We start from the raw sequence: 115343 nt of genomic DNA, 5'->3' as shown, positions 1-115343 counted from the left end.
CTCAAGCTGTTCCTGTTCGACATCCTCTATCTCAACGGCACCTCCCTGCTGCGCACACCGTGGTCGGAACGTCGCCGGCTACTCGAGGCGCTCGGACCCGCAGTCAAAGGCTCTGCCCACGTGGAGATTCCGCCACTGCTGCCCGGCCCGGGCTCAACCGCCGTCGACTACAGCCGTGAGCACGGGATGGAGGGTGTGATCGCCAAGCGCAGGACGTCGACGTATCAGCAGGGCAGGCGAACTCATCTGTGGCGCAAGCACAAGAACTGGAGCGACATCGAGGTCGTCGTCGGCGGTTACCGCCTCGGCCGAGGAAACCGCGCCGGAACCATCGGATCGTTGTTGGTCGGGTTGCCCGAGGAAACGGGACTGCGGTACGTGGGTCGGGTCGGCACCGGTTTCACCGAGGCATCGCTGGCGAATCTCGCCGAAGAGCTCAAGCCTCTCGAGATCTCACGCAGCCCTTTTCTCGAGAAACTCGACCGCCCTGTCGCATCGACAGCGATCTGGGTGTTGCCGAAGATCGTCGGCGAAGTGAGATTCATGGACTGGACCACGACCGGTCACCTCCGACACCCGAGTTGGCGCGGCATCCGCCGCGACAAGCTGCCCGGCGACCTGTGACGAGCGCACACCACCTGTGAGAGGACAACGAACATGACCGACACCGACGTCGCACCCTTCACCACCCGCGGAGCCGACATCACCGTCACGGCCGCCGACGGCGATGCGGAGGCCTACCTCGTACGCCCCGACGACGACGCCGACCATCCTGGTGTCCTGTTCATCATCGACGCGATCGGACTGCGCCGACAGACACGTCGGATGGCAGACCGCATCGCCTCGTGGGGCTATGTCGTCCTGGTGCCCAATGTGTTCTATCGCTGGGGCACCGCAGCCGAGACCTCGCCCGAGGACGAACTGCTCGACGACGACGCGCGCGCTGAGTTCTTCGCCGAGGCGATGCCACGTGTACACGCGTTGACAGATGATCTCGTCGAACCCGACCTTGCGGCGTACATCGACGCGTTGAGGTCGACGCCGGGCGTCTCGAAGCGACCGATCGGCGTCACCGGTTACTGCATGGGCGGGAGATTGGCACTGCTGGCGGCGGCGAGTAGACCAGACGACGTCGCGGCGCTCGGGATGTTCCATACCGGCGGGCTGGTCACGCAATCCTCCGATAGTCCGCACCTGCGTCTCGGCAGCGTCGACGCGCAGGTGCTCGCCATCCACGCCGACCGCGACCGCTCGCTGCCCCTCGAAGCCGTGGCGCAGTTCGAGCACGCGCTCATCACAGCGGGTGTCACGCACTCCGCCACGGTGTACCCGGGTGCGGCGCACGGCTACACCATGGCCGACACCGCCATGTACCACCACGACGCCGCCGAGCACCACTTCTCCGAGCTCCGCAAGTTGTTCGCGCACACCCTGCACTGACCGGTTCGATGCGGTCATAGTCGTAGCCCGGTGAGTCTCGCGCCACGTCGGATGACCTCGCTTCGCCAATGCGAACGGTGTTGGCTATGTTCAGTGGTGTCCAACCCCCGGGAGAGCCTGTGTTCGTTGTCGCGCACATCAGCGACCTGCATTTCAACGGCACCCGATGCAACCGCAACCGCATCGAATCGACGTTGAACTACATCAACGCGCGTGCAGCAGGCATCAACGCGCTTCTGATCACCGGCGACGTCGCCGACGAGGGCAGCCCGAGCGAGTACCGTGAGGCCTCGCTCGTCATCGACAGTCCGCTGCCGATCCTCATCACCGAGGGCAACCACGACGACCGCACCGCGTTCAACGCGGGCATACTCGGCGTCGAGTCGTCGGCACCGATCAACTCGTCGCGCCTGATCGACGGCGTCTTGTTCGTCGTCGTGGACAGCTCCATTCCCGATCGCAACGACGGGTATCTCGACGACGAGACGCTGGCGTGGATGTCGGCGGAGATCGCCGCGCACCGACCCGAGACACCGGTGTTCGTCGCATTCCACCACCCGCCCGTGACCCTGGAGATGCCCTTCATGGACAGCATCCGCCAGACCGGCGAACAGCGACTTGCCGCGCTCGTCGTCGAGCACCCGAATATCGTTGCCTTCCTGTGCGGGCACGCGCACACCCCCGCCGTCACCCGCTTCGCCGACCGTCCGCTGTGTGTCGCCCCGGGTGTCTCGTCGACACTCAATCTGCCCTTCGAGGGCAAGGACATCGTGAATCGCGGTCAGCCGCCGGGCATCGCGTTCCACATCCTCGATGACGCCGGCCGGCTGATCACACATTTCCGCTCGGTGATGTTCTGAGCGCCCGCTAGCACCCTACGAGCGCGGCGCGACACCGGCTTCGCGTTCGAGCATGCTACTCACGTGGTGTCCCACCCCCGCCAGGTGAATCCCCGTCGACGTGACCTCATAGACCTGCGCGGAGCGAATGTCGAAGTACAGCCCGATGATTCGCAGCCGCGCCTCAGCCGCGGCACGACCCACGAGAGGATGACGACTCAGCAGCTCGACCTGCTTGGCGACATTGACCACCGCCAGTTGGTCGACGTCGTTGAAACCCATACGCGCAGCTGACCTTCCGGCAGGATGTCCGAGTTCCAGAGCGGCTCGGCTCGGTTCGGCCTGCGACAGCCAGGAGCGAATCGGCGATCCGGACGTCGACTGCGAGCGGCTGCCATCGTGATCGAGCAGCGCGCGCATCGCACCGCACGACGAGTGACCGCAGACCACGACTGCGGTGACACCGACCTCGTTGATCGCGAAATCCAGAGCAGCCTCGATGGATTCGGCGGCTCCGTGCGAACCTCCGACGAGGTTGCCGACGTTGCGCACCGTGAACAGGTCGCCCGGACCGCTCGACGTGATGATGTTGGGCATGATGCGTGAATCGGCACAGGTGAGCAAGAACGCGTCCGGTTGCTGATAGTCGACGACGTCCTCGAGATGACCACGCAAGACGTCGGCGTGATCACGGTGATAGTCGGTGACTCCCGCCATGATCGACCGCAGGGGCGCGGGCACGTCGGCCACGGCGTCGTCGCCCACGGGGATGCGCTGACTACGCCACGGCGTCAGACCGACGATGCCCCCGGTGTGCCTGCGCGGCGGTGCGAGGGGCGCGTGCTCGATCCTGGCCCGACCACGCTCCACCACGGTCACCGGTGTGCCGGCGGCCTCGCGCGCACGGACCCAATCGGAGATCATCTCCGACGCCGCGTGGTCGAGGAAGTCGACGTCGAGTTCGAGTGTGACGGGCGCACTCTCGGGAACCTTTGCCAGCGCGCTGTTGAGGCGAGGCATCGACAGGAAGCTCAGCGATCCGCGAACCGACACCAACCATTCGTCGCTCGCCCCGGTCGCCGACGGTCCCGCACTGATCTCGACACGGATCACCCGCCAGAGGACCAACACCACCGCGAGTGCGAGGCCGATCGCGACACCCTCGAGGAGATTGAGGAAGACGACGGCGACCACGGTCACGCCGTACACCCACAGGTCGCCGGTGCGCAGCGCGGTCTTCATGTGCGCCAACTTCACCAGCTGCATACCGATGACCACCAGGAGACCGGCGAGCGCAGCGAGTGGTATCTGCTCGACCAACGCCGTCAGGAAGACGGCGAAGACGAAAACCCAGACGCCGTGCAGTACCGCTGACCAGCGGGTGCGTGCACCTGCTGCGACGTTGGCGGTGCTGCGAACGATCACCCCGGTCACCGGAAGGCCACCGAGGAGCCCCGAGGTCACGTTGGCGCTCCCCTGTCCGATGAGTTCACGGTTGAACCGACTGCGCGGACCGTCGTGCATCTTGTCGACGGCGACCGCGGACAACAGCGACTCGACGCTGGCGATCAACGCCACCGTGAGCACACCGAGAACGAATCCACTCCAATTCCCCTGGGGCAGTTGCGGGAGCGAGATCGCGTCGAAGAAGTTGCCGTCGAGACTCACTCGCTCGACGGGAAGATCGAGCAGCGTGGCCAGGACTGTCGCGAGCCCGATCGCCGCGAGTGGCCCCGGGATCTTCCGCACGCCGGCGGGCAGGTACTTCCACCCGACCATCACCACGATCACCACGATCCCGATCGCGGCGTCAGCCCAACTGATCTCACCGATGCGCGCAGGCAACTCGGTGATGTTGGCCAGTGCCGAACTCTGCGACCGGCCACCGAGCAGAACGTGGATCTGCTGCAGCGCAATGGTGATCCCGATACCCGCGAGCATCGCATGCACCACGACAGGCGCAATCCCCAGCGCCGCTGTCGCGATCCGGCTGACACCGAACAGGACCTGCAGGATTCCCGCACCGACGGTGATCGCGCACGTCACCTTCCACCCGAAGTTCGCGACGAGTTCGGCGACCACAACGGTGAGGCCCGCCGCAGGCCCGGACACCTGCAGCGGACTGCCCCCGACTGCTCCCGCGACCACACCGCCGACCACCGCCGCGATCAGTCCGGCCATCACCGGTGCGCCCGACGCCACCGCGATTCCGAGTGAAAGGGGTAGTGCCACAAGGAAGACCACCAGCGATGCCGGCACGTCGTACTTGAGAACACCTCGCCATCGATCACGAGTTTCCGGGGCTGTTTCCGTCCGTCGAGAATCCGTCGGGGTTGCTGCCATGTCCCGAACGTACAGATCAAGAGTTACGTCCGAGTTGCTCGTCCGAGGAAAATCCCTGTGAAACCCCTATATTGACGATTCAACTGTGACCCAACTCACCGAAAATGTGAAAGTCGTTGCGGCATTCAACTTTTCGAGCCCGCCCCGTGGAGCCGGTGTGGGCAATCGGGAGCGCCTGCTTCAGAACGTCGGTCGCCCCTCAACTCACACCGTTGAGCCGATCGACCGAGGCGAACAGATCGCCGATCCGATAGTTGTCCACGGCAACGTAGTTGGGAATCATGTGTCTTTCCGCTCGACACTGTTCGAGCCGGTTGAACAGGAACTCCTCCCTGTTGACCACACCGGCGTCGCGAATCCTGCTGGTGAAATTGCTCATCCAGTGATTGACGAGGAACAGCGGTGCCGTGGGCGACCCGCGATAGAAGTCGCAACTGAATTCACCCGTGGTGCGGAACTCGTATGGCGTGTCCTGTGTCCATTCCTTGCCGTCGAGGAGCCACGGCCGCTCGGCACCGCCACCGACGTTCTCGTGCAACCACACCAGTGTGTGGCGCGAGTCGATCATCTGGCGAAGCGTCGGCCACGGTCTGCCCATCGTCGGGGTGTAGAGCCTGTCGTATAGCCCGGACTGGCGTAGAAGTGTCTCGACGTCGGCGGGTGCCACCATGTCCTGCACGAAGAACGTGACGACCTCGCGCGGGTGGCGGTCCATCCACTCACGGACCTTGACCATGAGCGGAAGCCACTCCGTCGAGCCCAATTCGCAGAGTTCGTGGCACAGATACGGTTTCACCGGTCCCACCGGCGTCAGGTTGAGCGCGTCACGGACGCGCAGCGCACTCTGTACTGTCTGCACGCCGTACAGATTCTCCGCAGCGGCGAGAGCCTGTGCGCGACTCTCCTGGGTGTTGGCGATGATCGGCGGCTTGTTGGACATCTGGCCGTACCAGCTGTCGACGAGGAACACCCGGATGCCGTCGTCGAGTTGACCCATGACGCCGGTCTGCTGCTCGGCGATGAACCACCGGTCGCCGTCCTGTGCCGACATGGAGTTGTGGGTCGCGGGGTAGGCGATCTCGTTGTACGGCCTGTCGCACAGTTCGAGATGACCGTTGCAGGCGTTCGGGTCCCTGCTCGCCGTCGACGAACTCAGCGTCGGCGTCGGCTGCGGCAGGGCCAGTACGACGACCGTGACCACAACGACGACGATCCCCACGACCGCGACAACAGGCAAGACCAGTCGTCCGAGCATCCGGCGAGCCGTACCTCCCGATGCGCGGTGTGCCGCCCTGAGCATCTCGGCGACACCGATGATGATCGCGCACGTCCCCGCCAGCACCGCGATGATCGTGACCAGAGTCTGCGGCCGTAGGACACCCAGGACACCGGCGAGCACCAGAACCCCACCGCGGGCCGCGATCCCCAGGGGCGTCGACGGGCGCAGCGGCGACCACGTGCGCACACGTTCGCCCATTGAGTCGACATAGGCGACGCCGAGACCCCCCGGCACCAAAAGACTCGACGCCGCGCGTACGGCCACGCCGATCAACGCCGCCACCGCTGCGACGATCCACAATCTGCCGTCGACCTCGTTCCAGACCGCGACCGTGAGCGCACCGCCCAGCGTGTCGGTGGCGGTGAACGCGGCAATGATCGTGCACGCGAGCACGATTGCCGCGAGCACGATGGCGAACCAGATCAATGCGTCGCCGACAGCGTCTGCGACCACACAGACTCTGCCGACACCGCGACCGCATGCAGGCGGAGGTCGGATGAAGGCTGCTGCCAGGATGAGGAGTAGGGCGAGCAGCGGCAGGAGCCACGAGAGCACGCGCACCCAGTGGACGTAACCGATGATGCCCCGGCCCCATTCACCGGCGCCGATCTGCGACAGTGTGACGTCCATGTCGTCGGGGAGCCTCGCTGCCGCGTTCGGCGCAACGGTGCGCAGTGCTGCCACGGTGACCGCGCCCAGGTCGGCGAGGCGCAGCACCACGGCCCGTCCGTCGTCGGTGGTGAGAGACCTGTGCAGCGTCGCCGTCAACGAGCGGACCGCCGGAGCGGCCGCGGGGCTCGACACCGCAGAGATCGAGACGGACTCCACCAGCGGCCTCAGTGCGATCAACTCCGGTGACGCCGAGAGGATCTTCTGAGACACGAGCAGCCCGAGTTGTCGTGCGACCGCCGGATCCTGCCGCACGGAGTCGACGTGCCCGGCGAACCGGTCACTGTTCACGGCCTCTCGATTGACCAGGCCTGCGACGAGGCCTGCGGTGAGGCACAGCACGCCCGCGATCAGCAGGACACGCGAGACGGCGACGCGCGCCCGCGAGTGTTCGGCAGCCACCACATAGATGTAGCAGCGGACGACCGTCGTGTCGCCCGCTGCTACAGAATCGGAAAGTGCTCGATGCTCGCCTACAGCGCCTTGAGCTCCTCGATGACCTCGCTGACCGACTTCTTGGCATCGCCGAACAGCATCGACGTCTGCTCGGCGGTGAACAGCGGGTTGTCGATGCCCGCGTAGCCCGAACTCATCGAGCGCTTGAGCACGATGACCGACCGGGACTGGTCGACGTTGAGGATCGGCATGCCGTGGATCGGCGACGACGGATCGTTGCGCGCAGCCGGATTGGTGACGTCGTTGGCGCCGATGACGATGGTGACGTCGGTGCGCGAGAACTCGCCGTTGATGTCGTCCATCTCCTTCATCGAGTCATATGGCACGTCGGCCTCGGCGAGCAGCACGTTCATATGGCCGGGCATACGTCCCGCGACCGGGTGGATCGCGTACTTGACCTCGACGCCCTTGTCCTCGAGAAGATCTGCCATCTCCTTGACCGTGTGCTGTGCCTGCGCGACGGCCAGACCGTAGCCGGGCACGACGACGACCTGGTTGGCATACGCCATCTGGATCGCGGCATCGGATGCCGACGTCGCCTTCACCGTGCCACCCGCAGCGCCCGCAACACCTGCGGCCCCGGCATCTCCGCCACCGAAGGAGCCGAACACGATCGCCGGGATCGAGCGGTTCATCGCCTTGGCCATCAGCATCGTCAGGATCGAACCCGACGCGCCGACGATCATGCCCGCCACGATCATCGCCTGATTGTTGAGGGCGAGACCCGCAGCGGCTGCGGACAATCCGGTGAGCGCATTGAGCAACGAGATGACCACCGGCATGTCGGCGCCGCCGATGGGGAACACCACGAACAGTCCCATCAGACCCGCGACCACCAGCAGGATGACAATCCAGTACCACGGGGTCGCGTTGGTCGAACTCGCCTTGACCCCGATGACCACCGCGACCGCGACCGCGACGATCGCGAGTACGACGTTGGCGAGTTGGAACAGCTTGGCCGCGGCGACCAGCTTCTTCTCGAGATTCTTGTTGAGTAGCTCCTGCAGCTTGGCGAACGCCACCAGTGATCCCCAGAAGGAGATCGACCCGATGATCGCGGCGAACAGCGATCCGACGATCACCGCGACGTTCGGCTCGTGCGGCACCCGGGTGAAGCCGTCGTACTCGATGTACTCGGCCCACGCGATGAGAGCGACGGTCCCGCCGCCGACGCCGTTGAACAGCGCGACCAACTGCGGCATCGCCGTCATCTTGGTCTTGAGCGCCGGCGGGATACCGAGTACGACACCGATGAGCAGACCGATGGCGATCAGCACCCAGTTGACAGTCGGGACACCCGTATCGCCTGCGTTGTTGTAGACGCTGAGCAGCGTCGCGATGATCGCGATGCCCATACCGGTTGCGGCGATCCAGTTTCCGCGGACCGCGGTCTTGGGACCGGTCAGTCCCATCAAGCCGTAGATGAACAGCGAGAAGGAGACGATGTAGAGAGCCGTGACGCCGTAACCGAGGCCTTCGGAGACCTGTCCGGTCGACTCGCTCGCCAACACCGTCGAGGCGAGGATGGCGCTCACTTGGCAGACTCCTTCTTACCCTTGAACATTCCGAGCATGCGATCGGTGACCAGGAAGCCGCCGACCACGTTGAGCGTGCCGAAGATCAGTGCGACGAACGCGATGATCCGGGTGCCCCAATTGGCGTCGGCCGGAAGAGAACCCAGCACCACCAGAGCACCCAGCACGACGATGCCGTGAATGGCGTTGGTACCGGACATGAGCGGGGTGTGCAGCGTGTTGGGCACCTTCGAGATGACCGCGAAGCCGACGAATCCCGCGAGGACCAGGATGGCGATGTTCGCCATGAGACCGGTGTACATCAGGCCTTCACCTCCGAGTTGGTGGTCGGCGACCCCGTCACGCAGGCTGCTGCGATGACCTCGTCGTCGAAATCGGGTGCGATCGCGCCGTTCTCGTCGAGCATCAACTCGATCAGCGCCTGCAAATTCTTCGAGTACAACTCGCTGGCATGCTCCGGCATCGTCGCGGGCAGGTTCAACGGGGACGTGATGGTGACGTCGTGCTTGACGACGGTCTGACCCGGTTCGGTCAGCTCGCAGTTGCCACCGGTCTCGCCCGCCAGGTCGACGACGACGCTGCCGGGCTTCATGCCCTCGACGGCTGCGGCGGTGACCAGGCGCGGCGCCGGGCGTCCCGGCACCAGCGCCGTGGTGATGACGATGTCGAAACCCTTGATCGCATCCTCGAGTGCCTGCTGCTGCTTGGCGCGCTCCTCGTCGGTCAGCTCACGGGCATATCCGCCCTCGCCCGCTGCGTCGATCCCGAGATCGAGCCATTGCGCGCCGACCGAACGGACCTGCTCGGCGACCTCGGGTCGCACGTCGTATCCGGTGGTGCGGGCGCCGAGACGCTTGGCCGTGGCCAGCGCCTGCAGGCCGGCGACACCCACTCCCAGCACCAATACCGTTGCGGGCTTCACAGTGCCCGCCGCCGTGGTGAGCATCGGGAAGAAGCGAGTCGACTTGTCGGCCGCCACGATGACCGACTTGTACCCGCTCACGTTGGCCTGCGAACTCAACGCGTCCATGACCTGCGCACGCGAGATGCGCGGAATGGCCTCGACCGCGTAGGCCTCGACGCCCGCATCCTTGAGCGCACCGATCTTGGTGTCGGCGTTGCGCGGCGCCAGGAAACCGATCAGCTTCTGCCCCCTGCGCAGTCTCGCGATCTCGGCATCGCTGGGCGGTGACACCCGAAGCACGACGTCGGCGGCGTACGGATCCCCGATCGTCGCGCCCGCCTCGACGTATGCGTCGTCGGGGATCAATGCCTCGACGCCTGCCCCCGATTCGACGGTGACCGGCACTCCCTTACCTACCAGCGTCGCAACGACCTTCGGGACGAGCGCCACACGACGCTCACCCTCGGCCGTTTCGCGCACGACTCCCACGCTCATGATTGTTTGTTTCTTCTCTGTCTTCTACGGGTACTGGAACTTGTACGGGTACGGGCGCACGATGATCCGCGGGTTTACTCCTCCGGCCACTGTCGTTCTGCGCCACGTCGGGGCGCAGATCGTCAATGAGGTGGTCATCCGCACGTCGCGCCCGCTCGAAATTCGGTGCGACGAACATAGCATGACCTCAACAGACGCAGATCACGCCGTTGAATTGCTCACTTTTCCTTGACTTCGCCATGAAACCACACGGGTGGACAGGTGTCTAGGCTGGTGTCCGACTATCGGGCGCTTGTCGGCCCGGTCGATGACGTGGTGGGTGCACCGTCGCCCGCGGGGGCGGAGGACACGGAGGACTCGGCGACGGGAGCGGCGGAAGTGCTCGGGGGCGACGCGGTCTGGGTCATCGAGGTCTGGGGAGTCGAGGTCTGGGGAGTCGAGGTCGGCGTGCCCGTGGTGGACCCAGTCGTGCCGCCCGTCGAGCCGTCGTGTGCTCGCGGCGACGTCGCGTCGCTCTCCGGGGCGGCCTTGCTCACGCCGTTCCCCGCTTCTGCCCCCGCGAGGTAATTCTCGAAGGTCTCGTGGGCACCACTCGTCGTGCCGGCGCGTGGACGGGATTCGTTCGAGACGGACTCGCTGTTCGATTCACCGGCAGCATCCGGCGCCTGCCATGTTCTCCCCTGCGCGGCGAGCGCGTCGGGGTCGGTGACCGGAACCTGCAGTCCCAGAGCGTCTGCGAGCGCGACCTGGATGTCGCGCGGCGTCGGAACCCGAACTCCCGCGATGGTCGACGCCTCGCCGGGTTCGGGCACCGGCACCAGGGCGTCGAGCGCGTCGTCGAATTCCGGTGGGACGGCGATTCCCAAGCTGCGCAGGAAGATTCCCCACGGGTTACCGCCGTCGAGGACGACGTAGGTGGTGTTGCCGACCTCCCTGGTCGACGCCACCTCGTACTGGTTCACCAGGTTGCCCTTCTGCCCGTGGATGGTGGCACCGGGCAGGAAGTAGAACGCGGTGGCGAGAGGATGGGCGAGTGGATTTCCCATGCCGCACACGGAATCTCCACGCACGCAGTAGGAGATCACGTGAATGTCGCCGGTGTCGGACTCGTCGCGCGCGCCGTTGGTGTGCGCGCCGGGGACGAAGCTGGGGATGATCGTCTCGATGCCCGTGTTCGGGAACCGGGAGTCGGCGCCGACGACCACCACGATGTCGGAGTCCGGAATCGCGTCGGGGTCGCCGGACGCGTACTTCTGGTGCAGCAGATACGCCACGTTCATCGCGATCGGGCCGCTCTGCGAGTAGCCGTTGAGAATGATCGTGCCCGATCCGCCGCGGTCGGCCCAGGCCTGCTCGGCGTCGGCAACACCTTCTGCGGTACCGATGTCGACCGAGCTGTTGTAGGTACCCGTTCCACTCAGGTCGTACTCTTTGCCGCCGACGATGATCCCGAACGCCGCAGGGTATTGCACGACAACGACTTTCGGCCCGAACGACGCCCCTCCGCCTGGTGCGTCGTAGAACCCCACATCGACAGTTCGTCCGTATTGGTCACCTCCCATCGGCGAACCCGACCCGCCGATGTCCGATGCACTGATGGGGGTGAAGTCGCTGGTGCCGGGAACGAGGATCACCGTCGCGTTCTCGCCCAGGCTGTCCGGTAGCCAGGTGGGCTTCTCGCGGATGGGGGTCGGCTCGTACCAGGAGGACGGGAACTGCACCGAACTCGATCCGGAGGTCGACGCCGCGTCCGCCGTGGCAGGGGTCAGGAGCAGAGTGGCCGCGGCGCACACCGCGAGCCCGGACGTGACGATCTTGTGCATTCGACCCCCTCCACGCGTGCTGCGTCGAAGGGTAGCGCCGCCCCCGGCGACGCGCGCGGGCGCCACCCCGGCAGCCGAGGTCAGTTGACGGTGTAGGCCCGCGAATCGAGACCGGTTGCACCGTCGGGAACGGGGTCGGCCACAGCTTCCACCTGCGCTGTCCCGTTCTTGTCGATGGCGCGGCACTCGACGGTGTGCTCCCCACGGGTGGCCTGCCAGGTGAACTTCCACTGGCGCCAGGTGTCGATGCTGTACTCGGTCGCCAGTTGGGCGTCCTGCCAGCGCCCGCCGTCGACGCGCACCTGTACCGCGGAGACACCGGTGTGCTGCGCCCATGCGGTACCCGCCACGATCACGGTTCCCGCCGAGACCGAGCCGCTCGCCGGACGATCGATCCGCGACGCGAGTTTGATCGGTCCGAGTGCCGACCATCCTCGCGTCGTCCAGTACGCCTGGGCGTCGGAGAAGCGCGTGAGCTCCCAGTCGGTCACCCACTTGGTCGCCGACACATAGCCGTAGAGTCCCGGGATCACTTGTCGGACGGGAAAGCCGTGTTCGATGGGTAGCGGCTCACCATTCATGGCGACGACCAACAGTGCGTCGCGCTTGTCGGTGATCGCCGACACCGGGGTGCCCGCGGTCCAGCCGTCCGAGCTCGTCGAGAGCAGCATGTCGGCGCCGGGACGCACACCGGCACGGTCGAGGATGGTCTTCATCGGTACGCCGAGCCACCGAGCGTTGCCGATCAGGTCTCCGCCGATCTCGTTGGACACGCAGGTCAGTGTCACGACCCGTTCCGTCATCGGCATCGCGAGGAGCTCGTCCCAGGTGATCGTGAACTCCTCGTCGACGAGCCCGTGCACCCGAAGTGACCAGTCGGTTGTGGTCAGCTGGGGTACCTGGAGCGCGGTATCGATGCGGTAGAACGACGCGGAGTCGGTGATGTACGACGTCGCGCCCGGCACACCGATGTCGACGCCGGCCGGGATCGGCGGTGCCGGTGAGGCGGGCACCGGTAGTCGGATGCCCGCGCGGTCTGCGACGGTACGTGCGGCGTCGGCGAGGAGTTTGCGGCCGATCGCTCCGACCGCGACCGCGGCCACCGCGATCCCCGCCGCCGTGAGTACGAATCGTCGCGACACCCCGGGTCGCCCGTCGCCGGTCGATGCCGCGCCGGCGTCCAGTTGACGTATCAGGATCCGCAGGACCGCGATGCCGACGAGCCCCGCGAGCAGCGAGGGGATGACATAGGTACCGCCGGCCCCTGACCTGTTCAGCGCCGCGACCCCACCCAACACCGCGAACACCCCGATGACCGCGCAGCCGAAGCCTCCGCGACGACGCTCGAGAATCCCGGTTGCTGCCGCGAGGAGCACGATCACCAGGGCCATCCCCGTGAACAATGCCGTCTTGTCCGACGTACCGAACGTGCTGATCGCCCACTCCCGAACGGCCTGCGGTGTGTGGTCGACCACTGTCGAACCGACCGCGAAGAAGGGTGAACTGTTCTCCGATATCGGCACTGCACACAATTCGCCCACCGCGAGACCTGCGCCGACGGCGATCACTCCCGCAAGGGCAGCAGGTCCGTCATGCGGCGCTGGGGCGTGTTCGTCGTCGGCGCGAGGTCTGGTGAGGGTTCGTCCTGAGGACACACTCCTTGATACCTCGGGTCGAGACCACCAACCACTAGAACACGTTCTAGTTTGTCGTCTACTCTTGTCCGCATGACTGACGGCACACAGATTCCCGATCCCCTCGCGCTGCGCTCGGTGACGGAGTTCAGCGACGAGGTCGACGTCGTCGTGATCGGATTGGGCATCGCGGGCGGTTGCGCAGCGGTCGAGGCGGCGACGAACGGGGCGCGCGTTCTGGTGCTCGAGCGCGCCGCAGCGGCCGGCGGCACGACTGCGCTGGCGGGTGGACACTTCTATCTCGGTGGCGGAACCGCGGTCCAGAAGGCGACGGGACACGAGGATTCGGCCGAGGAGATGGAGCGCTACATCACCGCGGTCTCCAGCGACCCCGAGCCCGACAAGATCCACGCCTATTGCGTCGACAGCGTCGAGCACTTCGACTGGCTCGAAGCGCTCGGGTTCCAGTTCGAGCGCAGCTACTACCCGGAGAAGGCCGTCGTCCAACCCGAGACGCAGGGCCTGATGTACACCGGCAACGAGAAGGTGTGGCCGTTCAACACGATCGCCACGCCCGCGCCCCGCGGCCACAAGGTTCCCGTCCCCGGCGACACGGGCGGAGCTGCGATGATCGTCGAACTACTCGTCAAACGTCTCGCCGACCTGGGCGTCGAGGTCCGCTACGAAACCGGAGCACGACGACTCGTCGTCGACGAGGACGGTGCCGTCGCCGGAGTCGCCTGGCGCAGCCCGGGCAACGGAGACGGCGTCATCAGCGCATCGAGCGTGGTCATCGCTGCCGGCGGATTCGTGATGAACTCCGAGATGGTCGCCGAGAACGTTCCGTGGCTCACCGAGAAACCCTACGTTCTCGGCAACACCTACGACGACGGTCTCGGACTCCGGATGGGCGTCTCCGTCGGCGCAGCGCTCAAGCACATGGACCAGGCGTTCTGCACCGCACCCGTGTATCCGCCCGCCATCCTGCTGACCGGGATCGCGGTGAACAACAACGGCGACCGGTTCGTCGCGGAGGACTCCTACCACTCCCGGACGTCGAGTTTCGTTCTCGATCAACCGGATTCGACCGCATACCTCATCGTCGACGAAGCGCACATGAAGCGACCGCGCATGCCACTCGTGCCGTTCGTCGACGGATACGAGACGATTGCGGAGGCCGAGGAGGCACTGGGCATACCGGCGGGCCGATTGCAGGCGAGTCTCGACCGCTACAACGAGAACGCAGCCCGCGGCGAGGATCCCGACTTCCACAAAGCCCCCGAATACCTTGCGCCGCAGGACAAAGGCCCGTGGGCGGCCTTCGACATGAGCCTCGGCAAGGCGATGTACGCGGGATTCACGCTCGGCGGAATGGCGACATCGGTCGACGGTGAGGTGCTCGACGCCTCCGGCTCGGCGATCGCCGGGCTGTACGCGGCGGGCGCATGTGCCGCGAACATCGCCCAGGACAGCAAGGGCTACTCGAGCGGCACACAGCTCGGCGAGGGGTCGTATTTCGGGCGGCGCGCGGGACGCCATGCGGCTCGCCGCGCTGCCGCGGAGTAGAGCCCCTGCGGCACGACCTCGCGATCTACCGCCGCGGTGAGAACCGGCGCAGTCGCAGGCTGTTCAGCACCACGAACACCGACGAGAACGCCATGGCAGCTCCCGCGATCATCGGGTTGAGCAGCGCCGCTGCCGCGAGCGGAATCGCGGCGACGTTGTAGCCGAACGCCCAGAACAGGTTCTGCTTGATCGTCCGTAAGGTCGCGCGCGACAACTCGATCGCGTCGAGCACCTTGTTGACGTCGCCGTCGACGATGGTCACGTCGCTCGCAGCGATTGCGACGTCGGTGCCGGTGCCCATGGCGATGCCGAGGTCGGCCTGCGCGAGTGCCGGTGCGTCGTTGATTCCGTCGCCGACCATGGCCACGGTCGCGCCCGCCTGCTGCAACCGCACCACCTCGGCGACCTTGTCCTGCGGCCGCACGTCCGAGATCACCGTGTCGATACCGACGGCGTCGGCGACGTGCCGCGCGGCACCCGCGTTGTCGCCGGTCAGCAGAATCGGGCGCAATCCAGCCCTCTTCATGCGCGAGACCGCTTCGGCAGCAGCGGGTTTCACAGTGTCTGACACCACGATCACGCCGATCGGTTCGCCGTCGCGGAGCACGACGACGGGAGTCGCACCAGCGGCCTGAGCCTCGTCGACGGCGACGCGCAGACCCGGGTCGAGCTCGACGTCGAGTCGGGCCGGTCCACTGACGACGATCCTGCTCGACCCGACGTTTCCGGATACTCCGACACCGTGATCGGCGTCGAACTCGTCCGCCTCGGGAACGGTGAGATCATGTGCGGCAATGACGATCGCCCGCCCGATCGGATGTTCCGAGCCCGTCTCGACGGCGGCGGCCAGGGTCAGGACGTCGTCACGCGTCACACCGGAGGCGGCGTACACGACGTCGACGCGCATCTCACCGGTGGTGACCGTGCCGGTCTTGTCCAACACGACGGTGTCGACACGTCGCGTCTTCTCCAGCACCTCCGGTCCGGACAAAAGGATTCCGAGCTGTGCGCCGCGTCCGGTGCCGACCATGAGCGCGGTTGGGGTCGCGAGCCCGAGCGCGCACGGGCAGGCGATGATGAGGACCGACACCGCTGCGGTGAACGCGGTGAGCACGGAGCCGTCGACCCACCAGAAGATCAGCGCGGCAACGGCGATCAGCATCACGACGGGGACGAACACCCCCGAGATCCTGTCGGCGAGTCGCTGCACACGGGCCTTACCAGCCTGCGCCGCCTCGACCAGACGCGCCATCTGTGCGAGTGCCGTATCGGCGCCGACATGCGTCGCACGCACCACGAGGCGACCGCTGGTGTTGATCGTCGCACCCACGACATCGTCGTCGACCGTCACCTCGATGGGCACGGATTCGCCTGTGAGCATGGACATGTCGACCGCAGAGGCGCCGTCGACGACCACCCCGTCGGTGGCTATCTTCTCACCCGGTCGGACGACGAACACGTCACCGACGCCGAGCTCGCCGATCGGGACCCTCACTTCGCTGCCGGCCCGTCGGATCACCACGTCCTTCGCGCCGAGATCCATCAGCGCCCGAAGTGCATCTCCGGCACGGATTTTCGCGCGCTTCTCCGCGTATCGTCCGGCCAGGATGAAGGTCGTGACCCCGGCTGCGGCCTCCAGATAGATATACGACGCCCCGGCACCACGAGCGGGAAGCAGATCGAATCCGTGTGTCATTCCCGGCATCCCGGCCATGCCGAAGAACAGCGCATACAGTGACCATCCGAACGCGGCGAGCGTTCCGATCGACACCAGCGTGTCCATGGTCAGCGCGCCGTGACGCAGATTGCGCCACGCGGCGAGATGGAATGGATAACCGCCCCAGATGATCACCGGCGCAGCGAGTGTCAGCGACAACCACTGCCAGTTGGTGAACTGGGCGGCGGGCACCATCGCCAGGATGATGACCGGGATCGACAGCAATGCCGAGATGACGAGACGCTGACGTAGACCTCGGAGCTCGAGTGTTGCCGGAGTCGCGACGGCGTCGGCCGCCGACCCCGGATCAGTGGATTCGACGGGGTCTCTCGGGCGCACCGGAGTGGCCGAGTATCCGGCGTCGCGGACTGCTGCGACGAGCGTGTCGACATCTGCCGTGCCGCCAACGGTCGCCCGCTCGGTCGCAAAGTTCACCGACGCCTGCACGCCGTCGATCTTGTTGAGTTTGCGCTCGATCCGGTTCGCACACGACGCACACGTCATGCCGGTGATGTCGAGGTCGACGACGGCGGTCGACCCCTCACCGTGCGTCGTGAACGTCGTGGACATCTCAGACCAGCTCGTAACCGGCTTCGGACACGGCCTCGGAGACCTCGTCGCGACCGAGTTCGCGATCGCTTCCGATCTCGACGACGCCGGTCTCGAGGGTCACGTCGACAGTGTTCACGCCCGGGATCTCGCCGATCTCCTCGCGTACCGACGCGACGCAGTGGCCGCAGGTCATGCCTGTGACGGTGTAGGTGCTCGTGCTCATGTGCTGTCAACCTTTCTGTTGGGCGGCCTCAGGGCCGAATGCGGCGGTGAGTCGGCGGCGTGTCAGGACTTGACGAGCCGCGCGATCGCGGCCATCGCCTCGTCGACCTTTGCCTGACCAGCGGCGTCACTCTCCTGCGCGGCGTGCACCACGCAGTGGTTCATGTGGTCTTCGAGCAAACCGAGTCCGACGGCCTGCAGCGCCTTGGTCATCGCCGACAACTGAGTGAGGATGTCGATGCAGTACTCCTCGTCGTCGACCATGCGTTGCAGCCCACGCGCTTGACCCTCGATACGGCGCAACCGCTTGAGATAGTCGTCCTTGCGTGTGATGTAGCCGTGCTCGGCATGCTCGATGTCGGTGCGCCCGGCCCCACTCGGCTCGTGCTCGACAGTCGCGTCGGTCCCCATGGTCACTCTCCTCATATACCCCTTACCGGTATACCAGGAGGAGTCCGGAAACGGTACCCCCCTAGGGTATGGGACACGGCATGTTGTGCCGACGACGAACAGTCGTGCGTGATCAGGAACGCGGGCGCTCGAGCGCGTCCGCGAGTTTTGCCAACGCCGCCGCGACGTCGCGCAGGGCTTCGCTCACCTCATCGGTGCGGGGGTTCACAGGAGGTGCGCTCACCGGACCTGACAATGGGTCGGCACGTGGCGGCGACGGCGGTACCGGTGGTTGACCGACGACCTGTGCGCTCTCGGTGTCGACGGCCTGGTGCCTGTTGACGACGGGCATCGGCGTGGCCGGCGGTTCGGCATTGGTCGACCGACGACCACCCCGGTACGCATGCGACGGTGTCGGCTGGGACGCGAGGGAATGCTGCGCAGGCGGGGCCTCCCGAACCGACTGCCCGCGAGGCTCGTCGAGTCGGTGCGATCCCGCGTTGGCTGCCGCGACCGGCAGATCGCCTGTCGAGGGACCACTCCGTTCGGGGCGACGGGCCTGCGGGGGCGGCGGTGTGTTGCCCTGCACGGGCATCCGGCCGGAGGCCGCTGGACGTCTGGCGCCGTTGCTCACCGCGGGGACGTGCCCGTTTGTCCGCGCATAGAAGTGTGGTCCGCCGTGCCCGTTGAAGAAGACACAGCGTGCGCCCTCGGGAGACGGCACCGGGCACGGATTGCGTTCGATCAGCGATTGCGCGCGGTCGTCGAAGTCATTCCATTCGAGCCAGAGACGCCTGTCGCTGCGCGGTCGAGTACTTGCATCCGTGGCGTGATTCCCCGCGTGGCCTGCCGCCAGCCTGCACTGCAACAACCACTCCGACGACCCACTCAAGCCGAGTGCGCGACGTTCCTCCGCGGAGCACACAACCGTTGACCAGCAACCCTGGCCGTCCATACGGTCCTCCCATCGGCCCGATACGAGCACGCTGTCATATGACGACGACGCTACCCGCGATGTCACGGCTCGTCACAGCCCGATCGGCTGCCGCCTCGGCGACCGGTGCGTCGATCATCCCACTCCCCGGGCGTCAGTCTACGGAAGTGAGTACTGGCACTTCTACCCCCGCCGCGCAGATCTCGTTGCGCTCCATCCGGAAGCGTCGGGTCGTGTCCTCGTCGAAGCTGCGATACCCCGAGCCGATGGTCGCCGGGTCGATAGTCGCCGACTCGTCGGTGCGGACGTGGCATCCACGCGACCGACGTCGCGCGGCGGCTGCCGCGACGACGAACCGTGCGGTGAGTGTCAATGCGGCATCCTCGACATCTGCTCGCGTGGCGAGGACACGCGGAGCGGCAGCATCGAGCATGGCGGCGACGTGTGCGAGGCCGGCAGAGTTTCGGCGCAATCCCACGAATCGCGACATCGCGTCCTGGAGGGTCGTTCGGTCCAACGCCTGCGCGACCTGGTCGTTCGCGTCGGCCACGGAGCCGACGGCGAGCGCGTCGTCGACGACGTGAGTCCTCTGCGAGTGCGCGACCCGCGCGGCACGCACGCCCATCACCAGGCCCTCGAGCAGCGAGTTGGATGCGAGCCTGTTGCCGCCGTGCAGTCCGGTACGCGCGACCTCTCCCGCGGCGAGCAAGCCCGGCACGGTGGTCCGCCCGTCGGCATCCGTGACGACGCCACCACACTGATAGTGCGCGCCCGGCACGACCGGAATGCGACCGTCAGCGGGATCGAGACCGGCGGCGTGCAGCCCCGCGGTGACGGTGGGGAACCGGGTGTCGAAGTGGTCGATCGCCGCGACGTCGAGGTAGACACACGGATGGCCGGTACGGTCGATGGCCGCGGTCACCGCGTTGGCGACGACGTCGCGCGGCGCGAGATCGCCGAGCGGATGGACGTCAGCGGTCACCGACCGCCCGTCGACGTCGACGAGACATCCGCCTTCTCCGCGTATCGCCTCCGTGATCAGCGTTCGCCGACCTCGTGCTCCCGGCGTGTACAGCATCGTCGGATGGAACTGGACGAACTCGAGGTCGGCGACTTCCGCACCCGCGCGCAGCGCCAGGGCCAGGCCGTCGGCTGTGGCGCCGGAGGGGTTGGTCGTGGCGGCGTACAGGTGGCCGCTGCCGCCTGTCGCCAGCAGCACCGTCGGGGCGTGGGCGACCCCCAATCCGTCCGCTGACCGATAGGCGACACCGACCGCTCGTCCATCGGCCGTCAACACCCGGGTGACCGTGCAGTCGTCCACGACGCGCAGATGGCCGTGTCGGCTCGCAGCGCCGACTGCCGTGGAAAGCGTCTGTTGTATCTGCGCACCCGTCGCGTCCCCACCCGCGCGGATGATCCGTCGCACGCTGTGACCGCCCTCGCGTGTGCGGATCAATCGCCCGGTCGCGTCCCGGTCGAACCGGGCGCCCCAGCCGAGCAGCCGCGAGACCGCCGACCATCCGTCAGCCACGATCTCCCGGGTGATGTCAGGGTCGCTGAGCCCCGCTCCGGCGGCCAGGGTGTCGCGCACGTGGAGGTCGACGGTGTCGTCGGCGCTGTCGGGCGCCACGACCGCGACGCCGCCCTGGGCGTAGTACGTCGACGTACTCGGTTCCGGACCGCCCACTGAACCGGGTTCACGGACGATCCCTTTGCTGCAGACCAGGACGCGCAGTCCCTGCTCGACAGCGGAGAGCGCCGCGGTCAGTCCAGCGACGCCCGCGCCGACCACCACGAGGTCGGCGTCAACCTGATCGAGCCCCATACGCATGCCCTTTCCTCACCCGAGCACTGTTTTCGACCCTCAGTCGAAAACCTCTCCTCGGAGAGTACGCCGACTTCTCTGACTCTGACCAGTGCGCGGCGTCTGCTGTGTCGGAGCGGATCAGCGCGGTTCGTGGAGATCGGCGCGACGCAGCAGTTGGGCGTTGAGCGCGACGATGATCGTCGACAACGACATCAACAGCGCTCCGACAGCCATCGGCAGCACGAAGCCGATCGGCGCCAGGATCCCCGCCGCCAACGGGACCGAGATCAGGTTGTACCCGGCAGCCCACCAGAGGTTCTGTGTCATCTTGCGGTAGGCCTTGCGCGACAACTCGATGGCCGACACGACGGTCCTCGGATCGTCGCCCGCGAGCACCACTCCCGCCGAGCCGATCGCGACGTCCGTGCCCGCACCGATCGCGATACCGACATCGGCACGCGCAAGGGCGGGCGCGTCGTTGACACCGTCACCGACGAAGGCGACGACGTGGCCCTTCTGCTGCAGGTCGGAGACGATCCGCTCCTTGTCCTCGGGGCGCACCTGCGCATGCACCTCGGTGATGCCGACGGCCTTGGCCACACGCTCGGCGACGTCGGGTGCATCGCCGGTGATCATGACCGATTCGATGCCACGGTCCCGCAGGTCGGCGACCGCTTGCGCGGACTCCGGACGCGGCTCGTCGGCGAGTGCGATCATGCCGACGACCTCGTCGTCGGAGATCACGTACAGGACGGTGTTCCCGCGTAGGTCGTTCGCTGCCGATGCGAGACGCTCGGGAACGGCGACATTCTCCACGAGCCGTGGACCGCCGACCGACACCGAGTGCCCGTCGACCCGGGCTGTGACACCCGTCGCCGCGTGCGTGGTGAAGTCCGTCGGCGACGCGACGTCGAGGTCACGGTCGCGGGCGGCGCGAACGATGGCTCTGGCGAGCGGGTGCTCACTGGGCATCTCGGCCGAGGCCGCAAGTCGGAGGACGTCGTTCTGCGTCGAACCCTCCCGCACGACGACGTCGGTCACCTCGGGGCGTCCCCGCGTGAGCGTGCCGGTCTTGTCGAAGCAGACCACGTCGACCTGACGGAGCTTCTCCAGTGCGAGTCTGTTGGTCACCAACACACCCATCTTGGCCGCACGCTCGGTCGCGATGGACACGACGAGCGGAATCGCCAGACCCAGCGCGTGCGGACATGCGATCACCAGGACGGTGATCGTGCGGACGACCGCGTCCTCGGGTCGTCCGATGGCCGTCCAGATGACGGCGGTGAGCACCGCGGCACCGAGCGCGAACCAGAAGAGCCATCCCGCAGCACGATCGGCGAGCCGCTGGGCACGCGAGGTCGAGTTCTGTGCCTCGGCAACCAGGCGTTGAATACCCGCAAGTGTCGTGTCGTCGCCGACAGCGCTGACGCGCACCCTGATCGCGGAGTCGGCGGTGACGGTTCCCGCGACGACCTTGTCGCCGACGGTGTGACTGACCAGATCCGATTCTCCGGTGATCATCGATTCGTCGAGTTCTGCCGTGCCGTCGACGATCACGCCGTCAGCGGGGACCCGACCACCTGGACGGACGATCACCACGTCACCCCTGGCGAGGTCGGAAGGCGTCACCGATTCGATACGCTCACCACCGTCCTCGTCGACGACGCGCTCGGCCTCGTCGGGCATGAGCGAGGCGAGCGAATCGAGCGCCGACGTCGTCTGCGCGATGGATTTCATCTCGATCCAATGCCCGAGAAGCATGATCACGATGAGAAGTGCCAGCTCCCACCAGAATTCGAGGTCGTGGGGCAGCAGATGCACAGAGGCGCCCCACGACGACACGAACGCGACGGTGATCGCGAGCGCGATGAGTGTCATCATTCCCGGTGCGCGCGAACGCAATTCGCTGACCGCTCCGGTCAGGAACGGACGTCCACCCCACACGTACATCACCGTGCCGAGCACCGGCGAGATCCAGCGCACCCAGTTGTCGGGGACGGTGTAGCCCACGATGGACCCGAACATGGGCGACGCCAGCACCACCGGGATCGCGATCACACACATGATCCAGAAGAGGCGACGGAACATGGCCACGTGATCCATGTGCCCGTGTCCGCCGTGGTCCATGCTTCCGTGGCCCATGCTGCCGTGGTCCATGAATCCGTGGTCCATGGCTGCGTGATCCGCACTCCCGTGATCCATAGCTTTGTGGTCCATGCGTCTCTTTATACCCCCCTAGGGTATAAAGACCAACACACACGTGCGCAGATGCGCACATGTGACTTACGATACTTCCGTGCGTGCACTCACCTATCCGACGTTCCGTCGGCTGTTCGGTGCGCAGGTGGCGTCGCTTCTCGGCACCGGCCTGCTCACGGTCGCGTTGGGTCTGCTCGCCTACGATCTCGCAGGCTCCGACGCCGGACGCGTACTCGGCACGGCGCTCGCGGTGAAGATGGTCGCGTACGTAGTCATGGCCCCGGTGATGCGCACGCTGGTCGCAGGACTACCCGCGGCCCGCGTACTCGTCGGCGCCGATCTCGTGCGATTCGCCATGGCCTGCTGTCTGCCCTGGGTCGGTCACGTGTGGCAGGTCTATCTCCTCGTGTTCGCTCTGCAGACCGCGTCGGCGACGTTCACGCCGACATTTTCGTCGACCATCGCACGCGTGGTCGACGACCGGGACGACTACTCGTCGGCCGTGGCCGCGTCGCGCGTCGCCTACGACCTCGAATCCATCGGCTCGCCGCTGATTGCCGCCGCACTACTGACCGTCGTCTCGTATTCGACGCTGTTCGTCGGCACCGCGGTGGGCTTCGCGGCGTCGGCGCTGCTCGTGGTGTCCTGCGGCTCGCGTCGGCTTCGCGGCGTCGACAACACAGGTACGCGCAGCCGCGACACCTTCGTCCGCCGGACCTCGTCGGGTGCACGAATCATGCTGATACACCGACCGTTGCGCGGAGTCCTGTGGATCAACGTGGCGGTTGCCGCGGCGACTGCGCTCGTCATGGTCGGCACGGTCGTGATCGTGCGTGGCGACCTCGGACGCTCGGCATCCTGGGTCGCCGTGGCGCTCGGCGCATTCGGCGCGGGATCGATCGTCGCGGCGGTCGTGGGACCGGCGGTCTTCCGTCGATTCGGAACGTTCGTACCGATGGTGATCGGCGCGTCGACCTGCGTGTTCGGCGTCGCCGTCGTCGCGGCATGGTTGGCGGCGTCATCGTCGGTCCCGTTACTGCTCATTCCGTTGCTCGCCCTGTGGTCGGCGCTCGGCGCCGCGACGTCGACCATCTCGACCGGCACCGCGCGTCTCCTGCGCGATGACACCACCGACGCCGACCGCGACGATGTGTTCACCGCGCAGTTCTCGCTGTCCCACGCCGCGTTTCTCGTCACCTATCCGCTGGCAGGTCTCGCCGCGTCGACGGATGGCCGGGCCGCATGCACCGCCGGGCTGGCCGTGCTCGCACTCGTCGGACTGCTCGGCGCGACGCTCAGTTGGCGCAGCGCGCCCGTGATCAGGCGAATACGCCCGGCTCTCTCCCTTACGATGAACCGAGCGACCGCCACAGCGAACGAACGGTGACCACAGCGGATGAAACAGGCAGCCGAGCACGAGCGCACCGGCGGCAAGCGATCGTCGGCCGTCACGGCATCCGTCCCGAGCCTCGAGCACCGCGTCAGCCCCGACCCTGCACTTCTCGGCACAGCGACGGCCCTGTTCACGATGCTCTCGGACCCGACCAGGCTGCACATCCTGTGGTTGTTGCGCGAGGAGGAGCTCGACGTCGGAGCGCTCACCGACGCTGTCGGAGCGTCGCGGACCGCGGTCAGTCAGCACCTCGCGAAACTGCGCTTCACCGGTCTCGTCGACACGAGACGCGAGGGACGTCGAATCATCTACCGGCTGCGTGACGGCCACGTCGGCAGGGTCATCGCGGAGGCGCTCAATCACGCCGACCATCAGATGTCCGGCGAGCCGACGCACGGCTGAGCCGGCCCGCCTGCTCACCGGCGGACGCACGCTTTGCCTGATTCGACGGCCGACCTCCTACACTGGGCGCGATGCGACAGCTTGCAACGACGACGAACAGGCCGCAGCGATGACGAACAGGCCGACGATGGACAGCACGGTCGACGACGGCCGCCGCGCGCGTCTGCGCCCGGCATCGTCCATTGCCGAGATCGCGCGTCTCGGCACGACCACGGCCCACGCGACGCTGGGCGTCGGAAGATTCCTCCTGCACACCGCAGTCGACGCTGCGCATCTGCGTGCCCCGAGCGGCAAACGTGCGGCAGCCGAGGTGCGTGCGACGTTCGAGCATCTCGGACCCACGTACGTGAAGCTCGGGCAGCTCATCGCGTCGAGTCCCGGCGTATTCACCGAGACGCTGGCCGCCGAGTTCGAATCGCTGCTCGACCGTGTCCCGCCTGCCGATCCGGCCGCGATCCGACGGGTCTTCGTCGACGAGATCGGTAGTCCGCCAGAAGACGTGTTCGCAGAGTTCGACCCGACGCCGATCGCATCGGCCTCCATCGCGCAGGTTCACACTGCGACGCTGCACGACGGGGAGGAGGTCGTCGTCAAGATCCAACGTCCGGGGATCGCCGAACGACTCGCGCCCGACGTCGCGATCCTCGAACGGCTCGCGGGGCTCGCCGAGATCTCGGAGTACGGACGGATGTTGTCGGCCCGGCACGTCGTCGAGGATTTCGCCGACGGACTCGATGCAGAACTCGATTTCCGCAACGAGGCCGCCGCCATGCGCGAGTGGTACGAGTGTCTACGGCCGGGACCGTTCGGTGATCGCGTGCGAGTGCCGCGGGTCCACGACGACCTCACCACCGCACGCGTCATGACGATGGAGCGCATCTACGCCACACGGATCGACGACGCCGCGGCCGTGCGCGCCGCAGGTCACGACGGCGTAGCGCTGTGCCGCACCCTGCTGTTGTCGCTGCTCGAGTCGGCGTTCCACGGCGGGCTGTTCCACGGCGACCTGCATGCGGGCAACGTGCTCGTCGACGCTCAGGGCCGCCTGGTCCTGCTCGATTTCGGCATCGTCGGTCGCTTCACACCGCGCACCCGGCGCATTCTGCGCCAACTCGTCGTCGACTTGATCGTCCGTAACGACTACGAATCCGCCGGCCGTGCCATCTTCCTGCTCGGGGCGGTACGCAAACCGGGTTCATCCGCACAGGGCGGCGCCGACATCCAGAAGGTGACGACCCCGCTGTCGAGCACCGATCTCGGCGACATGAGCTACACCGATCTCGGACGCCAACTCGCGGCGGTCGCACGTGCCCACGACGCCCGACTCCCCCGCGAACTGGTGCTCGTCGGCAAACAGCTGCTCTACGTCGAGAAGTACATGAAATTGCTGGCACCCCGCTGGAAGGCGATGTCGGACCGGGAGATCTACGGCTACATGGCCGGGATCATGAAGGAAACCGAACGGGATCGGCGTGCCGATCGTGCCGGCATGAGCTGATACCCACGCACCGCCCATTAGGGTGAGAGCGTTGACTGCGGCCCGCTCGACTTTGACCATGCGCCGGGCCCGAACCGACCAGGAGTCGAGAATGAGACGAGTTTGGCTGGCGTTGCTGGCATTCCTCGGTGTTGCCTGCATCACCGCGGCCATCGCCATCCCGGCGTTCCTCGTGCCCCAGTTGCGCGTCGTCCCGTTGGACCTCGACATCACGTCGGATGCGACAACGGTGCCCGCCGACGGCTCTGCGGGTGAACGCTTCCCCGCGGTGATCTTCGACCGCTGCTCTGTCTCTCAGGACAAGGCACGCACGCTCGACGCACACCTGACGCAGCAGCGACGCAGCGTGATCGTCAACCCATCGGACAGGCGGCAGGCGACGGTGCAGTCGGCGCAGACCGTGCAGATCGATCGGTTCCGCGACGCAGACGGCAAGGAGACACAGCCGCCTGCCCCGCGCTCGGACGGCGACCTCAAATGCGACGACGGACTGCTCACCGCAACCATCGACCGCGTCTCGGTCAACCGGAAGACGTCGGTGCCCAACGGGACCGTGAGCTCGCTGCAGCTCGAAGCAGCTCCCGAGGGTGTCAACGTGAAGGACGTGTCGGTGCAGCTGCCCGATCGGAAGGGCTTCCAGTACAAGTTCGGCTTCAACGTCAAGAAGCGCGACTACCTCTACTACGACCTCAACACCCGCCAGGACGAGCCGGCCAAGTACGTCGGCGAGAAGACCTTCAATGGGGTCAAGACCTACGAATTCGTCTCGGAGGTTCCCGAGACCGATCTGTCGTCGCTGCCGAACGCACAGGGCGAAGCGGCACTGGGCACGATGCTGACGATGCCCGCCAAGTGGTGGGGCATCTCGGGCCGTGGGGTCAAGGCCGACGACAAGATCACGATGCATCGCTACGCGTCGGCGACCCGGCACGTCTTCGTCGAACCCGAGACCGGAACGATCGTCAACGGCCGGGAGGATCAGCACCAGTACTTCAAGTCCCCCGACCAGAGCGACGGAACACCTGCCCCCGTGCGGGATTTCAGACTGGATGCTCTCAAGGGCACCTTCCAGTGGTCCGACAGCACGGTCACCGCACAGGCCGATCGTGCCCAGCACTACATGAATCTGCTCAAGATGGGCGGCTTCTGGCTGCCCATCATCCTCGGTGTCGTGGGCGCGCTGCTCCTGGTGGCGTGGGCTCTGATCGTGTGGCGCACGCGCAAGACCGACAAGCCACAGGACGATCCTGACCTCTACGACAGCGATCCGCGGTACCTCGCCGAGCACGAATCCGGAAGTGACCCGGACACCGCGACCACGACGGCGCTCGCCGGTACCGCGGTGGGAGCAGGCGTCGCGGGTCGTAATCGCCATGCCGCGGTCGAGGGCGACGACGCCGAGACGACGACAATCGACGAGGTGCCCACGGCGGCCGCATACGACGCCGAGCACGACAACGACGCCTACATGTGGGACCGCCCCACCCAACGCATTCCGCGTGTCGAGGGCCCTGCCGCCTCCGACACCCCGGACGGCGACGATCAACCGACCCGCCAGGTGCCCGCAGTCGACGACGACACCACATCCGACGGCTCCGCATCTGACGGCTCCGCGCGCTCTGCGCTCGACGAGGCCCGCGCTTTCCGCCGCCGCGGTACGCACGACGACACAGGCGAGTGATCACCCGCCGTTGCTGAGCGGTCGGTCTCGGGCCCCGGCGCTGGACGCCGCGTCCTCCAGACCACCACCCCAGCACGACGAGGGCCGGCGATCTGCGTAGATCGCCGGCCCTCGTCGTGTTCAGCTGTTCAGTTGTGGACCGTCTCCGGCCCGAGCGCTCAGAAGAACGCGGGGCGGAAGGTGGTGTCCCACGACTGGCGGAAGTTCTCCTGCCAGTAGTCCCACCAGTGGTCACCGTCGGGGGTGATGTGGGTGGTGAGCTTGACGCCCGGGACCACGGCGACGCGCGGGATGTAGAGCTGCGTGCTGACCGATGCGGCAACCTCGAGCGGAACCATCTGCGAGAACTTGACCGGGTTGAAGTTTCCGCTGGTCGGGTTCACCGAGCTGTCGAACTTGCTGCCGAGGCCACTGCCGGCGGAAAGGTACACATGGTGGTTGGCGAGGTTGTTCGCGCTCAGGAACGGATCGTTCTGGAACCACTCACCGGCCGGGTAGAAGCCCCACATGTTGTTGGGGTCGCCGCCCATCGTCGCGACCGACGCCTGGATGCCCTGCGTGAAGCCGGGGAACGTGACGGTCGGGTAGCCGCTGTAGGAAGCGACAGCCTTGTAGAAGCCCGGATGGCGCGACGCGAGGTTGAGCGCCGAGGTTCCCGACATCGACAGTCCGGCGATGCCGTTGCGGCGATTGTCGGAGTTGTGCTTGCTCTTCATGTACGCGGGCAGTTCGCGGGTGAGGAAGGTTTCCCACTTGTTCACGCCGAGTTTGGGATCTGTTCGCTCCCAGTCGGTGTAGAAGCTGCCGCCGCCACCGAAGGGGATCACCAGGTTGGTGCCCTTGCCGATCATGAAACGGTCGGCGCCGGTGTTGTTCTGCAGCCAGCCGCTGGTGTTGTTCGGGGCACGCAGACCGTCGAGCAGGTACAGCGTGGGCTTGGGGCCACCGCCGCCTCCGTCGACGATGCGCACCGGGATGTTCTTGTGCATCGACGCGGAGTACACGTATTCGGTCTGGCCGGCTGCATGGGCTTCAGGAGCGACAGCCATGGTCAGGCCGCCGAGCGCCGCCATGGCGCCCACAGCGGCAACGAGGCGCTTGCGCGCACGAGTCAACATATGTGAAGAGTCCTTACGATCTTGACCCGGACGGGCCTCGTTCATACGGGCAGGAAATGGGGTCAGCGGCGACGCCGACTGAGTTGGTCCCCAACGCGACAGAGTGTAACGGCTCGATAACACACCGGCAAAAGCAGGATTCACTCTCGACCACGACTTGAGACAACATCCTGACGATCATCGCCTACCGCGCTCGGCGTGGTCGATATCGGGGCGGCGTCAAGTCGGTCACAGGAGCCGGCCATGCCGTTGTCATTCCCACGCCGAAGCACGAGCGCTACTGTCGAAGTCGATTCGCGCAGGAGGATGCCAGTTGTCGCAGCAACACGCCGACGCCATAGTCGTCGGGTCCGGGCTTGCCGGGCTCGTCGCCACCTACGAGCTCACCAAGGCGGGCCGTCGGGTGATCGTCGTCGATCAGGAGAACCGCAACAATCTCGGCGGCCAGGCGTTCTGGTCGCTCGGCGGACTCTTCCTCGTCGACACCCCAGAGCAGCGTCGACTCGGCATCCACGACTCCGCAGAGCTCGCACTGCAGGACTGGATGGGTTCTGCGGGCTTCGACCGCGACGACGAGGACTACTGGCCGCGGCAGTGGGCACGCGCCTACGTCGACTTCGCCGCGACGGAGAAGCGGCAGTACCTCCACGACCTCGGTCTACGCATCACCCCGGTCGTCGGATGGGCCGAACGCGGCGGCGGCTTCGCCGACGGCCACGGAAACTCCGTGCCGCGTTTCCACCTGACCTGGGGCACCGGCCCCGAAGTGGTCCGGGTCTTCGCCGAGCCTGTGCTCGACGCCGAGCGACGCGGACTCGTCGAGTTCCGGTTCCGGCACCGCGTCGACGAGATCGTCGTCGAGGACGGCACGGCCGTCGGTGTGCGGGGAGCGAAGCTGGCGCCGACGGCGGTCGGGCGTGGCGAAGCGTCGAACCGCGACGTGGTCGGCGAGTTCGAGATCCGCGGGGGTGCGGTCATCGTGACGACCGGCGGAATCGGCCACAACCACGAACTGATCCGCAAGAACTGGCCGACGGAGCGTCTCGGACCCGCGCCGAAGACGATGATCTCGGGAGTGCCGGCCTACGTCGACGGCCGCATGCTCGGCATCGCCGAGGATGCGGGCGCCAGCCTGGTCAACCGCGACCGCATGTGGCACTACACCGAGGGCATCCACAACTGGGATCCGATCTGGCCCGACCACGCCATCCGCATCATCCCGGGCCCGTCGTCGTTGTGGCTCGACGCCAACGGCAACCGCCTGGCACCGCCGAACTTTCCGGGTTTCGACACCAATTCGACGATGCGCGAGATCCTCGCGACCGGCTACGACTACTCGTGGTTCATCCTCACGCAGTCGATCGTCGAGAAGGAGTTCGCACTGTCGGGTTCCGAGCAGAATCCCGACATCACCGACAAAGACCTCAAGTTCGCGGCGAAGAGTCGCTTCGCGAAGGGCGCGCCCGGCCCTGTCGAGGCGTTCCTCCGCAACGGCAGCGACTTCGTCGTAGCCGACAACCTCGCCGATCTCGTCGCGGGCATGAACGAGATCAGCCGCGGCCCGAAGCTCGACCTGCAGCAGACCGAACGGATCGTCTCGGCCCGCGACAACGAGATCGACAACAAGTTCTCCAAGGACGCGCAGTTGATGGCCATCACCAACGCGCGGCAGTTCCTCGGCGACAAGATCGTCCGGGTCGCCAAGCCTCACAAGCTCCTCGATCCCGCCCACGGACCGCTGATCGGCGTACGCCTGAACATCCTGACCCGGAAGACATTGGGCGGCTTGGAAACCAACCTCGATTCGGCTGTGATGCGTCCCGACGGTTCGGTTTTCGACGGCCTCTACGCAGCGGGCGAGGTGGCGGGCTTCGGTGGCGGCGGCGTACACGGGTACAACGCGCTCGAGGGTACGTTCCTCGGCGGCTGCATCTTCTCCGGCAGGGTTGCCGGGCGGGCCGTCGCGCGAGGGTGACCCGAGCGCGTCGTCGAGAACCTGTACCGGCAGGCGCCAGGTGAGGACACACTTTGCCCTAGACGGTTCCTCCACTGCACTAGAGTGAAACCGTGCCGGTGCCGCAGACGATTCTGACACGCAAGACCAAGCATGCGTTGTTCCTCGTCCTGACGATCAACGCAGGTGGAGAAGACGCTGTCCGGGACATGTTCGACGTCCTCGGCTCGCGCATCAACTCGGTGTCCTCGCGCGCGCCGGAACAAGCGCTCGCGGGCATCGTGTCCATCGGCTCGGACGCATGGGACCGCCTGTTCGCGGGTAATCGTCCCAAGTCCCTGCGGCCCTTCGTCGAGTACGCGGGCGACGTCCACACCGCGCCGGCCACTCCCGGCGATCTGCTGCTGCACATCAAGGCCGACGCGATGGACCTCTGCTATGAACTCGGCCGCATGCTCATGAACGAACTCGGCGACGCCGTGACCGTCGTCGACGAGGTCCACGGCTTCCGATACTTCGACCTGCGCGATCTCATCGGCTTCGTCGACGGCACCGAGAATCCCGTGGGCCAGGCCGCTATCGACGCGATCACCGTCGGCGACGAGGACCCCGCGTACGCGGGCGGTAGCTACGTCGCCATCCAGCGTTACGTCACCGATCTGAAGGAATGGGACTCCATCTCGGTCGAAGACCAGGAGGCCGCGATCGGACGGACCAAGCTCGACAACATCGAGATGTCCGACGACGTGAAACCCATCAATTCGCACATCGCACTGAACGTGGTCAACGACGTCAACGGTGAGCAGATCGACGTCGTCCGCGACAACATGCCCTACGGCGAGGCGTCGGGTCTCGGCGACTCCGGGACGTTCTACATCGCATACTCGTCGGCACCCGACGTGACCGAGGAGATGCTGCGCAAGATGTTCATCGGCGACCCGCCGGGCAACTACGACAGGCTTCTCGACTTCACCACCGCCGTGACCGGTGCGCAGTTCTTCACCCCGACCGTCGACTTCTTCGACGACCTTCCCGACGCGCCTGCGACGTCGCATGCGGATTCCGAGGACGACGCGCCGCATGACACCCCGACACCGGCACCGGTCACACTCGACGCCGCGTCGCCGGTGCCGCCCCCCGAGCCGACCGACCCGGGCGACGGATCACTCGGTATCGGCTCGCTCCGCTGACGATCCCCCTGATTCCCACACACCCGGCCCCACACCCCCGACGACACCAGGAGACGCACCATGAACAATCTGCATCGCGAACTCGCCCCCATCTCCGCGTCGGCCTGGGAGGCCATCGAGGAGGAAGCCGCACGCTCGTTCAAGCGCAACATCGCGGGCCGTCGACTCGTCGACGTCAAGGGTCCACTCGGGCTCGAGGCGTCGTCGGTCACGCGCGGCCACCGCACCAAGATCGACTCACCGGCAGACGGCATCCAGGCGTACAAGCGCAGCGTGCAGCCACTCATCGAGCTGAAGGTGCCGTTCACGGTCACGCGTGAGGCCATCGACGACGTCGATCGTGGCGCCGAGGATTCCGATTGGGATCCGGTTGTCGACGCCGCCCGCCAGCTCGCCCTCGCCGAGGACCGCGCGATCTTCGAGGGCTACTCCGCCGCGGGTATCACCGGTATCCGAGCAGAGACGACGGCCACGCCCATTCCGCTTCCCGAAGACGTGCGCGACTACCCCGAGGCGTTCAGCCAGGCACTGTCCACGCTGAAGCTGGCGTCGATCGACGGCCCGTACTCGATAGCGCTCTCCGCCGAGGTCTACAACCTCGTCAACGAGACGTCGAATCACGGTTACCCGGTCCGCCAGCACATCCAGCGACTCATCGACGGCGAGATCGTCTGGGCGCCCGCGATCTCCGGAGCGTTCGTGTTGTCCACGCGCGGCGGCGATTTCGAACTGACCATCGGACAGGACGTCTCAATCGGCTACGACTCACACGACGCCGACGTGGTGAACCTCTACTTCCAGGAGTCCTTCACCTACCTCACCTACACCGGTGAGGCGGCCATCGCCCTGACGACCGTCTGACGGGTTGCGCCCACCGTCTGGCGGGTCGGCCCGAAAACGCCTCGCACGGTGTCGGCACGGCTTGCTAGCGTCGTGTGAGTGAGCGCCACATGCTGATCCGTCTGATCAGGACATACCTCTCGCGGTATCCCTGGCACATGCTCGCCGTCGTGATACTGCAGCTCGTCGCGACGGTCGCCATGTTGTACCTGCCCACGCTCAACGCCGACATCATCGACAACGGCGTGGCCAAGGGCGACACCGCATACATCCTGCGTATCGGCGGGGTGATGCTCGCGATCACGATCGCGCAGGTCATATGCACGATCTGCGCACAGTACTTCGGCGCACGCGCCGCCCTGGCGACCGGCCGCGACATCCGGCACGATCTGCTGCACCGGATCAACACCTACTCCGCGAAAGAGATGGGCACCTTCGGCGCGCCGTCGCTGATCACGCGCACCACCAACGACGTCCAGCAGGTCCAGTTGCTGATCGTCATGAGCACCACGATCCTCATCATGGCCCCGATCATGTGCGTCGGCGGCATCATCATGGGCATCAAGGTGGGCGCACAGTTGTCGTGGGTGCTCGTCGTCGCCGTGCCGGTGCTCGCAGTGGCGATGGGTTTTCTGATCGCGAAGATGATCCCCGGCTTCCGCGCCATGCAGGAGCGCATCGACGCAGTCAATCGGGTTCTGCGCGAACAGATCACCGGCATCCGAGTGGTGCGCGCCTTTGTCCGTGAGCGCTACGAGATCGACCGTTTCTCCGGCGCGAACGACCGACTGGCGGAGGCGACCCTGCGGGTCGGCCGCATGCAGGCGCTGATGTTCCCGACCGTCATGCTGATCACGAACGTCACGATTGTCGCGATCATCTGGTTCGGCGGTCATCTCGTCTCCGACGGCAGCATCGAGATCGGCGCGCTGACGGCCATGATCACCTATGTCATGCAGATCCTGATGTCGGTGATGATGGCGTCGTTCATCGCGATGATGGCGCCCCGCGCGACCGTGTGCGCCGAGCGGATCTGCGAGGTACTCGACACCGAAACGTCCGTCGGCGCACCCGACGACCCGATGCCGTTCGCCTCCGACCCGTCGAGCGTCGAGTTCCGCGACGCTCAGTTCCGCTATCCCGGAGCCGACGATCCGGTGCTGTGCGACATCAGCTTCCGTGTCGAGCCGGGCACGACGACAGCCATCGTCGGGTCGACCGGTTCCGGTAAGACCACGCTGGTCGGGCTGGTACCGCGCCTCATCGACGTGACCGCGGGCGAGGTCCGCGTCGGCGACACCGACGTTCGACGCCTCGACCCCGCAGCACTGCGCGACGCGATCGGACTCGTCCCGCAGCGGCCGTACCTGTTCTCGGGCACCGTCGCGTCTAACATCCGCAACGGCAAACCCGACGCGACCGACGACGAGATCTGGGATGCGCTGCGTATCGCGCAGGCAGCCGACTTCGTCGAACGCATGCCCGACGGTCTCGACACCCCGATATCGCAGGGTGGCACGACGGTCTCCGGTGGTCAGAGACAACGCCTGGCAATCGCTCGCGCGCTGGTCCGCAAGCCGTCGGTCTACCTCTTCGACGATGCGTTCTCGGCTCTCGACGTCGCGACCGACGCGCGCCTGCGCGCAGCGCTGAGACCCGCGACATCCGATGCCGCGGTCATCATCGTTGCGCAGCGCATCACGACGATCGTCGACGCCGAGCAGATCGTCGTCCTCGATCGGGGGCGGATCGTCGGGATCGGCAGGCACGACGAACTCCTCGCGACCTGCGAGACGTACCGCGAGATCGCGGAGTCGCAGCTCGCCATCGGAGAGAACGCATGACCCGCGGCGGCGGGGCGCCGGCTCCGGCATCGCCCGGCCCCGGTCGCGGCCCGATGGCTGCCGGGCCCGTGGTCGCGAAGGCCCGTTCGTTCGGCCCGTCGATCAAGCGGCTCATCGGGTTGCTGTTCTCCTACCGCACCTTCATGAGCGTCGTCGTGGCGTCGATCGTCGGCTCGGTCATTCTCACCGCCCTCGCGCCGCGCGTGCTCGGCGACGCCACCAACATCATCTTCGACGGCGTCGTCGGCAGGATGCTGCCCGCCGGGATGACCAAGGCACAAGCCGTCGAGGGGCTGCGTGAGCGCGGTCAGGGCACCTTCGCCGACATGGTGAACTCGATGGATGTGACGCCGGGCGTCGGCATCGATTTCGGCGACGTCGGGCGGGTACTGCTGATCGTGCTGGCGCTCTACGTCGGCTCGGCGGTGCTCTCGTGGCTCGGTGCGTACCTGCTGAACAAGGTGGTCGTCGGCACCGTCCGACATCTGCGCGGCGAGGTCGAGGCCAAGATCCACCGCCTGCCGCTGAGCTACTACGACACGACGGCCCGTGGCGATCTGCTCAGTCGCGTCACCAACGACCTCGACAATCTGTCGCAGACGTTGCAGCAGACCATCTCTCAGCTGCTGAACTCGATCCTGATGGTGATCGCGATCCTCGTGATGATGCTGTGGATCTCGCCGCTCCTGGCGCTGATCGCGCTCATCACCGTGCCGCTCGCCGCTGGTGCGACCGCTCTGATCGCCCGCCGTTCCAAACCGCACTTCCTCGCGCAGTGGTCGTCGACCGGGAAGCTCAACGCCCAGGTCGAAGAGGCCTTCACCGGACACGAGCTGGTGACGGCATTCAACCGCCAGGCCGACGTCGAGGCCGAGTTCGACGAGCGCAACGAGAAGCTCTACCAGTCGAGTTGGCGCGCACAGTTCATCTCGAGCACGGTGATGCCGACCATCATGTTCCTCGGCAACCTCAACTACGTGGCGGTCGCCGTGGTCGGCGGGCTGCGGGTCGCCTCCGGCGCGCTGAGCCTCGGCGAGGTGCAGGCGTTCATCCAGTACTCGCGACAGTTCACACAGCCGCTCACGCAGATCGGCTCGATGGTCAATCTGCTGCAGAGCGGCGTTGCGTCGGCCGAGCGCATCTTCGACATACTCGATGCCGACGAGCAGACCCCCGACCCCGCACATCCCGAGACGCCCGAGCACGACAACGGACTCATCGAATTCGACGACGTCTCGTTCCGCTACGTCGAGGACAAACCGCTGATCGAGAACCTCTCACTCGTCGCACGTCCTGGCCACATGGTCGCCATCGTCGGACCAACCGGTGCGGGTAAGACCACACTGGTCAACCTGATCATGCGTTTCTACGACGTCGACTCCGGCACCATCACTGTCGACGGTGTCGAGTCGCGCAAGATGACGCGAGACGACCTGCGTGAGCGAACCGGCATGGTGCTGCAGGACTCGTGGCTGTTCGGCGGGACGATCTACGACAACATCGCCTACGGCGACCCCACGGCCTCGCGCGAGGAGGTCCTCGAGGCCGCGCGACTGAGCCACGTCGACCACTTCGTCCGCATCCTGCCCGACGGCTACGAGACGATGCTCGACGACGAGGGCGGTGGCGTGAGTGCCGGTGAGCGACAACTCATCACGATCGCACGCGCATTCCTCGCGCGTCCCACCATCCTGATCCTCGACGAGGCGACCAGCTCCGTCGACACCCGCACCGAGCTGCTCATCCAGAAGGCGATGGCTGCGCTGCGCACCGACCGCACGAGTTTTGTGATCGCCCACCGGCTGTCGACGATCCGCGACGCCGACGTCATCGTCGTGATGGAGGACGGGCACATCGTCGAGCAGGGCAACCACGACGAACTGCTCGCGGCGCAGGGCGCCTACTGTCGGCTCTACCGCAGCCAGTTCGCCGGGGCCGTCGACTCTGAGGCGTGAGCGCTCGGGGCTCGATTGGCAAATACACGTGTTTCTGACACCTGCACGCGAAGTTTCGCTCGCTTCTGTCAGATACCCGTGTATTCACGACGCCGCGCTGCCCGCATCGCCAATCCCCAACCGCTCCACCCACTCTCGCACCATCGGCACCATGCGGTTCTTCCGCAGGTCGGCCCACACCCACCGGATCATCATGGGTCCGAGACGTCGGACGCCGTCTTCGCGGGTCTTCTCGCGCTGCATCGCCTCGAACGCTGTTTCGCCGTCGCGCAGGTCCTTGGTGTACTTCCGCATCCCGTCGAACTCACCGACGAGCTTTCCCTCCCAGTCGTAGTCGACCTTGGCGACGAACTCGCCGTCGGCGTCGACGTACTCACGCTGCAGTCGTGGTATCGGGAGCTCTGCCAGGATCATCTGACCACGCCCCCACGATTCACCCGCGTTGTCCGCGAGCGGGTCCGCGAACGCGAGGGCCTTGCGGGCGACGGCAACACCGCGGCGTCGACGATCGAGCAGCGTCGACATCTTCGCGCGGTCCGCACCGAGTCGCAGCGCCGAATCGAACACCGCAAGCGCCTGGAAGAAGTTGCCGCTGCACGCGATGTCGACGGCGGTGACCTCCAGCGACGTCACCGCGATCCCGTCGACCACCGTGATGTCCGCTGGCTCCAGACGACCGGAGTGCAGATGTCGCTGGGTGTCGATGCGGCCGCCGGTCTTATGGCCTGTCGTCAGATGCACGCGGGCGAGATCGGGAAACAGCAGTGACATCCCGTGCAGCACGCCCGCCGACTGATGACTGAGCGGGGAGTCGGTCTCCGATACCAGCATGGCTGCGAACGACTTCAGCCTGTGCAGGTCCTCGGGCGTGCGACTCGCGTCAGGCGGCGCATAGGCGCCGGGCCACACCCGCACGAGCGCACCCGCGTCGACGGCGCGCGTGAGCTGCCTGTCCGTGGCACCCGCATCGAGGGCGACGCGACGCAGTATCAGTCCGTGTTCGTTGACCGGGAAAGTGTCCATCCTCGTTGGACGTCGACAACGTCGATTCAGATCCATCCGATGTGACCGGGCTCAGGCCCCGCGCAGGGACACGTGTTTCTGACACCTGCACGCGAAGTTTCGCTCGCTTCTGTCAGAAACACGTGTATTCACGACGTCCGGCTCAGCGCTCCAACTCCCCCGCGATGCGTTGTTCGATCTGCGCAGCCGCGGCGTTCGGCACGTCGATCAAACCATCGAGCTCCCGGCGGGCCTTGCGGTAGGCGGCCTGACGCTCTGCGGGTGTGGCCGCGGCGTCGGCGGCGATGCCGATCAACTTGCGCGCACGGTCGAGTGACTCGCGCTCGACGGGCGAGAAGTCGGATTGCTTCCGACGCCGCGCTTCTCGTTCGGCGGCGTCGAAGGCGGCCGCGTAGTCGCCGACAGCGTCGCGGTAGCGTTCGAACTCGAGCGGGTCGAGCTTCTGGTCGGCCGACGTCGGTCGCAGATCGTCCGCACGGATCTTCGCGCGGTGGAAGGCCAGTGTCATCGGTTCCCGCATGTCGGTCATCATGGGGAATTCGATGAGTGTGGCCAGATCGAGTTCGTAGCCGAACCAGCGCTGGTCGATGGCGTCGTGTTTCCCCATCGCCTTGGTCACAGCTGCCTTGTCGGCCTGGGTAAGTCGCAACTGTTCCGTTTGCGCGCTCGCCTTCACACGCGCCAGTTCGATCTTGTCCCGACGCCGCTTCTCGTTGTAGCGCGCGAGGGAACCGAACCAACCGCCTACGACACCGCCAACCGGGAAAATCAGCCACCAGTAGTCGCCCGCGAAATGCAGGAACTGATCCACGTCACAACTCTACCGAGGCGTCACCAACTCACCCTCGCCGATCAGCACACTCTCAGAGATCCGGGATGGGGAGATCGAGGTTCGGTGCGATGATCCCGCCGTCGACCTCGAGGACTTTGCCGGTCATGTATCCACTCGCAGGTGATGCCAGGTAGACGGCCGCGGCGGCGATGTCGTCGGGTTCGCCGAGCCGACGCATCGGTGTCGCCTCCTCGATCGCGGTGCGCATGCCGGTGTCGGACGCGACGATGTCGAGTGCCGAGGTCAGGATCGCGCCGGGAGCGATCGCATTGACGCGGATCCGCGGATTCAGGTCCATCGCTGCGAGCCGCGTGTAGTGCGCGAGCGCGGCCTTGGCCGTCCCGTATGCGGCGTACGCACGGCCCGGCAGGCGTCCCATCGCCGAGGTCACGTTGATGATCGAGCCCGTACCGGACGTGCCGAGAATGTGTGGCACGGACGCCGTGATCAGGGCGTGTGCGTTCGCGACGTTGAAGGCGAATGCGTCCGCCAGCTGCTCGGGTGACGTGTCGAGCAGCGGCCGCGGCATGGCGCCGCCGACGTTGTTCACGACGATGTCGAGCCGGCCGAAGGTGTCGACGGCGGTCTGCGCGAGCGACGCAGCAGCCGACGACTCGGACAGATCGGCGACGACGACGTGCGCGCGGCGCCCCCGGTCCGCGACCTCGGCGGCCACCTTCTCGAGTTCGGGCTCACTGCGCGCGGACACCACCACATCGGCGCCGGCTTCGGCGAACGCGACCGCCGTCGCAGCCCCGAGACCGCGTCCGGCACCGGTGATGACGGCGACCATACCGTCGAGACGAAATCTGTCCAGGATCACGCCTGCAGACGATGCCACAGAACTGCAACACGTTCTAGTGTTTTCGCCGCAGCCGACGTCTCACGACGATCGGCCCGCGACCCAGTCCATGTCCGGGTAGCGGTTACCCGCGGGTCGCAGTGCGGACAACCGGCGGAGTTGATCGTCCGAGAGTGCGATCTGTAGCGCACCCAGGTTCTCGTCGAGGTACCTGACCCGCTTTGTGCCGGGAATCGGTACCACGTCGTCGCCTTGCGCCAGCAGCCACGCCAGCGCCACCTGCCCCGGTCTGGAATCGACTTCGGTTGCCACTGAGCGGATCTCGTCGACGAGTGCCAGATTGTGCTCGAGGTTGTCGGCCTGCCAGCGGGGTAGTGTCGAACGGAAATCGTCAGCGCCTACCCGGACCGCTGCTGCAGACCCTGTCAGCATCCCGCGACCGAGCGGACTGTACGGCACGACGGCCGCTCCGACCTCGCGTGCAGCGGGCACGTCGGACTCCTCGACGTCGCGGCTGAACAGCGACCACTCCGACTGCAATGCGGCGATCGGATGCACTGCGGCAGCACGCCGCAGTGTGTCGGCATTGGCTTCACTGAGTCCGATCTCGCGCACCTTTCCTGCCGCAACCAACTCGGCCATCGCACCGACGGTCTCCTCGATCGGGCGCGTCGGGTCGACTCGATGCAGGTAGTAGAGATCGATGACGTCGACGCCCAGCCGCAGCAGCGACGCGTCGACCGCTGCGCGGACGTACTCCGGCGATCCGTCGACCCGCCCTGTCGGATAACCCGTCTCGGGGTCGACGACGATGCCGAACTTGGTGGCCAGCACGATCTCGTCGCGCCGATCGGCGAGCACTGTGGACAGCAGTCGTTCGTTGGCGCCGCTGCCGTAGATGTCGGCGGTGTCGAGCAGGTTGACCCCGACGTCGAGTGCGTGGTGCAGCGTCGCGGTGGCCTCGTCCTGGTCTGCCTCGCCGTAAGCGAAACTCATTCCCATGCAGCCCAATCCGAGAGGCGAGACCTCCAGCGAGCCGATTCGTCGACGAGCGGCATGGTCGGTGATGACGGGGTCGGTGGGTGCAGTCATGGTTGTGTCCTTCCGCCGTAGGTGGCGATCTTGTACTCGGTTGCTGCGAGGGAGAGTGTGAGCTCGGCGATCTGCCGTCTTATCGTGTCGCGGTGCTCGAGGAGCATCTCGAGCCGTTCGGGAACGGTCTCGTCACCTTCGTCGACCAACGCAACGTAGTGCTGTAGATCTCGAATAGCCATGCCCGACAGTCGCATCCGTGTGAGGAACACAAGGCGGCGCATTGCCTCGTCGTCGTAGACCCGGTTGCCCGCGCCGTCCCGCGGCACCGTGACCAGTCCTATCCGCTCGTAGTAGCGCAGCGTGTGAGCCGAGACGTCGAGCATGTCTGCGGCCTGCGCCACCGTCAGCGGCTCATCGATCTCGTCGAGCTCGACAAGTCGGTGGATGACCTCGACCGACAGCGGTCCGTCGAGTTCGTTGAGCGCAGCCAACGCCTTGCCCATGAGGTGATCGGTACTCATGCCAGCAACGCTAGGCCTTCGAGCGCGCTCTAACGCAAGACCCGATCCACGATCTCCTCGACGATCGCCTCCAGCGGCATCGTCGCGTCGAGCGTTATCCCCGGCTCGTCCGGTCCCAGCGGCTCGAGGTCGGCGAACTGCGAATCGACGAGCGTGGCAGGCATGAAGTGTCCGTGTCGTGCCCGTACACGGGCGGCGACGACGTCGTGCTCGACGGATAGCATCACGAAGCGGACGTCGGAAGCGAAGGCGCGCAACCGGTCCCGATAGCCATGGCGCAGCGCAGAGCATGCGCACACACCGCCCTCGTGGTGTTCGAGCCACACACCCACCGTGTCGAGCCAGGGCATTCGATCGCTGTCGGTCAGCGGATGTCCCGCGGCCATCTTGGCGATGTTCACAGGCGGGTGCAGATCGTCGGCGTCGACGAACGGAGCGTCGAGACGAGCCGCGAGTGCCGCGCCGACCGTACTCTTGCCACACCCCGACACCCCGCACACGACGATCGGTGTCCGACGCCCCGGCGGTGGTGCGTCCCGCTCAGTAATCGCGACCCGCTGCAACGGTCGACACGAGCTCGTCCCCGTCGCGGAACCTGCGGATGTTCTCCGCGATCCACGGGGCGAGTTCACGCGTCAGGCCCGACGCCGGGTTGGCGATGTGCGGCGTGATGATCACATTCGAGAGCGACCACAGCGGATCGTTCCGTGCGGGCGGTTCGGGATCGGTCACATCGAGTGCCGCACCTGCGATCTCATGCCCCTTCAGCGCCCAGTACAGCGCCTGCTGGTCGACGAGCGGCCCACGCGCGACATTGACCACCCAGGAATGAGAAGGCAACTGCGCCAGCACCTTCCCGTTGATCAGGTGATGGGTCTCCGGTGTCGACGGTGCGGCGAGGATCACGTGATCACACGCCGACCACACCTCATCCATCCGCTTCGACGGCAGCGTACGCTCGGCACCGTCGACCTCACGGCCCGAGTGGTTGACCGCGAGAACCGAAGCGCCGCAGGCCTTCAGGCGCGGAATCAGTGATCGCCCGATACCGCCCGCGCCGATGATGGCGACGGTGGAGCCACGCAGTGTGCGCACGGCGGGATCGATGTGGTCCTTGTCCCAACCCCACCGCACCGAGGTGTTGATCTGGCGCAGTCCTGCGAGCAGCAGGGCAAGAGCGTGCTCGGCGACGTTCTCCGCATAGAAGCCGGAGGCGTTGGTCCACACACGCTTGTCGTCGAGAACGCCCGCGGACACGAACTCTTCGATCCCCGCGGTCTTGAGCGCCACCCACTCGATGGCGTCGGGGAGGTCGGGAAACCCAGCGGCACCGCCGAGCCAGACGAGCACCCGTGCGTCGTCCAGGTCGGTCAGCGTTGCGCCCGCATCCTCGAGCGCGTCGGTGATGTATCGATCCGGCTCGGGAAGGACGGCAACGGCAAGAGCCGAATCATCATGTGTCTGCGTCGAAGTCATCACTCACGTCCAGCCAGCTTCTTCGCCGCGGATGTCGCCAGCGTGTCCGCGATCTCGTTGTAGTGGTCTCCCGCATGGCCCTTCACCCATTTCCAGGTCACCTGATGCACCTTCTCCTCCTCGATCAGGCGGCGCCACAGGTCGGCATTCTTGACGGGTTTCTTGTCTGCGGTTTTCCATCCGTTTCGCTGCCAGCCACTCACCCATTTGGTGATCCCGTTGCGGACGTAGCTCGAATCGGTATAGAGCACGACTGTCGATGGCTTCGTGAGGGCGGCGAGCCCCTCGATGGCTGCGGTCAGCTCCATCTTGTTGTTCGTGGTGTCGGCCTCGGCGCCGGAGATCTGCTTCTCGTGACCGCGGTAGCGCAGCACAGCACCCCAACCACCCGGCCCGGGGTTGCCGAGGCACGCGCCGTCGGTGGAGATCTCGACGACCTCCGCCGCGGGCGATGTGGGCGTCACCAGTGCACTGTCACCGTCGTTCACGAGAGTCTCTGACACTCCTCTGAGGTTACCCACTGCCATGATCGGTGTGAATTGCATAGAGTTGAGGTATGCCGGTTTGGGATCCGAGTCGATACCTACAATTCTCCGACGCTCGTGCCCGCCCCTTCCTCGATCTGATCGCCGAAGTGCCAACGAATCCGTCGACCATCGTCGACCTCGGGTGTGGCCCGGGGCAGCACACCAAGCATCTCCGCGAGCGATGGCCCGAAGCGCTGGTCCTCGGTATCGACGCGTCGACCGAGATGATCGCCGAGGCGATCCGCGAGAACATGGATGGGCTGGCCAATTACGACGTCGCCGACCTCACCGAGTGGACACCACCAGAACCCGTCGACCTGTTCCTGTCGAATGCGGTTTTCCAGTGGGTTCCCGACCAGGAGGTCGCGATCGAGCGACTGCTCCCCCACCTCAACGACGGTGGCGCGTTCGCCATCCAGGTCCCCAACAACACCGGTGCCGCCACCTACCGCAGCCTCAACGAACTCGCCGAGGAGGAGCCGTACGCGAAGTACTGCGGCGACGTCCGGCGGTTGCCGTGGCTCGCACCCGACTTCTACCTCAACTTCTTCGCCGAGCGCGGCTACGAGGTCAACGCCTGGGAATCGACGTACCTGCACGTCCTCAAGGACAAGGGCGAGGACCCGGTGTTCGACTGGATCTCCGGAACCGGCGCCCGCCCCTTCCTCGAAGCCCTGCCCGATGAATTGCGCGACGAATTCGGTCAGGAGCTCAAGCGTCGTCTGCGCGCGGCCTACCCCGCCCGCGAGTGGGGCACCGTGCTGCCCTATCGACGCACCTTCGCCGTCGCCGTCCTGCCCCGCTGATCGAGCGACTCGAGGTCACCCGCTCGTCGGTCGTACGCCGCTGTAGACGCCCTCCGGCCGGAACCTCAACCGTTTCTCGCCGTATTCCTCGAGTGCGTGCGCGGTCCAGCCGACGATGCGTGCAAGCGCGAAGATCGTCTCTGCGGCGTCTCGGCGCATGCGATATCGCAGTGCAAGGGCGGCCAGTGCAAGGTCGGAGTTGAGAAACGTGCCGGGTTCGACCGCTTCGATCAACGCGGCAACGGCGGGCATCACCCGCGCGTCGGCGGCGTCATCCGGATCGCGCGCGTCACGCTCGCACATCAACTCCAGCAGAGTCGCGGCGCGGGGGTCACGGTGTCGGTACACCACGTGACCCGTACCTGGCACGGTGTCGTCGGCGCGTAGGTGTTCGGCGATCGCCGTGTTCGGGTCGTCGAGCGCCTCTGCGAGAAACCGGTGCGCGAGGGTGGTCGCGCCGCCGTGCATCGGCCCGTCGAACGCGCCCAGCCCCGCGCCAATGACGGCGTAGATGCTGCCTCGCGCACTCGCCGCCACGCGCGCCGCGACCGTACCGGCGGCCAGATCGTGGTCGGCGAGCAGCACGAGAGCGGCGTCGAGAAGTGAGATCCGCTCCGGGGTCGGCGGTTCGTCGGTCAGTGTCGGCCACAACCGCTCGGCGAAGCCGACGCCGTCGGGCTCCCCGGCGGGTGCCCCGACGACGACCTCGAGGATCGACGACGTCGTGCTCGCGACCGTCGCGGCGTCGATCCGGTGGCGGAGCGGGTCAAGTGCGCCGCGCAGGTCGACGGTCAGCCGGATGCGGTCGACGCCCCGGGCCGTCCGCGGCAGCGCGGCGTCGACACGTGCTTTGACGTCGGCAGGTTCCGGCGAGCGTGACGTGCGCCAGGGCTGCTCCCACAGCAGTTCTGCGACCCGTTCGAACGACGTGGTGCGCGCGAGCTCGGCGACGTCACGACCGCGGTAGTACAGGCGGTCGTCGTGCAGGTACGTGAGTTGGGTCCGGATCCGTTCGACGATGCCCGCCGGTGGTCGCGCGCGGCCGGTCGAGAGCAGCTTCTCGATCTCGTCCACCCCGAAGACGCTTCCCGCGACGCCGTCGATACGTGCACTCTCCAATCGACCGCGACTGACATACGCATACACGGTGGACACCTTGACTCCCAACACTTTTGCGACCTGCTCGGTGGTCAGATAGTCGCGGCCGTCGTGCTGGATCGGTGTCGGCCACCGGCGGCGATGAATGCGCTCCACATATTGATTGAATCAACATTGACGAGGGTCAATCAAGGGGTGATCGTTGCAGCCATGACTGCTGTGTTGATCGCGCCGCCCGGCCTCGCGAACGTCGTCGTCGCCGACACCGAGATCGGTGATGTCCGGGGTGACGAGGGTTTCTACCACTACCGGGAGTACTCCGCCGTCGAGCTCGCGCGGGCCCGCACCTTCGAAGAGGTGTGGTTTCTGTTCGTGCACGGGCATCTCCCCGACCGGGCCGAACTCGACCGCTTCGTCGCCCGGACCCGGCAACTACGGGCGATCCCGGACGAGGTCGTGGGCATCCTCGAGACGTCGGCGGTACTCGGCGGCGAGCGGCAACTGCTGACCGGTCTGCGTACCGTCATGTCTGCACTCGGGCCCGCATTGGGCGTTGCGCCACTGTGGGATTCCGACGACGAGACGCGTCGCGCCGATACGTTGCGCGCGACGGCGCTCACCCCCACGCTGCTCGCCGCGCTGTACCGCGTCCGATCCGGCGAGTCCCCGGTTACCCCACGCGCCGACCTCGGCGTCGCCGCGAACTGGCTCTTCATGATCACCGGGGAGGTACCGTCGGCCGCGCACGCGCGGGCCGTCGAGCAGTACCTGATCCTGACGATGGACCACGGGTTCAACGCCTCGACCTTCGCTGCGCGAGTGATCGCGTCCACCGGTGCCGACGTCCACGCAGCGCTGTGCGGAGCACTCGGCGCATTCTCCGGTCCGCTGCACGGCGGCGCCCCTGACCGTGCGCTTGATTCCCTCGACGAGATCGTCGCGCACGGCGATGCCCTCGAGTGGGCCCGTGAGCAGGTGGCTCAGCGTCGTCGGATCATGGGGTTCGGGCACGCCGTCTACCGCACCGAGGATCCCCGATCGTTGCTGTTGCGCGAGGTCGCGCAGGGCCTCGGCGGACCGACTGTCGACGCAGCGATCGGCGCCGAGCAGGCCATCGTCGACGCGCTGCGCGAGGCACATCCCGACCACCCCCGGTATGCCAATGTCGAGTTCTACGCCGGTGTGGTGATGGACGCCTGCGGCATCCCACGTTCGATGTTCACCCCGACCTTCGCCGTGAGCCGGACGGTCGGCTGGTGCGCCAACATTCTGGAGCAAGCCAAGAGCCGCAAGCTCATCCGCCCCGCCGCGCGCTACGTCGGGCCGCCGCCGGCTGCGCTCTGACGCGACGGCCCGCAGCCGAGCTCCACTGTTGTCCGCAACGAGCGCGTACCGTCGAGAGACAGTGGGCCCACTCCCCACGGGTCCGCGGAAGGATCGCAGCATGAGCCAGCCCGTGACACCTCCGCCCACACCGCCGACGCCGACACCTGCGCCCGAGCCGATTCCCGAGCCGCCACCCGAACCACCGATTCCGGTGCCTGAGCCCGAACCGATGCCGGGGCCGGGCCCGGATCCCTCGCCGGATCCGTTCCCGAATCCGACGCCGGACCCGTTCCCGGGACCTGCGCCGACCCCGCCCGCCCCCGATCCCGGCCCGGCCCCGCCGTCACCGCAACCTCCGGAACGACCCGTGGTCATCTGACCCGACTCGAACCCGCTCAGTCGGGACCAAAGATGCTTACCTGAGCGTCAAAGTCGGTGCGAGACTGAAGAGATGACACGCCGAGCAGTGATGATCAGAGCCATCAACGTCGGTGGTGCGCAGGTCCCGATGAAGGAGTTGCGCTCCATCGCACGTGATCTCGGAGCCACCGACGTGGCGACGTACATCGCTTCGGGCAACCTGATCTGTACGCCACCGGCGTCGTCGCACCATTTCGACCGCGCACTCGAAGCAGCGATCGAGCAGCGCTACGGGTTCTTCCGCGAAGTGATCAGTCGCTCCCGTGCCGAGTTGATCGAAGCACTGGACAGGCACCCGTTCGACATCGTCGACGACAAGTTCTCCTATGTCTACTTCCTTGTCGACTCCCCACCGGACGACCGACTGAAAGCGTTCTCGGACAAAACCTTCGGCGACGACGTGTACCAGGTCATCGGCTCCGATCTCCACATCCGCTACGCCGAGGGTGCGGGTACCTCGAAGCTGACCGCACCTGTGATCGCGCGAGGGCTCGGCGTCCAGGGCACAGGACGCAACCTGCGGACGGTGCGCAAGCTGATCGAGATGACCGCGTAGCTCACGCCAGGCAGCTCACACCCTCCCGATGGTGCTGATCATCGAGTCGATGTCGGTGCGTTGCTGGTCGGCAGGGGTCTCCCACAGCTTCTTGGGAAGCTCCTCGAGCTCGGCGATCGCAGCGTCGATCGCCTCGAGTGATCGATCACGCTCCTCCTCGGGCAACGTCGACGCCTTGATCAGTTTGTCATCGAGATCGAAGACCGCGGCGTCCAACCGATCGCGTTCGGCGACGAGTCCGGAATCATCAGCGATCCAAGGGTTTTGGTGGATATCGGCAATGGCATACCGGATTCGGCGATGCATCCGTGCCTCGCGCGACGTCGACGTCGTCCAGTCGTCAGGAGCGTGACTCGGCTGTCCGGGAATGAGGTCGTTGGAGCGGGCGAAGCGTCGAACCCGCTTGTCGGAATCGAACGCGAACCACGCGGCTCCCGCCAGAATGATCAGCGCCACCGCGATGGTCACGATGATGACTATCCACGCGACCGCGCTCATGAACCCACTCCCTGCACCCACATCTCACCCGATACGGACATACCTCGACTGTAGCCGCTCGACGGTTCCGCTCAGGCACCTTCGGCTGCCAGTGTGGCGCCCGGCGTCGGGGCACCGCGAGGTCAGTACGCGGAGCCCGGGCCTGCGCTCTCGACACCGATACCGTGATGCCGCGCCGCGACGTCGGGGTGCGCGCGGGTCCTCGACTTCCAGGCGTTCTCGCCGTATGTCGAGTACAGCGGGTTGGCGGGATCGTCGTCGACGCCGCGCGCGAGCTGCGCGAGGTCCGGCGGCAACGCGAGTGTCGGGACCGTGGCGTCGAGTGCGGGGTTGAGGAAGTAGGGGATCGAGATCCTGTCGGTTCCCGGTGCAGGCGCAAGGACTCGGTGCCGTGTGGCCCGGAGGAATCCGCCCGTCGCCACCTCGAGCAACTCGCCGATGTTCACGATGAACGCTCCGTCGAGCGGCGGGGCATCGATCCACTCGTCCGGTCCCGATTCCACCTGCAGCCCTGCGGAACCGGGCTCGACGAGGAGGAGCGTCAGCACTCCCGAATCCTTGTGTGCACCAACACCTTGCGCGGTCGTGTCGGTGCCGGGGTAGCGCACGACCTTGATCAGGGTGGCAGGCGCCGCGGCAAACGCGTCGTCGAAGATGTCGCGCGCACCGGTGAGGGCATGCGCCCAGTGCCGCAACAGTCGCAGTCCGACCTCCGACAGCGCCGCGTCCCACTTCTCGAATGCGGGTCGCAGTTCGGGCAGCGCCGATGGCCACAGGTTCGGCCCCTGCAGATTCCAATAGCCCTCGGCGTCGTCGATGACCTCGCGCTCGGGTCCGATGTCGATCTGCTCTCGCCAGTCGATCTCGGAGTTGGTGAGTTCGCCACCGAGTCGCGAGTAACCGCGGAACTGTGGACTCTTCAGCTGGCTTATCTCGTCCTTCGCAGTGGCCGGCAGTGCGAAGAACCGTCGTGCCAGGACCAGGATCTCGTCGATCTGTTGCTGCGGCACACCGTGTCCGACGAGGTAGAAGAAGCCGACCCGGTGTGCCGCGTCGAGAAGTGCTGATTCGAACTCGACGGGATCGGAGGCTGCCGTCGAGAGGTCGATGATCGGAAGGCCCATCACACCATTATCTACCTGGCACTATCGGACCCCGGAAGCTATCCCTTCGCGCTGTGTCCGCCGACCGCCGCCACCGCGGCAGAGTTGACGCGCGTGAGTGCACGATGTAGCTCCTCGAGATCGGTCACCTCGACGCCCAGTGCGTCGACGACCGATCCCGGAATCGTCAGCGCCTTCTCCCGAAGGGCGCGCCCCGCCTCGGTGAGTGCGACGTCGACGTTGCGCTCATCGTCTCCACGTCGACACCGCACGATCAGCTCGGCGGTCTCGAGTCGTTTGAGCAGAGGAGAAAGTGTCGCGGAGTCGAGTTGCAGCGCGGCGCCGATGTCCTTGACCGCCATCGGCTCGGATTCCCAGAGCGCGAGCATCACCAGATACTGCGGATGGGTGAGCCCGAGGGGCTCGAGGAGTCTGCGGTAGATACGGAGCACGGATCGATTGGCGACAGCCAACGCGAAACAGACCTGCCGCTCGAGGAGTAGCGGATTGATGTCTGTGTCCTGCGACGTCACCCATCCAGTGTGTCATATTCAATCGTTCGCGATCGATTGGTCGGTCGGCTGTCTCAGGCTGCGGCCGCGGCCCCACCGGGGTCGGGTTTCGACGGTTTACCGGCAACCAGGTCGGCGAGTTCGAGACCGTATCTGCCGAATCGGGCGTCGAAGTGCGCGGCCCGGTATTCCGCACGGTGCTGTTTGTCGCTCGAGTAGTGTCGGCGCGCCCAGCGCGATCCCGGCCGTGCGAGGCGAACAGCACCGATCCACGCGATGGGCGCGATGTAGGCGCCGATCACGGCGGTCGAGTACTTGCCTTTCGCCACGCAGATCAGCAACGCCCAGACGTGGACGACGAGGATCGCGAGCAATGCGACGTGTCCGAACCCGATCCGCGTGCCCCCCTCGTCGGAGGTGAGCGGAGTCAATCCCAGCGCGAGGAGTCCCAGCGCCGCAACCGTCAACAACACCACCTGTACCGACAGTTGTCCCTCCGCGGACCAGTAGACGTCCTGCATGTGCAGGATCAGCGCGAACTCGTCGAGCACCAACGACGCCCCGATGCCGATCAGGACTGCCGCGATCTCACCCGCGGGCGACGAGCCGTCGGCCGCAACGGAGGTGACCGCCCCGATGATCAGCAGGATGATGCCGGGGACCGCGTGATGGATGTGCACCCCGCCGGAGACGTTGTTGCGAAACGGGCCCTTGCCCGCGCGGATGAGTCGCGTGATCGTGCGGGTGATGACGAACGTCAGCAGGAACGCGACGAACAACAACGCAAGTGGCAGTCCCGCCGGACCGTGGCTCATCGCTTCGGCGTGATCCCGGTGCGTCGTTGCTCGATCTTGAGGCAGCGATCCTCGACGTAGAGCAGGCCCGCATCCTCGGCGATCGCGCGGGCTTCCGGCGAGGTGATGCCCAACTGCAGCCAGAGTGCCCTGGCGCCCGCGGCGACGGCCTGGCGGGCGATCTCCGGGCAGTCGGCAGACGGACGGAAGACGTCGACGAATCCGACCTGCTCGGGCACGTCGGCGATGCTCGGGTAGACGGTCTCGTCGACGATGGTCGTCGCGGTCGGGTTGACGGGAATGATGCGCCAGCCCAACGCCTTCATGACGGCCGGGACCTCATTCGAGGGCTTCGCGGGGTTCGCGCTCGCGCCGACCACCGTGATCGTGTCGAAGGTACTCAGAATCTCGGCGGCCACATCGTCTGTGCTCATGCCGGTCCAGTGTAGGGATGCCCGGTGTGCGGGGTTTGCCCGTCGGCGGCATTCGCCCTGCCCGCGTCGTTGCTGCCCGCGTCGTTGGTCAGCCATGCCACGAGTGACGCTCCCACGATCGCGCACAGGAAGCCGACGACGGCGAGCCACTGCAGTCCGTCGACCGCTCTGTCGCCGAGGAACACCACACCCACGATGGCGGGCAGTCCGGTCTCGCCGACGACGAGCACCGCCGTCACCGCGTTGACCGGGCCGAGTTGTAGCGCGAGGGTCTGCACATAGAACGCGATCGCACCGGCGATCGCGATGGTCCAGGCCGCGGGGTCGGTCAGCAACGTGACGAGGTCGAACGGGCTGACGCCGTCAAGCACACGCACTGCGACGGCGAGCGCCCCGTACATGATGCCTGCGAGGGCGCCACCGAAGATGGCTCCGCGGGTGCCGAGCGCGCGCATGACGGCGACCCCGAGAACCGCCACCGCCGTCGTGATGAGGAAGAGCGCCCAGTGAAATGCCCTGTCCGCGTTCGTTGTCGCCTGTTTGGACGCCGACGCCCCGAGCACGCAGAGCGCGAACATCACCAGCAGCATCGCCGCCCAGTCCCGCGCGCGCAGCGACGTGTGCAGCATGACGGTGCCCAGGAGGGCCGTCACGATAAGGTTGCCCGCGACGATCGACTGCGCGAGGAACAACGGCAGGAATCGCGCAGCCACTGCGCCTCCGATGAAACCGAGCATCACGGTGAGCGTGCCCAGCAGGAACGTCGGATTGGCGAAGGCCGCGAGCGCACCGCCCGCTGATCCGCTGTTGCCGGATGCTCGGGCGGCGTCCTGTGCACCCATGGCGCGCAGCACGGTCGAGAGCCCGTATGCCACCGCGGCGAGACAGGCCGCGACGATACCGATGACGAACATGTCACTCATCGGGGTAGGGCTGGTGCGCTCTCCTCGGATCGCCGTAGGTGATGGCCCGCTCGCCACGCGTACCGGTGATCAGTGTGGCCGACCACGTCACCACAGCTCCCATACGATTGCGCACACCGGCGAGGAACGCCACGTGGATCACTCCCCACGCGAGCCAGCCAAGGGTTCCCGACAGTTCCAGTCGTCCACTCTGCACGATCGCATTCCGCCGCGCGATGTAGGCGGCGTTGCCGAGATCGTGGTACTTGAACGGCTTGCGTTCCGTTTGTCCTGCAACGAGATCTGCGATCACCGCCCCGACGTGGCGGCCACCCTGCATCGCCACCTCTGCGACGCCGGGCAGGTCGCGCAGCGACGAGGTGTCGCCAGCGATGAACACCTCGGGATGTCCTTCCACCGAGAGGTCGTCGCGGACGGGGATACGACCGCCGTGGTCCTGCTGCACGCCGAGCGCCTTGGCGAGCGTTCGAGCGAATGGAACGGCCTCGACACCTGCGGTCCACAGGGTCGTGCGCGCCTCGTAGGTGGTGAGCTCCCCCGACTTCTTGTCCTTGGTCTGCACGGTGTCCTCACCGACGTCGACGACGTGGACGCCGAGATGTGTCTCGACGCCGATCTTGTCGAGAGTGCGCTGCGCGCGACGCGACAGCGACGGACTGAACGAGGGCAGCACCCTGTCGGAACCGTGGAACAACAGCACCCGTGCTTCGGTCGGGTCGATCGAGTCGAACTCACGGCCGAGCGCCAGGGTCGCCAATTCGCGTATCTGCCCGGCGATTTCGACGCCGGTCGGACCCGCACCGGCCACAGCGAAGGTGAGCCAGCCCCGGCGATCCTCCGGGTCGTCGAGCGCTTCCGCTATCTCGAAGGCCCCCAATACCTGTCGCCGAATCGCGAGTGCGTCGTCGAGGGTCTTCATCCCGATCGCGTTCTCGATGGCGTCGTCGCACCCGTGGTAGGCCGTACGCATCCCGGTCCCTACGACGAGATAGTCGTAGTCGAGGCGGATCGGATTGCCGTCGGCTCCGAGCACGGTGAGAACCTTTGCCGAGACGTCGATGTCGTCGGCTTCGCCGAGCAGAACGTTGACGTTGCGCTGGCGCCGCAGGAGGTGACGCACGGGGCTGGTGATGGCACCTTCGGACAGCACGCCGGTCGCGCACTGGTAGAGCAGCGGTTGGAAAAGGTGACTTGTACCGCGGTCGACGACGGTCACCTGGACGGGTTCCTTCTTGAGCCGACGCGCCGCGTGAACCCCCGCGAACCCCGCACCGACGATCACCACACGGGGCTTGGTCGCCATCTCAGTTCTCCGATGTCCGGGAGGTGACAGCGTAGGTCGCGGCGCCGAACGCGCCGGTCACCGCGAAGACCGACCGCCAGGCCCCGATTTTCTTGGCCAGCGGGTGCGAGAGGCCGAACGCGGCGAGATACCCCGCCAGCAGGCCCGCCGCGGGACCAGGGCCCCTACGAAGCCACTGCTGCGTGCACCACGCGCCCGCGAGGCCGAGCACGACCCCGCCGAGTGGACGCTGTCCGGTGTAGCGAGCAGTGGCATACCCACCGATCAAACCGACACTTGCGACACCGACCGTGGGATCCACACGCATGCCGGTCAGCGTACCAATCGACGACGGGCAACGTGTGCGGCCGAAACGCCGCCCATCACGATTTGCTGCCACACTGGATTGCATGGGTGATCAACCCGCAATCGTCCTCGTGTCATCCGGCCACACCGACCAGTTACGTGGCGAGTTCGGCCGCTACCTCCGCGACTACCGCGTCGAGTGCGCAGAGTCGGCAGTCGGTGCGATCGTGCTGCTCGGAAGCCTGGTCGGCGACGGCGTTCCGATCGCGCAGATCGTCGTCGAGTCCGAGTTGCCGGACATGTCGGTGTTGGAAGCGCTCGGCACGTTCCGCAGCATCGTCCCGACGGCAAAACGAGTCGTGGTCATCTCGTGGGAGAACTTCGGTGCGCACTCCGCGAGCCTGCGACCGGCACTGCAGAAGGGCAAATTCGACACATTTCTACTCATGCCACGCGGTGCGCGCGACGAGGAGTTCCACTACGCGATCACCGAGATGCTCTCGGATTGGGGCGCGACGGTCGCGACGCCCGTCGTCGACTCGGTCCGGATCATCACCGACTCGCCGTCGGCGCTGACGCTCGGTATCCGGGATCTTCTCGACCGAATGGGCATGCCCAACCGCATGTACTCGCCGGACAGCCCGGAGGGGCGAGCGGCGATCGCGCTGTACGACTCCCACGATGAGCCGACGCCGTTCCCGCTCGTCCACTCGATGGCGCCGAAGCTCCATGATCGTGTCATCGCTCCGGCCGGTGTGCGCGACGTCTCGGCCTTGATCTTCGGTCGGCCGTCGGATGTCGACGAGGACGAGATCGTCGACCTCGCGATCGTCGGAGCCGGACCCGCGGGTCTGGCCGCCGCCGTGTACGGCGCGTCGGAAGGTCTGTCGACGGTGGTGGTGGAGTCGGATGTCGTTGGCGGGCAGGCTGGTACGAGCTCGATGATCCGGAACTACCTCGGCTTTCCGCGCGGAATCTCCGGTATGCGACTGGCGCAGCGCGCACGTACGCAGGCGGTCCGGTTCGGAGCGCGGTTCTACTCCGGGTGGCCGGTCGAGAAGCTCGATCTCGGCATCGACGATGCCCCGCACCGGATCTGCACGGAGGGTGGCGACGTGCTGGCCAGGAGCGTCCTGGTCGCAAGCGGTGTCGCCTATCGACGACTCGGAGTCGAGTCGTTGGAGCAACTGGTCGGCGCGGGCGTGAACTACGGTGCTGCGCTGTCGGCAGCTCGGGAGATGGACGGACGCGACATCTTCGTCGTCGGTGGCGGCAACTCGGCTGGACAAGCTGCGATTCACCTCGCACGCTACGCACGCTCGGTCACGATCATCGTGCGTCGCGCGGACCTCTCGGAGACGATGTCGCAGTATCTGATCGGCGAGATCGCCTACCATCCACGCATCAGCGTGCGCGGTACCACCGAAGTCGTCGACGGTGGTGGTGACGGACAACTCGAATGGCTCGAGTTGTGCGACACCGTTTCTCGCGCAACAGAGCGAGTCGGCGCAGGTGGGCTCTTCCTGCTCATCGGGGCTGAGCCGCATTGCGAGTGGCTGCCCGACGCCGTGGCACGCGACGAGCGCGGATTCGTATTGACCGGTCGTGACGTGCCCAGGGCCCGGTGGCACGGTGAGCTGCCGCCCGCGAACCTCGCGACCAGCGCGCCAGGGGTTTTCGCCGCGGGTGACATCCGGGCACAGTCGATGAAGCGCGTCGCCGCGGCCAGCGGGGAAGGCGCGAGCGCTGTGCCGATGGTGCACGCATGGCTCGCAGCGAAGAGGACGCCCGCAGCCGGCCCCGGCGACTAAACCGATCGTTGGTTGCTGTCGTCCAGGTCGTCCAGGAACTCCGCCACACGTGGCCAGGTCTGCGTGGCTGCGGCGTCGCCCGCGATCAGACCGAGGTGACTCGCCTCCACGGTCATGAAGTGGACATCGGCGGAGCCACTGAGCAATTCGACGCCGTGGTGCGCCGACTGCCAGCTCGCGATCGCGTCACGATGACTACCGAAGAGCTGAACGGGTTTCGCGATCGTCGTGATGTCGACGATGCGGCCGTCGAAATCAACCGCACCCGAGGCCAATTCGTCGCGGTAGACGAAGTTGCGCCACATCTGCATCGACACCTTGCCCGCGTATCCGGGCATGGAGTTCTGAAAGCGATCGATGACCTGCATGCGGGCGAGCGCTTCGGTGTCGTCGGCGTTGCGCATGATGTACGCGGGCTTCTTGAGCTCGCGGTCGGCGGCCAACGCACGGTAGGCGACGCGCACCAATGGTGCCGGGATGCCGCCCATCACCGACAGCGCAGCCGTGACCGGTACCCCGCCGACAGGTTTCATGACCTGCTTGACGAGGGGGTAGGGGGTCACGGCGTCGTAGTCGAGGGGCGTGCCGATTGCGGTGATCGAGCGTATCGGGAGTTCCGGGTGCGCAGCCGCCATCAGCAACGAGACCGTGCCGCCGAGGCTCCACGCCGCGATGTCCGCCTGCGAGTGGGCGTAATCGGCGAGCACACGGTCGAGAGCCTGCGGGACGATGTCGTCGAAGTAGGTCTCGAAGCCGACGTGCCTGTGTTGCTGACCCACGTCGCCGAAATCGACGACGTACGGAATACGTCCGATCGAGAGCAGGTACTCGACGGCCGACTGTCCCGGTCCGAGGTCGTAGCAGCGTGCGGGCACCGCCAGTGGCGGGACGAGCAGGATCGGGGGCTTTCCCGAGGCGCGCGCGGCCTGCAGCTGTTCGTGCGACCCGTAGCGGCGCAGCGTGCGCTGCGGGTCGTCGAAGAGGACGACGTGTGGTGTCTGGACGTCGGGCGCGACCTGATGCCCGGCCAACAGGCGCGCCAGTGTCTGCACCCGCTTCCACCGTGACGCGGCCATCTGCTCTCCTTCGTTCCGATGATCGAAGAGCAATCTACGTGACGGCGCTGACGGCATACTCGTCGGTGTGGAGGCAACAGAATCAGGCGTCGTGGCCGTCGTGGGAACGTTGAATCTCGACCTTGTGGTCACGCTCGCCCGCAGACCGGCCGTTGGTGAGACCGTACTCGGGCGAACACTCACCGAACGACCGGGCGGCAAGGGCGCCAACCAGGCGCGCGCGGCTGCCGCGGTGTGCACCACCGCACTCGTCGGCGCCACGGGCACCGACGCCGCAGGCGACCGGATGGTCTCCGACCTCGCCGCTGCGGGTGTCGACGTGACGTATGTGCGCAGGGCGTCTGATACCAGCGGACATGCCGTGATCGAGGTCGACGACAGTGGCGACAACAGCATCATCGTGATCTCCGGGGCCAACGGCCGGCTGACCGCCGACGACGTCGTATCGGCACTCGACGCCCTCCGGCCGACTGTTGTGATGACCCAGCTCGAATCGCCCCGGGAGGCCACCGAAGCGACTGCGAAGTGGTGCCACGCCAATGGGATTCGGTTCCTACTCAATCCCAGCCCCACAGCGCACCTCGGCCCGTCGATCCTCTCCGGCGCCGACCCGCTGATCGTCAACCAGATCGAGGCGGCGTACTACGCCGAGGCGTCGGAGGACGCCGAACCCACAGAGCTGGCGCGAGCGCTGTTGAGCATGAGTCGATCCGCGATCATCACGCGAGGTGGCGACGACGTGGTCGTGGCCACTCGTGAGTCATTCGACATCCTCGACGTGCCGAAGGTCGACGTGGTGGACACGACCGGCGCAGGCGACGTCTTCGCGGGGACTCTCGCCGCCCATCTCGCCGGTGGGACAACACTTCTCGACGCCGCCCGGTCAGCGACCAGGGCGTCGGCCGATCACGTCGCCGCGAAGTGATGGGGTGTGGTCGAGTGCGGGACGCACGAAGACCGTGACAGACAGTGCGTACGGTCGTCGGGATCGGGTTACTCGTTTTGGCTGCGAACGTCGTTGTCCACAAGGCGGATCGGTGTTGTCCACACCATGACCCTGTCGGACCGATGGACGGATCAGAATTGTCAGACCTCGCCTGTATGTTCGAGATATGTCCTTGGAAAACCACTCTCGCCCGGTCGGCGACGCGGCGGGTGCACCCGTCTCGCCGCCGGTGCTCGCACGTGTCGCCGAGGACGAAGCGCTGTCGAAGACCGACCTCGTCGAGGTCATCGCGCATTGTGCATCGACCGTGTCCACCGCACAGTTTCGAATGCTGCAGGCCATCAGTCTCATCCACGAAGAGCACGAGGAAGACTACGGCGCCGAGCTCGGCGAGCTCACCAGCGGTGAAGCAGGGTCAGCAGACGCCGTGGACGAGTTCGCGCTTCGCGGACGGGCCGGAGAGAATCCACGCGCACAGTACGGACCCACCGGACTCGAACGGACCATCGCCGACGTCGGCGCTGTGCTGACGGTGCCGCCCGGCCGGGCGCGTGAGCTGATCATCGACGCTCATGCACTGCGCTATCGGCTCCCGTACACGTCGTCGTTGCTCGCATCCGGTCGAATCAATCTGCAGCGCTTCCACATCGCCGTCGCACGCACCAGCCTCTGCGGTCCGGAGACGATCGACGAAGTCGACGCGCTACTCGCGGCAGCACTCTCCGCACGCGACCACATGTCGACGACGCGATTCGCTGCTCTCGTCGACTCAATTGTCGCCCGGGTCGATGTGGAGGCCGTCAAACGTCGCCGCGCCCGCGTCGACGCCGACCGCAATGTTGGGGTCCGACCGGACAGGCTCACTCCCGGTCAGTCACGACTGACCGGAACCGTCCCCGCAGCGTCCGGCGCGCTGATCAACCAGCGGCTGAACATGCTCGCCGGCAGCGTTCACGACGCCGACCCGCGCACCCGCGCGCAGCGTCGAGCCGACGCCCTCACCGCGTTCGCCGATGGGCAGACCACCCTCGACTGCCGATGCGAGGCGTGTGTGGGGCGCGAGGAGGGCGACCGCGAAGCCTTTCGGCCAGAACCCACGGACCCCGACGCCACCACGGCGGCACCGGCACCGCTGCCCGGTGGCTCTCGAGCGATCATCCACGTGGTGGCTAACCAGTCCACCCTCGACGGCGACGATGACACACCCGGCTACCTCGACGGATACGGGATCATCGACGCCGACACGGTCCGCGAGCTCGCGGCAGACGCTCATTTCGATCATCTCGACAGCAGCGCAGGTGACGTCGACCCCGGCAGCCCCGACCACGAGGCGACCGCGCGTGCCGCGCTGCGCTATGTCCCCAGCAAGAAACTCCTGGCGCTGGTTCGGTCGGGCGAATTGTGCTGCACGTTCCCCGGCTGCACCAACCCGGTGTGGACCGCCGATGTCGACCACGGTGAACCGTTCAATCACCGGAATCCGCATGACGGCGGGAAGACTACACGGCGAAATCTGAAGCCTCTCTGCAGATTTCACCACCGCATCAAAACCTTCGGCCGTTGGCGCGACTATCGGCCCGATCTCAAGACCGCGCTCTTCGTCTCGCCGACCGGCCACACCTTCGTCGGCAACTCGTTCAGTGGACTCGACCTGTTCCGAGGACGCATCCCCGACAAACCCCCAGGTCACCCTGCGCGCCGCGCAATCGATTCCATCCACGACACCCGTCGCGCAGAGGTCATGCGCGTCGTCAAGAAGTGGAACTCGGAAAATCCCCCGCCCTTCTGAGTACGCCTGAACTCAGTCCGCGGCCGATCCCAGCCGACTGGCCGGAGTGAACGGGTCCGGAACCGAACCGACGTCGACCGACAACGCGAGCGTTTCGCCAATCGTCGGTGCGTGCTTGAACAGGTTGTGTCCGGCGACTGCCAGTACCGGTCCGTTCTGCCAGATGGCGACACCGTCGTCGCCCCACGGCAGAGTGGTCACCCAGCAGTGGACGATTCCGGTCGGCGTCGGATCGAGTCCCGGCAGCGCGCGGGAGACGTACGCGCCTGCGTCATGCGCGTAGCGGGCGAGCGTATCACCGTCGACGATCGTCCCGTCAGGGTCAGCATCGACCGTATCCGAGAGTCCCAGACCATAAGCCGAACGATCCGGGTATGCGGCCGCGTAAATTCCACTGAAGCCGAACTCCCCGCTGCCGTCCTGCAACGTCGGCAGACGGCCGATACTGGTGTCGCGCACCGCGAACGACACTCGCACGTGTGCGCCGAGTTGCACCGGGATCTCGATGCCGACCGAGCGGGCCAACGCCGCCGTGCCTCTACCGGCACACACCACGGCCGCACCGTGATCGCCGACAAGCGTGGGACACCGCACCTGCACGCTGTCGTCGACGATGCGCACCGAAATGGCCTGTTCACGAACGATCCGGTCACCCAGCGCAGCCGACAGCAACTCGATGGCGGTGCGGGTGTGGATGGAGCCTGCGGTGGGATCGAACACCGCAGGGCCGTCGTAGTCGGCCAACTGCGGCAGCAGTGTACGCAGTTCTCCGGAGTCGATCTCGCGGGCACCGATCTCCGAATACTGTTGCATTGCAGGAAGTCTGCGCACCGCGGTGTCGCCGAGCGCGAGACCTCCGTCACCGGAGACGAGCGGCGCCCCCAACTCGTCCTCCCATCGCCGCCAGTGCGCGCGAGCACGGACGGCCAGTTCGACCATCCGCGGATCGTCGTGCGCATGTCTGAAGATGCGTGACTGGCCCGCCGACTGCCCGAAACCCGGTGTGCCCGTCTCGTACACCGTGACGGTCGATCCCTGCTGCGCGAGTTGATACGCGGTGGAGAGCCCGATGATTCCAGCGCCGATCACCGCAACGTCTGACGTCAGTGCCATGTGCCCACCGTACGTCCGCGTGACACGTGACGTCGCGCGCTCGGCGCGTACCGTCGAAAGCGGGGACCGAAACGAGAGGAGCCGTGTCACATGGCAGACGAACTCAACGGAATCACCGTGGCCTTCCTGGTTGCACCGGAAGGAATCGAGCAGGTCGAGTTGACCGAACCGTGGCGCGCCGTCGAAGAGACCGGCGGCACACCGAAACTCGTATCCACCAGCGACGGCGAGGTGCAAGCATTCAACCACCTCGACGCCGCCGACAAGTTCAGCGTCGACGCGACAACCGATTCGGTCAGCGCAGCCGACTTCGACGCGCTCGTGTTGCCCGGCGGCGTCGCCAACCCGGACTTCCTGCGCACCGACGCATCGGCGGTGGCCTTCGCGAAGGGTTTCTTCGACGCGGGCAAGCCAGTCGCGGCGATCTGCCACGCCCCGTGGACGCTCGTCGAAGCCGACGTCGTACGCGGTCGCACGCTCACCTCGTGGCCGAGCCTGCAGACCGACATCCGCAACGCGGGCGCCACCTGGGTCGACGAGGAGTTGGTCGTCGACCGCGACGGCCCCAACACCCTCATCACGAGCCGCAAGCCCGACGACCTCGCAGTCTTCGACGCTGCCCTGGTCGCCGAGTTCGGCCGGAGCGAGGTGACGAACTAGGACACACTCAGTCCTGAGCGTCGAGCTCCGCAGCGATGTCGGCAGGGAAGCCGCCGGTGGCAACCGGGCCCCACGACGTCGGCGTGATGCGGATCAGCGACTTCTTCTGCACCCGCATCGCGGCGCGGTACTCCTCCCAGTCGGGGTGCTCACCGGAGATCGAGCGGAAGTAGTCGACGAGGACGTCCTCTGCCTCAGGCATGTCGAACACCTCGGCGGTGCCGTTGACCTGCACCCACGGGCCGTTCCATTCATCGGAGACGACGCAGACACTGACGTCGGGGTGCCGCTTGGCATTCGACGTCTTCGCCCGCCCGGGGTACGTCGCGATGACGATCCGTCCCTCATCGTCGACCCCACCGGTCACCGGGGAAAGCTGTGGTGAGCCGTCACGTCGCTGGGTGACCAGCAACATGCGGTGACGCGGGCGGAGGAACTCGAGGAGTGCGCTGTGATCGACGGCGTCGGCGGTCGCAATGTTTCGGGCCATGACCCGACACTACGACCGCCGACACGTCCGCCGCTCACACAGAGGCAGACGACCTGCTCAGTCGAGTTCCTTGCTCCCCGGATGCTTACCCGTGGGCGCCTCGGCCGGCGCGTGATCGCCGATGGACCCGTTCAGGTCGATCGCATCGTTGCGGATGGTCCGCTTCGAGCCGGCCGCGGGAATCAACTCGTACTCGGCGAGGAGCTGGCCGATCTCGTTGCCCTCGAGCTTGCCGAGAATGGCTTCGCGGATCTTGCTGGGGCCGGGAAGGTCGGCGATCTTGCCGTCGCGGAGACGACTCGTCGCCGCCACCATGCTGCGAACGTCGTAGGTCGAGTTGAACACCTCGGGCACCGCGCGCTCGATGCCGAGCAAGGTGTAGGCGGCCTCCATCGGCGTACGCACCGAGTACTCGGTGGTGAAGATGCAATCGCGGCTGGATTCCGCGAACTGTCCGATGAACGCGAAGTTCACCGATCCCTTCGGTACGACGTCGGGACGATCACCCGCCTGTCGCGGCATGAAGAACGACGTGACGTACGGCATCATCACCGGAACCGCCTTCGCGCCGGTCGCAGCCATCTCGGGGATCTGTTCCTCGGGCACTCCGAGGTGGTACAGCCACTCCTGCGTGATCTCCTCACCCGTGCACTCCGACATGCTCTTCTTCACGTAGTTGCCGGGGGTGTCGACGAGCAGTGCATACACCCACACCACGATCTGGTCGGACGGCTGCTGCTTGAAGTGCGGTTGCCTGTTGACCGTCCAGCTCATCAGCCAGTTGGAGTCCTTGGCCGTGACGATGCCACCGGTCACCACGCGCCCCGAGAACGGATCACGCTTGGTGATCTTCTGGATGTACGACGGGATGCGCGGGTCGAGCGTGGTCACCGTGCATGACTCCCACTTGGTCTTGTCGATGTTGCCGCCGAAGACGTCGGGGTGGCCGAACGACGGGTCCTTCACCGCGATGCGCCGCCACAGATCCCAGGCAGGCGCCGGTCCGGTGTTGAGCTTCGCAGGCGTCTCGTGATCGCCGTTGTCGGAGTTCTCGGTCAGCGACCCTATGGTCATGAACAGCAGGTCGTTCTCACCCAGCTCGGTGACACCGTCCTTGCCCGCGCTGTCCGGCACCGTGCTGTCCTTCCCAGCGGTCCAGTGAATCTTCGTGGCCTGCTTACGATCTCCGCTGATCTCGAAATCGACGTCGGTGACCTCGGTGTCGAAGTGGAATGTCACGCCCTGATCGAGCAGCCAGGTGTAGAGCGGCAGCACGAGCGACTCGTACTGGTTGTACTTGGTGAACTTCAACGCACTGAAATCGGGCAGACCACCGATGTGGTGGATGAAGCGGTGAATGTAGAGCTTCATCTCCAGCGCCGAATGCCAGCGCTCGAACGCGAACATCGTCGTCCAGTAGAGCCAGAAGTTGCTCTCGAAGAACTCGTCGCTGAAGACTTCGTCGATGCGCTTGTTCTCCATCTCCTCGCGCGTCGCGAGGAAGACACGCGCGATGTCCTTCTGCGCCTTGTCACTGAGAGTGAACTTGTTCTCCGTGTGCGCGTCCTGCCCGCGGTTGATGGTGGCGCGGCACAACGAATAGTTCGGGTCGTCCTTGTTGAGCCAGTAGAACTCGTCGAGGACGCTGGCTCCCTCGATCTCGATCGACGGGATGGAATGGAAGAGGTCCCACAAACACTCGAAATGGTTCTCCATCTCGCGGCCACCGCGAATCACGAAGCCCTTCTTGGGTTCCTTGATGCCGTCGAGCGCGCCACCGGGCAACTTCAGGCGCTCGAACACCGTGATCTTGTCACCCTTCATCTGCCCGTCGCGAATGAGGAACGCCGCCCCGGACAGTGACGCAAGTCCCGCACCGACAAACCATGCGGTCTTGTCGTCGACGCCCTTGGGTTTCCGTGGCCGGGCGAACGCCTCGTAGTTGCCGCTGCTGTAGTACATGCACACTGCCTTTCGGTCGATCGACCCCCGCCGTTGATATCTCCCACCATCAGCCCTACCACCTCACGGTGATGCCTGAGTGAAATCCGTACGCCTCGCCGCGGGATTGCACGCAGACACACCTACTGGGCACGAACGCGCCCCCGCCACATCTCGCCGTGCGCGTGCAACACCACACACGCTTGTGTAGTCGGCTCTAGAGTTGACGAGATCCATCACGAGAGGCTCGGGGCACGAGGGTGTCCTCCGAAGCGAGAGGAACTCGATGTCAGTGACGGCTCCCGACCGCCCGACAGGTCTTCGCGAACTCACCATCCGCGGAGTGATCCTCGGTGGCGTGATCACCCTGGTGTTCACCGCTGCCAACGTCTACCTCGGCCTCAAGGTCGGCCTCACCTTCGCAACGGCCATTCCCGCCGCGGTCATCTCGATGGCGGTACTGCGCAGCTTCGCCAACCACTCGATCGTCGAGAACAACATCGTGCAGACGATTGCGTCGGCTGCCGGCACACTGTCGGCGATCATCTTCGTGATCCCCGGCCTGGTGATGGTGGGGTACTGGACCGGCTTCCCGTACTGGATCACCGTCGCCGTGTGTCTGGTCGGCGGGATCCTCGGCGTCATGTACTCCATCCCGCTGCGTCGCGCACTGGTCACGGGATCCGACCTGCCCTATCCCGAGGGTGTTGCCGCTGCGGAGGTACTCAAGGTCGGCAACACCGACGAAGGGGGCAGACGCAATCGAATCGGGCTGCGCGCCATCACCATCGGTGGCATCACGTCGGCGATCTTCGCACTCCTGGGCAATCTCAAACTGATCAGCACCGACGTCTCGACCGCCTTCCGGGTCGGCTCCGGGGGCACCATGATCGGTGCCGGACTGCAACTCTCGCTGATCGGTATCGGACATCTCGTGGGCTTGAGCGTGGGCATCGCCATGTTCGTCGGGGTGATCATCTCCTACGGGATCATTCTCCCGATCAAGTCCGCGGGGCAGTTCGCCGCGAACTCCGACGTCGCCGACGTCGTCAGCACCGTGTTCAAGGACGACGTCCGTTTCGTGGGCGCAGGCGCCATCGCCATCGCCGCCATCTGGACGCTGCTCAAGCTGATCGCACCGATCGTGAAGGGCATCGTCGACGCCATGGCGTCGGCACGCGCACGCCGCGAGGGCGTCACCGTCGACATCACCGAGCGCGACATCCCCTTCCCCATCGTCGGCGGCACCATCGTCGTGATGCTGCTGCCGATCGGCCTCCTGCTGTGGGACTTCGTCCACGGAACCGCACTCTCCGGTAGCGCGGGCGGGATCATCGCCGCCACGGTTCTCTTCATCTTCGTCATCGGCATGGTCATCGCAGCCGTGTGCGGCTACATGGCCGGTCTCATCGGGTCGTCGAATTCCCCGATCTCCGGTGTCGGCATTCTCGCCGTCATCATCGCCGCACTGCTCATCAAGTTCGTGTACGGCGCGGCCGACCCGCAACAGTCGACCGTCCTCGTCGCTTTCACCCTGTTCGCCACCGCCATCGTGTTCGGCGTCGCGACGATCTCCAATGACAATCTCCAAGACCTCAAGACCGGCCAGCTCGTCGGAGCGACGCCGTGGAAACAGCAGGTGGCGTTGATCGTCGGCGTGTGTTTCGGGTCGCTGGTCATCCCACCGATCCTCGGCGTCATGAACACCGCCTTCGGATTCGCCGGCGCGCCGGGCGCTGGAGCAGACGCATTGCCTGCCCCACAGGCGAGTCTGATCTCCGAATTGGCCAAGGGTGTGTTCGGCAACGACCTCAACTGGAGCATGCTCGGCACCGGGGCGGCCATCGGCGCCGTCGTCATCGTCATCGACGAGTTCAGTGGCCGGGTGAACAAGAAGGTTGCGCTGCCGCCGCTCGCTGTCGGCATGGGGATGTACCTACCGATGTCGGTCACCTTGATGATCACGGTGGGCGCCATTCTCGGTCACATCTACAACAAGTGGTGCGAACGCGTCGGCGGCGACGTCGGGCAGAAGAAACGGATCGGCGTACTCGTCGCGACGGGGCTCATCGTCGGTGAAGCACTCTGGAACGTGGTCTATGCAGCCATCGTCGCGTCGACAGGCGACGACGGTGTGCTCTCGATCGTCGGTGACGGCTGGGCCAACGGCTCCCAGATCGTCGGCGTGATCGCATTCGTCATCGTCGTCCTCGGCATGTACAAGGTGACCGAGATCCTGGCCAAGCGCAGCGAGGAGACCGACCCGTCACCGCATCCCGACGCGAAATGAGCTGCGCCGCCGAGTAATGCCGACCCCTCAGTCGGCGAGCGTCCCGTGTTCGAGAACCGCGAGAATCTCCGAACCCCATTCCTCGTCGAGTGGCTCCCCGGGGAACAGCAACGCCCGCAACATCGCAGCGCCACCCATCATCTCGATGACGCGGTCCGGATCGGTCCCCGCACGGACCTCACCGTCGGCGACTGCAGCGACGAGACGCTCTCGGAACGCGGCGAAAACGCCTGCGAATCCTGCGATCACCCGACGATGCAGTTCGGGGTCTGCTGCCATGTCGGTCACCAGTCCGGGAAGCGCGGCACGGGTCACCGGCGAGTTGAACAGCTCGCGCACCCGCGCCACCATCACCACGAGATCGTCGTCGGTGTGCCCGGTCGGCGCCGACAGCGCCGTCATGTCGGCGAACGTCGCGTCGTGGACAAGGTCCTGTTTGCCCGACCAGCGGCGGTAGAGAGCCGTCTTCGTCGTCCCAGCTCGGTCGGCGACCGCCGCCACCGTCAGACGCGCATATCCCAGCTCCACCAACAGTTCTCGCGCAGCGGCAAGAACGGCAACGTCGATCGCGCCGTCGCGTGGACGACCTTTTCCGAAAACCTTGCCAACCGTCGTCACATCTGATTCCATAACGCTACTCAGCGTAGCGTAATACGGCGGAAGGACTCGCCATGGCCACCCGACCAACCTTCGAAGAACTCGACCACCTGCAGCGCTCGGAGCGTGACACCGCGTCGATACCGTCTGCTCTCGCGTCCTGGCTCACCGACCTCCTACCCGCCGGTGCCGATCCCACGGTGACAGTCGACGCGGGCATCGACGCCAACGGCATGTCGTCGGAAACCGTCATGCTGACCGGCCGCTGGACCGAGAACGGTACTGCGCGCGAACAACAATGGGTCATGCGGATGCAGCCACGCCCCGCCGACGTCCCGGTGTTCGCCGAGTACCACCTCGACCATCAATTCGAGGCGATGCGATTGGCCGCCGAACTCACCGACCTCCCCATCCCGACGACCCGATGGCTCGAACCGACCGGCGACATCCTCGGCTCACCGTTCTTTCTCATGGACCGCGTCGACGGGTTCGTGCCACCGGACGTGATGCCCTACACCTTCGGTGGCAACTGGTTCTTCGACGCCCCGGCCGACAAGCGTCGCCAACTGCAGGACGCGACGATCGATGTCATAGCGACACTCCATGCCATCCCCGATGCCCGCACCACCTTCGGATTCCTCGACCCACACGCCGACACCTCGACGACCCCCCTGCGTCGACGCCTCGACGAACTGCAGCGGTTCTACGACTTCGCCGCCGCCGATCTGGGCCGGTCACCGCTCCTCGACCGTGCGATGATCTGGCTCGACACCAACTTCCCCGACGACATCGCATCCGGCGATACCGTCTTCAACTGGGGAGACGCCCGTATCGGCAACGTGATCTACCAGGATTTCCTACCGGCGGCGATCCTGGACTGGGAGATGGCCACGCTCGGCCCGCGCGAACTCGACGTCGCGTGGCTGATCTTCGCGCACAACGTCTTCCAGGAGCTCGTCGGACTCGCGAACATGCCGGGTCTCCCCGACGTGCTCCGCGAGGAGGATGTCCGCGCAACCTACCGCGACCGGACCGGCGTCGACCTCGGCGACCTGGGATGGTTCTACCTGTACTCGGCCGTGCTGTGGGGCTTGATCTTCATGCGCACCGCGTCGCGACGCATCCATTTCGGCGAGATGGCACCACCCGCCGACATCGAGGCCGAGCTCTTCTACCACCGTCCACTACTGCAACGGCTATTGGACGACCGCACCTGAGTCCCTTCCCCGGAGAGGAACCCCATGCTCGGACCACTCGACGAGTACCCCGTTCATCAACTGCCCCAACCGATCGCGTGGCCGGGCACATCCGACCGCAACTTCTACGACCGGTGCTACTTCAACGCACACGACCGAACCGGCGACATCTTTCTCGTGACCGGGCTCGGCTACTACCCGAACCTCGGCGTGAAGGACGCGTTCGTGGTGATCCGACGTGGGGACGAGCAGACCGCAGTGCACCTGTCCGACGCCATCGACCAGAACCGCCTCGACCAACACGTCGGCGGCTACCGCATCGAGGTCATCGACCCGCTCCACACGATCCGACTCACCCTCGAACCCACCGACGGGATCTCCTTCGACCTGACCTGGAACGGGCTGTTCGACGTCGTGCAGGAGCTACCGCACGTGATGCGCAGCGGCAACCGGATCACCCTGGACGCGCAACGCTTCGCCCAGCTCGGCTCGTGGTCGGGATGGATTCGCATCGACGACACCGAGGTCACCGTCGAACCGTCGACGTGGATCGGGAGTCGCGATCGGTCCTGGGGAATCCGGCCGGTCGGAGAAGCCGAGCCTGCGGGACGTCCTGCCGATCCCCCGTTCGACGGCATGTGGTGGACGTATGTGCCCATCGCATTCGACGACTTCGAGCTCGTGCTCATCGTCCAGGAATCACCGGACGGCATCCGCACGCTCAACGACTGTTCTCGGGTGTGGAAGGACGGCCGCGTCGAACAACTGGGCTGGCCCAGATTCGACATCCACTACCGCTCCGGCACGCGGGAGGTCAGCGGCGCGACGATCGCGGCCACCGCTGCCGACGGGTCGTCGGTCACCATCGAGGTCACCTCCTTACTCGCGGCGCCGCTGCACGTCGGCGGCGGGTACGGCGGCGACCCACAGTGGCAGCACGGCATGTGGCGGGGCGAGGGGTTCACCGAGCGCGTCACCTATGACATGACCGATCCGGGTGTCGTCGGCCGAATCGCATTCGGCGCCACCGACCACGTCGCGCGGGCGGAATGCCGTGAGGCCGACGGCACGACCCGGGAAGGATGGGGCATGTTCGAACACTTCTGTCTGGGCAGGCACGATCCGAGCGGCTTCACCGGTTGGGTCGACGTCGCGCCCTGACGGTTCTGCGCATTCTGCGTACCGTGGACTCATGAGCACACAAGAGATCACGCTTGGCAATTTCGAGGACACAATTTCGGCCGGCGGCACCGTGCTGGTCGACTTCTGGGCGGGCTGGTGCGGTCCGTGCCGACAGTTCGCGCCGACCTTCGAGAAGGCGTCGGAAGATCATCCCGACATCGTGTTCGGCAAGGTCGACACCGAGGCGGAGCAACAACTGGCAGCGGGATTCGGCATCCAGTCCATCCCGACCTTGATGGCTTTCCGCGACGGTGTGCTGGTCTTCAATCAGCCGGGCGCGCTGCCCCCTGCCCAGCTCGAGCAGCTGATCACCGCTGTCGGCGACCTCGACATGGATCAGGTGCGAGCGGAGATCGCCGCTGCCGACGCCGCGCAGGGCGACAACCAGCAGGGTTCCTGAGTTCTCAGAACCGTCCCGCGACGAAACCGGCGAAGAGCACGACGAATCCGCCGATCTCGCCGGTCATCAGCGCAATCATCGACGCTCGTAGCGCTGGATCCTCTCGGGCGAACTGATTGGTGGTGTCGCGCATCAGCCCGTGCGCGATGTAGCTGCCGATCGCGCCGACGAAGAACACCACCATCACCATGGCCGCGGCGAGGTTCAGCCACGACGGCCACGCGCTGAGGTAGACGAAGACCGCCACGAGCAGGGTCGCGAATGCGTAGAGCAGCGCCGAACGGTGGGCGATGTCGACGTAGGGGTGCGCCAGATGATTATCCGAGCTGCGCATCTGCTCGTACTTCCACACCCCGAGAATCAGAGCGAGCAGAAACACCAGACCCGACGCTGCGAGCGTGATCGCGGTCGCGTAGTCGAGGTCGATCGTCGTGCGCATCGCTCAACGATATCGGTCCCGCAGGTTGGGATCGGACTCCCACCACAATCCGCTTCCGGTCTCGGTGGGGTCGTGCGCGGGTAGTTCTGCGCCCGACTCCAACGCGGCGTCGACCTTCTTTTCGGTCTCGCGTTCGTCGGAACGGAACCTGCGGAAGAGCACCATGAGGAAGGGCAGTCCGACCACGTCGCCGAGAATCCAGAGGACACCGGCGCCGATGGTCTGGTCGGTGCGCAGACCAGGCCCCCACGTTCTGTGCAGCGACGTGTAGTAGTCGACGGCGACCAGCGAGCCCTGCCACAGGACGATGCCGAGCAATCCGTCGGCGATGCTCTCTGCCGTGGTGATACCCAACGAGAGCGCCTGCGGATAGCGGCGCGGCACGGGATCGACCTGCAGGCGCGCATAGAAATAGCCGATGCCGATGACCACCAGGAGTAGGCGCGTCGCGACGTCGACCGACGCATCCCGCAGGATCAGCTCGTACCAGCCGCTGAAGTAGATCAACCACGGCACGGCGAGCATGCATGCCGAGGTCGGGATGGGGCCGAGGAGCAGGCGCGCCGCACGGCTGTCGAGCGCGGCGTCGAACCGGGCGCACCCGCGGCCGCCAAGCGATTCCCGCAGGACCGTCACCGGCCTCCCGAGCGCCAACCCGAATGGCGCGACCAGCAACAGCAGCACGAATTGCAGCGCACGGACCCAGAAGAGCGTGTCGGAGTAGACGCCGACCACACTGACACCGGCAACCAGCCACACTCCGATGCCGAGCACACCGAACACCACCACGGCAGATCGCGGCACCGACGACCCACCGCGCGACGACGCCCTGCGCCATGCGAGCACGTATGCGACAAGCACGACGACGACCACAACGGTGGTGACGGTGTCGAGTCGCCATGAGGTGAGCGCGACCTCGAGTGTCAGTGGGGCGATCGACGGATGCACGACAGACAGTGTGCGCCGTCGAACGCTGCAGTGGTGCCCGAAATGACCGGTGCGCGAGCAGAATTCACGCGCAACGTAGCCGCTGCCCGAGGGCCGCGGTGGCTATCCGGACAACTCCGACAGCTCTACAGATGAATCAGCGAGCTTCTCCGGGTCGACGGGGTCGCCGGAGACGATGAGTTCCTTGATCGCGTCGAGTTGGTCCCAGATGTTGACCTGCATGCCTGCAAGTACGGAATCGTCCCCGTCGAGCCAGAACACGACGAACTCGCGGCCCGGCACGTCACCGCGGAAGACGACCTTCTCGTAGCCGTCGGAGAGTCCGCTGTACTCCATACCCAGGTCGTACTGGTCGGTGAAGAAATACGGCAGCTTCTCGTACTCCGCACTGCCGCCGAGCATGTTGGTGACGGCGACGGTCGGCTGGTTGAGCGCGTTCGCCCAGTGTTCGACGCGAACCCGCCGCTCGAGGATCGGATGCTCGGCATTCGCGATGTCGCCGACGACGTAAATGTCGGGGTCGCTGCTGCGCAGGCCGGCGTTCACCAGCACTCCGCCACCGTCGATGTCGAGACCCGCCGACTCGGCCACCTCGAGGTTGGGCACGGCACCCGCAGCAACCAGCACGACGTCGGCCTCGATCGTGTCGCCACCTTCGAGCCGTAGTCCGGTCGCCGCGCCGTTGTCCGTCGTGATCTCTTCGACCTTCACCTCGGTACGGAGGTCGACGCCGTGCTCGCGATGCAGATCGGCGAAAACCTGCGCCACCTCGGGCCCCAGTGCGCGCAGCAGGGGGAGCTTCGCCGATTCGGCAATCGTCACCTCGACACCGCGCTCACGCGCGGACGCCGCGACCTCCATGCCGATCCAGCCGGCGCCGACGATCGCGAGGCGCGTGCCCTCGGTCAACACGTCCCGGATCGCACGCGCATCGTCGACGGTCCGTAGGTAGTGCACACCCGAGGCGTCGGCACCCGGGAGGTCGATGTGCCGCGACGACGACCCGGTGGCCAGGAGCAGCTTGTCGTAGATCAGCGTCGAACCGTCGGGAAGAGTGATCGTCTTCGCCGCGGCGTCGACCTTGTCGATGCGCGTTCCGGGTCGGAATTCGACGCGCTGGTCGAGATACCAGTCGGTGTCGTGCACTGTGAATTCGGGCAGATCCTGCTTTCCCTGCATGAATTCCTTGGACAACGGCGGCCGTTCATACGGCAACTCGTTCTCGACGCCGAAGATCACGACGTCGCCGTCGAAATCCTGCTCACGCAGCGCTTCCGCGGCCTTCGCCCCCGCGAGTCCTCCCCCGACTATCGCAATCGTTGTCACGGCTGTATACCTCCCGGTTGGTGTGGTTACACGGACTCCACTCCAACGCTACGCGTCGACCCGACTCACGCTGGGCAAACGCCACGTGATCATCACGAAACGATCACGAGGACAAGTGCCCGATTCGCGAAGTATGCACGTGACAGCCGCTTGGATATCGCCAAACTCGTATTACCAATTGATAACGACACGCTGTAGGCTCTATCCCGATTCGAAGAATCCGCGCGACCGATCGGACGATCGGGCCAGTCTCGGATTCACGTTCTCCTAATGGAAGTGATCGCTCGTGTCGCATACACGTCGGGCCCCGTTCTCGCCTGCCCTACCCGTTGCAGTTCTGATGGTGGCGCTGGCCCTGGTGGTCGGTCTGATCTCCGGCGCGGGCAGCGCGCACGCATGGGGTCCGCCCGCCAAGCAGGTCAAGGGCTTCATCAACGAGCAGATCTACAACTACGGCATGGACCACCCGGTATCGGTCCGCGCCTGGCCGTCGCAGACGACCAAGCCGAGTGACGCTCCCACGGTGATCTTCCTCGACGGCCTGCGCGCCACCAACGACTACAACGGCTGGGAACGCGAGACGAACGTCGCCTATCTGTCGCAGCGCGGGTACAACGTGGTGATGCCGATCGGCGGCCAGTCGTCGTTCTATGCCGATTGGCAGCAGGCGTCGGCGAGCGCGGGCCAGCGCAACCCGTACCGCTGGGAGAGCGTGCTCAAGGGCAGCCTGCCGCAGTTCCTCGATCGACACGGCTTCCGCAACCGCACTCTCGTCGGACTGTCGATGTCGGCGAGCCAGGCAGTGATCGTCGGTAACCAGCGCCGCGACCTCTACCAGCGCGTCGTCTCGATGTCGGGCTTCATGAACCTCGTCGCGACGGGCATGCAGACCATGCTGCGCGCCGCAGCGTGGGACGCGGGCCACTACAACCTGAACGACATGTGGGGCTGGTTCCCCAATGCCCAGGCATTTGCGCACTCGCCGACCGAGAACCTGCCGTCGATGGGCGGCCTGCACCTGTGGATGTACGCGGGCACCGGCGTGTGGGGCGACCACCAGCCCCCCGGCGCGAACAACACCGACTTCTACATCACCGGATTCAACTCGACGGCCATCGAGTCGGTCGCCGGCGAACAGAGCCGCACCTTCGCGCTCGCCGCACCCGCGTTCGGCGTGAACCTGCGCACCGACTTCCCGATCACCGGTACCCACGCGTGGGGCTACTGGCAGCAGGCGATCTGGAACATCTACAACAACGGTTGGTTCCGCAACGGCTGATCACCGATCTCCGCGGAACGCGGCGTCGAAGCACATGCTTCGACGCCGCGTTGTCGTTGGAGGTGATGGTCGTTGGAGGTGATGCGTGTCAGGACGGCTCGACACCGGCGCGCCAGTACGCCTGCGCCTTCATTGACTTCTTGTCCAGTTTGTATTCGGTCTTGAACAGCGCCGCGATCGCTCGGGTGGCCTGCATGTCGAGCGCCACCCAGCCGAAGTGGTCCGACGCGTCGAACGCCGCCGATCGCACCTCGTCGACGATCGCGGAGCCGTCGACCCCGCGGTCGATGAGATGCAGGGTGTCGTGGTCTCGGACGGCGATCGGTAGTTCTCTGTCGTCGTCGTGGGAGACCTCGAACCAGACCGTCGCAGGGACATCGGGGGTCGATTCGGTCAGCGCGGCGAGCAACGAGTTGATCGCAGGAAGCGCGGCGGGATCGCCGGCGATGAGCCACCCCGCGGGTGCGGGCTGAGGCAGCGCGAACTTCGATCCCATGAACGTCGCACTGATCTTGTCGCCCGGTTGTGCCGCCAGCGCCCAGCGGGGCGCGGCGCCGTCGTGGATAGCGAACTCGATCGAGAACGTGTCGGTCGCCGGGTTCGGATCGACCAGCGTGTAGCCGCGCTGGTGGATCTTGTCGTGCTTGTTCATGAACCACATTCGAATCCACATGGTGGGGTGAACGGGGCGCTCCTCGAGCAGTCCGCCGCCGGTGAAGTCGACACGGACATAGTGATCTGTGATCTGCTTCGTGCCGGTGACGGTCAGCTCGTAGTCGTCGGCGCCGAAGAGCTTGAGTACCGCTCCCTGCCAGCCCCGCGACTTGCCCTTGGTGGGTGATTCGACCATTGTCTCGACCTTCCGTCTGCGATCTGCGGGCTCGTTAGTGAGGGTAGCCTATGTTCATTTCCGCTCCCGCTGCCCGCGTCGCCGGGGTCACCCATCCCTCGTGCGTGCCACTCCGAAGACCGTGTGTGAGATTCGGTGTGGGGGTTCGCGGGTGCGCGACGTGACGGGACAGGTCGTCGAGCTGCGTATCTGGGGTACCGAGCGGATCGCGCCTGCTCTGACCCGTATGGCCAGCGGCAGGTTCGGGCTGCGCGCGACGCCCGGCCTCGAGTTCGCCAAGCTCCTGGGCACCGGTTCGGGGGAGACTTTCACCATGCGTGATGCCGACCCCCACCACTGGGCACTACTCACGGTCTGGGAAGACGAGGCCGCGGCCGCGGCAGGCGCGGCGTCGAAGGTCATCGACGGCTGGTCGGCGGTGAGCGATGAGCAGCTGACCGTGCGCATGAGACCGCTCGCGACCAAGGGGCGGTGGTCGCGGCGTGAACCGTTCGCCGTGGACGACCCGTCCGGGCGGCGACGTTGGGACGGCCCTGTTGCGGCCATCACACGCGCACGCCTTCGACCGACCAGGGCCCTGTCATTCTGGCGCGCAGTGCCACCGGTAGTCGGCGAACTGGCGGGCAGTGAGGGGCTTCGGCTGGCGGTCGGGGTCGGAGAATCCCCGATCGGTCTGCAGGGCACGTTCTCCCTGTGGCGGGACTCGCGTGCGCTCACCGACTTCGCCTACCGCTCGCCGGCTCACGCGACGGCGATACGAGAGACCCGACCCCAACGGTGGTACGCCGAGGATCTGTTCGCACGGTTCGCAGTCCTCGATGTCGACGGAACCTACGCCGAGGTCGAGCCGTGACCTCGCGGCTCGCATGGCTGCTGCTCGCAGCGACGATCCTCGTCCAGATCTGCTTCCCGTTGACGTCCGGAGGCACCCCGGCGCTGACCACCGCCTCCGTGCTGCTGTTCGCCGCGGCAATGCTCGTCGACGCCGCCAGTACGCACGGCGTGGCGGCCGCACTCGTGCTGCTGGTGGTCGCCGGGGGTGGTGGGCTGCTGGCCGAGACCATCGGCGTGCACACCGGCGTTCCGTTCGGACGTTACGACTACACCGGCACCCTCGGGTTCGAGATCGCGGGTGTTCCGATCCTCGTACCCCTCGCGTGGATCATGATGGCCTGGCCCGCATGGAACGTCGCCCGACGCCTCGTCGGGCGGTACGGGCGTCTGGCAACGATCGTCGTCGGCGCATGGGCGCTGACCGCGTGGGACGTCTTTCTCGATCCACAGATGGTCGACGCAGGGCACTGGCGCTGGGAGGCGACGACACCGGCGCTGCCCGGGGTCGAGGGCATCCCGCTCAGCAACTTCGGCGGCTGGCTGCTGGTGTCGCTGCTGATGATGGCGGTGCTCGACGCGGCATTCGGCCGCGACCCGCGGGCGTCGACGCTCCGGATCGACGCGGTGCCCGTCACCGCGTATCTGTGGACCTACTTCTCGTCGGTCATCGCCCACGCCGTGTTCTTCGGCCGTCCACCTGTCGCGGTGACCGGCGCGGTACTCATGGGAGTGATCGCCATTCCGTTGGCGGTGTCGGTCGCATGTGAGATCCGAGCGACGCGAACAGGGAGGCACAGTGTCCACGCCGGGTGAGAGGCGCGTGCGGCTGTGGCGCGGTGTCGTGCGCATCGGAACGTCCCTGGCGCTCGGCTGCCTGGTCCTGACGCTCGACAACGCACGACGCATCCGCGTTCCCGACACTCGGCACCGACCCGCCGCAGAGCCGTTATGGGTGTTGCTGCCCGTCCGCGACGAGGCTGCCGACGTCGCCGGATGTGTTCAGTCCCTGCAAGCGGCGACGGCTCGCTGGCCGGGGCCGGCACACATCGTGGTCCTCGACGACGAATCGACCGATGCGACGCCGGACATCCTGGGCGACATCGTCTCGGGCGACGACACCGTCACGGTGCTGTCCGGGGCACCGCGTCCGGACGGCTGGCTCGGAAAGCCCTGGGCCTGTGCGCAGTTGGGCGAATTCACCAGAGTCGCCGCGGGTGACTCGACGGGCGAGGGAGTCCTCGTCTTCGTCGACGCCGACGTGCGCCTGCACCCCGACGCGCTGACCGCGACGGTGGCCACCATGCGACAGGCGGGTCTCGACCTGTTCTGCCCCTACCCACGCGAAGACGTCTGCGGGATCGGCGAGCGACTCGTCCAGCCGCTGCTGCAGTGGTCATGGATGAGCACGCTGCCGCTCGGAATCGCCGAGCGATCGGCACGGCCGAGTCTTTCCGCCGCGAACGGGCAGTTACTGGCAGTCGACGCGACGATGTATCTGCGGGCGGGTGGGCACAGTGCGGTGCGCTCCGAGGTGCTCGAGGACATCGCCTTGCTCCGCGCGGTCAAGGCAGCGGGAGGTCATGGGGTGGTCGGCGAGGGCAGCTCGGTGGCCACGTGCCGGATGTACGACGGGTGGCGCGAGGTGCGAGCCGGGTATCGGAAGTCGTTGTGGGCGGCGTTCGGTTCCCCTGCCGGGGCCGTCGTGGTGATGACGATGATGATCGTGTCGTACGTCGTGCCTGCCGTCGCGGCGATCGGCGGATCACGGACCGGGCTCGTGGGATATCTCGCGGGCGTCGCGTCACGGGTGGTCACCGCGCGGCGAACCGGCGGACGGGCATGGCCCGACCCGCTGGCTCACCCGGTGTCGGTGGTGACGCTCGCCGTGCTGACCGCCGACTCGATCGGCGCTCGCAGTCGCGGAGAACTGCGCTGGAAGGGCAGACCGGTGCACGCATGAGTCGGATCATCGTGATCGGGGCCGGTGTGGGCGGACTCGCCGCCGCCATCCGCCTGTGTGCGGCTGGGCACGACGTCACCGTGCTCGAACAGTCCGACGATGTCGGCGGCAAACTCGGCGTGATCGAGCACGACGGCTTCGTCTTCGACACCGGACCGTCGTTGGTGACGCTCCCGCACATCCTCGAGGAACTCTTTGCCGACACCGGCGCGCCGCTGAGCGATTCCCTGACACTGCAACGGCTTTCGACGGCAGCGCGCTACCGCTTTCCCGACGGGACGACACTCGACATGCCCGGCGAGATGTCACAGATCCCCGCCGCGCTCGACGACGCACTCGGTGACGGACGGGGAGCCCAGTGGGAGGCGTTCCTGCACCGTGCCGAACAGATCTGGAACGCAACTCACGGGCCGTTTCTCGAATCGCCGATCACTCTGCGCGACATGGCTTCCGGCGCGCTCGATGTCCGGGATCTCGTCACGGTGGCGCCCTGGCGCACACTACGCGGACTCGGCGACCACTATCTGCACGATCCGCGACTGCGCATGCTGCTCGACCGCTACGCCACGTACACCGGATCGGATCCACGCCGCGCGCCTGCTGCACTCGCGAGTGTCCCGTACGCCGAGCAACGCTGGGGATCGTGGTACGTGAGCGGGGGGCTCGGCGTCATCGCAAGGGCGCTGCGCGACAGGGTGGTCGACCTCGGCGGCACCATCGAACTCGGCGTCGAGGTGACAGCACTGACCACCAGTTCCGGTCGCGTCGACGGAGTCCGCACGAGCGACGGCGCACGCCACAACGCCGACCTCGTCGTCGCGAACGCCGATGCCGCACAAATCTATTCGTCACTCATCGCCACTCGTCCGGCACGGCGCACCGCGCGCCGACTTCGCAAGGTAGCCCCGTCGTTCTCCGGCTTCGTCCTGTTGCTGGCACTCGACGATGCACCCGACCAACCCCACCATCAGATCCTGTTCGCCGACGACTACGACGACGAGTTCGATTCGGTGTTCGGTCGTGGCGGGCCACCGCGGCCCGTACCGAACCCGACGATCTACGTCTCGGCGGCCGATGATTCCGCGGTGAGTCCCGGCCCCCGCACGGCAGCCTGGTTCGTGCTCGTCAACGCTCCTCGGCACGATCCGGTCGGTGGAACCGATTGGGATGCAGAGGGAGTGGCAGACGACTACGCCGACAGAATCGTGGGACTCATGGCCGAACGCGGTCTCGACATCCGAGATCGGATTCGACACCGAATTCTCGTCACTCCCGCCGACCTGGAGCGACGCACACTGACACCGGGTGGGTCGATCTACGGGTCGTCGTCGAACGGCGTACGTGCCGCTTTCCTACGGCCCGCCAATGCATCTGGTGTTCCCGGCCTCTACCTGGTCGGCGGGTCGGCGCATCCCGGTGGCGGGCTTCCCCTGGTGTTGCTGTCGGCGAACATCGTTGCGCGACTGATCGGCCCGGCGTGAGCGCCCGGCGTCAGACCGCCGAGGGTCCCGGAGAGTGCTCGCCGCGCAGGCGCTTGCGGATGAGTTCGGCGCTGATCAGACACATCGGCAAACCGATGCCCGGGCGTGTGGTGCCTCCTGCGTAGTAGAGACCGCCGACCTTCGCCGAACGATTGTTGGCTCGCAGAAATGCGCTCTGCCACAGAGTATGAGCCGGACCGAGTGCACCACCCGACCACGAGTTGAGATCGGCGGAGAAGTCACCCGGACCGGTGGTACGTCGTACGACGACCCGCTCCGCGAGATCGTCGATCCCTGCCCAGGAGCCCACGAGTTCGATGGCGCGATCGGCTATCTGCTCGATGACCGGATCACCCGCGCCGTCCACTCCACCGCGTCCGAGTTCCGGGTCGGCAGGTACGGGGATCAGCATGAACAGATTCTCGTGGCCGTCCGGCGCCACCGACTCGTCGGTTCTCGACGGTGTGCACACGTACAGCGACGCCGGGTCGGGTACCGCCGTCGGAGTCTCGAAGATGTCGTCGAAGTTGGTGGCCCAGTCAGCCGTGAAGAACAGTGAATGGTGTTGCAACTGCGGTAGTCGTCCACGTAAGCCGAGGAAGACCAGGACGGCCCCGGGGCCGGAGGTACGCCGGTCCCACCACCGCTGTGGGAAGGTCTGTAATGCCCTCGGCAACAGGCGCGTCTCGACGTGGTGGAGGTCGGCGGCCCCGATCACGATGTCGGCGTCGACAGTCCGCTCTACCGAGTCGTCGCCACGAATACGCAGACCGGCGACGTCGGCGCGGCGTCGAGACAACCGTCGGCGTAGTCGACCTTCGGAGGGTTCCGTTGGGCGCGTGAGGATCTCGGTCACCGTCGTGCCGGGGTGCAGCCTGGCGCCCTTCTCCTGCGCGACTGAGGCAAGGGATTCGACGAACCGGGTGAATCCCCCGTCGGGGTAGCGCACTCCCTCGTCGAGGTCGAGCCAGCTCATCAGGTGATACATCGCGGGCGCCCGCTCCGGCGACGATGCGAGGAACACGGCGGGGTAGCCGAGGATCTGCCTGAGCCTGCGGTCGGAGAAGCGCCGCGAGATGAACGTGTCGAGACTGGTGCCGAGTAACTGGACGAGCGTCTTCGCGTGGCGTAGGACCTCGGGATCGACGAAGGCGCGCGGGGTGTCGAAGTTGGTGTACAGGAAGCGTCGGACAGCGATGTCATACGCGTGTCGTGCGGACGCCAGATACTCGGAGAGCTCTTGCCCTGCACCGGTTTCCATCTTCTCGAACAGCTCGACCGAACGTTGCTCGTCACTGTGCACGTCGACCGGATCGGCATGTCCCTCGAAGAACACCCGATATCCGGGATCGAGTCGGAGTAACTCGAGCTGTTCGGAGGTCGAGGTACCCAGCAGCTCGTAGAAGTGGTCGAAGACCTCGGGCATGAGCCACCACGACGGCCCGGTGTCGAACCGGAAGCCCTCGGCCTCCCAGGAACCCGCGCGCCCCCCGACCTGCGGGCGTTGCTCGTAGACGTCGACGTCGTATCCGTCGTCGGCGAGCAGAGCCGCGGTCGCGAGCCCCGCCACCCCTCCGCCGATGATCGCGACGCGCGTGGCCGTGGCGCTCACGCGGACGCCCCTTCCGAGACGGAGGCACGAGGCTGTCCGCGGCGCAGCACAGCGGTAGCCGCAATCCGGGTCTTGGTTGCGGTGGGCACCCGAACGCGATGTCGCGCAGCCATACTCGCCGGGGTTGCACGGAGTCTGGCATTGAGCTCTGCGAACAGATCGTGTGCGACGCAGACTGCGATGCGACTGCTTCGTGGCAGCTCACGGATCGTCGTCGCCGCAATCGCGAGATCGCCGTCGATCTCGTCCAGCCAGCGTGTCCACGCTACTGCCGACGGTTGGGTGGGATCGAGTCCGACGAGGTATCGGCGGCCGAGATCGCCGCTGTCGGTGCCGAAGTCGCGTAGGAAGTTGACCTTCTGAAACGCCGCCCCGAGATGCTGCGCACCCCTACTCAGTTCGTCGTAGCGCTGATCTGCTCGCGGCTCGTCGGCGACGAACGCACGTAGACACATCAGCCCGACCACCTCGGCGGAGCCGTAGATGTACTCCGCGAGAGTCTTCTCGTCGTGTGTCTGCAGAGTCAGGTCCATACGCATCGACGAGAAGAACGGGGCGGTGAGTGAGGTGTCGACACCGACGCGGCGTGCCGAGCGGGCGAACGCGTGAACGACGAGGTTGCTGCTCGAACCCGACTCGAGAGCATCGTTGGTCTCGGACTCGAGGCGATCGAGCGCGACGTGCCGGTCATCGGTCCCCTGTCCCGGTCGGGGTGCGTCGACGATCTCGTCGGCCACACGGACGAGAGCGTAGATGTTGCGGACGTGCGAGCGGACCGGCTCGCCGAGAAGGCGCGAAGCGAGCCCGAACGACGACGAGTACGAGTTGATCACCAGTGCGGCACTGGCGTCGGCGACCTCGTCGTAACGGTCGTGCGGCGCATGCAGGTCGACGCGTGAACGTCGGCTCATCGGACGTCCTCGCGTGCTCGGCCGTCGTACTCGACGCGCGTCGCATCGTAGGCTCCCACGGCGGGCCCGAGTTCGGAGATCTGGTCGACGAACCACGGACTCAACATCCACGGTGTGCGCCGCGCGATCTCCCAGATGTCGTCGACCGGTGCCCATGTGTACTGCATCACCTCGTCGGGATTGGGGTCGACGTCGCCGACCGGGCGAGCCGCGAAGACCGGACAGACTTCGTTCTCGACGACCCCGCTCGCATCGACCGCCCGGTAGCGGAAGCCGGGGATGACCGGCCGTAGGTCGGCGACGTCGAGTCCGAGTTCGCGCTGTGAGTAGCGGGCGACCGCGGCTTCGACGCTCTCACCGGGACGTGGGTGCCCGCAGAACGAATTGGTCCACACCCCGGGCCACGTCTTCTTGCTCAACGCACGACGGGTCATGAGGATGCGTCCGTGGTCGTCGACGAGATGACAGGAGAACGCGAAGTGCAGCGGGGTGTCCGGGCCGTGCACAGTGAGTCGGTCCGCGGTGCCGCGCGGACTGCCGTCGTCGTCGACGAGCACCACCAGGTCCTCGTCCATCAAACCCCACACCTCTCGATTGTCCGGTGCGAAGACGGTTCGCGCCTCCGCAAGGGCTCACGCGCCGACCCCGCGCGAGGTCGGCGTGCTCTGTCACCAGGTCTTCGACGCCGCTGCGCGTCCGGATGGGGAGCTCGCCCGGGTGCGCACACTAGGCTGACCGGGTGCGCTTCGGTATTTGCATTCTCCCTGATCTGGACTGGCAGCACGCGCGGCCGCTGTGGCAGCGTGCCGAGCAGCTGGGCTTCGACCATGCCTGGACCTACGACCACCTCGTGTGGGGCGGTCTCCCCGATTCCCGCTGGTTCTCGTGCATGCCGACCCTCACCGCGGCGGCAACGGTCACCACCACGATCGAGCTCGGCGCGTTCGTCGTCTCGCCCAACTTCCGGCATCCGGTTGCCTTCTCACGCGAGGTCCAGACCCTCGTCGACATCTCCGACGGACGATTCCTTCTCGGACTCGGAGCCGGTGGCACCCCGGACGACCAACTGCTCGGACAGCCCGAACTCACCGCCCGCCAGCGCGTCGACCGGCTGCAGGAGTTCACCATGCTGCTCGACCGCACCCTGCGCGCCGACCACGTCGACGTAGTCGGCGAGTACTACACCGCCCGCGACATGCGTCTCGTCGGCGGATCGGTACGGGAGCGGGTACCGCTGCTGCTTGCGGGTAACGGACCGCGATCGGTGCGCTACGCCGCGCGTTTCGGCGACGGGTGGGTGACCACCGGCGACACCACGGCCACCACCACCGACGAGTGGTTCGCGGGCATCGCACGCAACTGCGAGATCCTCGATGCCGCACTCGCCGACCGATCAGATGGTGGCGACATCGCCCGTTACCTGAGCATCGACTCCGGCCCGGCCCAGTCGCTGCAGAGCGTCGCGATGTTCGACGAGCTCACCGGTCGCGCGGCCGAGCTCGGTTTCACCGACGTGATCATCCATTGGCCACGGCAGACACCGCCGCACGTCGCCTCCGAGGCCGTTCTCGAGGAGGTTGCCGCATCACGGCTGTGACCAGCACAGATGCCCCGACGGCGAGGGCGGCGATAGGCTTTGCACCGTGACGGTACGCGCGGGCATCGTGGTGACAGGGACCGAGGTCCTCACCGGACGGATCACCGATCGGAACGGCCCATGGGTCGCCGAACGACTGTTCGCGCTCGGCGTCGACGTCGCACACATCACCGTTTGCGGCGACCGACCTGAAGACCTTGCCGCCGAGCTGCGCTTCCTGGCCGACGAGGGCGTGTCACTCATCGTGACCACCGGTGGACTCGGCCCGACCGCCGACGACCTCACTGTCGCGACCGTCGCGGAGTTCACCGGCCGGGCGCTCCACCTCGACGAGCCGTTGCGCGATCACATCGCCGAGATCATCCGACGCTGGCAGGGGCGCGGCGGCAGCGAGTCGGCGTCGGCGGCCACCGCGGCCGGCATCGACAAGCAGGCCATGGTTCCCGAAGGTGCACAACCGATTCCACCGACAGGGACCGCTCCGGGGGTTGCCGTTCCGGCAGGCCAGGATCCCCGCGCACGACGCCGACTGCCGGCAATTCTCGTGCTGCCCGGCCCGCCACCGGAGTTGCAGATGATGTGGCCCGCCGCGATCAACGCACCGGCAATCGACGAGGCCATCGCCGATCACCCCGACATGCGTCAGGACACGATCCGCATGTTCGGACTGCCCGAAGCAGATCTGGCGGCGGGGTTGCGCGCCGCACAGGACGAGGTGGCCGGATACGACGAGCTCGAGATCACCACCTGCCTGCGACGCGGCGAGCTCGAGATCGTCACCCGCTACCCGGTCTCTGCCACCGACGACTACACGGCGCTCTCCGACTTCCTCACCGGGCTGTATCCCACCGAGACCTTCTCCACCGACGGCACGACCATCGACGACCAGCTCGCGGATCTGTTGACCGGACGTCGAATCGCCACGGCCGAATCGTGCACCGGCGGAATGGTCGCCGCCCGGCTCACAGATCGCGCCGGTTCGTCGGCCTATGTCCAGGGTGGGGTGGTTTCGTATTCGAACGACGTGAAGATCAATTCGCTGGGTGTGCCCGCGTCGATGATCGACGAGCTGGGCGCGGTCAGCGAGCCGGTTGCCGCCGCGATGGCCGACGGCGTGATGGCTCGCCTGGGCGCCGACACAGCGATCTCCACCACCGGTATCGCAGGCCCGGGTGGCGAGACTCCCGGAAAACCGGTCGGCACAGTGTGTTTCGGTATCGGTATCTCCGGATCGCCGACGCTGACCCGCACGCTGCACCTGCCCGGCGACCGCGCGGCGGTGCGTGAGCGCTCGACCACGATCGCGTTCCACCTACTCGCCGACGCCCTGCGCGCAGCGTCGAGCTGAGCGCAGAACGCCGCGCGCCGTGGAAAGTCGGGGAAGGGTGGTGCCGCGGCGGCGCGGAAAGTCGGGGAAGGGTACGGGCCGGAATCCTTCCCCTACTTTCGTGCTGATCCCCTAGAAAAATCACGGGGAAAAGCACACAACCCGGGGAAGAAACCCTTCCCCTGCTTCCCGCCGACCCGCGCACCACTGTTCGACGCCGCGCACGGTCGCGCCGACGGGTTCCGGCCAGTCACGCTCGCTTCTCCTGCTCGAGCACGCGAATCCGCTCTTCGAGTTCGGCAACTCGGCGTGCGTTGGCCTGGTTGAGCTCTCGGATGTACTCACGGTCGTACTGCGGCACCAGGCTTCGCGAGCAGTTCCAATCGACACCCTCGACGTCGATCAGGATGCTGCGCTCGGCTCGCGCCGACACCCGCCCCTCCGGAACGGTCATCAACTCACGCAGGAGCTGATCATCGTCGTCGACGACCGTCGCGTGGCCCAAAAGCTTCAGCCTCATCCGTCGCGGATAGTCGGCGCAGAAGAGCGCCACCCGATGGTTGTCGTCGATGTTGCCCACCGACACGAACTGCGAGTTGCCGTGGAAATCGGCGAAGCCGATACGGTTGCCACCGAGGTGGTGCACGAAACCCCGCGGGCCGCTGCGGTACTGGATGTAGGGCCAACCGCCTTCGGTCACTGTCGCGAGATGGAACTGGAACATCGTGCACAGAAAAGTCAGTTCGCGATCGCCGAGTTCATCGGGACCCGAATCAGGCTGTGCGGCAACATCTCCGTACACGACGTTGCTCCCCGCCCGCTGCTGCCGTGCCAACGCGTGCGGGCCGTAGGCCATGTGGTGGTAGCGCGCTCCCATGCGATCAGCCCTGCTGTTCCGTCACACGCGTGGCGGCGGCGGTCTCCGACCAGATTCGCGCCACGATCTCACTCGCGGGACCGAAATCTGTGTCGCGGAAAGACGTTCCAGCCCATAAGTTGAGAAACTCGGGATCTCCGGCGAGCGCGGCAGCCGAGCGCAGGGGACTCGTCAGATGATGCAGTTGCGGATACTCGGCAGGGGCGAGCGGCGTGTAGCGATCGGTGAACTCGTTGCGCAGCGCGCGTGCCGGCCGACCGGAGAACGCGCGTGTCACCACAGTCTCGGAGAACCTCGGATTACGCAGAGCTGCACGGTGAGTCGGCTTGGTACCCGCCTCTGCGCTGTCGAGAAACGCCGTGCCCAACTGCACCGCAACGGCGCCTGCGGCGAGCGCGTCGTCGACGTGTGCCCCGGTCGCGATTCCACCAGCGGCGATGATCGGAAGGTCGACGATCGCCACAACCTGCCTGACCAGATCGACGGTCCTGATGTCCGACGGCTCGGCCGCGACATCCAAGGTCGCACGATGACCACCCGCCTCGACACCCTGCACACAGAGCGCGTCGACGCCGCGCGCCGCAGCGCGAACCGCGTCGTCGGCATCGGCCACCGTTGCCACCACGACGATCCCCACATCATGCAGCCGGGATACGACACCCTCGTCAGGTAGCCCGAAGGTGAACGACACCACGGGAACTCGTCGCTCGATCACCAGGTCGATCTTGTCCGCATACGCATCGTCGTCGTAGTCGACGATGCGCCCGACGTCTACGTTGTACCGACGTGCCACCGGCTCCAGTTCGTCGCGAAATCGCAGCACCGCTGCAGGGTCACGGACGCCGCTGCCGGGGACGAACAGGTTGACTCCGTATGCATCCACATCGGACGCGATCACCTCGTCGATCTCGGCCGCAAGCGCGTCGACGGACTTGTACCCGGCGGCGAGAAAGCCCATCGCCCCCGCCTCGGCTGCCGCGATCACCAGGGCGGGAGTCGTCGGACCACCTGCCATCGGCGCCACGAGGATGGGCACGCGCACGCTCATCAAGTCGAACATTCCAGGATTCTCGGTCATCTCCTGCTCCCTTCGCCCACGCGTGCGGAGCCCGCATGATCGTCGACATCATCGAGGCTACCCACCGGAACACGGTCGGGGAAATACCTTCTGAGCATGAACTATGCTCTGTGGTTATGAATCTGGAGTTGCGCCATCTGCGTGCTGTCGTCGCCGTGGCCGACCATGGATCATTCACGACAGCGGCGGTGCAGCTCGGCGTGTCCCAGCCTGCGCTGACCCGTACCGTCCAACAGGCCGAGCGCATCCTTCAGACACAGCTGTTCGACCGCACCAGCCGCCGCGTCGAACTGGCCGAGTCCGCAACGGATTTCGTCACTGCAGCGAAGCGGATGCTGTTCGATCTGGGCACACGCAACGGTCGCCGGCTTCGAGAGGGCCACCGGAGTCACCGTCGACATCGCCCGATTCGACGATCCGCTGCGAGCGTTGCGTGAAGGTCAGATCGACGTCGCCGTGGTCCGCAGACGGGGTCGTTGGTCGTCGATCACCTATCGCGCGCTGTACAACGAGGCGCGCGTCGCGGCGGTGTCGGCGTCGTCGGAGTTGGCCTCACGCGAGCATCTCACCTGGCACGAGCTCCGTGAGCTGCCGCTGGTTGTCAACACACTCACCGGCACGACGGTTCCCCGCTCGTGGCGCGGCGCCGATCGTGCGGAGAACCGAAAGGTCGTCGAATGCACCAATTTCGACGAATGGCTCGAACTGATCGCTGCTGCTCGCGGAGTCGGCGCAGTACCCGAGATCGCCGCCCGACGCGTGAACCACTCGCACGTCCGGTTCATCCCGATTCCCGACGCCCCGCCGACCATGCTGCAACTCGCATACCTCACGGCAACGCCCAACGCCACCATCGACGCCTTTGTCGACGCAGCACTCCGCGCCGTCAATCGCGAGGCGCGTCCCCGAGATGGTGGTGATGTTCATGCGTGATCGGGTACATGATGTCGACGTCCACCGCCGAGGTGCGAGAACTTCTGTTGCCCATCATGTTCCAGATCAGCACCGTCAGCGTGCCGAGTCCGGCGTACAACGCGAGACACACCAGTGCCGAGCCGCAGCCGGCGTCGGGGAAGTAGAGCGAGTTGCGGACCAGTTGCGCACCACCGCCGGTGGGCAGCCACTCGCCGAGCTTCGCCCAGAAGGTGGGTAGGAAGTTCCACGGGATCGACGCTCCCGACAGTGTCGCGCCGATGAGGAAGTAGAAGCCACCCGCCAGGGAGCCGATCGGCCCGAACAGCGTCACGAGCCCGGCGGTCGACCCCGCGATGGCCAACGAGATCAGCGTGTACGTACCGAATAACCGCCACTGGTCAGCCGAACTCCCGACACCGTAGAACCAGGAGAACAGCAACACGATTCCCGACGACACCGCGGCGTAGGCGACCAACGCGGCGACGTGGCCGAGACCACGCCGCAACGATTGCGGGACACGTGGCATCAGTCGCCCGAGGCCGAGCGATGCGATACTTCCGCCGAGCGAGATCACCTGCAGGATATAGCCGATCGACGCGCCGTTGATGTCGTCGTCGGACAGCTCGACCACGTCGACGGGGAGGGTTTGCGGCAGCTTGTTCTCGACGTTCGCCTGTGAGGCGACCGCTTTGAGCGCGGTCGCCGGCAGAGCGCCGCCCGCGCTGGCGACGACTGGAACGATGCCCTGCTGTGTGAGCTCCAGTCCGCCGTCGATCTCGCGGCGGGAGATCGCACCGCGCAGCGCATCCATGGACTCGTATGCGCGTGCGTCGAACTTTCCGTCGGCTTCGACAGCAGCCGTGAGCTTCTCGGTCTGCGCAGCTGGACCCACGATGCCGATCGGCACGTTCCTCGGCGACGGTGAGTGCCCGACGCCCAGATAGAAGCTGCCCAGCCCGAGTTGGACGAGCGCACCGAGCACAACGACGGCCAGGAGCAGGCGTCGATACGTGTTTCCGAACGAGAGTGGTCCGGCTTCGGTCATGAGCATGGTCGGATTACCTCAATGGTGTGAATGGCAGATGAACGGTCGGTAGTGCTGTGCGCGAATCGGTTACGCGTTGTAGCCGTCAACGGCGACGCGCACCTGCATGCGCACATCGTCGAAGGGATCACGGTCCGAATGCGCGCCTGTCGATGCACGAGTGATGGCCAGGGCGGTTGCGGCGAAGATCATGTTGGCGGTGAGCACCGCCATGTCGGCGTGCGACCGCTCGGCGGCGGTTCGCTCGGGGCCCGAGCCTGCGGGACGGTCAACCCGATCCGCGACGAGACGTGCGGCGATGCGGTCCTGCAACTCGGCGACAAGGGCGAGACCTTCCGCACGGTAGTGATCGCTGGAGCCGCCGAACAGGAGCTCACGGTGGTAGGCGTTGCCGTTCTCCGGGTTCGCCTGCGCATACTCCAGCAGCGGGAGCACCATCTCGTAGATCGCACCGGCGGTGTCCGTTGTCGATTCGGCGCGGGCAGCACCGACGTCGAGCGCCCTGCGCAACTCGTCGTTGAGCACCATCAGCAGCAACTCGCCCTTGGTCGATGCGTACCGGAAGACCGTGCCCGCCGCGACGTCGGCACGATCGGAGACCTGTCCGGTCGACACCGACTCGAAGCCGCGTTCGGCGAACAGATCGGCGGCAGCCCGGAAGATCCGATCCTGCTTGTCACGCATGTTGCGAGCACGCCTGCCGTCGGCAAGCGGTGTCCCTGCGCTCATGCCACCTCCAAAAATGAGCGGACTCAAAAATGAGTGTACTCATGGACGACGGCGCTCTCAGCGGCCTACCCTCGGAGACATGTCACCTCGCACGCTCGTCCGCATCGTCCTCGGCGCCTTCATGACCTTCGCCGGAATCTCGCACCTGACATTCGCTCGTGACGAATTCCAGGCTCAGGTTCCCGACTGGTTCCCCATCGACACCGACGTCACAGTGGTCGCCTCCGGCGTGGCCGAGATCGGCCTCGGTGCGTCGTTCCTCGCACTGCCGAAGCACAAGCGTGTGATCGGCATCCTGCTCGCCCTGTTCTACGTCGTCATCTTCCCCGGCAACATCGCCCAGTACCTCGAGCACAAGGACGGTTTCGGGCTCGACACCGACCGCAAGCGCCTCGTCCGTCTGTTCTTCCAACCCGCCCTGATCGCCGGGGCTCTGTATGCCGGTGGAGTCGGGTCGAAGAAGTAGGTCCGACGCCGCTGCGACGTTCCGCCCCGGGTAATCTCCGACTGCATGAGTGACTGCATCTTCTGCGGCATCATCGCCGGCGACATACCCAGCACGAAGGTCTCCGAGACCGAGACGACCTACGCGTTCATGGACATCAATCCGGCCAATGACGGTCACCTGCTGGTGATTCCGAAGCAGCACAGCACCGACCTGCTCGACATCGGCGCCGACGACCTGACCGCTGTCACCCTCGAGGCACAGCGAATCGCGCTGGCCGTCGTCGACGATCTCGGGGCCGACGGCGTCAACCTGCTCAACTGCTGCAAGGCTCCGGCGTGGCAAACGGTGTTCCACTTCCATCTGCATGTGATCCCCCGCTACGCCGATCGAACCGAGGACCGCCTGTCGCTTCCGTGGCAACCGGGCGTCGCCGGTGATCAAGACGTCATGTCCAGATACGCCGAGAAACTGTCGGCCGCGCTGCACTGCTGAGGGTGTAGACCGAGCACATGGAATCGTCACCGATCTTCGCGGCATCCGATTACGACGCTGTCGTCGTCGGCGCTGGGATCGCCGGGCTGACCGTTGCGCGACTACTCACGCGGGCAGGTGCACGCACCGTGGTACTCGAGGCACGAGACCGGGTCGGTGGACGCGTGCACTCCGACCGGTCGGACGGCACCGTGACCGATCGTGGCGCGTCGTGGATACACGGAATCGCCGACGCCCCGCTGCACGCGACCACCGAGGCGTTCGGTATGCGCACCGTCGAGTTCACCGTCGGCAGTTACCAACCTGACGGACGACCGATCGCCTACTACGCTCCGGATGGAATCCGGCTCGACGACGCATCCGCCGCGTCCTTCGCGGCGGACGTGCATGCCTTCGACGACGCGCTGTCGACGTACGTGTCATCGATCGGCGCCGGGGTGTCCTACGGCGCGGCGACCGAGACGACGCTGTCCGGGCTAGGCTGGGATTCCGCTCGCACAGAACGGGTTCGGGAGTTCGTTCGCCACCGCACCGAAGAACAGTACGGTGTGTGGATCGACGATCTCGACGCGCACGGACTCGACGACGACGAGACCGATGGCGACGAGGTCGTCTTCCCCGACGGCTATGACCAGCTCGCGACTCGTCTGGCCGAGGGTGTGCACGTGGTTCTCGACCAGACCGTGTCGCGCGTCGCGTGGTCCGCCGAGGACGGTGCGACGGTGACCACCACGCGCGGCGACTCCGTATCGGCTGTGCGAGCGGTCGTGACCGTGCCCGTCGGCGTACTCAAGGCCGGAGCCGTCGCCTTCGAACCGCCGCTCGCCGAACCTGTCGCCGGAGCGCTCGATCGGCTGGAGATGAACACCTTCGAGAAGGTGTTCCTCAGGTTCGGTGCCCGATTCTGGGACGACGGGGTGTACGCGATTCGCAGACAGGGTCCGGCCGCGAGGTGGTGGCATTCGTGGTACGACCTCACCGCCCTGCACGGCCAGCCGACGCTGCTGACGTTCGCCGCGGGGCCGTGTGCGCTGGCGATACGCGACTGGTCCGACGCACAGATCGTCGCGTCGGTACTCGACTCGCTACGCGAAATCTACGGCGCCGCGGTCACCGATCCGGTTCGCAGCGACGTGACCCGGTGGCAGGACGACCCGTACGCCCGCGGTTCGTACGCGTACATGACGGTCGGGTCGACAACGGCCGACCACGACGACCTGGCGACCCCGCTCGGCGGTGGCGTGCTGCAGCTGGCGGGAGAGGCGACGTGGACAGACGATCCCGCAACGGTCACCGCCGCACTCGAGTCGGGGCGCCGCGCGGCGTCGAACATTCTCGGCCGCGACGTCGACATCGCCGAACTCTGGGCGTGAGCGCTGTACCCGTATCCAGGGCGCCCGGCGCGAGAGTGCCTGTCTACCCGGCCGGGGGAAGGTCGAGGGTGATGACCACCCGGACATCGTCGACGACCTTCAGGGCACCCATCATCATCGAGTAGGGCTTGAGGCCGAATTCTCGATGGGAGACAACGGTTTCGATGTTCGCCTGACGTGCGTCGTCGGGACCGGACACCTCGACGTCGAGGGGATGGGGGTGCTCGTTGTTGTTGATCGTCAGCGTGCCGTCGAGGCGAAAGCCATTCTCTGTGGCCGTGATCGACGTGGCGTCGTAGGTGATCGTGTGTGCCTTGGATGCGTTCAGCGACTTGAGGGCGTTACCGCGTGCGATTGCCTTCTCGGGTCCGGTCAGTGGCGTGACGCCACCTTCGCCCGACACCACGCGCAGCGACTCGACGTCGATCGACGCGGTCACTCCGACGGGAACTCCATCGGCGACGGTCAGCTCGGCCGACCACTGCTCCATGTCGATGGTCAGACGATGTCCTGTCCTGGCTGCGGGACCTGTCACGTCGGTGTGCACGGTCACAGTCCCGTTACCCGGACCGAACTCCCATGTGCCTCGTGTCATCACATCTCCTCGATATCGACAGTTCGCGGGGTCGGGGCCCACCCTAGGCCGCACGACTGTGCCACTGTTGTTCAGTGACCACTTCAGGCAGCTCAGGTGTCAGTACGGGTACAGCTCACGGATTCGACGCGTGGCTCGTCACGACGCCGGCGGCGACGGCGGCAATCTCGATGTTCGGCGGGCAGGTGCTCTCCTACCGGCCGGCCGGTAGGAGAGCGACGTGCTGTGGGTCTCGCCGCTCGTCGCGACACCGCCGACGCCGATCAGGGGTGGCATACCCATCTGCTGGCCGTACTTCGGCAAGGAGAACCAGACCGACAGTGACGTCCCGTCGCACGGTTACGCGCGGACCGCGCAGTGGCGCGCCACCGGCTCGCAAACGCTGGCCGACGGCTCCGTCGAGCTGCAACTGGCGCCGGAGGGACTCGACTGGTTGGGGCTGCGGGTCGCGCTGACCGTCCACGTCGGGGAAACGCTCAGGATCGGGCTGCACACCACCAACATCGGTGAGCAGCAGGAGATCCTGACCGAGGCGCTGCACAACTACCTGCACGTCTCCGATGCCACGACTGTGCGGGTGGACGGACTCTCCGGCCTCTCCTACGAGGACAAATTCGACGACCTCGCGGTCAAGACACAAGACGGCGACTGGCATCTTCCCGACGACGAGCAGCGCAGCGACCGCCTGTACCCCGACGCGGGCGGTACGTATCGGCTCGTCGACCACGGGCTCGACCGCACCGTTCGTGTCGAGGGCGTCGGGGCACGCACCGCCGTCGTCTGGAATCCGGGACCCGACGTCGCCGCCGGGATGGCGGACGTCGGCAAGCACTGGCGTGAGTTCGTGTGCGTCGAGACCGCCAACGCGGGCCCGAATCTGCTCACCGTCGAACCCGGCGCGACCGTGGACATGTGGCAGACGATCGCACTCGAGTGACCTCGAAGAGCCCTGTGCGCGAGACCTAGTCGGGTACGACGACCGCGCGTCCCCGCAGATCATTCGCGGCGAGTTTGCGATACGCGGCCACACCGTCGTCGAGGCTGAACTTCTCGACCGCGACGTCGAGAACCCCGTCGCGCGCGAGGTCGAGGACTTCGATGAGTTCCGAGCGTGATCCCCAGTAGGGCGACCGGACCGACACCTCGTGTGGCTGCGCCCAGTAGCCGACGTGTACGACCGACTTGCCGTCCCCGAGTCCGACGATGGTCACGTCACCGAGAGTGCCGACCACTCCCATCGCAGTGTTGATGGTGGGCTGATAACCGACGAAGTCGAAGACCGCTGTGGCGCCGTCTTTTCCGGTGATCTTGCGAACGTTGTCGACGGCGTCGGCGTCGCTGAGCACGGCCTCGTGAGCGCCGACCTGCTTGGCGAAGTCGAGCTTCTCCTGAGTCACGTCGAGCGCGATGATCCGAGACGGGGTCAGGTGGCGCAGCATCTGGATCGCCACATGTCCCAGACCACCGGACCCGATCACGACGGCTGTCGTACCGCCGACGAGTTTGCTCAACGACGGCTTGATCGCGTGGTACGGCGTGAGGCCTGCGTCGGTGAGCGGCACCGTGGTGACGGGATCGAGGTCGCCGATGGGCACAAGATGTCGCGGGTCGTCGACGACCACGTATTCGGCCATCGCGCCGTTGTGTCCAAGGCCCGGGGGCGTGATCTGCAGTTCCTCGGCGCGCGAACAGTAGTTCTCGAGTCCCTGCGAGCAGAAGTGGCAGACACCGCAGCCCCAGGGGCCGTAGATGGCTACCGCGGTTCCCTCGCTCACCGTCGACACACCCTGGCCGAGTGCGGCGATCACGCCGACACCTTCGTGGCCGAGTGTCATGGGGAGCGGGTAGGGAAACGACTCGGCAGGCATGTTCAGTACGAAGTCGTCGGAATGGCATGCGCCTGCAGCGGTCACCTTGACGAGCACCTGCCCGGGCCCCGGTGAGGGCGTCTCGACGTCGCGGAGTTCCGGTTGGGCGCCCGCCTTGATCATCTGCACGGCCTTCATCTGCACTCGCCTTTCGGATCGAAGATGTCCCCGTGCCCTCCCTCACCTCAGGTCTACCCTCACATCACGAGACGCGCATATGGATCGTGTCGAGGTGGAAGCGGGATCGCGACGGTCGGACCGCACTGCCGTCGACCATGATGAGGCAGGCTCGCGCGTCGGGTGCGGTGGACGCGGCTCGGGTCATTGCCGAGCTGTCCGGAACGGACGACGGCGAGACCATCGACTGCGACGGTGCGGCATGGAGTCGTACACGTGCTGCCAGATGACCTCGTGTTCGACGGGCGTGATGATTCCCCGCGACATGCGGGCGTCCGCGCAGCGCAACTCGCCGAGTGTGTCCGCGATCGACGCCGGGGTGGGCATCCCCTCGGGAAGGTCGTAGCCGGGGATGGTGGTGAGGTCGATGGTCCGCACCTCGCCCGGAAGATGCCCGGCGATCCGGCGTGCGATCACCCCCGATATGACGAACAGCGCGGTCGCCGCCCAGAGAGCTGCCACTGCCGGCGTACCGATCACCCCGAGCACGAGTGCGGCCGTCAACCACAGACACGCACCCCAGATCGGCCAGCCGCGCCACAGTCGGAGTCGACGACGCTGCGTCGAGCTGATTCCAGGAGGAAAGACGACGAGGCGGTACCGGCACACACCGTAGCGGCCCGATCCCGCACTGAACGATCCCCAGACCGACGGCCCCTCGGCCAGCCGGTCGATTAGGTCCGAGCCGGTGGTATCCGCTCGTCCCTGGGGAGCACGCACGTGTGCCTCGGGAGACGACCGGTGCTTCCGGGGAGGATGCGCAAACGGATCGATCGGAGATCCGTATGAACTGATCGTGGTCATTCCGACAGTGCTACGCCGCACGGATCGCGTCGTGAAGTGGCTGTGCGGCACTTTGACGAGACTTTGACGCGGCGTCGACAAGCTTTGACGTGTTGCTGACGATTGCCGCACCGACAACGACGACCGCCCCGGCGTCGTGGTGACGTCGGGGCGGTCAGGGAAGTGGGCTGGTCAGGCGACCTTGTTGAAGGGATCGTGTTCGGCGATGAGTTTGTCGACACGGGCCTCGTCGATGCGCGCCCGCACGGTGGTGAGCTCCTGCCGGTCGCGCACGACCTTCGCGAGGGTGAACGTACTCGACGTCAGGAAGAGCAGGGTGATGGCCAGGAAACCCCGCTGCCAGGGGTCGATGGGGAGATAGAGGATGCCGATACACGCGGTCGCGAGGCTGACACCGAAGGCGATCGCAGACTGGATGAAATAGGCGACGGTGGTGGGGGTCTGGGGAATCTCTCTGGAAGACGACATGCGTCGACCATCTCAACCTGCGCCCGCCGCCGGATGCGTATGACTACGCAGTCGGACTGAGTGCTTGCGCCGGAGATCGTGCGAAATCGCACGGGTCACGAGTTCGCGTCGAGCGCGGCCCGAACGGTACGGACGACCCCGTTGTCGCTGTTCGACGGGGCGACGAATCGCGCGGCGTCGAGGATCTTCTGGTGCGCGTTCGCGACGGCGTACGACCAGTCGGCTGTTCCGAGCATTCCGAGGTCGTTGAGGTAGTCGCCGAAGACCATGGTCTCGGCGGGTCGGATGCCCAATCTACGTTGCACCGCTCGCACAGCCTCGGCCTTGTCGACGCCCCGGGTCATCACGTCAAGCCAATGCTGCCCGGACACAACGACTTCCGCATCGATCGTCAGTGCCGAGATCGACGTGGCGGTGCGCTCCTCGATGCCCGCGAAGTCGTAGACCGCGACCTTGACGAGCTCTGCGTCGATCGCGTCGAGGTCGTCGACGACGCTGTTGGCGAAGTAGTAGGGACGGATCTGCTCGAGAAATCGCTCGTCTGACCGCTCGACGTAGGCGATCTCCGGGCTGCACAACACGACGCCGAGGTCGGCGCCCTGTGACTGCAGTTCACGTGCACGCGCGAGTACGGCCCGCGCGGTGTCGGTCGCCAACGGTTGCGTACGCAGGATCTCACCTTGTCTGGCCACGACCGCCCCGTTCTCGGCGATCACGATCAGTCCCGGCACAGCCTCACCGAACTGATGTAGCAGCGTCGCCGCCTGGCGTCCACTGGCCGGACTGAACGCGATGCCCCGGCGGCCCAACTCGTCGAGAAGGGGCCAGAGTTCGTCGGGTATGCGCTTGGCGTCGTCGAGCAGGGTGCCGTCGAGGTCGGTGACGACCAGGCGCAGGTCGGCGGGCACGGGCGGGATGAGACTGGACATCGCCTTCCATTCTCGCAGAGCGATTCCCACCAGCCCGGAACATTCCGAGGGTTCGGGGGCATCCAATCGGTACTTGCTCACCCCAACTCGCTCAACGCAGTAACCGAGAGGAACCGAAACTGTGAAGACCTCGCTTACCCGCGCCGCGTCGCCGACGACGATCCGCCGCACGATCATGGCCCTGCTCGCCTGCCTCGCAGCGCTTGTCGGCACCGCCGGTGTCACGGCCACGGCTCACGCCGACACCCGGTACCCCGCGCTCCCCCTGCGCGGCGTCGACGGCGGACCCGGTCCGGTCGCGGGTAACAACTTCAGCCCGGCCGAGCGACCCTACGTCGTCTCCGACTTCGCAGGAATCCGGTACGCCTTCGGCATCCCTGGCGACTGGTCGTGCGGCTCGGGATCGTCGGTCGTCTCCACCACCGGAAAGGCCACGTGCTTCCAGGAGCGCACAACCACCACCACGCGTGCCGGCGGTATCGTCGGCTACCAGAAGTGCGCCGCAGAACGCTGCACCATCGTCGACGCTGACAAACTCGGCAACCAGATCCGCGTCAGCCGCGGGTCGTGGCGAGTTATCGACGACACGACCTGGTACGCAGAGGAATCCGGGACCATCGACGGCGTCCGCAAGGTTCGCGTGGCCATCCGCCACGTGTTCACCACAGCCGACGGCCAGGCCGGCATCGCCTTCGCGCAGCTCGACGGCCCGCCATCCAAGCGCGGTGAGCTCCTCAAGATCATCAACAGCATCCGCGCCAACACACCGCGCTGACGCCCGCACCGGTCCCCGACCTCTCGACTCCGAGAGGTCGGGGCCGTCACGTTTACCCCGCAGCTACATCCGCGCGTACCGCGCCATCACGAAGCAGTAGATGCCGTAGGCCGCCAGCCCCAGGGCCGCGATGACCAGCAGGAACTGTCCCGCCGGCCAGCCCGCCACAGTCTTCATGGCACCGTCGATACCGGTGGCCTTCGACGGATCTGCGGTGACCGCAGCGACGATCACGAGAATTCCCGCACCGGCCAAGACGATCCCCTTCGCCGTGTAGCCCACGATGCCTGTGATCTGGACGGCCGCCTTCTCGTCGATGGTGAGGTCGTCGAAGAACGCACGCGTGACACCCTTGTAGACGTGGTAGATACCGACGCCGATGATCACCAGTCCGGCGACCACGAGCACGAACTTCCCGAAGCCCGAACCCATCAGCCGAGCACTCAGGCCTGCATTCTGCTTCCCGCTCGATTGACCGTGCCCGAGCGCGAATTGTGCTGCTGTCCAGGCGAATGCGAAGTAGACAACTGCGAGTGCACCCGCTTGTGCGCGATCGAACCAGCCGTCGTCCTCACCCGCCTTCGGATTGGCGGGGTGCGGGCCGAGGATGACCTCAGCCACCCGCCACAGAGCCATCGCGACAAACGCGATGACGGCGAGCCACAACACGATACGACCGCCCTGTGATGACGCGAAGATTCCCAGTGCCCCGGACTGATCCGCATTGCCCGCATCGCCGAACGCCAGGCGCAGCACGATGTAGGCGATGAGCAGATGCAACAAACCGCTCACCACGTGACCGCCGCGCGCGAGTGCTTCGAACCATCCGCTGTCCGTCGCGTCTCGAACAGCTTGCTTACCCGCGTGTGTCCCGATGATGACCGCCGCCCCTCACGTCGTGTACTCCAGTCGTAGCAGGGGCGTGAGGATCTCACGGTGGGAATCCCCTACGCGGTCCGCAACGCTGCACAAGAGTGACTACGCGATCGCGAACTGTGTCAGGTACTCACGACGACAGATGCTCGTGGATCACCAACGGTCCGCCGACCGCACCGAGATCGAATACCACCGTTTCCCGTTCGACCAGTTCGGTGCCATCGCGTAGAGTCGTCGCGACCCTGTGAGTGACCACGGCGACCTCGCCCACCGTCAGCACACCGCGCTCACTGCTCACGCACTTCTCCACGCCCCACCCCTCTGCACGCCAGCCGCGCCAGAGCTCCCTGTACTCGTCGACGGTGAGCGCTACTCCCTGCGTGTCGGGCAGCACGAATCGTGCTGCCGGGGCACAGCATCCGAAGTAGGCTGCCTCGTCGTTCGACGCGAACGCAGCGACGAGGCGGTCGAGCGCTGCCAGTGCACGTGCGGACGAAGTGTCAGGCGAGGGCATGTGATCTCCTGTTCGTGAAATGTGAGGTCTCAGGTGAAGACAGTGCAGGCTTCATGGGATGAGCACCGTGCGAAGGCCCGCTGCCGCACTCAGATCCGCCAAGGCATCGTTGACTTCGACGAGAGGGCGTGTCCGACCGATCAGAGCGTCGAGCGGAAGGCGCCCCGTGAGATAGAGCCGTGCGATTCTGGGGAAGTCGACTGCCGGCACGCTCGAGCCGTAGTTGCATCCGAGGATGCTCTTGCCCTGGTCTGCGAGATCGAAGGGATCGATGGAGGCACGGGCTCCGATAGCCGTCATCCCCGCGAGGACCGCCACTCCACCTGCCCGCAGCATGGGTGGACACTGTTCGATGGTCGACGGTTTTCCGATCGCCTCGAACACATAGTCCGCACCACCGGACGTCAGCTCGCGGACCACGTCCACGAGATCGGGCTCGGCCCCATCCAGCAGTACTGTCGCACCGAGCCTGTCGGCCTGTTCGAGACGATCCCGGTCGAGATCGATCGCGATGATCGGCTCGGCACCCGCGAGTTGCAGACCGAGAATGATCGACTGGCCGATACCGCCACAGCCGAACACGACAGCGGACGCGCCGTAGGGGACCTTCGCCGTCTGCGTCACCGCTCCGATGCCCGTCGTGACCGAACAGCCGATCAGCGCGCCAATTTCAAAGGGGAGTTCGTCGGGTACAACGACCGCCGCTGTCGAAGGAATGACGACGCGCTCGGAGAACGCTCCCAGCCCCAGGAACGGCCACACCGGATCACCGTCGGCGGTGGTCGTCGCGGTGGAACCGTCAGGTAGCCGATTCGCAACGGCATTGGTGTTCGTGCACAACCATGCCCTGCCGGACAGACAGTTCTGGCATCGACGGCAGGCCACGAACCAGGACAACACGACGTGGTCACCAACATTGACGTCCTCGACGCCATCGCCGACGTCGACGACAACGCCACTCGCCTCGTGACCGCCGACGAGTATCTCGTCGACCGGCCAATCACCCGCGACGAGGTGCAGGTCGGAATGGCAGACCCCGACGGCCCTGATCTCGACACCCAGTTCGCCGCGCCCGACCGGACGCAGCTGCAGTTCCTCGACGCTCAGCGGCTGTCCTGACGCATGTACGACCGCCGCGTGCGTCGGCGTGGGCGCGTCGCGATTCGCATGTCCGGTGAGCGTCGACCCCGCGCGGCTCATCGGTTCACCGCCAACACCGAAAGCAGCTCGTAGGCAACGTGAGCCGCGGCGATACCGGTGATCTCGGCGTGGTCATACGACGGTGACACCTCGACGATGTCGGCACCGACGACGTGCAAGCCCGACAGTGCGCGCAGGGTGTGCAACAGTTCTCGCGACGTCAGGCCGCCCGCCTCCGGCGTGCCCGTGCCGGGCGCGTGCGCGGGGTCGAGAACATCGATGTCCACCGACACGTAGACCGGGCCTCCCGCGAGCCTGCGGTGCATCCGTTCGATCACGCTGCGGGTTCCGTCGACCTGATAGTCGTCGGTACGGATGATCGAGAAGCCGAGACGTGAATCGTCTTCAAGGTCCTGCCGGCTGTAGAGCGGGCCACGGATACCGATGTGCAGCGACCGTTCGAGATCGATCAGTCCCTCCTCGGATGCGCGCCGGAAGGGAGTGCCGTGAGTGTAGGGCGCACCGAAGTAGGTATCCCAGGTGTCGAGGTGAGCATCGAAGTGCAACACAGCGATCGGTTGTCCGTGCAGTTTACGCATGGCCCGAAGCATGGGCAGTGCGATGGTGTGGTCGCCGCCGAGCACGAGAGGCGATGCCCCGTCCTCGCCGAGCGCCGTCACCGAGGTGTCGATGGTGGCGATGGCGTCCTCGATGTCGAACGGGTTGACCGCGAGATCGCCGTGATCGACGACCTGCTGCGCGGCGAACGGTGACACGTCCATCGCAGGGTTGTAGGGCCGCAACAACTTCGACGCCGCCCTGATGTGACCGGGACCGAAACGCGCACCCGGCCGGTAGCTCACACCTGTGTCGAACGGTATTCCCAGGATGTTGACGTCTGCCGCGCCGACCTGGTCGGCACGCGGGAGCCGCGCGAAGGTGCCCGGTTCTGTGTATCGCGGCACGCGGGCGGCGTCGACCTGCCCGGCGACACCGGCCTCGGAGGTGATGAAACCTGCTGCGGCTGTGAAATTGTCATCCATCAGTGCTTATCCGTTTCTTCTGTGACGACTTCTTCTGCTGCGATCTCGGCGCGGATCTCGCTGGTGTCCCGCGGATCGGTGACCTCGGGATGAGCGGACATCAGCGCCAACTCCGCACTGCGGTCCTGGCTACGGGAGAAAACCACGTACACCAGACCGGAGACGACGAGTCCGACGATGAACGCGATGTCGACGCCGCCCATCGCCGTGGCCGCCGGCCCCACGAAGAACGGCAGATCCATGAACGGGATCTCGGCGAGGATGCCGATGAGGAATGCCACGATGCCGCGCCACGGCCACGAGCCGTACACACCGTGCGGGGTGAACAGGTCGGCGATCACGTAGTGGCCGCGCCGAATGAAGAAGTAGTCGGTGAGGTTGACCGCCGTCCACGGCACCAACAGGTACAGCATGATCAGCAGTGCGGTGTTCAATGATTCGGTGGCGTCGGTGAGCGCAAGACCGAGCACCAACCAGACGATGGTCAGGCCGATGATGGTGGTCACCCGCAACCGCCTGGTGGGCGTGATCGAACGGACCGAATCGATGGCTGTCACCACCGTCAGCATCCCGCTGTAGGCGTTGAGCCCCATGGTCGCGACCAGCACAGCTGCCGCCACGAGTGCGAGCACACCGCCGAGGCCACTGAATACCTGATTGCCACCCGCGTAGATGCCGGAGAGCGCATCGGTCGCCCCCAGATACGTGGCGAAGTACGCGCCGAGAGGGATCAGCCAGGCCGGTGAGGCGAACGCGCCGATGAAGACCGAAGCGATGATCGAGGCGGGCTTGGTGTCGCGGGGCAGGTAGCGGCTGTAATCCGACACGTAGGGCGCGTAGGTGATGTTGTACGACGCGGCAACCGAGAACTGCACCATGAACGCGACGAGTGTGAATCCACCCGGCCCCGCAGGCCCGATCGAGCCATGCACCCCGCCGGCGAAGATGCCGAACGTCAGGATCGCCCACAGCGGCAGCGACACCCAGAAGAGCACGCGAAACGATCTGTGCAGCAGGTCATGTCCGAAGATCGCCAATGCGGCCGCACCCAACGAGATGACCACCGCGACCAGCACAGAGTTCCATCCGAAGATCGATTCGAGGCCCGTCTTGATGATGACGACGTCGACCACATTGAATCCGACGAAGGTGAACAGGGTGCCGATCAACGGCAGGAGCACGCCGCGGTAGCCGAACTGGGCGCGCGACTGGATCATCTGCGGAAGCCCGAGCACCGGACCCTGTGTCGCATGGAAAGCCATGAAGAGCGTGCCGAATGCGATGCCGGAGAGTCCCGCGACGATCGTCCACCACAGCGAAAGTCCCATCGCCGGGCCGACGAAACCGAGAGCCAGCGTAAAGGGCTGGAAGTTTCCTACGAACCAGAAGGGTCCCTGCTCGGACACCTTGCCGTGTCGCTCACTGTCGGGGACGTAGTCGATCGACCGGGTTTCAATGGCGGTCGCGCGGCTGGCTGCGCTGCCCGCCGTCGCGTTCGAAGATGCCGTCATCATGATTGTCCTTGCTCTGGGTGTGACCTCGATTACGCATCGTTGCGGTCCGTCAAGAGTGCGGCACCGATGACCAGCATGGACATCGACGAAGTATCCAAACCGTCTATTACGATTGGATGATATGTACAACCATGTCGTCAGCGTGCGCCGATGATCACGGTCGCCGACGCGGTCGAGGCCCCTGAACTCGGCTTACGCGTGGTCAGCGGACACGAGCTGCTCGAGGTCCCGATCACGTTGGCCCACGTCTCTGAACTGGTGACACCGCGCGAGTGGCTCCGCGGCGGCGAGCTGCTGATGACGGTCGGACTCCTTCTGGACATGGACGAGACGAGCTGCATCGCATACCTCGAGGACTGCCGGGCCGGAGGAGTAGCCGCCGTCGCTCTGGGCCTCGGGCCCCGACTTCCCTACCAGGAGTGTCCCGAACCGCTGCGCAGAGCAGCCGACACCGTCGGAGTTCCACTGCTCGAGGTGCCGGCAGAAGTCCCCTTCATCGCGGTCACCAAGTGGGTATTCGCGACCATGGCCGAACAGGAGCGTCGTGATCTCGACGCGGCGATGAGCGCGAACCGCCGCCTGACCCAGGTCGCGACCGCCTCGACCCCGCTGGCAGCACTGCTCGACGTCTGGGCCGAGATCAGCGACGACGACTGTGTGGTGACCGACGGCGTCGGGCGCGTGCTGGCGCGGACGCCGCACACGTCCGACCAGGTGGCCCATGAGGCGTCCGACGTCCTGCACACCGCGGTGGAGAAGGCGGGCGGATCACTGACCGGATGGTCGCTGCACGGTCGGTTCGAGATCCACACGGTGGGCGACCACGTCCCGCTCGCCTACGTGATCCTCGGCGCGCAGATGAATCCCGTTGCGCGCCATTCGTCGACCGTGTTGGTGTCGCTACTCGCGCTGGAGGTGGAGCGTCGACATGTCGCGGCGCAACCCGAACGGCAGCGTCGGGCAACGATTTTCGGTCAACTCATGAGACCGGCGATCAAGCCGGCACACGCGCAGCAGTTGGCCGAGAGCGTCGGATGGAGATCGACACTCGTGCAGGTCGCTGTCGTCAAACCGTGCCCGGCGGAGACCGACGCGCTCGTCTATCGCCTGCGGGCGTCGTTGTCTCCGGCATTGATCCGGGTACACGGCGGCCTCGTCGAGATCGCTCATCCCGAATCGGATCAGCTCATCAACACGATCGGCTCAGTCGCCGCTGGTCTTCCTGTCGGCGTCGGGGCGCCGGTGGGGGTCGACGCGCTGGCGGTGTCGGCGACACAAGCACGATCTCTCGTCCTCGTCAGTCAACAGGTCGGGCGCATCGTCACGTCGGCTGAGGGCGAAACGGTGCGGCTCCTGCTCGGTGTGGCAGAGCCCAGAGTGCTCCGCGGTTTCGCCGACTCGGTGTTGGCCCCGCTCGACCAACTCGACGGGCGAGAGCGGATCGACCTGCTACGCACGCTCGAGGAGTGGCTGCGGGTCAACGGTTCGTGGGATCCAGCGGCTGCTCGACTCTCGGTGCACCGCAACACCGTCCGCAATCGGATCGAGCGAATCGCGGCACTCACCGGCCGCCATCTCGACAACGGCGACGACCGGATGGAGTTGTGGCTGGCACTCAAGGCGCGCGCCGCGGCTCCGCGTGGGTGAGGACAGTGTGCGGCCCTACGCTTGCGTGTCCGGGTAGCTGCCGTCGCCGAGGTCGGGGTCGGGCAGGGCGTCGTCGGGATCGATCAGCACCACGCGTCGGCCGTCGAGTCGTACGCGGCGCATGCCCTCGAGAACCATCCGACGTCCCACGTCGCTGAAGTGGCTCACCTGGGAGACATCGAATATGACTGTGGGAGTGGTCGTCTCATCGGAGTCGAGCGCATCGAGGATGTACTCCGCGCCACTGAACTGGATGACACCCTGGATGTGGAACGTCGTCGTGTCATCGGCGACCACGACGTCCCGCAGGACCGTCGTGCCGTAGGGTTCGGCGTCGACGAGATGCATGTTCATGTCGTTCGAGAGTCGCCGGAAGGCGGCGACACCACGGACGCTGTTACCGTGCTCGTCGAGTCGCGGCGAGAAGACGGCGATGCCGCACTGGCCCGGCAGCGTGCCCAGGAGTCCGCCTGCGACACCGCTTTTCGCGGGGATGCCCACGGTGGTAAGCCATTCACCGGCACCGTCGTACATGCCGCATCCCGCCATCACCGACATGACCTGGCGAGCGACCCTTCTGTCGACGACGCGTTCGCGGGTCGTTGGGTGAATCCCGCCGTTCGACAGGCACGCACCCATCATCGCGAGATCGCGTGCCGTCACCAACACCGAGCACTGGCGGGTGTAACCGTCGACGATCTCGTGCGGTGTAGCAGTGATGATGCCGTAGTTTCGCAGCATGTGTGCGATGGCGAGATTGCGGTCGGCCGAATCGATTTCGGACTCGTAGACGGCTTCATCGATCCGCAGCTCCCGTCCGGCGAGGGTGGAGAAGAAGCTGCGAGCGCGTTCGACCCGCGCTTCCTCGGTCGCGTCCGCTCCGACGAGCAGGCCGTGGGTGGCGATAGCGCCCGCGTTGATCATCGGGTTGCGCGGTCGGCAGGTGTCGCCCTCGAGGGACAGCTCGTTGAATGCCTCACCCGACGGTTCGACCCCGACTGTTGCCGACACGGTCTCGAAACCGCGATCGGCGAGCGCGGCGGCATAGGCAAACGGCTTCGAAATCGATTGGATCGAGAACTCGACCTCGTCGTCGCCCACACTGTAGGTCCGGCCGTCGACGGTGGTCAGAGCGATGGCACAGCGGTCGGGGTCGGCGGTGGCGAGCTCCGGAATGTAGTCGGCGACGGCTCCGCCGTCGTCGTCGGCCAGGGAGTCGAGCACTTCGGTGAGATAGTCACGGACGGGTGAGTGCATACGGTTTCGACGCCTCCTTGCGTTGTGGCGCCAGGGTACCGAGTGCGACGCACAGGGTGCTCGGCCCGAGGCGGGAGCATCACAGGCGTCGTCCGGGATCTGGTCAGCGGGCGAGTCCGGCCACCTCGTCGAACCCGGCGGCGAGACATTCGACGAGCACGTCGATATCGGGCACTGCAGCAACGTCGACATCGATTCCCAGACAGCAATCGTCGACGTAGCTGAGCAGGGTGATGTTGAACGACGCACCTATCGTCGGACCGAAGACGTACTGCCGAGTGATCCGCCCACCCGCGAGGTAGAGCGGTACCGGTGAACCGGGCACGTCCGACGCGAGGAAGTCGACATGCTCGAGCATCGCGCCGACCGCCGACGAGGGCAGTATGTTGAGCGCTCCGGCGATCGGCTCGGCCAGCGGCACGGCCGGCTCGTGACGCCATCCCTCGATGACCTCGTGTATGCGCTCGATGAGATCGTGCGGCGTCGAGGCATCACATGGAATCGCGATGCGCAGCAGCGTGATTCGATTTCCACCGAATGCCGCCTCATCGTCGGCGCGGAGATTCAGCGGCATCGTGACCCGCAGGTGGTCGACATCGGTGCCGTGGCGCCGGTGGTAAGCGCGTATGCCGAGCACCGTGCCCGCCAGGAAGGCGTCGTTGAGGGTTCCTCCCGCAGCATGTCCCGCGCCCGTCAGCGACTTCACCGGTACGTCGAGCGTCGCGAACCGGCGCCGGGTGCTGCGTTCGGTCATCACCGGTGACGCCGTGCGCATGACCGGCTCGACGATCCGGACCACCGATACCGAGGTTCCCGCCACCTCGCGCAGCGCCCGGATGGGACGCAACATCATGCGGGCGCCGAGGCCACTCGTCGTCCGCACCACACCGCGCACCAGTCCGGTGGCGGTCGTCGCGTACCAGCCCGCGGTGGAGAAGATCGATGGTGCGCGCGCAGCGCTCGCCGTCTCGGGTACAGGCGGGCGCGGTGTGCCTGCTCGCTCAAGGTCCATGATCTCCGCCGCAATCGCGACGGCACCCACGCCGTCGGTCAGCGAGTGGTGGAACTTCATCACCACCGCCGCTGCCGGAGCGTCGGAATCGGTGTCGTCGCAATGGGTGTCGCCGTAACGGGTATCGAGGCCGTCGAGGAGGGTGAACTCCCACATCGGCCGCGCCGGGTCGAAGGCGGTCATCCCCGCGGTGCGCGCCACGTCGAGCACCCCGGCGAGGTTCCTCGGGTGCGGGGCGTCGAGGTGGTGGAGATGCCAACTCACGTCGAAATCCGGGTCGTCGACCCACCGTGGCGGTGCGAGACCTCGATCGGGAACGAGCCTGCGACGCATAGCAGGTAGCACCTGAACAGCTCGCGCGACAGTCGCGCAGAACCGCTCCCAGTCAGGAGAGGCGTCGAGCAGGATGACGACGACCACGGTGGAACGCAGAACCGGGTTCTGCTCCATCCGCCAGGTGAACATGTCCGATTGACTCATCCGGACGACGTCGTCGCTCACGGAGATCATTTTCCTCCCATGCGCGGCGCGATGGAGCCGTTTTCACCAGCGCGGACCACCAGGATTCGCGCGGCGCGAGTTACAGGCGCGCGAGGAGTTCGGCCTTCTTCGTTGCGAACTCCTCGTCCGTGAGGATGCCGCGGTCGTGCAAACCAGCGAGCTGTTCGATGGCGGCGAACACATCGTCACCACCCGCCGACGGCGGGGTCTGTGCCTGCGGGGCCTGCTCCGGTATCGACGGCGCGGGCTGCGACGGTACGAAAGTGGACGGCTCGGGAGTCGAGGCCGACTGCGACTGGTCAGGGGAGGGCGCCGCGACCGGGGTCGCCTCCACCTGTTGGTTGGTCAGCTCAGTCAGGCTCGACACGTCGAAGGTGCCGAACTGGCTCGAGAAGCTCACCGAACCGGGATAGCCGCCCTGTTGCTGTTGGACACCGCCGATCTGGTGCTCACCGGTGTCGAACACGCGAGTCACGCCGTTCTGCTGGATGGCAAGACGCCGTGTCGCAGGAAAGACCGCGTACTTCGAGTCGTTCTGTCCACCGGTAGAACTCGGCACGCCGAGATCGGCTGGCCACCAGTTGTTCGCGGTGGCGAAGCCGTACGACGAGCCGGATGCCGCGGCGGGCGGGAACACCACCGTCGTGGCGAGCAACTGGGACAGTTCGTTGCAGAGGCCGTCGACCCGCGCTTTCAGAGCGTTGTCGAACATGTTGCCGACCATCGTCATGCCACCGCGCATCCACTGTCCCGAGCCGCCGAGCTCGGGGATGGAGAACTGCGCCATCGTGCCGCCACCACTGTTGACGGCGTACAGCATCGCCAGGACGGCATCCTGCGACAGCCCGTAGCGGCTGGAGATGTCGGTGATCGCCCGTTCGGCGTCGGGAGTGAGTGCGCCCTGCATGTGTGTCCTTTGTCGTGGTGAACCGTTGTCAAGTGTACGAGGCACATCCCAGACGAGCAGGGCGCACTCACTCCGCTACGTCGTAACGGACTTTGGGTGGGCACGATCGTCACACACTCATGCCGTCACGGTTCGACTACGCTTCGCGCATGTCGCCTACCGTTCGTCCGTCGCGCGCGAGCGGCACGCCGAGGGAGTGCGTAAGCGCATGACGATGCCTGTCGCGCGATTCGCTCGAGGCCCGGTGATGGCCGCCGCGCTCGCACAGGCGGTGCTGTTGACGACATTCTCCAACGCCTACGACTACCAGCGCGACGAGCTCTACTATCGGATGCTTCGGCCTGCCTGGGGCTACGTCGACCAGCCACCGCTGACCCCGGCCCTCGCGCGACTGACGCTGCATCTGGCGGACGCCCCTTGGGCGATGCGGGTTCCGGCAACCCTTGCTTCATCATTGTCCGTCGTCGTATTGGCGATGATCACGTGGCAGCTGGGGGGCGGTCGAGGCGCCCAGACCTTGGCCGCGTGGGGTTATGCGACCGCGATGATGCCCCTCATGCTCGGCCACGTCCTGTTCACGTCGACGATCGATCTGTTGCTTTTGCTGGTGGTGGTGTACGCCATGCTGCTCGCGGTCGGGGGTCGTCGACCATGGTGGTTGGTGGCCGGTCTGGTGGCGGGCCTGGCCACCTACAACCGGTGGGTGGTCGTGGTGATGGTCGGTGGACTGGTGCTCGGGCTGCTGCTGTTGGGTCCGCGACGGGTGCTCCGGACTCCGTATCCGTACCTGGCGGCACTGATCGCGACCGTTGTCGGACTGCCGAATCTGATCTACCAGGCCAGTCACGGCTGGCCACAGATCGCGATGGGCTCGGCCCTCGGCTCGCTGAATGCCGCAGACGTGCGCAGCGGGATGGTCCTCATGCTGATCGTCATGATCGGTCCGCCACTCGTAGCGGTGTGGAGCACCGGGATCGTCTGGCTATTGCAACGCGATCGGCGTGCTGTCGACGGCTGGCTCGTCGTCGGCTTCGTCGTCGTGGTGGTGTTCACCTTCGTCGGTGGTACGCAGCCGCACTATCCCGTGCATCTGTTGTCGGTGATGTTCGCCGCCGGTTGTGTGCCTGTGGCGCAATGGCTGTCGGGCCACAGGCTCCGACGACAGCTCGTGGTCTGCGTTGTAGCGGTCAATGCCGTGGTGTCGATACTGCTGGCGTTGCCGATCATCCCGCTGCGCGTCGTAGGCCGCACCCCCGTCGTCCACGCCGGTCCGATGGTGGCCGATCAGATCGGCTGGGCCCAGTACACAGCACAGGTCGCCCGGATCTATGACGCTCTGCCGCAGCCGCGTCCGCCAATTCTCGCATCCGACTACGGCCTTGCCGGAGCGCTCGAACGCTACGGTCCAGCCTTCGGCCTTCCGGCCCCCTACTCGGGCCACAATGCGCTCGCCGATCAACGACGCCTGCCCGCCGATACCGGTGAGGTCCTCGTCGTCGGCAATCAACTCGACAGGGTCACAACACTTTTCCGGTCGTGCACTGTACTCGCGACACTCGACAACGGGCTCGGCGTCGACAACGACGAGCAGGGCACGCCGGTGGGTCTCTGTGTAAAGCCTCACGACCCAGCCCACCTGTGGTCCGAGCTTCGCTACCTGGGGTGACCACCGCGCAGCCGCTCGATCACCCTGCAATGCGCAGCGCTGCGTGTAGGGTCACCGCTAACCACTCGACCGCGCGACATCTCGAGATTGCTGGGCAGACCTGCGCTCTCCGCGTCGCGGAACTCGGTGGAAGGAGAAGCATGGACCGGCGTTCTTTTCTGAAGTTGTCCGCCGCTGGGGTGACGGCCGCCGGCGTTTCGAGCGCCGCGTGGGGCTTTGCAGGTCGGGCGGGGGCGCTTCCCCCGCGTCGCGGTGCGTACGAGCGCGTGGTGCCAGAGATCTTCCGCCCCGTTGCAGCCCCTCCGCAGCACTCGGAAGCCATCGTGATCGGCAGCGGTTTCGGCGGAGCGGTGAGTGCGCTACGCCTGGCCGAATCAGGAATCAGGACAACAGTTCTCGAGCGTGGATCACGCTGGCCACACGACCCGCGGCGCGAGATCTTCGGGTTCGACGGGCGCATGCTGTGGCACGTGCATCGGTCACTGGCCGACAGGTCTCCGGATTCGACGTTGGCCGTGCCCGCCTACACCCAAACGCTCGGCGAGGCTGCGGTGATCGACGACTTCGGCGGCATCTTCGAGTTCAGTTGGCACCGGAACGCTGCGATCATCTGCGGAGCGGCGGTGGGTGGCGGATCAGGCGTGTACCTCGGCATCACCGTCGCGTCCGAGCGAAGGCCGTTCGAGGAGGTGTTCGCGGGAACCGTCGATTACGACGAGATGGTGCAGGTCTGGTATCCCAAGGCACTTGCCGGACTCGGAGCAACGACCATACCGCCGGATGTTTACCGCGCCAATGCCTTTCAGAATCACCGCGACTTCAGTCGGCTGGCAACCCGGGCCGGATACCGACCGCGAGCCGTTCCCGGTAACTGGCGGTGGAACGTGGTGCGCGACGAGATCGCCGGTCGCGCCACCCCCATGGCAACCACCGGAGCCATCGCGAACTCCAACGGCTCACTCAACTCGCTGGACTTCACCTACCTCCGACGAGCCGAGGCGACCGGGAAGGCGACCATCCATCCTCGCCACCAGGTCAACGGCATTCACCGAGAACGCTCTGGACGCTACGTCCTCGACGTCGACTATGTCAGTCCCTACGGCGACGTCCTCGCCACACGCGCACTCACCACCGATCGCCTGGTCGTCGCCGCCGGCTGCCTGGGAACCAATCGGCTCCTGGTTGCCGCCCGCGACACCGGGACGCTGCCGAATCTCAACGAGCACATCGGTACCGGATGGGGTAACAACGGTGCGGGCACCATCGAGGTGGGGATCGGCGGCACCCGCAAGCTCCAGCCGTCGATCGGCGGCCAGGGCTTCTTCGACACCGAGGGCCCGTTCGCGCGGTCGGTGGTCAACGGCACGTCGTCGCAGGGACCGTTGGATGCGGTCACCGCGGCAACGAGTAAGTCCGTGGTGCGGATGGGAATCACCTCTGTCGATCACTCGCGCGGTGAGTTCACCTATCACCGAGACAACGGTCGGGTGATTCTGAACTGGCCGGCTGCGGGCCACGCCGACGTCGTCGCCAACTGTCTACGCATCGGACGTCGGCTGGCCGAGAAGTCCGACCTGCCGGTCGAGAACGTGGTCTACGAGCGCGACACGACGTGGGCCCACTGCATGGGTGGTGCGACTCTCGGCACCGCGTGCGACGAGTACGGGAGGGTCAAGGGTTATCGCAACCTCTACGTCAACGATGGCGCGATGATGCCCGGATCGGCGGGGGCCTCCAACTCGTCGTTGACGATCACCGCGGTCGCCGAACGCAACATCGCCGCGATCATCGCAGCAGGCGGGTGACCCAGGGTCTACTCCGGCGTGGCTCAGCTGAGCTCAACGCGACCAGCGAGATCAGCATGGTTGCCGACGCTCTCATCGGTCGTCGCCGGTGAGAAGCAGCCGCGCGCCCAACCGCGATCGCCGATCAACCTAAGGCACTGCTCAGACCTCGGCATCCCGCTGGTCGAAGGCACTAGCGCACAACGATCACCGCGACGCCGCCCACTGCGCCGCGTGGTCGTCCCGCGTCAGTCCCCATCCGAATCTTCCGCCGTGTCGAACCCTGAGTAGAGAGCGCCGTGCCAATCAGGAGAAGACCAATGAGAACAGCTCTACGCACGGCAGTCGTCGCCACGACGGCCGCCGCCGCATTCACCCTCACCGGTGCGCTGACCGGAGACGCTCACGCGGCACCGCAGCAACCGTTTCCCAGCGGGCACTACAACGGGCAGCTGACCGGATGGTCGGCGCCTGCCAATGCCATCTGGTTCGGCAAGGACTTCAGCGGTGCGACGGTCATCAACGACACGATTGCCGGCAAGATTGTCCCCGCAGATGTGTACCGCGCCAACTCGGTGGTCAATGGTCGGCCGGTCATCGTCGTCGATTATGCAAGATCGGGACTTCCCGGCATCCGTGATGAACTCACCTCTGACGGACGAGGCGGCTACAACGGCGTCGGCGTCGCAGGGAACACTCCGGCACTCACCTTCACCCTTCGGCGGTAGTCACTGCGACGCGCGGAAGCACTCGACGATCAGCGCCACATGATCCGTCGTCGACCTCCGCGAATCCGCATGCGTTCAAGGTCGCTCGGAGAGACCGGATTGTTCACCGCCGGAGCTCGAACCATGCTCGGCCCCTCCGACATTGACGAGAACAACGCCGGCAATGATGAGTCCGATGCCGACGATGGCGACACCAGACAGCGACTCGCCGAAGATCACGACTCCGAGCACCGCGACGACCGTTGTCCCCACCGCGGCCCAGATGGCGTACCCGGTGCTCACGGGTAGTCCGCGATTGAGGGCCAACCCCAGGAGCACGAAGCTCAGCAGGTAGCCGATCACGACGAATATCGACGGCGTCAGCTTGGTGAAACCCTCGGACGCCTTGAGCGACATCGTCGCGACCACCTCGCTGAGAATGGCGCCGATGAGCAGAACATATGCCATCACGTCGTCCTCACGGAAAACACTGTAGACGTCAGCGTCTCCCGTCACGCGTGTTGGCTTCAACGTCAGGGCAGACGCGCGCAAAGGAGTCGGAGTCGAGCGGCCATTTGTCGAAGCAACCCTCCGGGCGCTTGGGGACGCACCCCGTGTTCATCGGGACTCGATACGTCGAGCGACAATCGCACCATGGGGGCGCGCGTCGAACTCTTTCCTTGAGTGAGTTTCGACGATCACGAATCCCGCTGCTCTTATCAGGTCGCTCAGCGCGTCCGTTGGCCACCGATACGCTCGTGTCACCCGATGCTCGAACGCCTCCACATGCTCCGACTCGAAATAGCCGACGAGGAGTCCGCCGCCTGGGCGCAGGACACGAGCGAACTCAGCCAAGACGCCCGGGAGCTCCTCCGGCTCGTGATGGATCGTCGTATACCACGCGAGAATTCCACCTAGAGAACCGGTTTCAACGTCGATGTCGCTGAAGTCGCCGACATCAAAGGTGAGCCCAGGATAGGTGGACCGCGCATAGTCGACGAACTCCGGTACCAGGTCGACTCCCTGCACATCGCATCCCTGCCGCGCCAGGAAGCGAGACCACTGACCGGGCCCGCACCCGGCGTCGAGCACGGTACCGATCAGGCCTCCGGCCCACGCAGCTACAAGTGATCGGTCCGCCGGATGCGTGTGCTCGATCGAACCGAAGGCATCGACATACTCCGCGGACAGGGCGGAGTACGAGGTTCTGAGCGCGCTGTGGTCCGTCACGGCGGCAGCCTACCGATGCGGGTACGACGCCGGGTCAGCGGTCGATAGCGTTCCGTGTCTTTGACAGGGTTGAGGTCGACTTCGCCATCACGGCCGAGCCGATGCTGTCCGCGATCCTCGAACAGTCCCTGGTCATCGGCTGCCAGGTCGACGTCACCGCCCTCGGATTGAGGTTCTCGGTCGGCCCTAACGTGTCCGTGACGATCAGCGGCGCGAGCCTGCGTGACTGTTGTTGCGTGCGGTCCAGCAGCCTGGGGGTATCGCTGGCGGCGCACCGGTGGCGGGTGCAGAAGCCGCGCCGGGATACCTGCGAAGATGTTCGGGAGAGCTGCGGGATCAGCATTGTCGAGTCGAACGAGGTTGAGCGACATGGGAGATGGCGCACGAAAAGCGCTTCCGCAACGGATTCAGGCGGGCGGAATCACCGCCTTGATCGCAGTTGGGGGCGTGAACGCTGGCGGGGTGAGGACTTCGCAAGTGAAGGCGATCTCGCCACTGAGTTCCACGACGGCTTCATGCTCGACTCCTGGGACCAGGGACTCCTAGCGATTCCGGACATGCAGACAATGTCCGAGCTATGGATCGACTACGTCGACCCTGATGCGGAGATGATGTACGTACACCGCGAGGGCGACTGGCAGGCCGCGGTGCCGCGCGATCGATGGCCGGACTTCTCGCAACTGCGAGTCATCGCCGAGGGCACGACTAACCGGGCGTGGGCGGTCGACCAACGACGAGCCGATAACACCGGCTGGGGCGATGGCGCCGACACCCTCGCTCCTGTCAGCGATCCGCGCATTCGATCGAGGACATGCTGTGCGAACTCATGATCCTTAGGACGTAGTGGTCGAGACCAGAGTCGATTGAGTTGACGAAGCGAACGCGGACCGCGTCAGTTCGACGCTTCTAGGCGCCATCGCAGGCGGCGCTGGCATGTCTGGACGAAACGCCCGACCCCACTGTCGTCCCCGAAAAGGCAATGCGCATCAGCGACCCGCACGTCGCACTGTTGCGGTACTACCAGCAATCGCTGGTACTCGGGCATTTTCGCCGCCAAGCATGCACGCTCATATATACCGCGGGGCTTCCGAGGGCTGCGTCAGCCCCGCGCCGACTTTCTGGCCGGGAATCATGCTCGTCACGCACCTCTGCGGGATCGACTCCCAAAGAGAACCAATTCGCGACTGCCGTAATAGCCCTCAGTGATAGTGGTACCTGAATCGGGCCCGACCATCGACTTCACCCACCGTCGCCTGAGCCCCAAATGCAACACTCTATTGACAAATAGTCTGACGCCGAGCTCGAAATTTGCCAACTTCCATTGGACCTACAGTGTAGGGTCCAAAATTCGGACACTTCTTAACGCCTCTAGCTGATAGTTTCCAAACTATTTCAACAGGTTTCCGTCTTTCGCTATCCTATCTACGTTTATCTCGATCCGTTCCCGAGCCGAGAATCCGCTAACTCCGGCAACATCGAGGCGTTCATGCTCGGGGCTTGCCCGTGTCCAGATACATATCGGCCACCCACCTCCCGGCGACGAGCTGCTCATGCCTCCGCCCGGCGTAGGTCGGTCTGGCTTGGACGAGTTGGCACCCATCCATCTACGGCGCAGAATGCCAACAAGTCTGCCCCACTAGTAGGTCATGACCGCGATTACGCCGGAGTCACCAGGTTATGGACATCATGTGGCCTTGCCACCCGCCATGACGTCCATAACCGCACTGGTTCGCAAAACCTCGACCGAGGCGCGTTTGAGGGCAAGAAGTCGCTACAGAAGGGCCAGCAGTGCGAAGATGCACAGTGCCGACAGTGTTCGCCTGATCCGGCACGAAATATCAGCCGGTGATTTCACGGCCGAAGATCTGCCGCGCCAGCACCCATCGCTGAATCTCATTCGCACCTTCGTAGATCTCGCCGATCTTGGAGTCTCGGTAGATCGCCTCAACGGGGCTCGACGAGTCGTCGTCGCCTAGCTCGCGGGTAAAGCCGAATCCTCCGAACGCCTGGATGGCGTCACGAGCCATTTGCACCGAAATTTCGGTGCCGCGCAGCTTCGCCATCGCAGCCTCCGGTTCGGGAAAAGCTATGCCGGAATCTAGACGCAGTGCCGCTTTGAGATACAGATCCCGGGCGATGGCGATCTCGGTCGCGCGGTCGGCCATCAGGAACTGCCAATGTTGCTTTGCAGCCAGTGGCTCACCAAACGCTTGTCGGCGACTTAGCTGCGCGGCGGTGTGATCAAACGCCGCCTGCGCCATTCCGACACCAGCCGCAGCTATACCAATTCGGCCGTAGGTGAGGGTCTGCAGCGCAACCTTCAGACCTCCGCCTTCCTCTCCCAGTAGCGCGCCACCGTCGAGCTCGACGCCGTCGAGAATCACGTCGGCCGTAATCTGTCCGTTGTTGCCGAGTTTGCGGTCCGGCACTCCGATAGTCACCCCTGGTGTTTCAGTGGGAACGATGAAGGTACTCAACCGTTCTCCGGTACGGGCGAGCACCACCACGAAGGCGGCGATCACCGAGTTGGTGATCCAGCGTTTGCGGCCGTTGAGGACCCACGCGTCTCCGCGTCGCTCAGCCATCGTCGCGACCGCGGCTGGAGACAGGTCACTGGACGCTGCGGGTTCACTGGTGGCGAACGATCCGACTATTTCTCCGCTCACCAGCGGCGCCAACCATCGCTGCCGTTGCTCAGGAGTGCCCTGATTGATCGCGTTGCCGGCAAGGATGCAATGCACATCGAAAATCGCTGCGACGCTGTTAGAGTAGTAGGCGAGTTCCTCCACTGCGACTGCGGTGGCAGTGGCGGGATGACGCAATCCGTCGCCGCCCACGTCTCCCGCGAAAGGAATCCGGAAGATCCCGTCGCCAGCCAGTGCATCGAACGCGTCACGTGGGAATCCGTCTAGTCGCTCGTCACCGCGAGAGATCCGCTGTGCCAAAGGTGCAATCGACGCTTGTGCGGTTGCGCGCACACGTGCCCGGACGTTCGTGATCTCCGGCGGCGACAGGAGGTCGTGATACATCGTGTCCGCTAGCCGCGGCGGCTCCGCCGCCCGATGCGCGTCGGGTGTGGTCGTGATCGTCGAGGTCATCGGGTGCTCCCAAATTGTTTTGACAGATAACTTGGGTGTACGCGCAATCACGATGCGGACCAACCAAGGATCGGCTATTCCGACGATTCGGCGGCTGACGCCCCGTGTTGTTCGATCATCTGGAGGCGCCCGACTCTCGTTCGGCGACGGTGGCATCACCAGCTGACCAGTGTGTTTTTGGCACTTCCCGCACACAAACCCGGATGTTCGCGATCGGCGCACCTATCGCTCGGTGGGTTGCCTCCGTGAGCTCATGCATGAGCGCACGGATCTCCTCGGGCGAACGACCTTGCGCGACAGTGACATCGATGAACGGCATGGGTCAGCCTCCTGCTACTGTCACGGAGCCGAGTGAGGTGAAGTGTGCCGCGACACGACTTCCTGGTTCGACGGTTATCGCGTCGGTCATTCCGCCGGTCAACACCACCCAGCCTGGTTGCAAGGACACGCCGCGGGCGCCAAAGGTGTTGGCGGCAAAAGCCAGCGCCTCCGCAGGGTGACCCAGCACCGCGGAACCGGTAGCACTGTCAACAATGTCCCCGTCGACCTCCATCAGACATGCTTCCATGGATAAGTCGACGTCGGCGATGCTTCGGGTGACCGGCCCGGTCAGATAGACCCCGGACGAGTTGTTGTCAGCTACGGCGTCGGCCAGTGTGAACCTGAATCCCGCGTAGCGGCTGTCGATGATCTCGATGGCACCGACGACATAGTCGACCGCAGATAACGCTTGGGCGGCAGTCACTCCCGGTCCTGAAAGTGGCTTGCCGAGGACAAACGCGATCTCGGGCTCGGCGCGCGGATGGATGAGGCGATCGCGCGGTATGGGTAAACCGGCGGGAAGTGCCATCGCATCGGTCAGCCAG

Annotated in this window: 109 protein-coding genes (2 of these 109 cut by a window edge); 44 read left to right on the top strand and 65 right to left on the bottom strand. The window is 65.9% G+C overall.

Annotation, left to right across the window (positions count from 1 at the left end; genetic code table 11):
* The 3 genes from LK459_RS10700 to LK459_RS10690 form a co-directional block, all read left to right on the top strand.
* Positions 1–624: the 3' portion of an ATP-dependent DNA ligase gene (locus LK459_RS10700; protein WP_227923286.1), read on the top strand. It extends 1836 nt beyond the left edge of the window; only the last 624 of its 2460 coding nucleotides appear in the window; its start codon lies off the left edge, out of view; it ends in the stop codon at positions 622–624.
* 33 nt (positions 625–657) lie between these two features.
* Positions 658–1440, top strand: a complete 783-nt coding sequence (locus tag LK459_RS10695; RefSeq protein WP_227923284.1) for a dienelactone hydrolase family protein — start codon at positions 658–660, stop codon at positions 1438–1440.
* A 119-nt stretch (positions 1441–1559) separates the two neighbouring features.
* Positions 1560–2300, top strand: coding sequence for a metallophosphoesterase (locus LK459_RS10690; RefSeq protein ID WP_227923282.1), 741 nt, complete (start codon positions 1560–1562; stop codon positions 2298–2300).
* Between the two features lie 15 nt (positions 2301–2315).
* On the opposite strand, the gene LK459_RS10685 is transcribed toward LK459_RS10690, so the two are convergent.
* The 7 genes from LK459_RS10685 to LK459_RS10655 all read right to left on the bottom strand — a co-directional run bounded on the left by LK459_RS10685 (position 2316) and on the right by LK459_RS10655 (position 13438).
* Entirely contained in the window at positions 2316–4622 is a 2307-nt protein-coding gene (locus LK459_RS10685) for a SulP family inorganic anion transporter (protein ID WP_227923280.1), read from the bottom strand.
* A gap of 199 nt (positions 4623–4821) precedes the next feature.
* Positions 4822–6972, bottom strand: a complete 2151-nt coding sequence (locus LK459_RS10680) for a hypothetical protein (protein WP_227923279.1) — start codon at positions 6970–6972, stop codon at positions 4822–4824.
* 71 nt (positions 6973–7043) lie between these two features.
* Positions 7044–8561, bottom strand: coding sequence for an NAD(P)(+) transhydrogenase (Re/Si-specific) subunit beta (locus LK459_RS10675; protein WP_227923277.1), 1518 nt, complete (start codon positions 8559–8561; stop codon positions 7044–7046).
* On the bottom strand, positions 8558–8863 hold the full coding sequence (locus LK459_RS10670) for an NAD(P) transhydrogenase subunit alpha (RefSeq protein ID WP_005177965.1): 306 nt from the start codon (positions 8861–8863) through the stop codon (positions 8558–8560). Before LK459_RS10670 ends, LK459_RS10675 begins: the two co-directional genes overlap by 4 nt.
* Positions 8863–9960, bottom strand: coding sequence for a Re/Si-specific NAD(P)(+) transhydrogenase subunit alpha (locus LK459_RS10665; protein WP_007241047.1), 1098 nt, complete (start codon positions 9958–9960; stop codon positions 8863–8865). Before LK459_RS10665 ends, LK459_RS10670 begins: the two co-directional genes overlap by 1 nt.
* A gap of 281 nt (positions 9961–10241) precedes the next feature.
* Complete coding sequence (locus tag LK459_RS10660; protein WP_227923275.1) at positions 10242–11783, bottom strand: alpha/beta hydrolase family protein; 1542 nt, start codon at positions 11781–11783, stop codon at positions 10242–10244.
* A gap of 80 nt (positions 11784–11863) precedes the next feature.
* A complete protein-coding gene (locus LK459_RS10655; protein ID WP_227923269.1) occupies positions 11864–13438 on the bottom strand; it encodes a molybdopterin-dependent oxidoreductase in 1575 nt (524 codons plus the stop codon).
* A 72-nt stretch (positions 13439–13510) separates the two neighbouring features.
* On the opposite strand from LK459_RS10655, the gene LK459_RS10650 reads away from it, so the two are divergent.
* Positions 13511–14983 carry an FAD-binding protein gene (locus LK459_RS10650; RefSeq protein ID WP_227923267.1) on the top strand — a complete coding sequence of 491 codons (1473 nt, stop codon included), beginning with the start codon at positions 13511–13513 and terminating at the stop codon, positions 14981–14983.
* 25 nt (positions 14984–15008) lie between these two features.
* Here the strand turns inward: LK459_RS10650 and LK459_RS10645 are convergent, their stop codons facing one another.
* From LK459_RS10645 to LK459_RS10620, 6 genes are all read right to left on the bottom strand, one after another.
* Positions 15009–17270, bottom strand: coding sequence for a heavy metal translocating P-type ATPase (locus tag LK459_RS10645; protein ID WP_227923265.1), 2262 nt, complete (start codon positions 17268–17270; stop codon positions 15009–15011).
* Position 17271: 1 nt separating this feature from the next.
* Positions 17272–17475, bottom strand: coding sequence for a heavy-metal-associated domain-containing protein (locus LK459_RS10640; protein ID WP_227923264.1), 204 nt, complete (start codon positions 17473–17475; stop codon positions 17272–17274).
* Between the two features lie 62 nt (positions 17476–17537).
* The gene (locus LK459_RS10635; RefSeq protein WP_407648771.1) at positions 17538–17885 is read right to left on the bottom strand and encodes a metal-sensitive transcriptional regulator; all 348 of its coding nucleotides are present in this window, start codon (positions 17883–17885) and stop codon (positions 17538–17540) included.
* A 112-nt stretch (positions 17886–17997) separates the two neighbouring features.
* Positions 17998–18819: a hypothetical protein gene (locus LK459_RS10630; protein WP_227923687.1), complete on the bottom strand. Its 822-nt coding sequence runs from the start codon at positions 18817–18819 to the stop codon at positions 17998–18000.
* Positions 18820–18952: 133 nt separating this feature from the next.
* Positions 18953–20629 carry an L-aspartate oxidase gene (gene nadB, locus LK459_RS10625; protein WP_227923262.1) on the bottom strand — a complete coding sequence of 559 codons (1677 nt, stop codon included), beginning with the start codon at positions 20627–20629 and terminating at the stop codon, positions 18953–18955.
* Positions 20630–20743: 114 nt separating this feature from the next.
* Positions 20744–22822 carry a heavy metal translocating P-type ATPase gene (locus LK459_RS10620; RefSeq protein ID WP_407648770.1) on the bottom strand — a complete coding sequence of 693 codons (2079 nt, stop codon included), beginning with the start codon at positions 22820–22822 and terminating at the stop codon, positions 20744–20746.
* A 43-nt stretch (positions 22823–22865) separates the two neighbouring features.
* Between LK459_RS10620 and LK459_RS10615 the strand changes: the two genes are divergently transcribed.
* The 4 genes from LK459_RS10615 to LK459_RS10600 all read left to right on the top strand — a co-directional run bounded on the left by LK459_RS10615 (position 22866) and on the right by LK459_RS10600 (position 27778).
* Positions 22866–24191: an MFS transporter gene (locus LK459_RS10615; RefSeq protein WP_407648769.1), complete on the top strand. Its 1326-nt coding sequence runs from the start codon at positions 22866–22868 to the stop codon at positions 24189–24191.
* A 9-nt stretch (positions 24192–24200) separates the two neighbouring features.
* Positions 24201–24599 (top strand): ArsR/SmtB family transcription factor, encoded by a 399-nt coding sequence (locus tag LK459_RS10610; RefSeq protein WP_227923258.1) that lies wholly within the window; start codon positions 24201–24203, stop codon positions 24597–24599.
* A 127-nt stretch (positions 24600–24726) separates the two neighbouring features.
* The gene (locus tag LK459_RS10605) at positions 24727–26097 is read left to right on the top strand and encodes an ABC1 kinase family protein (protein ID WP_227923683.1); all 1371 of its coding nucleotides are present in this window, start codon (positions 24727–24729) and stop codon (positions 26095–26097) included.
* 91 nt (positions 26098–26188) lie between these two features.
* Positions 26189–27778: a DUF3068 domain-containing protein gene (locus tag LK459_RS10600; protein WP_227923256.1), complete on the top strand. Its 1590-nt coding sequence runs from the start codon at positions 26189–26191 to the stop codon at positions 27776–27778.
* A gap of 158 nt (positions 27779–27936) precedes the next feature.
* Here the strand turns inward: LK459_RS10600 and LK459_RS10595 are convergent, their stop codons facing one another.
* Positions 27937–28896 carry an alpha/beta hydrolase gene (locus tag LK459_RS10595; RefSeq protein ID WP_227923254.1) on the bottom strand — a complete coding sequence of 320 codons (960 nt, stop codon included), beginning with the start codon at positions 28894–28896 and terminating at the stop codon, positions 27937–27939.
* Positions 28897–29209: 313 nt separating this feature from the next.
* Between LK459_RS10595 and LK459_RS10590 the strand changes: the two genes are divergently transcribed.
* The 5 genes from LK459_RS10590 (at position 29210) to LK459_RS10570 (ending at position 36679) form a co-directional block, all read left to right on the top strand.
* Complete coding sequence (locus LK459_RS10590; protein ID WP_007241062.1) at positions 29210–30871, top strand: FAD-binding dehydrogenase; 1662 nt, start codon at positions 29210–29212, stop codon at positions 30869–30871.
* A gap of 92 nt (positions 30872–30963) precedes the next feature.
* Positions 30964–32040: a Dyp-type peroxidase gene (locus LK459_RS10585; protein ID WP_227923252.1), complete on the top strand. Its 1077-nt coding sequence runs from the start codon at positions 30964–30966 to the stop codon at positions 32038–32040.
* Between the two features lie 60 nt (positions 32041–32100).
* Positions 32101–32901, top strand: a complete 801-nt coding sequence (locus LK459_RS10580; RefSeq protein ID WP_007241064.1) for a family 1 encapsulin nanocompartment shell protein — start codon at positions 32101–32103, stop codon at positions 32899–32901.
* A gap of 89 nt (positions 32902–32990) precedes the next feature.
* Complete coding sequence (locus LK459_RS10575; RefSeq protein ID WP_007241065.1) at positions 32991–34724, top strand: ABC transporter ATP-binding protein; 1734 nt, start codon at positions 32991–32993, stop codon at positions 34722–34724.
* Positions 34721–36679: an ABC transporter ATP-binding protein gene (locus tag LK459_RS10570; protein WP_227923250.1), complete on the top strand. Its 1959-nt coding sequence runs from the start codon at positions 34721–34723 to the stop codon at positions 36677–36679. The genes LK459_RS10575 and LK459_RS10570 overlap by 4 nt, the downstream gene beginning before the upstream one ends.
* 84 nt (positions 36680–36763) lie before the next feature.
* Here the strand turns inward: LK459_RS10570 and LK459_RS10565 are convergent, their stop codons facing one another.
* From LK459_RS10565 to rnhA, 8 genes are all read right to left on the bottom strand, one after another.
* The gene (locus LK459_RS10565; RefSeq protein WP_227923248.1) at positions 36764–37702 is read right to left on the bottom strand and encodes a type IV toxin-antitoxin system AbiEi family antitoxin domain-containing protein; all 939 of its coding nucleotides are present in this window, start codon (positions 37700–37702) and stop codon (positions 36764–36766) included.
* 142 nt (positions 37703–37844) lie between these two features.
* Positions 37845–38513, bottom strand: a complete 669-nt coding sequence (locus LK459_RS10560; protein ID WP_227923247.1) for a hypothetical protein — start codon at positions 38511–38513, stop codon at positions 37845–37847.
* A 52-nt stretch (positions 38514–38565) separates the two neighbouring features.
* Positions 38566–39357 (bottom strand): SDR family oxidoreductase, encoded by a 792-nt coding sequence (locus LK459_RS10555; RefSeq protein WP_227923681.1) that lies wholly within the window; start codon positions 39355–39357, stop codon positions 38566–38568.
* Positions 39358–39417: 60 nt separating this feature from the next.
* Entirely contained in the window at positions 39418–40428 is a 1011-nt protein-coding gene (locus LK459_RS10550; protein ID WP_227923245.1) for an aldo/keto reductase, read from the bottom strand.
* Complete coding sequence (locus LK459_RS10545) at positions 40425–40892, bottom strand: MerR family transcriptional regulator (RefSeq protein WP_227923243.1); 468 nt, start codon at positions 40890–40892, stop codon at positions 40425–40427. Before LK459_RS10545 ends, LK459_RS10550 begins: the two co-directional genes overlap by 4 nt.
* A gap of 29 nt (positions 40893–40921) precedes the next feature.
* Positions 40922–41392: a gluconokinase gene (locus LK459_RS10540; RefSeq protein ID WP_227923241.1), complete on the bottom strand. Its 471-nt coding sequence runs from the start codon at positions 41390–41392 to the stop codon at positions 40922–40924.
* A 40-nt stretch (positions 41393–41432) separates the two neighbouring features.
* Complete coding sequence (locus LK459_RS10535; RefSeq protein WP_007241073.1) at positions 41433–42368, bottom strand: D-isomer specific 2-hydroxyacid dehydrogenase family protein; 936 nt, start codon at positions 42366–42368, stop codon at positions 41433–41435.
* Positions 42368–42856, bottom strand: coding sequence for a ribonuclease HI (gene rnhA / locus LK459_RS10530; protein ID WP_007241074.1), 489 nt, complete (start codon positions 42854–42856; stop codon positions 42368–42370). The genes LK459_RS10535 and rnhA overlap by 1 nt, the downstream gene beginning before the upstream one ends.
* 68 nt (positions 42857–42924) lie before the next feature.
* Between rnhA and LK459_RS10525 the strand changes: the two genes are divergently transcribed.
* On the top strand, positions 42925–43701 hold the full coding sequence (locus LK459_RS10525) for a methyltransferase domain-containing protein (protein WP_007241075.1): 777 nt from the start codon (positions 42925–42927) through the stop codon (positions 43699–43701).
* 15 nt (positions 43702–43716) lie between these two features.
* Here LK459_RS10525 and LK459_RS10520 read toward each other — a convergent pair whose 3' ends face one another.
* A complete protein-coding gene (locus tag LK459_RS10520) occupies positions 43717–44955 on the bottom strand; it encodes a citrate synthase (protein ID WP_227923239.1) in 1239 nt (412 codons plus the stop codon).
* A 54-nt stretch (positions 44956–45009) separates the two neighbouring features.
* Between LK459_RS10520 and LK459_RS10515 the strand changes: the two genes are divergently transcribed.
* The 3 genes from LK459_RS10515 to LK459_RS10505 all read left to right on the top strand — a co-directional run bounded on the left by LK459_RS10515 (position 45010) and on the right by LK459_RS10505 (position 47101).
* Positions 45010–46143, top strand: a complete 1134-nt coding sequence (locus tag LK459_RS10515; RefSeq protein ID WP_227923237.1) for a citrate/2-methylcitrate synthase — start codon at positions 45010–45012, stop codon at positions 46141–46143.
* Between the two features lie 100 nt (positions 46144–46243).
* On the top strand, positions 46244–46504 hold the full coding sequence (locus LK459_RS10510; RefSeq protein WP_138985371.1) for a hypothetical protein: 261 nt from the start codon (positions 46244–46246) through the stop codon (positions 46502–46504).
* A 72-nt stretch (positions 46505–46576) separates the two neighbouring features.
* A complete protein-coding gene (locus LK459_RS10505; protein WP_227923235.1) occupies positions 46577–47101 on the top strand; it encodes a DUF1697 domain-containing protein in 525 nt (174 codons plus the stop codon).
* Between the two features lie 15 nt (positions 47102–47116).
* Here the strand turns inward: LK459_RS10505 and LK459_RS10500 are convergent, their stop codons facing one another.
* The 8 genes from LK459_RS10500 to LK459_RS10465 form a co-directional block, all read right to left on the bottom strand.
* Entirely contained in the window at positions 47117–47599 is a 483-nt protein-coding gene (locus tag LK459_RS10500; protein WP_007241079.1) for a hypothetical protein, read from the bottom strand.
* A 122-nt stretch (positions 47600–47721) separates the two neighbouring features.
* The gene (locus LK459_RS10495) at positions 47722–48723 is read right to left on the bottom strand and encodes an isopenicillin N synthase family dioxygenase (RefSeq protein ID WP_227923233.1); all 1002 of its coding nucleotides are present in this window, start codon (positions 48721–48723) and stop codon (positions 47722–47724) included.
* Positions 48724–48761: 38 nt separating this feature from the next.
* The gene (locus LK459_RS10490; protein ID WP_007241081.1) at positions 48762–49235 is read right to left on the bottom strand and encodes a MarR family winged helix-turn-helix transcriptional regulator; all 474 of its coding nucleotides are present in this window, start codon (positions 49233–49235) and stop codon (positions 48762–48764) included.
* A gap of 53 nt (positions 49236–49288) precedes the next feature.
* Entirely contained in the window at positions 49289–50029 is a 741-nt protein-coding gene (locus LK459_RS10485) for a hypothetical protein (RefSeq protein ID WP_227923232.1), read from the bottom strand.
* Positions 50026–50442, bottom strand: a complete 417-nt coding sequence (locus LK459_RS10480; protein ID WP_227923230.1) for a CoA-binding protein — start codon at positions 50440–50442, stop codon at positions 50026–50028. The genes LK459_RS10485 and LK459_RS10480 overlap by 4 nt, the downstream gene beginning before the upstream one ends.
* Positions 50439–51356, bottom strand: coding sequence for a hypothetical protein (locus tag LK459_RS10475; RefSeq protein ID WP_227923680.1), 918 nt, complete (start codon positions 51354–51356; stop codon positions 50439–50441). Before LK459_RS10475 ends, LK459_RS10480 begins: the two co-directional genes overlap by 4 nt.
* Position 51357: 1 nt before the next feature.
* Positions 51358–52668 (bottom strand): NAD(P)/FAD-dependent oxidoreductase, encoded by a 1311-nt coding sequence (locus tag LK459_RS10470; protein WP_007241085.1) that lies wholly within the window; start codon positions 52666–52668, stop codon positions 51358–51360.
* Between the two features lies 1 nt (position 52669).
* Positions 52670–52975, bottom strand: coding sequence for a hypothetical protein (locus tag LK459_RS10465; protein WP_007241086.1), 306 nt, complete (start codon positions 52973–52975; stop codon positions 52670–52672).
* Between the two features lie 82 nt (positions 52976–53057).
* On the opposite strand from LK459_RS10465, the gene LK459_RS10460 reads away from it, so the two are divergent.
* On the top strand, positions 53058–54764 hold the full coding sequence (locus LK459_RS10460) for an FAD-dependent oxidoreductase (protein ID WP_227923228.1): 1707 nt from the start codon (positions 53058–53060) through the stop codon (positions 54762–54764).
* Here LK459_RS10460 and LK459_RS10455 read toward each other — a convergent pair.
* On the bottom strand, positions 54761–55840 hold the full coding sequence (locus LK459_RS10455; RefSeq protein WP_227923224.1) for an alpha/beta hydrolase: 1080 nt from the start codon (positions 55838–55840) through the stop codon (positions 54761–54763). The two genes, LK459_RS10460 and LK459_RS10455, sit on opposite strands and share 4 nt — an antisense overlap.
* A 91-nt stretch (positions 55841–55931) precedes the next feature.
* On the opposite strand from LK459_RS10455, the gene LK459_RS10450 reads away from it, so the two are divergent.
* Both LK459_RS10450 and LK459_RS10445 read left to right on the top strand, forming a co-directional pair.
* Positions 55932–56765 carry a ribokinase gene (locus LK459_RS10450; RefSeq protein ID WP_227923678.1) on the top strand — a complete coding sequence of 278 codons (834 nt, stop codon included), beginning with the start codon at positions 55932–55934 and terminating at the stop codon, positions 56763–56765.
* Between the two features lie 187 nt (positions 56766–56952).
* Positions 56953–58575: an HNH endonuclease signature motif containing protein gene (locus tag LK459_RS10445; RefSeq protein WP_227923222.1), complete on the top strand. Its 1623-nt coding sequence runs from the start codon at positions 56953–56955 to the stop codon at positions 58573–58575.
* Between the two features lie 12 nt (positions 58576–58587).
* On the opposite strand, the gene LK459_RS10440 is transcribed toward LK459_RS10445, so the two are convergent.
* The gene (locus LK459_RS10440) at positions 58588–59688 is read right to left on the bottom strand and encodes an NAD(P)/FAD-dependent oxidoreductase (RefSeq protein ID WP_007241091.1); all 1101 of its coding nucleotides are present in this window, start codon (positions 59686–59688) and stop codon (positions 58588–58590) included.
* A 90-nt stretch (positions 59689–59778) separates the two neighbouring features.
* On the opposite strand from LK459_RS10440, the gene LK459_RS10435 reads away from it, so the two are divergent.
* Positions 59779–60348, top strand: coding sequence for a type 1 glutamine amidotransferase domain-containing protein (locus LK459_RS10435; protein ID WP_227923220.1), 570 nt, complete (start codon positions 59779–59781; stop codon positions 60346–60348).
* A 7-nt stretch (positions 60349–60355) separates the two neighbouring features.
* Here the strand turns inward: LK459_RS10435 and LK459_RS10430 are convergent, their stop codons facing one another.
* Both LK459_RS10430 and LK459_RS10425 read right to left on the bottom strand, forming a co-directional pair.
* Positions 60356–60838 (bottom strand): PPOX class F420-dependent oxidoreductase, encoded by a 483-nt coding sequence (locus tag LK459_RS10430; protein WP_227923218.1) that lies wholly within the window; start codon positions 60836–60838, stop codon positions 60356–60358.
* 57 nt (positions 60839–60895) lie between these two features.
* Positions 60896–62800, bottom strand: coding sequence for an oleate hydratase (locus tag LK459_RS10425; RefSeq protein WP_227923212.1), 1905 nt, complete (start codon positions 62798–62800; stop codon positions 60896–60898).
* A gap of 265 nt (positions 62801–63065) precedes the next feature.
* Here LK459_RS10425 and LK459_RS10420 point away from each other — a divergent pair, with 265 nt between their 5' ends.
* Entirely contained in the window at positions 63066–65069 is a 2004-nt protein-coding gene (locus tag LK459_RS10420) for an OPT family oligopeptide transporter (protein ID WP_227923211.1), read from the top strand.
* Between the two features lie 27 nt (positions 65070–65096).
* On the opposite strand, the gene LK459_RS10415 is transcribed toward LK459_RS10420, so the two are convergent.
* Positions 65097–65699, bottom strand: coding sequence for a TetR/AcrR family transcriptional regulator (locus LK459_RS10415; RefSeq protein WP_227923209.1), 603 nt, complete (start codon positions 65697–65699; stop codon positions 65097–65099).
* A 41-nt stretch (positions 65700–65740) separates the two neighbouring features.
* Here LK459_RS10415 and LK459_RS10410 point away from each other — a divergent pair, with 41 nt between their 5' ends.
* From LK459_RS10410 to trxA, 3 genes are read left to right on the top strand one after another with little or no spacing between them, the layout of a single operon-like run.
* A complete protein-coding gene (locus LK459_RS10410) occupies positions 65741–66883 on the top strand; it encodes a phosphotransferase family protein (protein ID WP_227923207.1) in 1143 nt (380 codons plus the stop codon).
* Positions 66884–66907: 24 nt separating this feature from the next.
* The gene (locus tag LK459_RS10405) at positions 66908–68023 is read left to right on the top strand and encodes a hypothetical protein (RefSeq protein ID WP_227923206.1); all 1116 of its coding nucleotides are present in this window, start codon (positions 66908–66910) and stop codon (positions 68021–68023) included.
* A 31-nt stretch (positions 68024–68054) separates the two neighbouring features.
* Complete coding sequence (gene trxA, locus LK459_RS10400) at positions 68055–68444, top strand: thioredoxin (protein ID WP_227923204.1); 390 nt, start codon at positions 68055–68057, stop codon at positions 68442–68444.
* A gap of 4 nt (positions 68445–68448) precedes the next feature.
* Here the strand turns inward: trxA and LK459_RS10395 are convergent, their stop codons facing one another.
* The 3 genes from LK459_RS10395 to LK459_RS10385 all read right to left on the bottom strand — a co-directional run bounded on the left by LK459_RS10395 (position 68449) and on the right by LK459_RS10385 (position 71157).
* Positions 68449–68883 carry a hypothetical protein gene (locus tag LK459_RS10395; protein ID WP_227923202.1) on the bottom strand — a complete coding sequence of 145 codons (435 nt, stop codon included), beginning with the start codon at positions 68881–68883 and terminating at the stop codon, positions 68449–68451.
* A 3-nt stretch (positions 68884–68886) separates the two neighbouring features.
* Positions 68887–69831, bottom strand: coding sequence for a cytochrome c oxidase assembly protein (locus LK459_RS10390; protein ID WP_227923200.1), 945 nt, complete (start codon positions 69829–69831; stop codon positions 68887–68889).
* A 102-nt stretch (positions 69832–69933) separates the two neighbouring features.
* Positions 69934–71157 carry an NAD(P)/FAD-dependent oxidoreductase gene (locus tag LK459_RS10385; RefSeq protein ID WP_227923199.1) on the bottom strand — a complete coding sequence of 408 codons (1224 nt, stop codon included), beginning with the start codon at positions 71155–71157 and terminating at the stop codon, positions 69934–69936.
* A gap of 286 nt (positions 71158–71443) precedes the next feature.
* Between LK459_RS10385 and LK459_RS10380 the strand changes: the two genes are divergently transcribed.
* Complete coding sequence (locus tag LK459_RS10380; protein ID WP_227923198.1) at positions 71444–72436, top strand: alpha/beta hydrolase; 993 nt, start codon at positions 71444–71446, stop codon at positions 72434–72436.
* An 88-nt stretch (positions 72437–72524) separates the two neighbouring features.
* Here LK459_RS10380 and LK459_RS10375 read toward each other — a convergent pair whose 3' ends face one another.
* Positions 72525–73286 carry a siderophore-interacting protein gene (locus tag LK459_RS10375; RefSeq protein ID WP_227923197.1) on the bottom strand — a complete coding sequence of 254 codons (762 nt, stop codon included), beginning with the start codon at positions 73284–73286 and terminating at the stop codon, positions 72525–72527.
* A gap of 226 nt (positions 73287–73512) precedes the next feature.
* Here LK459_RS10375 and LK459_RS10370 point away from each other — a divergent pair, with 226 nt between their 5' ends.
* From LK459_RS10370 to LK459_RS10355, 4 genes are read left to right on the top strand one after another with little or no spacing between them, the layout of a single operon-like run.
* On the top strand, positions 73513–74139 hold the full coding sequence (locus LK459_RS10370) for a monooxygenase (protein WP_227923676.1): 627 nt from the start codon (positions 73513–73515) through the stop codon (positions 74137–74139).
* Complete coding sequence (locus tag LK459_RS10365) at positions 74136–74933, top strand: carotenoid biosynthesis protein (RefSeq protein ID WP_007240917.1); 798 nt, start codon at positions 74136–74138, stop codon at positions 74931–74933. The genes LK459_RS10370 and LK459_RS10365 overlap by 4 nt, the downstream gene beginning before the upstream one ends.
* Positions 74917–76080, top strand: coding sequence for a glycosyltransferase (locus LK459_RS10360; protein ID WP_227923196.1), 1164 nt, complete (start codon positions 74917–74919; stop codon positions 76078–76080). The genes LK459_RS10365 and LK459_RS10360 overlap by 17 nt, the downstream gene beginning before the upstream one ends.
* On the top strand, positions 76053–77561 hold the full coding sequence (locus LK459_RS10355) for a phytoene desaturase family protein (RefSeq protein WP_227923674.1): 1509 nt from the start codon (positions 76053–76055) through the stop codon (positions 77559–77561). The genes LK459_RS10360 and LK459_RS10355 overlap by 28 nt, the downstream gene beginning before the upstream one ends.
* 10 nt (positions 77562–77571) lie before the next feature.
* Here the strand turns inward: LK459_RS10355 and crtI are convergent, their stop codons facing one another.
* The 3 genes from crtI to idi are packed head-to-tail and all read right to left on the bottom strand — an operon-like array spanning position 77572 to position 80659.
* On the bottom strand, positions 77572–79173 hold the full coding sequence (gene crtI / locus LK459_RS10350) for a phytoene desaturase family protein (protein ID WP_227923195.1): 1602 nt from the start codon (positions 79171–79173) through the stop codon (positions 77572–77574).
* The gene (locus LK459_RS10345; RefSeq protein ID WP_227923194.1) at positions 79170–80084 is read right to left on the bottom strand and encodes a phytoene/squalene synthase family protein; all 915 of its coding nucleotides are present in this window, start codon (positions 80082–80084) and stop codon (positions 79170–79172) included. The genes crtI and LK459_RS10345 overlap by 4 nt, the downstream gene beginning before the upstream one ends.
* Positions 80081–80659 carry an isopentenyl-diphosphate Delta-isomerase gene (gene idi / locus LK459_RS10340; RefSeq protein WP_227923192.1) on the bottom strand — a complete coding sequence of 193 codons (579 nt, stop codon included), beginning with the start codon at positions 80657–80659 and terminating at the stop codon, positions 80081–80083. The genes LK459_RS10345 and idi overlap by 4 nt, the downstream gene beginning before the upstream one ends.
* 164 nt (positions 80660–80823) lie before the next feature.
* Here idi and LK459_RS10335 point away from each other — a divergent pair, with 164 nt between their 5' ends.
* Together LK459_RS10335 and LK459_RS10330 are read left to right on the top strand one after the other, a co-directional pair.
* Complete coding sequence (locus LK459_RS10335) at positions 80824–81681, top strand: LLM class flavin-dependent oxidoreductase (RefSeq protein WP_227923190.1); 858 nt, start codon at positions 80824–80826, stop codon at positions 81679–81681.
* Positions 81682–81727: 46 nt separating this feature from the next.
* On the top strand, positions 81728–83029 hold the full coding sequence (locus LK459_RS10330; RefSeq protein WP_227923188.1) for a competence/damage-inducible protein A: 1302 nt from the start codon (positions 81728–81730) through the stop codon (positions 83027–83029).
* A gap of 229 nt (positions 83030–83258) precedes the next feature.
* Here LK459_RS10330 and LK459_RS10325 read toward each other — a convergent pair whose 3' ends face one another.
* Together LK459_RS10325 and LK459_RS10320 are read right to left on the bottom strand one after the other, a co-directional pair.
* The gene (locus LK459_RS10325; RefSeq protein WP_227923187.1) at positions 83259–83885 is read right to left on the bottom strand and encodes a pyridoxamine 5'-phosphate oxidase family protein; all 627 of its coding nucleotides are present in this window, start codon (positions 83883–83885) and stop codon (positions 83259–83261) included.
* Between the two features lie 4 nt (positions 83886–83889).
* Positions 83890–84963 (bottom strand): NAD(P)H-dependent flavin oxidoreductase, encoded by a 1074-nt coding sequence (locus tag LK459_RS10320; protein WP_227923185.1) that lies wholly within the window; start codon positions 84961–84963, stop codon positions 83890–83892.
* Positions 84964–84998: 35 nt separating this feature from the next.
* On the opposite strand from LK459_RS10320, the gene LK459_RS10315 reads away from it, so the two are divergent.
* On the top strand, positions 84999–85400 hold the full coding sequence (locus LK459_RS10315) for a LysR family transcriptional regulator (protein WP_227923184.1): 402 nt from the start codon (positions 84999–85001) through the stop codon (positions 85398–85400).
* Positions 85393–85896 carry a LysR substrate-binding domain-containing protein gene (locus tag LK459_RS10310; protein ID WP_265416864.1) on the top strand — a complete coding sequence of 168 codons (504 nt, stop codon included), beginning with the start codon at positions 85393–85395 and terminating at the stop codon, positions 85894–85896. Before LK459_RS10315 ends, LK459_RS10310 begins: the two co-directional genes overlap by 8 nt.
* Here LK459_RS10310 and LK459_RS10305 read toward each other — a convergent pair.
* Both LK459_RS10305 and LK459_RS10300 read right to left on the bottom strand, forming a co-directional pair.
* Positions 85850–86929 (bottom strand): ABC-2 transporter permease, encoded by a 1080-nt coding sequence (locus tag LK459_RS10305; RefSeq protein ID WP_007240929.1) that lies wholly within the window; start codon positions 86927–86929, stop codon positions 85850–85852. The two genes, LK459_RS10310 and LK459_RS10305, sit on opposite strands and share 47 nt — an antisense overlap.
* Before the next feature lie 63 nt (positions 86930–86992).
* Positions 86993–87652, bottom strand: coding sequence for a TetR/AcrR family transcriptional regulator (locus LK459_RS10300; RefSeq protein WP_227923183.1), 660 nt, complete (start codon positions 87650–87652; stop codon positions 86993–86995).
* A 79-nt stretch (positions 87653–87731) separates the two neighbouring features.
* Between LK459_RS10300 and LK459_RS10295 the strand changes: the two genes are divergently transcribed.
* Genes LK459_RS10295 through LK459_RS10285 form a run of 3 tightly spaced genes read left to right on the top strand, consistent with a single transcriptional unit; the run spans position 87732 to position 89965 of the window.
* Positions 87732–88118: a DoxX family protein gene (locus tag LK459_RS10295; protein ID WP_227923182.1), complete on the top strand. Its 387-nt coding sequence runs from the start codon at positions 87732–87734 to the stop codon at positions 88116–88118.
* 45 nt (positions 88119–88163) lie between these two features.
* Positions 88164–88592 carry an HIT family protein gene (locus LK459_RS10290; RefSeq protein ID WP_227923177.1) on the top strand — a complete coding sequence of 143 codons (429 nt, stop codon included), beginning with the start codon at positions 88164–88166 and terminating at the stop codon, positions 88590–88592.
* A 17-nt stretch (positions 88593–88609) separates the two neighbouring features.
* Positions 88610–89965, top strand: a complete 1356-nt coding sequence (locus LK459_RS10285; protein WP_227923175.1) for a flavin monoamine oxidase family protein — start codon at positions 88610–88612, stop codon at positions 89963–89965.
* 43 nt (positions 89966–90008) lie between these two features.
* Here the strand turns inward: LK459_RS10285 and LK459_RS10280 are convergent, their stop codons facing one another.
* On the bottom strand, positions 90009–90560 hold the full coding sequence (locus LK459_RS10280) for a YceI family protein (RefSeq protein ID WP_227923171.1): 552 nt from the start codon (positions 90558–90560) through the stop codon (positions 90009–90011).
* A gap of 220 nt (positions 90561–90780) precedes the next feature.
* On the opposite strand from LK459_RS10280, the gene LK459_RS10275 reads away from it, so the two are divergent.
* The gene (locus tag LK459_RS10275; protein ID WP_227923169.1) at positions 90781–91497 is read left to right on the top strand and encodes an aldose epimerase family protein; all 717 of its coding nucleotides are present in this window, start codon (positions 90781–90783) and stop codon (positions 91495–91497) included.
* Positions 91498–91522: 25 nt separating this feature from the next.
* Here the strand turns inward: LK459_RS10275 and LK459_RS10270 are convergent, their stop codons facing one another.
* The 4 genes from LK459_RS10270 to LK459_RS10255 form a co-directional block, all read right to left on the bottom strand.
* Complete coding sequence (locus LK459_RS10270; RefSeq protein WP_227923167.1) at positions 91523–92566, bottom strand: NAD(P)-dependent alcohol dehydrogenase; 1044 nt, start codon at positions 92564–92566, stop codon at positions 91523–91525.
* 183 nt (positions 92567–92749) lie between these two features.
* A complete protein-coding gene (locus tag LK459_RS10265) occupies positions 92750–93325 on the bottom strand; it encodes a DUF6611 family protein (protein ID WP_227923165.1) in 576 nt (191 codons plus the stop codon).
* Between the two features lie 255 nt (positions 93326–93580).
* Positions 93581–93877 carry a YiaA/YiaB family inner membrane protein gene (locus LK459_RS10260; protein ID WP_007240938.1) on the bottom strand — a complete coding sequence of 99 codons (297 nt, stop codon included), beginning with the start codon at positions 93875–93877 and terminating at the stop codon, positions 93581–93583.
* 95 nt (positions 93878–93972) lie between these two features.
* Complete coding sequence (locus LK459_RS10255) at positions 93973–94806, bottom strand: Cof-type HAD-IIB family hydrolase (protein WP_227923163.1); 834 nt, start codon at positions 94804–94806, stop codon at positions 93973–93975.
* 121 nt (positions 94807–94927) lie between these two features.
* On the opposite strand from LK459_RS10255, the gene LK459_RS10250 reads away from it, so the two are divergent.
* A complete protein-coding gene (locus LK459_RS10250) occupies positions 94928–95581 on the top strand; it encodes a hypothetical protein (RefSeq protein ID WP_227923162.1) in 654 nt (217 codons plus the stop codon).
* Between the two features lie 63 nt (positions 95582–95644).
* Here the strand turns inward: LK459_RS10250 and LK459_RS10245 are convergent, their stop codons facing one another.
* The 5 genes from LK459_RS10245 to LK459_RS10225 all read right to left on the bottom strand — a co-directional run bounded on the left by LK459_RS10245 (position 95645) and on the right by LK459_RS10225 (position 100668).
* Positions 95645–96376: a DUF1206 domain-containing protein gene (locus LK459_RS10245; RefSeq protein WP_227923158.1), complete on the bottom strand. Its 732-nt coding sequence runs from the start codon at positions 96374–96376 to the stop codon at positions 95645–95647.
* Positions 96377–96587: 211 nt separating this feature from the next.
* Positions 96588–96971: a YybH family protein gene (locus LK459_RS10240; protein ID WP_227923156.1), complete on the bottom strand. Its 384-nt coding sequence runs from the start codon at positions 96969–96971 to the stop codon at positions 96588–96590.
* 51 nt (positions 96972–97022) lie between these two features.
* Positions 97023–98171, bottom strand: a complete 1149-nt coding sequence (locus LK459_RS10235; protein WP_227923154.1) for a zinc-binding dehydrogenase — start codon at positions 98169–98171, stop codon at positions 97023–97025.
* Entirely contained in the window at positions 98168–99154 is a 987-nt protein-coding gene (gene speB / locus LK459_RS10230) for an agmatinase (RefSeq protein WP_227923153.1), read from the bottom strand. The genes LK459_RS10235 and speB overlap by 4 nt, the downstream gene beginning before the upstream one ends.
* Positions 99154–100668 carry a purine-cytosine permease family protein gene (locus tag LK459_RS10225; protein WP_227923151.1) on the bottom strand — a complete coding sequence of 505 codons (1515 nt, stop codon included), beginning with the start codon at positions 100666–100668 and terminating at the stop codon, positions 99154–99156. Before LK459_RS10225 ends, speB begins: the two co-directional genes overlap by 1 nt.
* Positions 100669–100818: 150 nt before the next feature.
* Between LK459_RS10225 and LK459_RS10220 the strand changes: the two genes are divergently transcribed.
* Entirely contained in the window at positions 100819–102315 is a 1497-nt protein-coding gene (locus LK459_RS10220; RefSeq protein WP_227923149.1) for a PucR family transcriptional regulator, read from the top strand.
* 15 nt (positions 102316–102330) lie between these two features.
* Here the strand turns inward: LK459_RS10220 and LK459_RS10215 are convergent, their stop codons facing one another.
* The 3 genes from LK459_RS10215 to LK459_RS10205 all read right to left on the bottom strand — a co-directional run bounded on the left by LK459_RS10215 (position 102331) and on the right by LK459_RS10205 (position 105992).
* A complete protein-coding gene (locus tag LK459_RS10215; RefSeq protein ID WP_227923147.1) occupies positions 102331–103572 on the bottom strand; it encodes a glutaminase in 1242 nt (413 codons plus the stop codon).
* A gap of 103 nt (positions 103573–103675) precedes the next feature.
* Positions 103676–105094 (bottom strand): wax ester/triacylglycerol synthase domain-containing protein, encoded by a 1419-nt coding sequence (locus tag LK459_RS10210; RefSeq protein ID WP_227923145.1) that lies wholly within the window; start codon positions 105092–105094, stop codon positions 103676–103678.
* Between the two features lie 70 nt (positions 105095–105164).
* Positions 105165–105992: an SHOCT domain-containing protein gene (locus LK459_RS10205; protein ID WP_227923143.1), complete on the bottom strand. Its 828-nt coding sequence runs from the start codon at positions 105990–105992 to the stop codon at positions 105165–105167.
* A 208-nt stretch (positions 105993–106200) separates the two neighbouring features.
* On the opposite strand from LK459_RS10205, the gene LK459_RS10200 reads away from it, so the two are divergent.
* From LK459_RS10200 to LK459_RS10190, 3 genes are all read left to right on the top strand, one after another.
* Complete coding sequence (locus tag LK459_RS10200; RefSeq protein WP_227923139.1) at positions 106201–107658, top strand: glycosyltransferase family 39 protein; 1458 nt, start codon at positions 106201–106203, stop codon at positions 107656–107658.
* A gap of 140 nt (positions 107659–107798) precedes the next feature.
* Positions 107799–109463 carry a GMC oxidoreductase gene (locus tag LK459_RS10195; RefSeq protein WP_227923138.1) on the top strand — a complete coding sequence of 555 codons (1665 nt, stop codon included), beginning with the start codon at positions 107799–107801 and terminating at the stop codon, positions 109461–109463.
* Positions 109464–109762: 299 nt separating this feature from the next.
* Positions 109763–110170, top strand: a complete 408-nt coding sequence (locus LK459_RS10190; protein WP_007240954.1) for a hypothetical protein — start codon at positions 109763–109765, stop codon at positions 110168–110170.
* 75 nt (positions 110171–110245) lie between these two features.
* Here LK459_RS10190 and LK459_RS10185 read toward each other — a convergent pair whose 3' ends face one another.
* Positions 110246–110665, bottom strand: a complete 420-nt coding sequence (locus LK459_RS10185) for a DMT family transporter (RefSeq protein ID WP_322590820.1) — start codon at positions 110663–110665, stop codon at positions 110246–110248.
* Between the two features lie 102 nt (positions 110666–110767).
* The gene (locus LK459_RS10180) at positions 110768–111241 is read right to left on the bottom strand and encodes a class I SAM-dependent methyltransferase (RefSeq protein WP_322590823.1); all 474 of its coding nucleotides are present in this window, start codon (positions 111239–111241) and stop codon (positions 110768–110770) included.
* Positions 111242–111936: 695 nt separating this feature from the next.
* Here LK459_RS10180 and LK459_RS10175 point away from each other — a divergent pair.
* The gene (locus LK459_RS10175) at positions 111937–112209 is read left to right on the top strand and encodes a hypothetical protein (RefSeq protein WP_227924033.1); all 273 of its coding nucleotides are present in this window, start codon (positions 111937–111939) and stop codon (positions 112207–112209) included.
* 1008 nt (positions 112210–113217) lie between these two features.
* Here LK459_RS10175 and LK459_RS10170 read toward each other — a convergent pair.
* The 3 genes from LK459_RS10170 to LK459_RS10160 form a co-directional block, all read right to left on the bottom strand.
* On the bottom strand, positions 113218–114408 hold the full coding sequence (locus tag LK459_RS10170) for an acyl-CoA dehydrogenase family protein (RefSeq protein ID WP_407648793.1): 1191 nt from the start codon (positions 114406–114408) through the stop codon (positions 113218–113220).
* Between the two features lie 184 nt (positions 114409–114592).
* Positions 114593–114796 (bottom strand): tautomerase family protein, encoded by a 204-nt coding sequence (locus LK459_RS10165; RefSeq protein ID WP_227923135.1) that lies wholly within the window; start codon positions 114794–114796, stop codon positions 114593–114595.
* 3 nt (positions 114797–114799) lie between these two features.
* Positions 114800–115343 carry the 3' portion of a 2-keto-4-pentenoate hydratase gene (locus LK459_RS10160; RefSeq protein WP_227923134.1) on the bottom strand. The gene runs 257 nt beyond the window's last position, so the window shows 544 of its 801 coding nt (coding positions 258–801); the start codon falls outside the window, past its right edge — the gene reads right to left on this strand; it ends in the stop codon at positions 114800–114802.

The sequence above is a fragment of the Gordonia otitidis genome (assembly GCF_020735545.1).
GTDB lineage: Bacteria > Actinomycetota > Actinomycetes > Mycobacteriales > Mycobacteriaceae > Gordonia > Gordonia otitidis.
This window is presented reverse-complemented; position numbering and strand designations above follow the sequence as displayed.

What these genes read in the sequence shown, in the direction of transcription:
- LK459_RS10695 (WP_227923284.1), top strand. Translation starts at nt 658, where the DNA reads ATGACCGACACCGACGTCGCACCCTTCACCACCCGCGGAGCCGACATC.
- LK459_RS10685 (WP_227923280.1), bottom strand. Translation starts at nt 4,622, where the DNA reads ATGGCAGCAACCCCGACGGATTCTCGACGGACGGAAACAGCCCCGGAA.
- LK459_RS10670 (WP_005177965.1), bottom strand. Translation starts at nt 8,863, where the DNA reads ATGTACACCGGTCTCATGGCGAACATCGCCATCCTGGTCCTCGCGGGA.
- LK459_RS10665 (WP_007241047.1), bottom strand. Translation starts at nt 9,960, where the DNA reads ATGAGCGTGGGAGTCGTGCGCGAAACGGCCGAGGGTGAGCGTCGTGTG.
- LK459_RS10660 (WP_227923275.1), bottom strand. Translation starts at nt 11,783, where the DNA reads ATGCACAAGATCGTCACGTCCGGGCTCGCGGTGTGCGCCGCGGCCACT.
- LK459_RS10650 (WP_227923267.1), top strand. Translation starts at nt 13,511, where the DNA reads ATGACTGACGGCACACAGATTCCCGATCCCCTCGCGCTGCGCTCGGTG.
- LK459_RS10645 (WP_227923265.1), bottom strand. Translation starts at nt 17,270, where the DNA reads ATGTCCACGACGTTCACGACGCACGGTGAGGGGTCGACCGCCGTCGTC.
- LK459_RS10640 (WP_227923264.1), bottom strand. Translation starts at nt 17,475, where the DNA reads ATGAGCACGAGCACCTACACCGTCACAGGCATGACCTGCGGCCACTGC.
- LK459_RS10635 (WP_407648771.1), bottom strand. Translation starts at nt 17,885, where the DNA reads ATGGGGACCGACGCGACTGTCGAGCACGAGCCGAGTGGGGCCGGGCGC.
- LK459_RS10630 (WP_227923687.1), bottom strand. Translation starts at nt 18,819, where the DNA reads ATGGACGGCCAGGGTTGCTGGTCAACGGTTGTGTGCTCCGCGGAGGAA.
- nadB (WP_227923262.1), bottom strand. Translation starts at nt 20,629, where the DNA reads ATGCGTATGGGGCTCGATCAGGTTGACGCCGACCTCGTGGTGGTCGGC.
- LK459_RS10620 (WP_407648770.1), bottom strand. Translation starts at nt 22,822, where the DNA reads ATGGACCACAAAGCTATGGATCACGGGAGTGCGGATCACGCAGCCATG.
- LK459_RS10610 (WP_227923258.1), top strand. Translation starts at nt 24,201, where the DNA reads ATGAAACAGGCAGCCGAGCACGAGCGCACCGGCGGCAAGCGATCGTCG.
- LK459_RS10605 (WP_227923683.1), top strand. Translation starts at nt 24,727, where the DNA reads ATGGACAGCACGGTCGACGACGGCCGCCGCGCGCGTCTGCGCCCGGCA.
- LK459_RS10600 (WP_227923256.1), top strand. Translation starts at nt 26,189, where the DNA reads ATGAGACGAGTTTGGCTGGCGTTGCTGGCATTCCTCGGTGTTGCCTGC.
- LK459_RS10595 (WP_227923254.1), bottom strand. Translation starts at nt 28,896, where the DNA reads ATGTTGACTCGTGCGCGCAAGCGCCTCGTTGCCGCTGTGGGCGCCATG.
- LK459_RS10580 (WP_007241064.1), top strand. Translation starts at nt 32,101, where the DNA reads ATGAACAATCTGCATCGCGAACTCGCCCCCATCTCCGCGTCGGCCTGG.
- LK459_RS10575 (WP_007241065.1), top strand. Translation starts at nt 32,991, where the DNA reads ATGCTGATCCGTCTGATCAGGACATACCTCTCGCGGTATCCCTGGCAC.
- LK459_RS10570 (WP_227923250.1), top strand. Translation starts at nt 34,721, where the DNA reads ATGACCCGCGGCGGCGGGGCGCCGGCTCCGGCATCGCCCGGCCCCGGT.
- LK459_RS10565 (WP_227923248.1), bottom strand. Translation starts at nt 37,702, where the DNA reads ATGGACACTTTCCCGGTCAACGAACACGGACTGATACTGCGTCGCGTC.
- LK459_RS10550 (WP_227923245.1), bottom strand. Translation starts at nt 40,428, where the DNA reads ATGACTGCACCCACCGACCCCGTCATCACCGACCATGCCGCTCGTCGA.
- LK459_RS10545 (WP_227923243.1), bottom strand. Translation starts at nt 40,892, where the DNA reads ATGAGTACCGATCACCTCATGGGCAAGGCGTTGGCTGCGCTCAACGAA.
- LK459_RS10535 (WP_007241073.1), bottom strand. Translation starts at nt 42,368, where the DNA reads ATGACTTCGACGCAGACACATGATGATTCGGCTCTTGCCGTTGCCGTC.
- LK459_RS10525 (WP_007241075.1), top strand. Translation starts at nt 42,925, where the DNA reads ATGCCGGTTTGGGATCCGAGTCGATACCTACAATTCTCCGACGCTCGT.
- LK459_RS10515 (WP_227923237.1), top strand. Translation starts at nt 45,010, where the DNA reads ATGACTGCTGTGTTGATCGCGCCGCCCGGCCTCGCGAACGTCGTCGTC.
- LK459_RS10510 (WP_138985371.1), top strand. Translation starts at nt 46,244, where the DNA reads ATGAGCCAGCCCGTGACACCTCCGCCCACACCGCCGACGCCGACACCT.
- LK459_RS10505 (WP_227923235.1), top strand. Translation starts at nt 46,577, where the DNA reads ATGACACGCCGAGCAGTGATGATCAGAGCCATCAACGTCGGTGGTGCG.
- LK459_RS10500 (WP_007241079.1), bottom strand. Translation starts at nt 47,599, where the DNA reads ATGAGCGCGGTCGCGTGGATAGTCATCATCGTGACCATCGCGGTGGCG.
- LK459_RS10495 (WP_227923233.1), bottom strand. Translation starts at nt 48,723, where the DNA reads ATGGGCCTTCCGATCATCGACCTCTCGACGGCAGCCTCCGATCCCGTC.
- LK459_RS10485 (WP_227923232.1), bottom strand. Translation starts at nt 50,029, where the DNA reads ATGAGCCACGGTCCGGCGGGACTGCCACTTGCGTTGTTGTTCGTCGCG.
- LK459_RS10480 (WP_227923230.1), bottom strand. Translation starts at nt 50,442, where the DNA reads ATGAGCACAGACGATGTGGCCGCCGAGATTCTGAGTACCTTCGACACG.
- LK459_RS10475 (WP_227923680.1), bottom strand. Translation starts at nt 51,356, where the DNA reads ATGTTCGTCATCGGTATCGTCGCGGCCTGTCTCGCCGCGGTGGCATAC.
- LK459_RS10470 (WP_007241085.1), bottom strand. Translation starts at nt 52,668, where the DNA reads ATGGCGACCAAGCCCCGTGTGGTGATCGTCGGTGCGGGGTTCGCGGGG.
- LK459_RS10465 (WP_007241086.1), bottom strand. Translation starts at nt 52,975, where the DNA reads ATGCGTGTGGATCCCACGGTCGGTGTCGCAAGTGTCGGTTTGATCGGT.
- LK459_RS10460 (WP_227923228.1), top strand. Translation starts at nt 53,058, where the DNA reads ATGGGTGATCAACCCGCAATCGTCCTCGTGTCATCCGGCCACACCGAC.
- LK459_RS10455 (WP_227923224.1), bottom strand. Translation starts at nt 55,840, where the DNA reads ATGGCCGCGTCACGGTGGAAGCGGGTGCAGACACTGGCGCGCCTGTTG.
- LK459_RS10445 (WP_227923222.1), top strand. Translation starts at nt 56,953, where the DNA reads ATGTCCTTGGAAAACCACTCTCGCCCGGTCGGCGACGCGGCGGGTGCA.
- LK459_RS10440 (WP_007241091.1), bottom strand. Translation starts at nt 59,688, where the DNA reads ATGGCACTGACGTCAGACGTTGCGGTGATCGGCGCTGGAATCATCGGG.
- LK459_RS10435 (WP_227923220.1), top strand. Translation starts at nt 59,779, where the DNA reads ATGGCAGACGAACTCAACGGAATCACCGTGGCCTTCCTGGTTGCACCG.
- LK459_RS10430 (WP_227923218.1), bottom strand. Translation starts at nt 60,838, where the DNA reads ATGGCCCGAAACATTGCGACCGCCGACGCCGTCGATCACAGCGCACTC.
- LK459_RS10425 (WP_227923212.1), bottom strand. Translation starts at nt 62,800, where the DNA reads ATGTACTACAGCAGCGGCAACTACGAGGCGTTCGCCCGGCCACGGAAA.
- LK459_RS10420 (WP_227923211.1), top strand. Translation starts at nt 63,066, where the DNA reads ATGTCAGTGACGGCTCCCGACCGCCCGACAGGTCTTCGCGAACTCACC.
- LK459_RS10415 (WP_227923209.1), bottom strand. Translation starts at nt 65,699, where the DNA reads ATGGAATCAGATGTGACGACGGTTGGCAAGGTTTTCGGAAAAGGTCGT.
- LK459_RS10410 (WP_227923207.1), top strand. Translation starts at nt 65,741, where the DNA reads ATGGCCACCCGACCAACCTTCGAAGAACTCGACCACCTGCAGCGCTCG.
- LK459_RS10405 (WP_227923206.1), top strand. Translation starts at nt 66,908, where the DNA reads ATGCTCGGACCACTCGACGAGTACCCCGTTCATCAACTGCCCCAACCG.
- trxA (WP_227923204.1), top strand. Translation starts at nt 68,055, where the DNA reads ATGAGCACACAAGAGATCACGCTTGGCAATTTCGAGGACACAATTTCG.
- LK459_RS10395 (WP_227923202.1), bottom strand. Translation starts at nt 68,883, where the DNA reads ATGCGCACGACGATCGACCTCGACTACGCGACCGCGATCACGCTCGCA.
- LK459_RS10375 (WP_227923197.1), bottom strand. Translation starts at nt 73,286, where the DNA reads ATGGTCGAATCACCCACCAAGGGCAAGTCGCGGGGCTGGCAGGGAGCG.
- LK459_RS10370 (WP_227923676.1), top strand. Translation starts at nt 73,513, where the DNA reads ATGGCCAGCGGCAGGTTCGGGCTGCGCGCGACGCCCGGCCTCGAGTTC.
- LK459_RS10345 (WP_227923194.1), bottom strand. Translation starts at nt 80,084, where the DNA reads ATGAGCCGACGTTCACGCGTCGACCTGCATGCGCCGCACGACCGTTAC.
- idi (WP_227923192.1), bottom strand. Translation starts at nt 80,659, where the DNA reads ATGGACGAGGACCTGGTGGTGCTCGTCGACGACGACGGCAGTCCGCGC.
- LK459_RS10325 (WP_227923187.1), bottom strand. Translation starts at nt 83,885, where the DNA reads ATGGGAGCGCGCTACCACCACATGGCCTACGGCCCGCACGCGTTGGCA.
- LK459_RS10320 (WP_227923185.1), bottom strand. Translation starts at nt 84,963, where the DNA reads ATGACCGAGAATCCTGGAATGTTCGACTTGATGAGCGTGCGCGTGCCC.
- LK459_RS10315 (WP_227923184.1), top strand. Translation starts at nt 84,999, where the DNA reads ATGATCGTCGACATCATCGAGGCTACCCACCGGAACACGGTCGGGGAA.
- LK459_RS10305 (WP_007240929.1), bottom strand. Translation starts at nt 86,929, where the DNA reads ATGCTCATGACCGAAGCCGGACCACTCTCGTTCGGAAACACGTATCGA.
- LK459_RS10300 (WP_227923183.1), bottom strand. Translation starts at nt 87,652, where the DNA reads ATGAGCGCAGGGACACCGCTTGCCGACGGCAGGCGTGCTCGCAACATG.
- LK459_RS10295 (WP_227923182.1), top strand. Translation starts at nt 87,732, where the DNA reads ATGTCACCTCGCACGCTCGTCCGCATCGTCCTCGGCGCCTTCATGACC.
- LK459_RS10290 (WP_227923177.1), top strand. Translation starts at nt 88,164, where the DNA reads ATGAGTGACTGCATCTTCTGCGGCATCATCGCCGGCGACATACCCAGC.
- LK459_RS10285 (WP_227923175.1), top strand. Translation starts at nt 88,610, where the DNA reads ATGGAATCGTCACCGATCTTCGCGGCATCCGATTACGACGCTGTCGTC.
- LK459_RS10280 (WP_227923171.1), bottom strand. Translation starts at nt 90,560, where the DNA reads ATGACACGAGGCACATGGGAGTTCGGTCCGGGTAACGGGACTGTGACC.
- LK459_RS10270 (WP_227923167.1), bottom strand. Translation starts at nt 92,566, where the DNA reads ATGAAGGCCGTGCAGATGATCAAGGCGGGCGCCCAACCGGAACTCCGC.
- LK459_RS10260 (WP_007240938.1), bottom strand. Translation starts at nt 93,877, where the DNA reads ATGTCGTCTTCCAGAGAGATTCCCCAGACCCCCACCACCGTCGCCTAT.
- LK459_RS10255 (WP_227923163.1), bottom strand. Translation starts at nt 94,806, where the DNA reads ATGTCCAGTCTCATCCCGCCCGTGCCCGCCGACCTGCGCCTGGTCGTC.
- LK459_RS10240 (WP_227923156.1), bottom strand. Translation starts at nt 96,971, where the DNA reads ATGCCCTCGCCTGACACTTCGTCCGCACGTGCACTGGCAGCGCTCGAC.
- LK459_RS10235 (WP_227923154.1), bottom strand. Translation starts at nt 98,171, where the DNA reads ATGAGCCGCGCGGGGTCGACGCTCACCGGACATGCGAATCGCGACGCG.
- speB (WP_227923153.1), bottom strand. Translation starts at nt 99,154, where the DNA reads ATGGATGACAATTTCACAGCCGCAGCAGGTTTCATCACCTCCGAGGCC.
- LK459_RS10225 (WP_227923151.1), bottom strand. Translation starts at nt 100,668, where the DNA reads ATGATGACGGCATCTTCGAACGCGACGGCGGGCAGCGCAGCCAGCCGC.
- LK459_RS10220 (WP_227923149.1), top strand. Translation starts at nt 100,819, where the DNA reads ATGATCACGGTCGCCGACGCGGTCGAGGCCCCTGAACTCGGCTTACGC.
- LK459_RS10215 (WP_227923147.1), bottom strand. Translation starts at nt 103,572, where the DNA reads ATGCACTCACCCGTCCGTGACTATCTCACCGAAGTGCTCGACTCCCTG.
- LK459_RS10210 (WP_227923145.1), bottom strand. Translation starts at nt 105,094, where the DNA reads ATGATCTCCGTGAGCGACGACGTCGTCCGGATGAGTCAATCGGACATG.
- LK459_RS10205 (WP_227923143.1), bottom strand. Translation starts at nt 105,992, where the DNA reads ATGCAGGGCGCACTCACTCCCGACGCCGAACGGGCGATCACCGACATC.
- LK459_RS10200 (WP_227923139.1), top strand. Translation starts at nt 106,201, where the DNA reads ATGACGATGCCTGTCGCGCGATTCGCTCGAGGCCCGGTGATGGCCGCC.
- LK459_RS10195 (WP_227923138.1), top strand. Translation starts at nt 107,799, where the DNA reads ATGGACCGGCGTTCTTTTCTGAAGTTGTCCGCCGCTGGGGTGACGGCC.
- LK459_RS10190 (WP_007240954.1), top strand. Translation starts at nt 109,763, where the DNA reads ATGAGAACAGCTCTACGCACGGCAGTCGTCGCCACGACGGCCGCCGCC.
- LK459_RS10175 (WP_227924033.1), top strand. Translation starts at nt 111,937, where the DNA reads ATGCAGACAATGTCCGAGCTATGGATCGACTACGTCGACCCTGATGCG.
- LK459_RS10170 (WP_407648793.1), bottom strand. Translation starts at nt 114,408, where the DNA reads ATGTATCACGACCTCCTGTCGCCGCCGGAGATCACGAACGTCCGGGCA.
- LK459_RS10165 (WP_227923135.1), bottom strand. Translation starts at nt 114,796, where the DNA reads ATGCCGTTCATCGATGTCACTGTCGCGCAAGGTCGTTCGCCCGAGGAG.